The organism is Endozoicomonas sp. SCSIO W0465, assembly GCF_023716865.1.
Lineage (GTDB): Bacteria > Pseudomonadota > Gammaproteobacteria > Pseudomonadales > Endozoicomonadaceae > Endozoicomonas.
The window spans coordinates 2,980,843-3,096,185 of record NZ_CP092417.1 but is presented as its reverse complement, the minus strand read 5'-3'; the positions used below and the strand labels follow the sequence as shown (position 1 = coordinate 3,096,185).

The window sequence follows — 115,343 nt, the reverse complement described above, 5'->3', positions numbered from 1 at the left end:
TTTCTTAGGGCTTTTACCGTTGTCCGGGCAATAATCTGCCCACCGATGGCAGCCTGAATGGCAACATCAAACATCTGACGATGAATGATCTCTTTCATTTTTTCAGTCAGAACCCGTCCACGGGAAACGGCGTGATCCTTATGTACTATAACGGCCAGCGCATCCACTTTTTCACCATTGATCAGAATGTCCACCCGAACCATTTTGGCGGTTTCAAAACGATCAAAAGAGTAGTCCAGAGAGGCAAAGCCCCTGCTCACCGATTTCAGTCGATCGAAAAAGTCCAGAACCACCTCGTTCATCGGAATATCGTAGGTGAGCGAAACCTGACCACCGGTGAACTGCATATCTTTTTGGACACCACGCTTTTCAACACAGAGAGAAATCACATTGCCAAGGTATTCCTGGGGCACCAGAATATTTGCCCGGGAGATGGGTTCGCGAATTTCATCAATACCCGCAGGGTCTGGTAATCTGGAAGGATTATCAACTTCCACCACATTGCCATTCTTCATATGGCACTCATAGATTACTGTCGGTGCAGTGGTAATCAGGTCCAGATCATATTCCCGCTCAAGTCGCTCCTGGATAATCTCCATATGCAGCATGCCCAGGAAGCCACAACGGAAACCAAAGCCCAGCGCGTCACTGCTCTCCGGTTCATAAAACAGAGAAGCATCATTCAGGCTCAGTTTTTCCAGCGCATCACGAAAATCTTCAAAGTCATCTGCACTGACCGGGAACAATCCTGCATAGACCTGCGGCTTAACATGTTTAAAGCCTGGCAGTGCCTCGACGTCCTGAGTTTTCAGGTGAGTCAGAGTGTCACCTACGGGTGCACCATGGATATCCTTGATACCGGCAACCACATAACCAACCTCGCCGGCTTTAAGCACTCCGGTGGGCGTCCGCTTTGGCGTAAAAATACCCACATTATCCACCACATGTGACTGCCTGGTGGATTTAACGATAATCTTTTCCCCTTTGCGCAACGTACCATTTTTAACCCGCACAAGAGAGACTACACCCAGATAGTTATCAAACCAGGAATCGATAATCAGTGCTTGCAGTGGCCCATTGATATCTCCTTCAGGGGCCGGAATGGTTGATACAAGTCGCTCAAGGACATCTTCAATCCCCAGACCACTTTTAGCAGAGCAACGGACGGCATCTGTGGCGTCAATACCGATAATCTCTTCGATCTCCTGAGAGACCCGATCAGGCTCTGCCTGAGGGAGATCCATTTTATTAAGCACCGGCATAACTTCCAACCCTTGCTCTATGGCTGTATAGCAGTTAGCAACGGACTGTGCCTCTACGCCCTGAGCCGCATCAACCACCAGCAACGCACCTTCACAGGCAGCCAGAGAGCGCGAAACTTCATACGAAAAGTCCACATGTCCCGGTGTATCAATGAAATTCAGCTGATAGGTATTACCATTCTTTGCATGATAATCCAGCGTAACACTCTGCGCCTTGATCGTGATTCCACGCTCACGCTCAAGCTCCATGGAATCAAGCACCTGAGCCTGCATTTCACGATCACTGAGCCCGCCACAGGTTTGGATAAAACGGTCAGCCAGGGTTGATTTCCCATGGTCAATATGGGCAATGATGGAAAAATTCCTGATTAAGCTTAAGTCGCTCACGATAGCATCTACTGTAAAAACGTCACAAAAAACAGTCCCCGCCATCGCGGGGACTGTCTTGAACTGGAGAGTTGACCTGCAGACCGGGCCGCTGCTGCCGACTGTTGAACGGCAAGAATTACTTCTGTTCAGCCTATGGCTATAACTCCGGCAGCAATTAAAGCGCGACCGATCCGCATAAATAATTCCACACTATTCTATAACATGTCGGCAGAGTACTCCATGGTCATATACTGCGCTAACTACCATTTGATTACTCCTGTAACCGGAAGGTGATGTAGCCGGGGTTCCCACCTCGAATGACCCGCATTGAAATCGAGCGATTTCTGGGCAGTTTGGTGACCACTTTGTTAAATTCTGCCACCGTAGTCACACTTCGATTATTAAGGTCGGTGATAACATCGCCCTGTCGCAACCCGATAGAACGACCAGCCCCTCGGTTAACTCCAATCACAACCAAGCCCTGAACATCCTCGTCAAGACGCAGTTTACTGCGATAATTCTCATCGAGCTCAGCAACTTGAACACCTAAAGGATTTTTATCGGAAGCAATACTATCTCCCTTTCGTTCAGAACCGGCATTACTCTCATCCGGTAGTTGGCCTACCTCAACATCGACGACCTTGCGCTTACCATTACGGATATATTCGAGTTTTGCTTTTTCACCCGGCCTTATCACACCCACCGACATTGGCAACACGCCTGAACTACTGATAGCCCTTTCATTAAAGCTTACAATTATGTCCCCGGGATGCAGCCTTGCCTTATCAGCGGGCCCACCGGGAACCACCTGACTGATCAGGGCCCCCATTGGCTTTTCCAGACCAAATGACTCTGCAAGATCACGATCCACATCCTGGATGGCAACACCCAGCCACCCTCGGGTGACGTAGCCCTTATCTTTCAGTTGATCAACAGCCCACATGACATGATCAACAGGTATGGCAAATGAAAGCCCCATAAAGCCGCCAGAGCGGGTAAAAATCTGGGAATTAATGCCAATTACCTCGCCATTCATATTAAACAGCGGTCCACCCGAGTTACCCGGATTGATAGGCACATCGGTTTGAACAAATGGCACATATGAATCGCTGGGCAGGCTTCTGTTCAGAGCGCTGACAATGCCTTTGGTAATTGAATATTCAAAGTTAAAAGGCGACCCAATTGCCGCTACCCATTGACCAGGCTTAACACTCTCGGAATCACCGAGCCTCACTACCGGAAGAGTCCGGTCGCTTTTAATTTTTAACAGTGCCAGATCCGAACGTTTATCTGCACCTATTAATTCAGCAGAACGTTCACTCCTATCGCTGAGTCTGACAATGATCTGATCAGCGCCATCGATAACATGATTATTTGTCAGGATGTAACCATCTGATGAGATAATAAAACCAGAACCAAGAGACATTGTTTGGGAACGCCCGGAATGGTTTTCATCAGGCAGTGGTATACCAAAATAACGGCGGAAAATTTCAGGAATCTCCTCTCCTCCAGTCCCGTACATCGGCTGTCTCGCTTTTGGCGTGGCCAGAGTACTGATGTTAACTACCGCTGGAGACGCCTGTTCAAACAATGTCGCAAAATCTGGCAATCCGGAATCCCTGGCGGAAGCATTTGCCATTGTCAGATAAAACAAAAACAGGGAAAACCCAACGTTATAAAATGACTTTTTGAAGAGAAACAACACCCTACTCATAAATATGTTTTCTCCAGCATTTGACTTTTGAATATATACACCACAGTCATACAATCCTGTGGTACTGTTTATAATTACGCGATGAAGAGCCGATTCCGCTCCGGCAGCATCAGATTAACCATGCAAACTTGCTTACCATCAGAAATAAAGCGATAAAAAATCAGAAGGAAGAAAGCTTTTGTCTGAAGGACCTGCCTGATAAGTTCAATGTTTCAGATGGCAATACCCTTACCACATCAACCCGACACATATCTGCAGATCCATTGCAAAATAATCTTACTGCACCAAAGCCACAAACAAGGAGTAAACCAGCTGAGAGAAGCAGCAGCCAATCTGCAAATCCCATTACAGAAGACAACCAGATACCCGCCATCATAAGTAGCAGCGGGAAAAGATAAATCAGAAAAGAAGCCTTTAACAGTGAGCCTTCAGGTATACCAACCACGACCCTGTCACCCTCTTTCACAACCCAGGGACTGATTGCCTTGATATATGAAAAAGATGTGTCGGCCCGGTACTTTTCGGAGAGATGCTGCCCACAACCGTTTTGAGCACTGCAGCTTGAACAGCTGGATTGCCTGATTGTTTCAACCCAGACAAAGTCACTCTCAACAGCCACAACTCGTCCCTGCTCTTCTATCATATTCCTGCAAGCCTGATACAGATTTGTAACGAAATAATAAAAAAAAAACCAGCCTTCAAGTCCAGCAAACTTACTTGATCATTACATCATGGCTTACTTTTTACCGGACGAACAGATACAGCTACCCGCTCTGCCGCACCCAAAGGAATATCACCAACAACCGTGACATGGAAGTACTGACTACCCTCTCTGTAAATCTTTGAAACCGCCGAAAGCGCGCCGATTTTTTCAGATGCCTGACTGAGCACCCGAGTATCATCCTGCTCAACAAAAACAGAGAAAGTGGCAATTCCATCAGAAAAAATCAAAGCGTCAACATCATGTTGACTTACCGGAGAAGGACGGATACTGCTATTTTCCAACACAAAGCCATCTGGCAACCAGCCCGTCTCCCACCCTGCTGGCATACCGAGCTCCTTTGAATGCTCTTTAACCCGATTGCTTTTTATGTGGATAGTTTCATCGATCCTGGAGGGTTTATGGTCCAGAAGCGCCAAAACATCATCTGACAGCTGACCAACACTCAGAGAAGTGAACTGCAGTCGCTCAATAATTTTACCCTGATCATCGACCAGCACTGATTTAAGTAAAAGTGAAGTCTCTCGATCAAGCCATAACTGATACCCATACCGGAAACGATCTTTCGGCAACACAAGCAACAAGATGGCTTCTCGCCCGGCAACACGGTCAATACCAACAATTTTCAAGTCGTAGAAATTGTCAGATATACCTGACTGAAACTTGTTTATTACGGGCATTAATGAGCCATGCTGAAACTTCGTGACCCCTTCGTTGTAACTGGAAAAGAAGAGCTCTTGCCCAGACCGTATTACTTCACGGGGAGCACCATCAAGATACAGAATACGTTCCTTTTCCAATATTTTCTGACTTTCAGCTTGATGAATGATACTCAGTGTATGAAGCTGCGCTCCCTGCTGATAAACAAATTCTCCCTGAAAACTCAATTTTTTGGAGGAAGCTGCCATTCTTTCAAGAAGGTAACCAGCATCTGATGACGCCTCTGCATACAATAAGCCAGCATACAAAAAGCTACTGACAAAAAAACAATTAACCAGCAGCTTTCTGGGAATCCATTGCATCTGTTTCATAAATTTATTGGTTGTCAAAACTGGTCAATCTGGCAAATGACAAAATACTCTGGCCACTTCCCATTGCAGAAAGCTCTGCATGCTGAAGTGCATATGCATGAAAGCGCTCTCTGGTTGCCCTATCAGCAAGGTTCTGCGCATAGGCAAGTTGTTCAGGTGTAATACTGTCATGCTGCTTAGAGTGATACCCGGCACGAATACCCGATACACCATAATCGTTTTGACCTGATTGTGCCAACTGAACTGGCTGAGTCAGGGTAGCTGGTTCATTTTCAGCCAGAACCTGCAAATCAGGAGACTGGTTGCTGTTTCTGACCCCGATAACAACGGCAAAAGCCACAGATGCTGCCACAGCAACCTTACCCAAAGAAGCCCACACATCCGAAATAAAGTGACTCGTCCCGGGTCCATTCTCAGAAGAACCACCTGATCTGCGTACATTCTGCGAGCAGGCATTATCGACTTCCTCCTGTTCCAGGGCAGCCATAACCCCCTTGGAAATATCAACCTTGGCAAATTTACTGCTTTTTCCACGCAGTGTCTCGCCGATCAGCTGATAGCGACTCGCAAGTGTTCGCAGGTCATCGTCTCTGCCTATGCTGTCAATCACACGACGCAATTCGAGATCACTGGCCTGCCCATCCAGAGAAACTGATAAAGATTCTTTCAATTGTTCTCTGGCGCTGTGTTGAGAACCCTTTTCACCCATAGACAAACCTCTGATATTCATGCCGATCATCTTGCTGTCGAACATGAACTAAACCTTGTTTAACCACTTTGCCCTAATAACGGTCTGATTTCACGATCAATAGCTTCACGGGCCCTGAAAATTCTGGACCGTACAGTTCCAACCGGGCAGTCCATGACATCCGCGATTTCTTCATAACTGAGACCGTCAAACTCTCTCAACATAACCGCCGTTCTCAGCTCATCGGGTAAACGCTGAATTACATCATGAATGACCTGCTCAATTTCATTACAGTACAGGTTGCGTTCAGGGGTATCAACGACTCTCAACGTTGTCGCTGTTTCCAGAAAGTCAGCATCATGAACATCAATATCAGACTCTGGAAGCCTTCGCCCTTTTGATACCAGGTGATTTTTAGCCGTGTTTACAGCGATACGATACAGCCAGGTATAAAAAGAACTATCCCCACGAAACTTCTCCAGCGCACGATATGCTTTGATAAAAGCCTCTTGCGTAACATCCTGAACCTCTTGAAAGTCACTGACATAACCTCCAACCAGCCCAAGAATGCGGTGTTGGTATTTAATAACCAACACATCATAAGCTCTTTTGTCACCCTGCTTTACACGATCAACCAACTGCTGATCAGAGTCCGGACTATCAACCATTCAGGCATCTCCACCCATGCATGGCAGAAGTACCAAAAATGGTGCCATCGTGCAATATAGGGTTCAGCTCAACCGCAGTAATATAGACCATCAAAATGAAGAAAAGTTCCTGATATTTTCAATTTTTTACTATAAAGGGTATTTGTCCACCACAACCCAGTTTATCTGAGTTCTGTAATTATATTGGAAAACTGACATCTTATCTTTAGCACTTTAACGACACTACAGTAGCTACAACGCATTCAACGTAATACCCAGATATGTATAATCTAAAGTAGATAGTTGACTTGGCTCAGTAAAGTACAATTGTCAAACAAGCAAACTCAGGCCTCTTGGTTCAATTCAGATCAGCTGCAATCTTATCATCGACCCGAAGAATAGCCTCTTTAGCCCAATGCACTTGAGCTACAACTGTAATTAATCATATCCAAGCCAAGCCTTGTGATAACGTATTATGTCACTACCAGACAGTTACCGTTTCACAGGCTAGCACATTAAGCCACTCTGCATTAATTTTCCCATGGCTTATTGATGGATAGATTACGTCAGAAGAGTAACCAGATAACCGGGGAGCCTTATGCAACAGCCCTGCAATTATGATGTAATCATCATTGGTTCTGGCGCAGCCGGACTGACAACTGCACTGCAGTTGCCCGATCATGCCAAAATAGCCATTTTCAGCAAAGACTCATTGAGCGCCGGTTCAACTTATTGGGCTCAGGGTGGTGTGGCTGCGGTACTAGACCGAACAGGCGACAATATCGACCAGCATGTTAAAGATACTCTGACTGCCGGTGCTGGCCTATGTGACGAAGCAGCAGTTCGGCACATAGTTGAGAATGGCAGGGAGTGCATTGAATGGCTGATAGGCAAGGGCGTTCCATTCACCCCGGATCATAGTGTAAACCGGCCCTTCGACTACCACCTGACACGAGAAGGGGGACACAGCTCTCGCAGAATCATTCACTCCGCAGACGCCACTGGACGGGCTATTTCAGACACATTACTGGAACGGGCAAAGTTAAAGCCAAACATTGACCTTTTTGATCATCATCTGGCAATCGACCTGATTACCAACAGTAAACTGGAAAATTGCATAGACAACAACAAACATCGCTGCGTTGGTGTTTATGTGCTCGATCTGGTATCCGACCAGGTCCATGCATTCAAAGCTCGTTGTACCGTTCTTGCTTCCGGGGGAGCCAGCAAAACCTACCTTTACACCAGCAATACAGATGGCGCATCCGGCGACGGCATTGCCATGGCATGGCGGGTGGGCTGTCGGGTTGCCAATATGGAATTTAATCAATTTCACCCAACTTGCCTCTATCATCCAAATGCCAAGTCATTCCTTATTTCAGAAGCCGTTCGGGGTGAAGGAGGCCTTCTCAAGCGCCCCGATGGTAGCCGATTCATGCCAGACTACGATCACAGGGCAGAGCTGGCTCCCAGAGATATTGTTGCACGGGCCATTGATCATGAAATGAAGCGCCTTGGGTCAGACTGTATTTACCTGGATATCAGCCATAAGCCTACAGAGTTCATTCGCTCACATTTCCCAACTATTTATGAACGCTGCATAAGCTATGACATCGACATTACCAGAGACCCAATCCCTGTTGTTCCTGCGGCACATTATACCTGTGGTGGAATACTGGTTGATAAAAACGGTCAAACAGACACAAAAGGCCTTTTTGCTGTCGGCGAGTGCAGCTTTACCGGCCTGCATGGCGCTAACCGTCTGGCCAGCAATTCACTGCTTGAGTGCTTTGTAACAGCAAAAAGCTGTGCCCGGATAATAAGCGACACCATTCATCAATACCCGGAACCACCCTCGCTACCGAACTGGGATGAGAGCCAGGTAACAGACTCCGATGAAAATGTGGTTATCTCTCACAACTGGGATGAACTTCGCCGTTTTATGTGGGACTACGTTGGTATTGTCCGCACCACGAAACGGCTGCAGAGGGCTATGAATCGCGTCGAGTTACTTCAATCTGAAATTCATGAGTTCTACAGCAATTTCAAGGTCAGTAATGACTTGATAGAGCTTCGTAACCTTGCCCAGGTATCTGAACTGATCATTCAATGCGCCCTGGCCAGAAAAGAGTCTCGCGGCTTGCACTACACACTGGACTACCCTCACACGAACAATGTTCCCGAAGACACGATCCTGATTCCTGAGAACTTTAGAGCTTGAGAGCTTGTTGACGTTTCTAGGAGGCTGTCCGAGAACTAGCTATTGAAAAAACGAAAGCTTCAGCATTTTCTTGGCTGATCAAATATTGACCTAAATTTAGCCTGTTTTGGGGTAAAAATTGCGTTTTTTACCCTTTTGCTTGCCTTTATGCTGCCATTTTAAGCCTTTTTGCTTCTTCAAGACGGATTGATCCCGTTGAAACCGATTTGACAATTTTTTTGAAATTATAAGCACTGCAGACCAGTGAAAATTCTCCAGCCACTTTTTCCTTACCCCGGACACTGAACCCTCTGAATCCTGAGTTCTTGATTTGGCCAAAAGGCGGTTCCGCAATCACCTTGCGACGCTCATAAACCGCTTTGGCCTCTTTGGTTTCCATTTTGCGGTTCATCGCCTGGCGTATGGCTTCGTGGCGGTCTGTGCGAATCACTTTCCCCGGGTCTTTGTTGTCACCACTGCACCTTTTACGTAACGGGCAATCCCGGCAGATATCTTTACTGACGCGGTAGCTTTTGTGTTTTGCTTTGCTAGCCGTGTTATAAATCAGCTTCTCACCGGCAGGGCAGGTAAAGCTGTCGTCTGCTTCATGGTAAATAAAATCCGCTTTGACAAACTTTCTGTCAGAGTCTTCCAGTCCCTCTGTTGCAGGCTTCTCCTGTCGATCCGTAGCCATGTAAGCGTCAATGTTCGCATCATCAAACGCTTGCAGGTTGGGCCCTGAGTAATAGCCATTATCCTCACTCATTTTGCCAATGGACGCGTTATCTGTTGCTTCTGCAATGGCTTCAAGTGCAGGCTTTACTTCCTGCTTGTCATTGGCATGCTGGCTGATGTGCTGGCCAACAATGATACCATTATCGCTGTCGACGCTGATCTGGGCGTTATAACTGTACTGATAGCCACTGCCTTTTTTACCCATGATCCTGGCATCATGATCAGCAAAGCTGATTTGCTTTTTGTCGTCTATCGGCTTATCGGGATTCAGGGCCTGTTCCCGTTCTTCAAGCGCTTTTTTGGCCTCCTGGATTTTCTCTAACCGTTCCTGCTTGAATTGCAAGTCTTCAGGAATGCTGTAGCCAGTCTCCTGCTGATAAGCATCGTCCTCTTCACTGTCACTGGTTTCGGCTTTTTTAATCAGGGCCTCAACTTCAGCCATTAATTCAGCTTCTTTGGCCTTAAGTCGTGCGTAGCTCATGGCCTTATGCTTTGATGAGTCGGCTTTGAATTTGGAACCATCAAGAGCGATGTGGCCCAGCGAGGCCATCTGTAGTTCCCGGGCGAGCAGCACGCTCTGTTTGAAACTGCTTTTAAAAAAGGTGGCCTGGTTTTTACGAAAGTCACTGAGCACCCGGAAATTTGGGCAGTGCTGTTTGGCGATATACATGAAAGCCAAGTCCTGATTGCAGCGCCGTTCAATCTCCCTGGAGCTGAACACACCATGGCTATAGGCATAGATCAGGATCGATATAATCAGTCGTGGGTGGTAGGCATTCTGGCCAAGATGGTGATACTGCTTTTCCACTTCAGAGGTGTCGATATGCTTGAAGATATCTTCAAAAACGAAGCAATCATGATCTGGTGGCAGCAGGTCGAAGATGTTCGATGGGAACATCAGGTGCTGGTCAAAATCAGCAGGGTTATCTTTGAATTTGATTGATGACATCCGTTTCGGCAACAACAAAGTGGGCAGAAGATGCCTGATTATACTTAATCAGGCTATTCTCGGACAGCCTCCTAGCCCTTTCCATCAAAAGGAGAGTGAGGCTCAAGAATCAGTCTTAGCCTGAAACCATGCAACTCAACAGGATCAGCACTGTCTGGAAACAGAATCAGGTATGAAGGACGACGCTTACCCTCAACGCTCAGCTTAAAGCAGATCAACATTGAGGAGACAACAATCTCGCCCTCAGGCCAGGCTCGATACCAGACGCCTGCAAGATTTACTCGCCATTGATCTTCCAGCAAACGGATCGAGGAAATACTGGTCGGAAGCTTGCGAGCAATAAATTGAAGGTAGTATCGATATAGATGTAAAGCCAGAGCGGTCGACAGAACAAACCTGATAATGGGCCAGACTGAGCAAAGCCACAATGCGACAAAAGCGGCACCATGGCTTAGAAGCATTAAAACAAGGTGGTAACGGGACCTTCTTAAATTAACTTCACAAAGACTCGCCCTGGTAACGTCCACGTTCCAATACTCTGTCAACCATACGGCTTAGCGCTTGGTCTTCAGGCCTTGCGCCACTCATAAACCAATTAAAAAGGTCGGGATCTTCACACTCCAGAAGGCGAACATACGTTTGCTGATCAGCCTCGCTCAAATCGGATAGCGCCTCCCTGGTAAAAGGCTCCAGAAGCACATCCAGCTCTAGCATCCCACGACGACTTCGCCACTGCAGGCATTTCAATTCATTTTCATTCAGCATCTTAGAATAACTCCAATTATGGATTTTGCCGGTTATTATACCTTTAAATTTGAAGCAATATTCCTCTATTATGCCAACATTTATTGAGTGCATGGCTGGCAGACGCAATAACTGTACCGCTATCAATTATTTTGTAAGGTATCAGTGTTCTGTCCTATCACATCGCGACAACCAGATAACAAGGTAATCAGATGGCCAACGACTGGAAGACCTACTTAAGATCGCAGGGCGCTGTTTATGAACAAGAACAGTTAACGGGCTTTTCCAAAACACCACGAGCACTTGATGACAATTCTGTCTCAGTACTCTCTGGCCATAGCTTTATCAGAGTCGATGGCACCGATCGCCAGAAGTTTTTACAGGGACAAATTTCAACCCATATGCTTCAGCTTACTGGTCATCATTACAGCGCCGGGGTGGCCTGTTCCCCTAAAGGACGAATGTATACCAATTTCAAAATTATGGACAATGGTGAAGACTACCTGATGTCTATGAACTCAGGACTGGCTGAAACGACTGTAGAAACGCTGAAAAAGTACGCTGTTTTTTTTAAGGTTAACCTCACACATCAACCAGATTACATCGCTCTCGGTCTTTCTGGAGCAAATATCGACACAATACTGACCAATATTTTTCCGGACTCAACACTTCCAGAGCAAAATGAAATCATCAAAGTTTCCAGCCGTGGCTATCTCATAAAAGCCCCCGGCATCAGGACTCGCTATGAACTTTGGCTTCATCAGGATGACCTCCCTCTGTTATGGCCTGAACTGACCAAAGAACTTATACCGGCAACTGAAGATTTCTGGGGATTACTGAATATTGAGTCGGTAATTCCAGAGCTTTGTCAGGAAACTATTGATAAATATATCCCCCAGCATCTCAACCAACCCTCCCTTGGCGGGGTCAGCTTCAGAAAGGGGTGCTATACCGGTCAGGAAATTGTGACGCGAATGCAAAACCTTGGCCAACAAAAAAGCCGGTGTTACTGGTTAACTCTGGAAAGTACCAAAGAACCTGACATTAACGCCCGTCTTTATAACAGTAACAGCAAACCGGTTGGTGAAGTAATCCAGTGTGTCCGCAATATCGAAAACGGCAACACTGAGTTACTGGCCGTTATCCGGATTGAAGCAGCTGAAGCCAATGATGTATTTTTCGGCACAGAAAAAAGCCATCAACTGCAGGTTCATGAAATACCCTATGCAATAGACCCAAAGGCCGAACTGCAAAAATAGTGGCACCGGGTCAGTCTTGCCTAGCCAGAGCCACTCCCGACTCTGGCGCTTAGCTGATATTCTTTTTAATATCCCCCAATACCCCATAGGCTTCGTCAAAGTCGTAACTGATGACAGCATCCTGAAATAATTTAAGCGCTTTCTGGTCAATCTGATCTTTCAGCCCTTGAATAAGCTTTGGAAGGAGAGATACGACATCCACATCCCCTTCACTAAGCTTTTGCTCCATCTCTTCAAGTAATCCATTCAGCTCACCAACTTCAATAGATCCCTCCCCGGCTGGTTCTAACTCGTCTTTGACCGGAGGCAAATGTTCAAGGCCTTCCATCACCTGCTCAAAAGCCAACACGAACGAGTCCATTAAGCCACTGTCAGGCATTTCATACTGTTTTCGTAAACCATTCTCAAGTTGAGCAGCCTGATCATGCAATCTGTTTGCCCCTAAATTACCGGCAACACCTTTCAATGCATGTATTAATTGGCATGCCTCATGCCATTTTCCGGCTTCCAGAAATCCCTGCAATTGGATCAGATCTTTGCGCTGGCCATTGTAGAAATCCGTCAACAGCTTTTCATAAAGTGTCCGATTCCCCTGAAGCCTCTTCAGACCTTCATCTACATCTATTCCAGGCAGTTTCAAACAAGACAAACTCTCTGATGCCTGCTCTAAAGCAACAGGATGGAGTACATCAGTTTCTCCTACCTGCAACCAGTGCCGCACCATCTGCTTGAGGGCATCAGGACTTAATGGTTTGGAAATGTGATCATTCATTCCAGCTTGTATGCAACGCTCCCGATCACCGGTCATGGCATGAGCTGTCATGGCAATGATAACCAGCTTTTCTTTGCCAAGCTTTCGCCTGATCATCCGTGTAGCCTGATACCCATCCATTTCAGGCATCTGAATATCCATAAAGACCAGATCAAAATCTTCGTTCTTCACTCTCTCAACTGCTTCAACACCGTTGGTAACCATAACGACATCAAGCCCCATGCCCTGCAACAATTCACGGGCAACCTGACGGTTGATCTCATTATCCTCAGCCAGCAATATGCGCCCTTTAGGAATAATCTCGCAAAATCGGGTCTCTTCGATGACTTCAGTCTTCGGATTACTCTGGCACTTCAACAGGCGTCGAATGGTCTCTATCAAAACGGAGCGATTGACCGGTTTGATCAGAAAAGCATCGACTTCACCTGAGGCCCTTGCCATAACCTCCTCACGCCCATAGGCCGACACCATAATCAACCTGGGCTGAACAGCAAGATTGAGTTTATGAATACTTTTTGCCAGTTCAATACCGTCGATATCAGGCATTTTCCAATCAAGCAGCACCAGAGAAATGGCCCCATGAACATTGGCATTCTTCACTTTCAGTAACTCAAGCGCTTCGTCACCATGGCCACTCTCCCAGGTCTCACATCCAGATGTTGTCAAATGGCTGATCAGCAGCGCTCTTGCTTCAGGGTTATCATCCACTACAAGCAGACGAACCCCTGCAAGCGACTGTTCCAGTGCCTGAGTCTGATGGGCAACACCCAGCTCAGCGGTAAAGCGAAAAGTACTTCCCTTGCCGGGCTCAGAATCAATAGAGATATCTCCATTCATCATGTAAACCAGGTTTTTACAGATAGCCAACCCAAGCCCGGTACCGCCAAATTTACGGGTTGTTGAACCATCCACCTGAGAAAATGACTGAAACAACTTGCTCTGCTGCTGTTTGCTGATACCAATCCCCGTATCCATTACCGAAAACTGCAGTCTGACAACGTCCTGCCGACTGGAAATCAACTGAACGGATACATTCACTTCACCTTCACTGGTGAACTTGAGTGCGTTATGGGTCAGATTGACCAGTATCTGACCAAGCCGGAGTGGATCACCTCTCAGGTGCCTGGGAACATCAGACTGAATATCATAAGTCAGTGTGAGGCCTTTTTCCCTGGCCTTGATACTGCTGAGGTTATAGACGTTGTCAAAGACACCACCAAGATCAAACTCAATATTTTCCATATTAAGTTTGCCTGCCTCAATCCTTGAGAAATCAAGAATATCGTTAATGATTCCCAGAAGATCATGGGCGGATACCTGAATTTTATTGATGTAATCCCTCTGCTGATAAGAAAGCTTCGTTTCCTGAACCAGATGGCTCAAGCCAATAATCGCATTCATCGGCGTGCGGATCTCATGGCTCATATTGGCCAGAAAATTGCTTTTGGCCTGATTTGCCTGGTCAGCAACTTCTTTCGCCTTGTGCAATGCTTCTTCTGTCTGTTTTCGATCGGTAATATTTCGACCAGAAGCAAAAAGATAACCTTCTCCTTCATATTCCATATAATTCGCGGTCACTTCTACCGGAAAAATGCTGCCATCAGACGTTTTTCTCAGCGTTTCATAAGTCATACCTTTTCTGAGTACCAGTTGCTCCCAGAGTTTCTTCCAGGAACTCCGGGTAACCGCGGGGTTAATATCCATAATCGATAGTGTCATTAACTCTTCCTGAGTGAACCCCAGCGCTTTACAGGCAGACTCATTGACATATTTGTGATAACCGTCCCTGCGAAACCAGTGGATATGATCCCCCGCGTTATCCAGAGAGAAGCGTGCCATTGAAAGCTCTCGTTCTCTTTCAATCTGCTGGGTAATATCCACAATGATGCCAATCACACGCATCGGCTTACCCTGCTCATCCCTGAAAACCACCTTCCCTTTACTGCGAACCGTACAATAGCTGCCATCTTTTTTGCGGATACGGTAAACAAACTGGAACGAGTTATCAGACGTCTCCAGCTGGTGCTCAAAAAAATGAATCGTTGGAATTTTGTCCTCCGGATGAAGCAGCCGTCGCCAGACCCGGATATTTCCCAGCAGCTCTCCGGGCTGGTAACCAAGCATGGTTTGATATCGGGGGCTGAAATACAGATTATCCCTGATGACATCCAAGTCCCAAAGACCATCGGAAGCCGCATCCATTGCCAGCTGATAACGCTCCTCACTGACTCTTAAGGCATCTTCGGCATTTTGCCGGTCACGGGCGACCGCGACCAGCTCACCCATTCGATGCAGCAAATCCATTTCATTGATATAGACCTGATATTTTTCAGGAGTATTAATCAACCCAATGCCACCAACCACACGGCCAAAGAGCATCATAGGGGCATAAACCGCAATAGAAACCCCCAAACCATCAAGAATGGCAGTCCCTGCCAGATCACCCTTTTGCAATATTTCATCACGAACCAGTATATTGACCTGATCCTTTTTCACTGCTCCATATACATCAGTGAAGTCATGGTCAAACAATGGCTCAAAAGCCACCGGATCAGGGTCAGGACAGCATGTCCAATAATGTTCAATTCGAGCTTTAGGCGCCCAGGAGAAGATACAAACAGCTTCAGCATTGAGATAGTTCCCAAGTTGACTCAGAAAATAGTCGATGGCTTGATGAACCGGCTGATCCATGAAATGCCTGGAAATATCACTCAAAAGGCGATCAAGCTCTGAACGAACCCGAAGCCCTTCTTCTGCCTTTTCACGATCGGCAATCTCTATGGTCAAGCGACGATTCCAGTATACGATGAGAATCAATGTCACCAGAATCAATACCAGACCAATGAACAACTCTTTATTGGGCCGCCACATGCCTCCATGAATTGACAGCCAACTGCTTTCAACTAATTCCCGGTCTTCTGGTGTAATGGTATCAACCGCTTTTTCCAGAATAGAGGCCAGTTCAGGAGCGTTGTTTCTCGATGCCATTCTAAAGTCGTAGTTGAATCCAGCTTCAGCAACGACCTGCAAATTAGTTATTTTCATTCGCTCAATTTCATGGCTTGCAGAAGCCAGATTAACGACCATGGCATCAAGAACGCCACTGGCAACCTGATTCAAACCCGTGGCGATATCCGGAATATTGACAAAATTGACTCCCGGACATTTCTGCTGGAAGGTTTCATAAGTGACATAGCCTGGGGCGAAACCAACCCTTTTCCCATTTAAATGGGCTGGAGAGCGGATACTCTTGTCAGAGACACGGGCAAGGATGACTGCGGGTACACTTACCAATGGTTTGGTAAAATTCAGATACCGGCTACGCTCTACCGTTTTCTGTAACATCGCTACTGTATCGACATCGTGCCGATATGCCCGACTCAACGCCTTTGTCCATACGGGATCCTGATGAAGCTGAAAGGTTATACCCAGCCTATCCTCCAACAATTTAAGATAATCTATGGCTATCCCCTGCCATTGTCCTCTTCTGTCAATATAAGAAAATGGAGGTTTATTATTATCAACCAGCACACTGATTACCGGGTTTTCACCTAACCAGCGGCGCTCGGAATCATTCAATTCAACCATTGAACCACTGAGACGAAAATAGCGATCTTTATTACTGATAATCCATCGATTTTCAATGGTACGATACTCATCCGGAGTAATTGCCTGAAAGCCATTATTCAACTCAGGCAATAAGTTCGCAGACCTGTTCAGCAAAAGGCCAGCACCCACCACCTGATTCAGATCAAAGTACTCGCTGGTGCTCACCTCGCCAACCAGACCATGACGATTGAGTGCTGACTGAACAATCACAGGCGCGCCAAGAAATGCGTCTATCTCTCCCGAGAAAAGGCTCTCAATCATCTCAGACACACTGTCATGTCCAATTGGGTAGGCATCTGGTAACCAGCGGCGAACAAACTCCTCCTGACTTGAAGCGCTGATAACACCCAGTTTTTTACCATTCAGCTCAGCCAGGGAATCATCCAGTTTACTGGCGGAGCGAAAATAGATTCGAGTATTCAATCCATAATAGGGGTTTGACAGCGCCATCCACTGGCTTCGTTCGATCGTCGGAGAGACTGCGGCAATAACATCAACCTTACCCTCTTTCAACGCTTCGATACTTTCACCAATTGGGCCCACTCGGAACTTAACCGGCGTTCCTGTTTTTTCTGACCATAAGTTCCAGATATCAACAAAGAGGCCTGAGGGCTTACCCAGTGCATTAATAAAAGACAATGGGGCCAAGGCGGCATCAAGGGCAACCACCAGGCTTTCAGGGTTACACGGTGTAAACCTGAACCAGTCTTCAATCAGGCTGGCCTTATCCTGATCAGATACCTGAGTCATACCCTTTTCAACCATACGGACAAGATCAGGTCGATCAGGAGCGAGAGCTGCTCTGATCTCAACCGGTTGCAGAGGAGTCTGAACAATCTGATACTCATCGGCAGCGCCCAGTCTGGAGACAAAATAGTTCAGACTTGCACGACTACCCAATATTGCATCAACTTCACGGTTAGTTGCTGCATTGACCATCGATGAATAAGAATCGTATGGAACAACAATGGCATCAGCATTAAATTTTTTCAGATGTGGCTGGCAATTATACCCTGTGACATAGCCTATCCGAAGGTTTGCCAGTGCCTCCTTGAAGCTATCAACCTGATGACTTTTTCCCACAAAAAGTACAGGAACAAACTGATAAACCAGTGCACTCCCTACCCCCTTTTCACTCAGCTCATTTTGAATATTGGGAGGAACGTAAGCCAGGACATCCACTTCTGAACGTCTCAATTGAGCTTCAATTTGTCCCGGGGAAGATGCTATAAACTGTATATCAATATTGTTTTTTTCTGCCCATAGTTCCCATAGATCGTGAACCAGACCATCGGCCTGACCTTCGCTATCGGTAAACATCCAGGGAGGATCATCTGAGAAATAAGCGACGTTGACGGGTTGGTTCAAGCCTTCTGCATAAACACTGGCGCTGATAGATGGCATCAGAAAAAAGGGCAGGAGGAATATCAAAGTCCATAAAATCGTTCGAAAATAACGGCTCGGTGCTAAGTGCATAGTCATTCGGGATAAGTCAGGGAACCGGAAAGCCGACTTATCTTACCCTGAATCAGGGCAATCACCTATCAAAGAGAAGATAAATTCAGTTATTTGCTAAAATAACCTAGTGAATAACTATCAGGTAAACGATATGGAAGCCGAACAATTATCCAATAGACAGCTTAACGCCAGCAAAAAAGTCATTGCCCAAGCTAAATCATTGATGGACTCAATGAAAATGCTGAAGAAAAAATTACACCTCAATGATGGCTGCGGACAACGTTTCCTGCAAAAGACCAACCCTGACCTCGCGCTATTACAAAAAGCCGAACAGGAGATTAATAAAGCTTACAGCGGCAAATCCAGGAAAAGTCAGCAGTCCAACTCAAAAAATAAAACCGGGCTGTTAAACAATATTGCCCGTCGGGGTCAGGCCTGACATTCATCCAATTCAGTTGACAGCATGGTGGATAACGCCGACAGTAACCCTATCTATCGGATAATGACGTCGTTTCCCTGTGCTGACCATATACCATTCAAATCATCTGGATGTTCTCAAAGACCTTCTGGTCGAGCTTTTTTGCCAATCCCCTCCGGCACCCCCCCTGGAAGATGAACAAATTCTGGTGCAGAGCCCGGGCATGGCCCAATGGCTCAGGCTGGAACTGGCGAAAGGACTGGGTATAGCAGCGGGTATCAATTTTCCTTTGCCTGCCAGTTTCCTCTGGCAAATGTATACCCGTATCCTGCCAGACGTTCCCCGCCGATCTGCCTTTAATAAAGAGTCCATGACCTGGAAGCTGATGGATCTCCTCGACTCTCTGAAACACGACCCGGACTTCTTATCATTATCCCAATATCTTGCCAGCGATGACGACGACATTCGAAAATTTCAACTGTCAGGTAAAATAGCAGATATTTTTGACCAGTACCTTGTCTATCGCCCTGACTGGATTCTCGACTGGGAACAGGAGAATGACACCTCCTTAATTACCTCTGACCAACCCTGGCAGCCAAAATTGTGGCGAGCCCTGGTCACAAGAACCGCTGAACTGGGTCAATCTCCGTGGCATAGGGCCAATATGCACCATCGCTTCCTTCAGGCAATGGCCAATACGAACAGAAGTTCGCAGCTGCCGGAAAGATTGTTTGTTTTTGGTATTTCGGCTCTTCCACCACACTTTGTCGAATCCATTGAGGCCATGTCCAGCCAGTGCGATATCCACTTAATGGTCGCTAACCCCTGTCAGCACTATTGGGGAGATGAACGGGACCCAAAATATCTGCGCAAGCTGGCAGCCCGCAAACTGCTGGACCGAAAAAAACAGAGCAACAAGCACCAAAGAAGCGAGAAAAGCTGGTTCAGCAAGGACGGTCTATCCCTGGACAACCTGGACTCGATTGGCAATCCAATCCTGGGCTCAATGGGTAAACTTGGTCGTGACTACTTTCACCAACTGCATGGACTGAATGCTTTTGATATTGACGTATTTGTCAGTGACCACAAGGACACCCTGCTGGGAAATCTGCAAAAGGACATTTTTGAACTGCATGATCGAACAGCGCAGGAACAACAGACCCGGCGAAAAACCGATGACTCTTTGCAGTTTCATAGCTGCCATAGTCCACTCAGAGAGGTGGAAGTACTTTATGACCACCTTCTTGATCTGTTTGCAAGGAACCCGGAGCTGACGCCCAAAGATATTGTCATTATGCTGCCGGATATCGACAGCTATGCCCCCTGGATTCAAGCCGTATTTGGCGGCATCGATGATCACCGCCGTATTCCCTATGCTATTTCAGATGTCAGCGCAAAAAGTGAGCACCCTGTTCTTTCGGCATTCCTCAAACTTCTGGAGCTGGATAAAAGTCGCTGCTCTGCCCCGGAGCTTATGGAGCTGTTGGAAGTACCCGCCATCCAACAACGTTTCAATCTGGCCACAGGTGAGCTGGACATTCTGAGACAATGGACCCATGAGTCTGGTATACGCTGGGGTTTAACCCCGGCCCACCAAACCCGGTTTGACCTGCCGGAGTTGCAGGCCAACTCGTGGTTATTCGGGATCAAAAGGATGCTGCTGGGCTATGCCATGCCTGAAAATACAGGAGTCTATGGCGACATTTTGCCGTTGGATGCGGTTCAGGGAATGAATGCCATACTGGCGGGCTATCTGGCCAGGTTTATTGACAACGCTGAGCAATTGCTCAATGAATTGGACAACACGCGATCCATTGAGCAATGGATCCGGTTCACTCATCAACTGCTTGATCGCTTTTTCCTTACCCGGTCGGAAGATGACGAATCAGCACTCAGACTGGTCAATGAAACACTATCCCATCTTTATGAACAGCTGCAGGAAGCGGGGTATAACCAACCACTATCACGAAGTGTATTTATCAGTTATCTGACAGAGCGGCTGACTCAGGAGCGCAGCAGTCAGCGATTCCTGGCAGGCCAGGTTAATTTTTGCACATTGATGCCCATGCGCTCCATCCCCTTCAAAGTTGTCTGCCTGCTGGGTATGAATGACGGTGCTTATCCCCGCAGTATTGCCCCGGCCGGATTTGACCTGATCGCCCGGCATGGCAGGCGCGGTGACCGCTCCCGTCGGGTAGACGACCGTTATCTTTTCCTGGAAGCGCTGCTCTCTGCCCAGGATGCGCTGTACATCAGCTATGTGGGACGACGGATACAGGATAACAGTGAAAGAATACCATCCGTGCTGGTTACCGAGCTGCTCAACTACTGCGAGCAGGGTTTTGGCCTTAAATCAAACCAGTTGGTTATCGAACACCCTCTGCAGCCGTTCAGCCACAGAAATTTCCTGAATCAGCCTGAATCAGCCCGGGCAGGGGACAATTTTTACAGCTACATCCATGAGTGGTTACCTGCAGCCCGTCGCAACGAAGAAAGGCCGGCTCAATTTATTCAAGCTCGCTTGCCAAATGAAGAGGAAGTTAACTTCAGTGAAGTAGAGCTTGCCGAACTACTGAGATTTTACAACAACCCATGCCGCTATTTTTTTAACCGCCGCCTGAAAGTCTATTTCTCAGTTCAGGACCAGGCCCTGGAGGAGACTGAAACGTTCGCCATGGAGCCACTGAAGAACTACCAACTGAAAGTCGGAATACTTGACAGCCTGATTAACAAAGAAGCACCGGAACGCCTGATCAGGAGGCTTCAATCCACCGGTGATCTGCCGCACTCCGCTTTTGGGCAGATCCTGCTGGATGAGCAGATAAAAGACCTTACCCCAATGGCTGACAGATTAAGCGTTCAACTGGAGAGTATTGCGGAAGACCGGGAAGTCAACCTGCATATCACCTCCCCGGAATTTTGCCACAACCCGGTTCATCTGACCGGCTGGCTCAAAGGCTTTACGGCACCCGGCATGCTACGCTACCGCCCTGCCGGTTTTAAAGGCAAAGATCTGATCAGGAGCTGGATTGAGCACCTGTGTCAATGCATGACCGGTAATCCAACTGTGACCCGTATTCATGACCCGGAGCAAGAGCGCCTATTACCGGTCATCCCGAAACAGGAAGCAGAACAGCACCTGACCACACTGATTCATTACTTCCATATGGGTCAGAACCTGCCGCTTCCCTGGTTTCCGGAGACTGGCTACAGTTGGCTAAAAGCCGCTCCGGACGACAACCCGGACAAAGCAGAACAAGCCGCAAAAAAAGCCTTTGCCGGCGATGACTTCCATTTGCGGGGAGAGTGCAGTGATGACTATATACTGCGGGTCTACCCTGAGCTGGCATCCATATTCACTGAAATGACCGGCCTTACCAGAGCAATTCTGGCCCCTGCGTTTGACTGTTTGCAGGGGGTACAGCCATGAGCCGGACAATAGCCACTGACCAGACTGACCAGACGCGTCTGATTCCGGAAACCTTGGACCCACACGCCTTGCCCCTGCATGGCGTTCGCCTGATAGAGGCCAGTGCCGGCACAGGCAAAACCTATACCATCGCGAATCTCTATCTTCGAATACTGCTGGGGCATGGCAGCAATAAGACACAACATGAAACCCCGTTAACCGTTGACCAGATACTGGTCGTTACCTTTACCGAAGCAGCCACCGGCGAGTTAAGGGACCGTATCCGGGCCAGAATTCACCAGACCCGGGATGCCTTTATTGAAGGCCAATCCAGTGATCCATTTATTCAGCGACTGATTCGGGACATGAAACAGCCAGCACAGTGCCAGGCGCTACTGCTGGCCGCAGAGCAGCAGATGGATGAAGCGGCAATTTTCACCATCCACGGCTTCTGCCAGCGCATGCTGAAACAGCACGCTTTTGAAAGTGGCACTCTGTTCTCCAGTGAGCTGATTACGGATACAGAGCCCATGTTGCAGCTGAGTGCAGCGGACTACTGGCGCCGGAATTTCTATCCCCTGGAAAAACCACTGGTGAAGCTGCTGCGCAACCTCTGGAAAACGCCCAACGACCTTCTGGGTCATTTGCGCAGCTGGCTGCCTCTGTCAGACCTGAAACTGGCCGGAGACCAGGTTCCGGAATCCATGGATGACTTCAGAACGATCTATCTGGCCCCGGCCAGAGAATTAAAATTACTCTGGCAAAACGATCAGGACAGGATCACAGACCTGTTAAGGAGCTGTGGCCTGCGCAAAGACCGCAAACCTCTGAAGCGACTGGGCGATATGACCCGGTTTCTTGCCTCTGATGATCTGATTCCCAATCTGGATAAAGACAGCTGGGAGATCTACGGCACGGAAATATTGCAAAAAAGTCTGTTAAAGACCGGAAAATTACCGAAACACCCCATTTTCCGGAAAATTGATGAGTTCCTGAATTTACCGCTATCCCTGAAGGAGGCGCTTCAGGGCCTGATCACCCGGGATGCATTGCATCATATCAAATCCCAGCTGACACAATTGAAAACCAGCCGTTATCAGCTTTCCTTTGATGATCTGCTGACCAATCTGGCCAACGCCCTGTTTGCTGAAGATAATGCCGGTGAACTGCTGGCCCAGGCGATTCGCGGTCAGTATCGCATTGCGATGATTGATGAATTTCAGGATACCGACCCTCTGCAGTATCGCATTTTCAACAAGATCTACATGGAAGGCGGTGACCCCGGCGTTGGCCTGTTTATGATCGGCGATCCCAAGCAGGCCATCTACGCCTTCCGTGGCGCCGATATTTTCACCTATATGCAGGCCAGGCAACAGGTACACAGCCATTACACGCTGGATACCAACTGGCGCTCCAGCGATGCCATGGTGTCTGCGGTTAATACGGTATTCCAGCATTCGGCCACGCCCTTTATCTACAACGACAGCATACCTTTTGAGCCCGTTCATCCATCACCAGGTGCCTCACAGAAACGCCTTTATCATGAGGGAGCAGCCCTACCCGCAATGACCCTGTGGCTGCAGAAGCCAAATGATGGACCAACCATCAATGCCGAAAGTTATCTGGATACCATGAGCCAGGCAACTGCGACCGAGATCAATCGCCTGCTTTCAGCTGCCGACCGTGGGAACTGCCAAATTCACAATAAAGAACGGCAAACACCGTTACAACCCGGAGATATTGCCGTACTGGTCCGCAGTGGTCGACATGGTCAGAAGATTCGTAAAGCCCTGGCCGCACAGAATATCGCCAGTATTTACCTGAGCAACCAGGACTCGGTATTTACTTCACGGGAAGCGTCTGACCTGGAGAAAATACTTCAGGCATGCCTGCACCCCACCAGCGAGCGAGTATTGAAAGCGGCGCTGGCAACCTCGCTTTTCCATCTTGACGCTCTGGCTCTGGACGCACTGAATGTTGATGAGCAAGCCTGGGAAAGCGCAGTAGAAGAGTTCACGCACTATGGCGAACTCTGGCGGAGCAAAGGTATCCTGCCGATGTTGCGGCAACTGATCTTCCACCGGAAAATTGCCGAGCAACTGCTCTCATTCCAGGATGGCGAGCGCCGTCTGACCGACCTGCTGCACCTGGGCGAGCTACTGGCGGCTGCCAGCCTTGAACAGCAGGGAGCACCCGCCCTGACCCGCTGGTTTTCCGAGCAGATCATCAGACCGAATCACAACGCCAATGATCAGCAGTTGCATCTGGAGAGCGAGCGGAATCTGGTCAAGATCATCACCATCCATAAGTCCAAAGGCCTGGAATATAAAGTGGTCTTTATCCCTTTTCCATGCCACCTGCGTAAAGCGGATTCCCCCCTTTACCATGATCCGAAAACCAGTGAAACCTGGCTGGCATTAACACCCTCCGCAGAAGCTTCAGCCCTTTCCGAAAAGGAGCGACTTGCGGAAGACCTGCGCCTGCTCTACGTTGCCCTGACCCGCTCGGTCTACTGCTGCTACCTGGGCATGGCCCCCTACAAATCAGGAAGAGCCAGTAAAGAGGGTAAAACGGACCTGCATCAGACTGCGATTGGTTATTTGCTTAATCAAGGCTCGGACATTGTCAGTCAGGATCTCAGCGTTTTGCTGGAGCAAATGGCCGGGCGCTGTGATCATCAACAGATCGTGATTTCTGCACCACCAGCAGACACCTTGCCACCGTATATTCCAGTGGACTCACAAGAACCATCGTTAAGCGCCCGTAATTTCACAGGAAACATTGAGAGAAACTGGTGGACCACCAGCTACTCAGCGCTTTCACGGTTTTCATCACATCGTTCCGGATCATCGGCAGATGCCGGTAATGAAGCGCCAGGCTTTGATACGGATGCCATCAATGAACAACATAATGCCCGGGATAACCAGCAGGCTGAAGCAGACCCTTTAAGCCTGTTCAATTTTCCCAAAGGGGCTCAACCGGGAACGTTCATGCACAGCCTGTTTGAAGAACTGGATATGAACGCATTACGTTCTGCAGAAGGTGACGCCTATCTAAACAATTTTCTGGTTGATAGCCACGCCCGGGCCGGTTATGGCGAAGAGTGGCTGCCAGCCACCAAAGGTATGCTGCTAACTTGCCTCAATGCGCCACTGGATGGAGACAACCTTCGTCTTATCAATCTGCCAGATTCCGCTCGACGGGTTGAAATGGAATTTTACCTGCCTATCGAACAGCTTAACCCGCAGAGCCTTAATCAACTGATTGCTCAACACGACCCTCTCAGTGCCAGGGCCGGAGAACTGCAATTCCATCGAATGAAAGGCATGCTAAAAGGTTTTATTGACCTGACCTTTGAATATCAGGGGCGCTGGTATGTGCTCGATTACAAGTCAAACTGGCTGGGCAATAACATCATTGATTATTCCAGGGAGACCATGGAAAAAGTCATGATAGAGCATCGATACGACCTCCAATACCAGCTGTACTCTCTGGCGCTGCACCGTCTGCTCAGGCAACGTGTACCGGATTATGATTATGACCAGCACGTCGGTGGTGTCATTTACCTGTTTCTGCGTGGGGTACAGATGGATGATCCTGAGCAACACGGCGTATTTAGCCATAGGCCCTCTTTTGAACTCATCAATGGCCTGGATCAGCTATTCAGGGGTGAGGACGTTATTAGCGAAACAAAAAGTGGCAAAGATAATGAGATAGCTAATGAAAAAGAGGAGCTGATGAAATGCTAACTCAGCTGCAGTTACTGGAACAACAGGGCATTATTCGAGCCCTGGATTATCAATTCGCCAAACTGATTCACGCCATGAACCCCGATCCATTGCTGACTCTGGCTGCCGCTAATGTCAGCTTTGAATTGGGACAGGGCAATGTATGCATGACCCTGGCATCGGACTTCAGCATTTTTGGTCTGGATGAGACAGAAAGTGCTCAACTGATGGATACCATTGCCATTCCTAAAGAGCAGTGGATGACGAACCTGAAAAACACTCAGGTTGTGGGAGAAGGCAATGAGCCAACCCCCCTGGTGCTCGATAGTGAGTGCCTCTATCTCTATCGATACTGGGAATACGAATGCAATATTGCCCGATTTCTCAAGAGTAGAAGCACAGAAGCGCTGGATGCAGATGAAGCCCGCTCAATGTTGCAAAGACTTTTTAAGCGGGATTACCCCGACATAGCTCAACGGTGTAAAGGGAAGTCCGAAGCCGCTCAGAAAGCCGAACTCATTAAGTGGCTGGATATTGAGTCCATTGACGGGCTTGATTGGGACGCCATTCTGGATTCGGTTAACCAGGGAGCTGATCCAGATACTCTGAATTCACTCATTCCGGAGTCTGCGTGCCTGAACTGGCAAAAAATTGCCGCGGCATTGGCGGCCACCCGCTCATTTTCAGTTATCAGTGGCGGCCCGGGAACCGGAAAAACCACCACCGTTACCCGACTTCTGGCGCTTCTCACCGAGCTGGGCCTGAAGCGCCATTCACCTCCGGATATTAAGCTGGTTGCTCCCACCGGCAAGGCTGCAGCTCGCTTAACCGAGTCCATTGGTGGAGCACTGGCAAAGATAAACTGCAGTGAAACAGTAAGGGAGATGATCCCTACCCAGGCCGGAACACTGCACCGTTTACTGGGCGTAATCCCCGGAAAAACCGGCTTTATCCACAATAAAAACAATCGGTTACACCTTGATATTCTGGTTGTGGATGAAGCTTCCATGATCGACCTGCCACTGATGAGCCACTTACTGGAAGCACTGCCAGATCATGCCCGGTTAATTCTGTTAGGTGACCGTGATCAACTATCGTCAGTGGAAGCTGGCAGTGTCCTTGGTGATATCTGTGCAGCCGCCAGCTTTGGTTACTCAAATGAACAACGCAATCTGCTGGAAAGGTTAACCGGACATGATCTTGCTAAAAGGGAGCCGACACAGGCTAAAACAAACCACGCCGTTTCCGACAGCCTTTGCCTGTTGCGCAAAAGCTACCGCTTTGATGCTCATTCGGGTATAGGCAATCTGGCCAAAGCGGTAAACAACAATGATCATCACGCTTTGAAGTCAGTATTTACCTCAGGCTTTGATGATATAGCGCGCTTTTCCATCGCCACAAACCCTGATTATCAGCAATTGATACAACAATCTGTTGAGTCCTATCGTCACTACCTGGAACTCATTCAACAGAAAAGAGAACCTCAGCATATTCTCGATGCCTTTAGCCGTTTTCAGGTGTTATGTGCACTGCGGGAAGGTCCATATGGTCTTTCGGGTCTGAACGAAGCAATAGAGAACGCCCTGCAGCAAAAAGGCCTCATTGAAGTGTCTGGACAATGGTATGAAGGGCGGCCCGTCCTGATCACCCGCAATGATCACGGGCTTGGTCTTTACAATGGCGACATTGGAATTACCATCAGAGGATCTGATGGTCAACTCAGGATCGCTTTTCAGTTGCCCTATCAACAGGTCAGGCAGTTTCTGCCCAGCCGACTTCCTGAGCATGAAACCGTTTTTGCCATGACCATTCACAAAAGTCAGGGATCTGAGTTTGCCAATGTTGTCATGGTGTTACCGGATAAAGACAGTCCCATTATCACCCGTGAGCTTGTCTATACGGGCATTACCCGAGCCAAATCCAAACTTACGCTTTTCGCTGAAATGGACATTTTGATCAAAGCGGCAAAGTCACCAACCAAAAGACAATCAGGTCTTTATCAGCGGCTGGTTCAATAAAAAACCAGAGATAACCGCAGAGATCACAAAGTTCACCAGGAATGACACAATTTTTCTTTGCGGACTTTGTTATCTCTATGGCTACAGACCAGACAAGCCACTCAAACAAGCCACCCAGTCAAGCCACGCTACTTTCAGGTTCATGGTTATTATCCTCATTATTGTCGTCATCACCACCGTTAATGCCAAAGCACTGACATAGCCTTGAGAATAAAATTGCAAAAGCACCGTTACCGCTGACATTCATAGCGGTACCAAAGGGGTCAAAAATCATATAAACAGCAGTAATCAACCCCAACATCTCGTCGGAGAAACCCATCAGACTCTGCAATATAGGGCCCACCACAAGGATGACACCTCCCGGCACAGCCGCCACCGAAAACTTGGCCAGTGCATAGTAAAAGCCAAAAATGGCAAAGCTTTGCAGATCAGGCATCGGCAGATTGAAGGTATTCAGCGTTACCAATGCCAGGATAGTCAAACCAATCGCACTGCCAATGGTGTGAATATTGATTGTCGCAGGGACGATGGTTCTCGCCATGATGGGGTTACCAATATTTTTTTCGGTACTGTCGATTAAAACCGGCATGCTGGCAGCACTGGAAACGGTGCTCAAACCCGTTAACCATGCAGGAAACACGTTACCCACGTAGGTTAAAAAATCCCGTAATGAAAGTTTTGCCGCCACAAAAAAGTAGATAAAGAGATAAGCCAACTGCGAAACAATAACCAGCAACATAATCGGGCCAAAAGCAGAGATAGCCTGACGCAAAATACCATCAGCATGAAGTTTGAACGCAAATCCAAGAATAAAAAAAGGCAGTATGGGGATAAAAATATGTTTCAGGAACCACCCTGAAAAATCACTTGCCCTAAAGCAAAGCTCCCTTAGCGGTTGACTATCCAGCAGATTCACCAGCATTCCTGCAATAAACCCGACAATTAAGGCATTCATATTGGTGAGCAGAGGGGGGCGTTCAAACACCCACATGATTGCCAGACCACTGCCATCTAGTGCGTCAGGGATGACAGGCATCGATATGAGCGGCACCATGATACTGCCTATGGTATACCCGGTGAAAATGGCTGCAATGTTGGAGGCAAAAACCATCCCGATTAGCAGAAGAGTGAATAACAAAGCATTCTTCCCCATTCTGGCCAGGCAGGTAACCACGAAACTGAAAACAATAAACGGCAGGACAAAAACCAGCAGTGTCTTAATGGTGAGACTTAGGGAGAAGAAAAAAGACTTAACATCATAGCTCACCCAGGAGTCTGTAAGAACGGGGATAAACAGCACTATTAGCAGCATGGCCGGCAATTTAACTTTGACCAGATACTCAATAATATTCACGAATCTCCTCTTCCATCGTTATCAGATTAACTGTGGTGAAACATAGACTTTTTTTCTGTATCTTCCAAAAATGACAGCCCTCTTACCCTGAAACTTCACAATAGACTTGATCACAGTCCGTTATCCAATGACAATCGCCATTTACATCAGGAGACTGACTGCTTTTTGAAATAAAGAGCACTGGAAAGAGTCATGAGCAAGAAAATCTACGTTGCTTACACCGGTGGAACCATTGGCATGCGCCCTTCAGACTCCGGCTACGCGCCCGGTGATAACCTGATGGAGCTACTGGAAGAGAAGCTTTCTGCAGATGTCATGGCCTGCCTGCCAGAATTCGAACTCTATCAGTACCCTCAACTGATTGACTCCAGTAATATCCGTCCGGATAACTGGAAACAGATCGCTTCTGATATCGCCAGTCGATATGAGGAGTTTGACGGTTTCGTCGTCTTGCATGGTACCGACACGATGGCTTATTCATGCAGCATGATCTCATTTATGCTGCAAAACCTGCATAAGCCCGTGATCTTTACCGGCTCGCAAATTCCTCTCTGTGAAGCACGTACTGATGGTCTGGATAACCTGGTTGGCGCCCTTACCATGGCTGCTGATGACCGAATCAACGAGGTCTGCCTGTATTTCAATGGCCGTCTGTTGAGAGGCAATCGTTCCTGCAAGTTGAATGCCTACCTGCTTGATGCGTTTGACAGCCCCAACTATCCATGGCTTGGTCGGGCAGATATCCATGTAGAGCTCAATGAAACGCTCCTGTGGCAGCCAAACGGTTCAGAAAAGTTTCAGCTTGAGTGCAGCGCTGAAACTCATGTTGGCATTCTGCAGCTGTTTCCCGGTATTAATGCCCGGTGGATGGAGTCTGCACTGAATCAACCCATGGATGCCTTTATCCTGCGTACGTACGGTACAGGAAATGGTCCTGATGCTGATCATGCTCTGCTGGACACCTTGGCCAGAGCAACAACCTCAGGCAAATTGATTGTCAACCTGAGCCAATGCCACCGGGGTACGGTTCACCAGGGTAGCTATGCAGCAGGTACAGCACTTGCCAAAGCCGGAATAGTCGGTGGTCTGGACACCACTACGGAAGCCATGTTCTGCAAACTGCATCACCTTTACTCTCAGGGTTTCAGCACTGAAGAAGTCAAAGCCATGCTCAGTGTCAGCCTGGCCGGTGAAGTCTCTATCTGATAAAACATTCGCTACTGATGAGGATTGCCAAACAACCCTCATCCCCTCACTCCTTTTCCAATGGCTCCCTCTCCCCTCTATCGCATGAATACCCTGTTTAAGGCTATAATCCGTTCCCGACGGTCATGCCGGAAATGATGATAACAATGCATTGGGAAAAAATTACGGGGTAACAGATTGAAACCGGTCAAAATAGGTATCTGTGGACTTGGCACTGTGGGTGGCGGCACGGTCAATGTCCTTCAACGTAACGCCAGCAGCATTACTGCACGGGTAGGTCGTCCTGTGATTATTGAGCAGGTTGGCGCACGCCGGGATAACCCTGACTGCGACACTGGAAGCATCCGCGTTACCCGGGATATTTTTGCAGTCGCTCACAATCCTGACATTGATATTCTGGTAGAAACCATTGGTGGCTATGAGGTTGCCAAAGCGCTGATTCTGACGGCAATCGAACAGGGAAAACATGTAGTCACTGCTAACAAGGCTCTGATTGCCGAACATGGTAACGAAATCTTCGAGGCTGCCCGCGAGAAAAATGTTATTGTCGCTTATGAAGCGGCCGTTGCCGGCGGCATTCCCATCATCAAGTGCCTGAGAGAAGGCTTGTCAGCGAATAGCATCAGCTGGCTGGCGGGTATTATTAATGGCACCGGTAACTACATCCTGACCGAAATGGGCGACCATAATCGTCCTTTTGACGATGTTCTGAAAGAAGCACAGGCGCTGGGCTATGCTGAAGCAGATCCAACGTTTGATGTCGAAGGTATTGATGCCTGCCACAAACTGACCATCATGGCGTCAATCGCCTTTGGTATTCCCCTGCAGTTCAACAAAGCCTATACCGAAGGCATCAGCAAGATTACCCCAAGCGACATCCAGTATGCTGCTGCTCTTGGTTTTAGAATCAAACACCTGGGTGTTGCGCGCAAAGCAGCCAATGGCATTGAACTGCGGGTACACCCGACACTGATTCCTTCCGATCGCCCACTGGCGAACATCAATGGTGTGATGAACTCTGTTGTGGTTCAGGGTGACGCGGCAGGTCAGAGCATGTACAGCGGTCCCGGGGCTGGAGCTGAACCTACGGCATCGTCTGTCATTGCGGATATCATCGATATTGCCAGAACCATTGACACTCCGGAAACTGCCGTTAATGCACTGGGCTTCCCGGCGGACCGTCTGAGCGACACTCTTTCTGTACTGCCAATTACCGAGACCGTATGCAGTTTCTATCTCCGCATCCATGCTGATGATCACCCGGGAGTAATGAATGCCGTTACCCAGGTGCTGAGCAGCCATGGCATTAATATTGATGCCATTACCCAGAAAGTCACTCGCGAGGATGATGGCTGTGCGGATATTGTTATCCTTACCCAACGTATTCTTGAAGACACCATGGACAAGGCCATAGCTGAACTCGAAGCACTGGAGGATATCAAATCCCCCATCACCCGGATTCGGGTAGAAACGATGACCTGAAGCTACGACCTGAAACTAATTACCTGCCCGCTTACCCCGTTGCTGGTAAGTGGTGCAGTCAGGATTATCGGACACAGTAATAAACAGATATTCGGAATTCCCAGTGAAATACATCAGTACCCGAGGACAGGGACACAGCAAAGATTTTCAGGATGTCCTGCTGGCCGGACTGGCGGATGATGGCGGGCTTTACGTGCCAGAAACCCTGCCACAGTTCAGCGCTGAGAAAATACGCTCGCTGAAGGGACTCCCTTACCATCAGCTCGCCTTTGAAATCATTCAACCCTTTGTCGGCGGAACCATTGAAGACGACAAGCTCAGGCAGATGATTGATGACAGTTATGCCGGGTTCAGCCACCAGGCTATCGCACCACTTCACCAACTCAGTGCCTCCCAGTGGGTTATGGAGCTATTTCACGGCCCAACACTGGCCTTCAAGGACTTTGCACTGCAACTCCTTGGTCGACTGCTGGATCACTCGCTGACTGAGCGCAATGAAAAAGCGATCGTATTGGGTGCAACTTCTGGTGATACGGGTTCCGCTGCCATAGAAGGCTGCCGTCATAGCGATCGTCTGGACATATTTATTCTTCACCCTTATCAGCGAGTATCCGAAGTTCAGCGTCGCCAGATGACGACGGTTCTGGACAACAATGTTCACAACATCGCGATACAGGGCAACTTTGATGACTGTCAGGATATGGTGAAACGGTGTTTCGCCGATCAGTCGTTCCTGCCTGAAAACACCCGCCTAGTGGCCGTCAACTCCATCAACTGGGCCCGAATCATGGCTCAGATCGTCTATTATTTTCATGCAGCTCTGGCGCTCGGCGCCCCGGATCAGCCTGTCAGCTTTTCAGTGCCTACCGGTAACTTTGGCGATATCTTCGCAGGCTATATTGCCCGGGGAATGGGTCTGCCGATAGAGAAACTGATTGTTGCCACCAACAACAATGACATTCTCCACCGTTTCTTCCAGAACAATGACTACCGCAAGCAAGCGCTGCACCAGACACTGTCGCCCAGTATGGACATCATGGTTTCCAGTAACTTTGAACGCTTGCTGTTTGATATGCATAACCGCCGGGGCGACGCCATGGCGGATTTGATGTCTGGTTTCCAGAAAACAGGAAATATTCGCGTTGGTGATAGCCCGTGGCAGGCCATTAGAGAGGTGTTTGATAGCAGCCGTTCTGATGATCAGCAGGTCTGTGACACAATCCGTACTCTTTACAATAAAACCGGTTATCTTGCTGATCCCCACACAGCAACCGGCATCCGGGCAACTGAAGAAGTCCTGCTAGCAACACAGACTCCAGCCGTCACGCTGGCAACCGCCCACCCGGTGAAATTCCCTGACGCGATCGTCAAAGCCGGCCTGGATGCACCAGCACTGCCAGCTCATATAGTTGATTTGTTTGAACGGGAAGAGCGTTACGAAATTCTTGAAAACGACCTGCTCTCTGTTGTGGCCCACATTAAAAATACCAGCTTATCAAGCTAAGACAGAAAAGTATTACCACCCATTACGTGCTGCCTTTCAGGCAGCACGTAATATATCAGTCTTTACATGCCTGTTTCGCTTTTTCACGTATTTTCTCCAGAAAAGACCTGGCACTCTCCTTTGATGCCTGAGATCTCAGTAAAAAAGGCACACTGTCAACAACGGCTTCCAAGTGCTGATCGGTCAAATTTGCCAAGTTATGGTAAAACTTACTCACTCGACCGCTTTCCAAATCCTGTTTGACTGATGCGACCAGCAAATCTCTGAATTTTGCCAAGACTTCATCACTACCTATCAGAGGGTGGTGCGGATCAAAGCTATCCACCTGGGCATCCTCACTGAGCAGATTCGACAATCGGTCTTTGACCGGTTGATATTCCGCAAGACTTTCAACCATTTTGAGAGATGCTCCCTCGTCCCGGGAGAAGGTTGCCAGGCCCAGATTCCCTGCACCTTCAAAATCTACCGGATAACATGAACTCGACTTTAGAGTCTGTATAAAACGATAATTCGGTCAGCTTTTTATAGTGAAGCAAGCCGAAATCAGTGAACTGTTTTTCCAAGTTCGTTATTACTTCCGTTTTTTGCCTAAAAGCCTTTAGTTATGCTGCTTCTGAATTATCCGGTATTAACTGGTCGATCAGATCGCGAAAATTGAACTCATATTTTTGCTTATATCTGTTCCAGCCCTTGCGAATAGAGAACCTCGGAATAATTCCTGAAAGAGCAATTTTCATCATGCCTGCAGTGGTTGTATCCGGGCTTCTCCAGGGTATCCGAGAAATATTCAGACATGCCTGATTTTTACAAACGGTTAATAACTGCAATAATGCATAGCCTGCCATTTTCAAATGCATCCATCGAAGCAGTGTTCGCAATTTCTGCTGCCATAAATGGCAACAGCCAAAAGCATGTTTGAGTTGGTGAAACATTGGCTCTACCGGCCATCTCCGGGAATAGGCACGAAGCACCTCCAGTCCCTCAAGTTCCGGATTGGTCGAGATGAATATTCTGCTTTCGGTCAGACCTTTGTCATTTTCAAAGCGACTCCAGACGACGCGTACTTCACGACCTTTAAGGAATCTGGCGCGACAGATCAGGGTACGATAACGTATTTTGCGAAATTTGCCGTACATCCATACTGTTGCTTTTTCTTCCGGCAGTTTCTTAACCTGTTCTGTCGTCATCTTGATGCCGTACTTTTTTGGGCGCCCTCGCTTCTTTACGGTGGGTGCTGGCGGCAAAGCATAGAGGGCCCGATTTGAAGGTATCTGACCAACAACTTCTATGTTCATTTCCAGAGCTGGCTTTATCAGTGTCCAGTTCATATACCAGCAATCGGTTAGCAGGCGTAGCACTCGATCCTTCACTTCATTGCGTACCACCCTGAGCATGGCCACGGCAATTTTCAGTTTGCTGGTGTTACCTGAAGCTGGTGTCGGAAATGAGATCACCGGTATGGCGGTAAATACTTCATCTGCAGCCCGCTCAAATATGATGGCCAGGGAAACCCAACACTGCCCCCAGATGTACGTCGGCCGATTGCGTTTCTTGCTGTGTTGATGATGTGTACGACAAGCAGGGGCTTTGTCGGAAAACCGTTCGATTACCCAGTCATCAAGCCCCAGGACCACAGGTTGATTCTCAGGAGCTTTGGAGCAGACCAGACGGATCAAGTGGCGTGCCAAGTTCTTCCATTGCCACTTGCCCTGAGATAGCCAGTGGTGGTAGCTGCTCCACACACAATGAAAATCAATTGTTAACAACGCCTGTGTAACAAAGCCGTCGGCTGAAAGCATGCAACCGAACAGCAGTTCGCAGAACGTTGGTACTGCAGTTGATGATAGCGCTCCAGCAAGAAAGGTTGTATATGAAGCGAGCTCCCTGAGGATTACTTGATGATCTGAAGTGAGCATGGCAACCATCTCGAATTTCGTCATTGGGGATGGTTGCTTTTAGCAGATTATGCGCCGGAACTATTGTGCTCTTAAAACTCTAAAGTCGAGAACATGAACTTGAGTAAATAATATTTGCCAATTTAGCATCACTGTTACCAGTAATTGCATGCGCAGCAATTGCTACGCCCAGATTCTCACCGATTTTTTCAGGAACCATTGAATCACACATAATTTCCTCCAAGTTCGGCGCGATTACTTCATATTTGGCGTCTTTCACTGCAAAAGACTTCACTTCTGACAGTAGTTTAAACGTAGCCAATCCATCTTTCTGTATCGTCTGTACGACCAGGACCTCCGGAAACATCTCTGGACACGCAGTGTGAATCAAATTACCAGCCAGCATCTCATTGATTGCAGCATGCACGGAAAAGACACGCTTATCGTGGAATATTCTACTTCCATCGGTCAAATACCCACCTTGAGAGCGCCCCCCAGATTCACCGTTATACTTCTTTAGCATTCGGCTATCAATCATCCTTAACCTTTCACTGTACGGAAATTGACTCTGCCTCAAATCATCCTGGCAGTTTGATTGATACAGATGATAGAGATACAAACAGGCAGTCGTCACACCAGTAATTGTTTTAGGCTCTTTTCCAATTCCAGACTGCTATGTAACCAGCAAGTTGACTAAGGGCTGAAGAAGACTTTTGCCTCTTCGGCCAATATTATGCAAAAACTCAAAAAAGCCAAGGTAAAGGGGTAAAGCCTCTTGGGATATTCCCCTGTGAGGCCTTAGCCACGAGCGTAGAAGTGACCAAAACCCCTCCATAGTATTAACATGCACCTCGTAAATACCGTCTTTGTCATCATCACGAGCATACTCACCTTTGCCGTGACAGACCGTTTTATGTCTGAAGCCCCAGCTTTCAAGGTCATCATAGATGTTGTATTCATCGGTATAAATCTGGCTCTGTGGGGCTACGTGTTTCTTGATAAATGGTTCGATTGTCGCCTTCTTAACGTTCGACAGCATGTTGATAATGACCTGACCTCCCCTTTGAATCATTCCCAATACCGGCGGTTTGTCTTTTTCAAGAGTCCCACGGCCCGGAGCGCCTTTAAGCCTTCTTTTTCTCGGTGGACGATCCAGATTTTTTTAATGCTTCAGGGTGTCCCTTGTGACCAGCTACAATGTAGACCTCGTCGAATTCAACTTCGCCATCAAGAATCACTTCAGGCTTTCGGTCAACAACACCATTTCGTAAGACTGTGGTCATATGGTGTGCATCACTGACACACAGATCAAGTTCCTGAGCTATCTGGCTGTTGGAGACGTTCAGCCCCATTAAATAGAGACAGGCAATCCAGACTTTGAGTGGTCGGTGGTGTCCTGCGAAAACCGTATTTGTCAGGTCATCGAAGTAGCGCTTACAGGACTTACAGTAATAGTGCTGGCACTCTACCTGCACATTGTCGTGTCCATTCTTTTTGACATTCTCAGAATCACAGTGCGGACAGAGAACAGTGCCATCTGGCCAGCGGTTCTCACGGATCATCTCAAAGCAGGTGTCATTACTGATGAGATCTGAGATTCGGCCTATATTCATGGTCAATGCTGGCGATGGCTAATTATATCCACCAAGGATAGTTCAGCAGTTCGGAATTCGAAAAGAGCCTTGTTTTATAATCTAATCGCAGTCGCCATACGGGTGCTTCAACGGAGCTGCCTCCAATTGCTCCCTGAGAAAAAAATGTATCATGATGCCTGGATGAACTCTTTACATTCCGTTGCAAAAACCGACCAGATCGCCTTAATAGCTCTCCTCCAAAACGTTGGCAAGACTTTCCAGCACTGCAGCCAATAGCCAGCATAATATCCTCCTGGAATCTATCCTTCGTAACATAACTGCTAGCTATGATAAATAAGCTGGAAATGCTATCCACTGACAAAACAGTCAACTTTGCTGACTATTTCCACATTCATTTTTCTTAGCAAATGATTAGCTACTTAACGACTGACCAATATCCCGATTTGAGCAGGAAAGCAGTGAGAACAATGACATCACTAGCAACTGTGATAATCTTGGCAGGTTGTCACTCAATTAATTCCCGCTCATGCCAATAAATATCATTCGCCGTACATATGACCTTTCAAGCTGTTGCTTCACTCCAGAGATGGATCCCCTGCTGGCCAGAATTTACAGTGCCCGGGGCGTAAAAACTCAGGATGATCTTCCTCGCCAGCTTCAACAGTTAAGCGACTACCGGCAACTGAAGGATATCGATAAAGCCGCTGACATTCTGGCAGAGGCCATTATCAACCAGCGACGCCTATTAATCGTTGGAGACTTCGACTGTGATGGTGCCACCAGCAGTGCGCTCGGTGTTCTGGCCCTGAGAAGCATGGGGGGTCATGCTGAGTTTCTGGTACCCAATCGTTTTGAGTATGGCTATGGTTTGACCCCAGAAATTGTTGCAGCCGCTCTTCCCTTTCAACCCGATGTTTTAATCACCGTTGATAATGGTATCTCCAGCCTCGCCGGGGTACTGGCAGCAAAGAAAAGAGGCATGAAAGTTGTGGTTACCGATCATCACCTGGCGGGTCGCGAACTGCCTGAAGCCGATGCGATTGTTAACCCTAATCAACCAGACTGCCATTTTCCCGGCAAAAATACCGCCGGAGTTGGCGTTATTTTCTATCTGATGTGTGCCTTGAGAACCCTGTTGCGGTCGCGGGGTTATTTTCAAGAAAGAAAAGAGCCTAACCTGGCCGAACTTCTCGACCTTGTGGCGCTCGGCACTGTGGCTGATGTGGTCAAGCTGGACAGCAATAACCGCATACTGGTATCCCAGGGGCTTGCCCGCATCCGCTCCGGCCGTTGCCGACCGGGCATTACCGCACTGATCGATATTTCCGGCAGAAATGCTGGAAAACTGGTAGCGTCAGACCTCGGCTTTGCCCTGGGCCCGAGACTCAATGCGGCCGGACGCCTTGATGATATGTCTATCGGTATCGAACTACTCCTTTGCGAAGATATCCATCGCGCTCGCGAGCTGGCCTTTGAACTGGACGGGCTGAACCGCGACCGGAAAGCCATTGAGGGCAGTATGCAAAGTCAGGCGATGGCAGAGCTGGAGAAAATCCGGTTTGATCAGCAAACAGAGCTGCCATGGGGCGTCAGTCTATTTCAGGCAAGTTGGCACCAGGGCGTGGTTGGCATTCTGGCTTCACGGGTAAAAGAGAAGCTTAATCGTCCGGTTATCGCTTTTGCTGAAGCTGATAACCTTGGGGGAGAGCCTGAACTCAAAGGTTCTGCCAGGTCGATTCAGGGACTGCACATGCGTGATGCACTGGACAACATCGCCAGAGAGAACCCGGGGCTTATTATTAAATTTGGTGGACACGCCATGGCAGCGGGGTTATCCATACAAAAATCGAAATTCAGCGCATTTAAAGATGCTTTTGACCTTGAAGTCAGAAAAGTATTGACCGCTGATGACCTTCAGGCAGAAGTGCATACTGATGGTGAACTGATGCCTGGTCAGGTAACCATGGCAACTGCATATACCCTTCGTGAGGGAGGGCCATGGGGACAAAGTTTTCCTGAGCCCTGCTTTGATGGCCAATTCCAACTTTTACAGCAGAAGCTGGTGGGAGGGAAGCACCTCAAGATGGTACTCAGAATACCCGGCAGTGAGGTCTGGCTGGATGCTATTTCCTTTAATATTGATAACCGGGTGTGGCCTAATCCCAATATTCGTCAGATCAAGGCGGTCTATAAACTCGATATCAATGAATTTCGTGGTCAGAACAATCTGCAGCTAATGGTTGAACATTTTGAACCAGTTTAAGAAATCGTGTGCCACTTTTGACTGCTCCCGGAACTTTGTATTCAAAGTACATGTCCGAGTAAATGGCCCCCAACGATGGTATTGAGGCTAAAGGTGATCAGACAAACAATATTACTGCCATTAATGATGATTATCTCCCTTTTCCTGCTGATTTCGGGAGTGACGCAACCGATGATGACCATAAAGGCAAATCTTGATCGTCAGGCAATGCTTGATGAGGGAAAACATATCATTAAGCAGCAGAACCTTCATCCTGCCATGGCTAACCTGGCAGCCCAATTCCTGGATAGTCTGGAGGTTAAAGGTAAATCCACTGTTTATGAAAAGAAGCGTTCCATTCTTGGTACTGCTGAGGATCTATGGAAAAGTGACTATTACTTTGTGGCATTTCTGATTGTCACTTTCAGTCTGATTATACCTTTCACTAAGCTGGGGTGCTTGTTGCTGGCTAATTTTGTAAAGAGGAATCATAACCTGCTTAGACTGAACAGCATCTTAAGTAAATGGTCAATGGCTGATGTTTTTGCCATTGGTGTATTCATCGCCTTTCTGGCGGCAAATGCCACGACTACTGAAAATATCGACTCGTCACAAATTGTGCAATTTGATGCAACACTCCACTCTGGCTTCTATTGGTTCGTCGCTTATTGTCTGGTCAGTAACTTGATGGAAAAACTGGGAGTCAATCAACCGGAGGCTACACCAGCCCCATGATTTTCTTTTCAAAAAGCTCAAGCTGTTCAAGCGCTCTTTCTTCACGGAGATCCAGTAGCCTGACCCCTAAGCCGAGAAGCCTGACCGGACGTCTCCCCCGTTCCCAGGCTCTAACCAGCAGCTGAGTAAAATGTTCCTTAACATTTTCACCGGTTGTTGGCAGGCTTTCCTCAAGTGTGGTTTGGGTAAAATCCGCAAACTTCACCTTGACAAAATGCTTATGCACTTCGTATTCCTTTTCAATCCGTTGGTAACGATCCTGAAGCTCTGCCAGCAAAGGAATAATCTGTGCGGTAATATCTTCGAGCCCCACCAGATCTTGATCATAAGTACGTTCAACAGAAAGTGATTTCCTGCGTCGACTAGTTTGCACTTCACGATCATCCTGCCCTCGGGAAAGCTCCCACAATCGTTCACCAAAACTCCCAAACCAGCGACTTAACTCAAGAATGGAATACTGGCGTAACTGCCCACAGGTTTTGATGCCTTTTCTGTGCAGTTTCTCAGCGGTAACCCGACCTACCCCATGAATTTTTTTCACGGGCAGATCGAAAACAAAATCATCCACCTGTTCCGGAGTGATCACAAAAAGGCCATTGGGTTTATTCCAGTCACTGGCAATCTTGGCCAGAAACTTATTAGTAGCAACGCCGGCAGATACAGTGACATGCAATTGTTGAAAAATTTTCTGCCGGATTTCCTCAGCAATCAGGGTGGCACTGCCTCGACAAAGATCAGTCCCGGTAACGTCCAGATAAGCCTCATCCAGGGACAAAGGTTCAATTAAATCAGTATATTGCCGGAATATAGCATGAGCTTCAGAAGAAGCTTCACGATAAACGGAAAAACGCGGAGGTATGATTTTCAGTTCCGGACAGAGCCTCATCGCCTGCGCTGAGGACATGGCTGAGTGCACGCCAAACCGACGCGCTTCATAGCTGCAGGTAGCAATCACCCCTCTACGATCAGCAGCCCCCCCGACAGCAACAGGCCTTCCTGACAACTTCGGATTATCACGTATTTCAATACTGGCAAAGAAGGCGTCAAAATCAATATGTATGATTTTTCTCTGAATCACTTTTTGCTGAAGGCTGGCATTACTGTCCATCATGTTCCAAATAGCTCCGGGATAAAAACTGTATATACATACAGACCGATTTTGGCAAGTACTTCATTACCAGGTCTTTAGTGCCCAGAAAAATATCTTGTTGCAGCAGCCAAATTTTCTTTTAGATACTGCTGCCACTATTAACTATCTGTTTGAAGCTGTGCTCAAAGCGATCGCCACCATCTCGATAGCTTTCAACACCGTTTCCTGTAGCTCGGGAATAACTGGTTCATGCAAATCACAATTTTCAACACGCCTATTATCAGTCAGGCTTTTTCTCTGCTGGCAAAACTGTTTCTCAAGGTTATGGGCTGGAGGATTCAGGGTAGAGCCCCACGCTTGGCCAAGTATGTGCTTGTTGGTGCTCCCCATACCAGTAACTGGGACTTTGTCTATGGCATGGCGATTGGCCTTGCTACCGGTATACAGTGTTATTGGGTGGGCAAACACACCCTGTTTTGGGGGCCGTTCAACTGGGTTATGCGCTGGATGGGTGGGATTCCACTGGATCGGAATGACAGGTGCAGAAGAGAAAGTTTGGTGGAACAGGCGGTGTGCACCTTCAAGCAACACAAAAAAATGGGCCTGGTCATATGCCCTGAAGGTACTCGAGCACGTGGAAACCGGTGGCACACTGGCTTCTACCATATGGCAAAAAATGCTGGTATTCCTATTGTGCTTGCCTTTCTGGATTTCAGATGCAGAACGGGAGGATTTGGACCGGTTATCGAGCCCGGGGATAATATCGAAAAAGACCTTTCAGAAATACAAGCCTTTTACTCAGATATTTATGGCAAACATCCGGAATGTTTCAGCCCGGTATCACCCAGATGAATCTTTAACAGAAATGTTACTGCCGTGTACTTGAGCAGCAATTCGATCGTACAGGGTTACAGGAGGTCTTTTTATGCCCTCAGCCCAATCATCAAATGTTTGCCAAAAATAGTGCTGTGCACTTAGCTTGACTGAAAAGTTTGCCGGTCCATCTATAAAAAACTCAACATTTCTGGAGCTATTACATTTAAAATCATTATAAATAAATGGTGAAAGCAAAGTTCCTACAGCCAGTCCGCCCAAAATGACGTGAAAAGGTTCCACAACCGCAACCATGACCCCACAACCGACAACATATCGACACACAAGGTCTGTAACCCGGTTATAAATAAGATTACTCAGCTTGTTCGCTGGGGTAATAGTATATTCAAAAAATGACTTGGTATTTTCCCCTCCCGAAAGACAGTCAACTGCCTTCATGAAGGGCGCATAAATACAAAAGCCGAAAACACCACCCAACAGAGCAGATGGAAGCGCAAAAACAACATGGCCAAAGATGCTACCGATAAGTTGTCCGGTCTGAGCAACTGCAACAAGAGAATTGATAGCAACTGTCTTGAGCGTATTCCATCCCGGCCTCTTTTCCCGGTCTTCCCTTAATTCAGCCAGTTTAAGAGCCTTTGACTCTACATCATCAAGATACTCTCTAGTGTATTTACCTTGGTCAACCGCAACCGGAAGTGAAGAAAAATTGACTGCACCAGTCATTCAGAGCCCTTATTTCAATGGAAACTATTGTTTATGACTGCCCCACCAGAGAATAGTTCCATTATATAAAATTGATTTGCTTATACTTTCATAAACACCTGAAATAAACACGGGATCTCTGGCGAGCCACCGGGTTTATTTAATTGACCAATCAAACAGATAATGGCAAGCTCAGAAAATGGACTACACAATAATAATTGCTGACGACCACCCCTTATTCCGGACTGCACTCAAGTCCTCTGTTAGTCTCGCGCTTAACGATCCGATGATCTGCGAGGCTGGCTCAATTGCTGAACTGCAGACACTTCTGGAAAACAATTCCTCACCGGATCTGATCTTACTGGATCTGCATATGCCCGGTGCACATGGACTTTCCGGGTTGATATTTCTCAGAGGGCAGTATCCGGATGTACCTGTTGTCGTTGTTTCAGCATCTGATGACTTGCAGATCATACAGAAAACCAAAAAACATGGAGCCAATGGTTTTATTCCAAAGTCTACGTCACTGGATGACCTCAAAACAGCCATTATAAATGTTCTGAATGGAGAAAACTGGTGGCCGGAAAACTTCCAACCTGTCGAATCTCAGGAAAGCAGTGATATGGAAGCCAGACTGGCAACCCTGACACCTCAGCAATTCAGGGTTCTGGGAATGATCAGTGAAGGCATGCTGAATAAACAGATTGCTTACGACCTGAATGTATCTGAAGCCACGATCAAGGCGCATGTGACGGCCATTTTCAAAAAGCTGGGAGTCAGAAGCAGGACTCAGGCAGTAATCGCCATTAAAGCACTGGAAATTGAGATACCCGGCCAGAACACACAAGATCAGGAAAACCCGGACTAAACGGTCTCTGCCTTGTATTTTTCAACTTCATAACATGATCACTACCAGCTCCGTTCGGCTGGACGGTGCCAGTGGCCACTTTGCACCGCTGAATTATCCTGCCATTGCTGACTTCCAGTATACAAAAGCCCTGGTGGAAGCCGCAGAGCAAAGCGGCCTCACCTATCGGACTGGCATGACTGCCTCCAGCGACACCTTCTACCCCGGCCAAGAGGAACGCTATGACACGTTTATCCGGCGAGCAAGAAAAGAGCTACAGGGTTCTATGAAAGAGTGGCAATCCATGGGGGTACTGAACTATGAAATGGAGTCAGCAACGCTGCTGACACAGGGGTTATCGATTAAACAAAGCCAAATTAAAGGCATTTTTCTCACCCAGGTTAATACCAAAGTCTAATACCAGAAATCCCCATAAATCCTACACTGGGAACACTTCAATAAATATGTCCATCGTCGTTTTATCGAGTAATTACTCAACCTGAACAGTATAAAAAGAACCGCCCTGAGTCATTTTGAACTAAATAATAATAACAAAACCAAGGGAAGTGATATGTCTGACTCCTCCGTTTATCCAGTAAAGCCTGCTGTTCTTGAGAACACTCTGGTTAATAACGACCAGTATCTGGAAATGTACCAGCAATCGATCATAAACCCTGAGGGCTTCTGGCGCGAACACGGTCAACGAATCGACTGGTTCCAGCCTTTCTCCAAAGTGAGAAAAGTCTCTTTTGATGACCACTTCGTAAGTATCAACTGGTTTTATGATGGTACTACCAATGCTTCCCATAACTGCCTTGACCGGCACCTGAAAGAAAGAGGTGATCAGTTGGCCATTGTGTGGGAACCGGATGATGAAGGTGAAGCAAGAAAGGTGACCTATCGGGAACTGCATGATCTTGTGTGCCGCTTTGCCAACGCTTTGAAGAGTCAGGGGGTTCGCAAAGGTGATGTCGTAGCGATTTATATGCCCATGGTCATCGAAGCTACCGTTGCCATGCTGGCCTGTAGCCGTATAGGGGCAATTCACTCTGTGGTGTTTGGTGGATTCTCACCGGAAGCACTGGCAGGAAGAATCATTGACTCCAGAGCAAAGATTGTCGTTACTGCCGATGAAGGGGTTCGAGGCGGGCGAACAGTGCCTCTCAAAAACAATGTCGATGAAGCACTGACACACCCCGACACACATACCATTGAGAAAGTCATTGTACTCAAGCACACTGGGGCTGATATTGCCTGGCACCGTCACCGTGATGTCTGGTGGCAGGAGTTAACCGCACTCACTTCACCACACTGCGAAGCCAGGGAGATGAATGCCGAGGATCCACTTTTTATCCTCTATACATCAGGCTCCACCGGAAAACCAAAAGGCGTCATGCATACCACGGGCGGCTATTTGGTATACGCTTCCATGACCCATCAATATGTATTTGACTATAAACCCGGCGAAGTATTCTGGTGTAATGCAGACGTTGGCTGGATCACCGGGCACTCATACGTTACCTATGGCCCATTATTGAATGGTGCAACGATTGTGATGCATGAGGGCTTGCCTAACTATCCAGAAACCAATCGCATCAGCAAAATCATCGATAAACACGGCGTGAATATTCTTTACATTGCACCAACGGCTATTCGCGCTTTAATGGCAGAAGGCGATGCTGCAGTCAAAGATACTCATCGTAATTCATTGCGGCTATTGGGCTCTGTAGGTGAACCGATAAACCCTGAAGCCTGGAACTGGTACTACTCAACGATTGGAGATGAGCGCTGCCCTATAGTCGACACCTGGTGGCAGACCGAAACCGGTGCTGCAATGCTGACTCCACTTCCAGGAGCCACAGATCTTAAACCGGGTTCAGCAACGCGGCCTTTCTTTGGTATACAGCCTGCCCTGGTGGATAACATGGGGCGCCTTATCCATGGCTCTGGAGAAGGCAATCTTGTCATCCTGGATAGCTGGCCCGGACAAGCCAGAACCGTTTACGGGGATCATGAACGGTTTGTACAGACCTACTTCTCATCTTTTAAAGGCATGTATACAACAGGTGATGGTGCTCGAAGGGATGACGATGGCTATTACTGGATCACCGGTCGCGTGGATGATGTCATCAATGTTTCGGGCCATCGTATGGGCACCGCAGAAATAGAATCAGCAATGGTAGCCCATCAGCAGGTAGCAGAAGCCGCAGTTGTTGGTTTCCCGCACGATATGAAAGGCCAGGGAATCTATGTTTATGTCACACTTAACAGTGGAATAGAGACCAGTGAAGAGCTGAAAAAGAAGCTGAAGGATTGGGTGAGAAAAGAAATTGGGCCAATTGCTACCCCGGATATTATTCAGTGGGCTCCGGGGTTACCTAAAACCCGGTCAGGAAAAATCATGAGGCGAATTCTCCGTAAAATAGCCGCTGACGAGTACGAAAATCTTGGTGATACTTCGACACTGGCAGACCCTGAAGTGGTGAATCAGTTGATTGCCAATAAGGCGGTAGCCAGCTAAACCCCAATCATTTTGAAAACCGGAGCTTTATTCGAGCTTCGGTTGTTTTCTGACTCTTAAAATTTCTTCTTCATCAATAAGGGAATCTTTTACCCACAATCGGTCTGCAATGGTCATCGGGCACTGATTGATTCGAGCAGTAAATTCATTAATTGCATGCAAAAGGTCTTCTGCTGTCGCATAGCAGTGATGATAGGTTACGTCTTCACGCAACCAGCGCCAAAGAGCCTCTACCGGCATAAAGTCCGGGCTGTAGGAAGGCATTTGGATAATATTGATGTCCAGTCGTTTACCCGCTTCCTGTACTAATTTGGCTGTATGCCAGGAGGCACCATCCCAGATTAGATCAATCGCCCCCACCGGCTTTTCCTGACGAATACGCTCAAGCACATTCACAGCATGCTCTTTTCGGCCACTTGGGTAAGGCCAGATCCTGACCTGTCCATCATTAAAGTAGTAAACCCCATAAAAGCTGATCTTGGCAGACAGTCCTGGTGAGTCGGAACTTACCCAAAAGCGCTTACCCTTGCGTGACCAGCCATAGCTGACATCAGTATCCTGATGGATATGAGCTTCATCAATATACACCAGAAGACGTTCCTGCCGAGTTGCCTTCTCCAGCAGAGGCTTTAGCTGCTCAAGAAATGAGGCTCGTCGGGCCGAATCGGCCTTGTTCAGTAGTTTTTTGGCTTTTTTCCATGAGTAACCCTGATGCTTCAAGGCAAGTCGAAGAGTCTCACGACTGAAACGGGTAGCGAATGTTTTGTAACACCAGTCTGCGAGTGTTTTCAGGGTCCACCTGACAAAGTTGTGAGGGCGTTCCTGTGAAGCGGCCTGTTCAAGAGCCCGGTCTATAACCCCTGCAACTGCTCCGCTAATCACTCGACAAAAGGGGGGCGGCCACCTGTACGGCGATACACTATAGAGTCTGGACCATTGCGGTTGTATTTGTTAATCCATCCGGTCACCGTATCATGACGACGCCCCAATCCCCTGGCAACTGCCACGGGGGAGCAACCTGTGACCACCTGGTACAACGCAGCGAAACGTTCCCGGGTTCTGGTATGGGAAGCCTGAATAGATTGTGCCAGAAGGCATTCCGGAGTTTGGTTCCACTCCGCGTAGTGGACTTTCAGCAAAAAATGGTACCGATAAAAAATACGTCATTTTACCGATAGATTTTTATCTGTCAGTTAGGATATGTCGAACTGAAACCTGTGAGAACCGGAAAGATGCGGTTCTCTAACTGGTCGGGGTTTAGTAAATGTCAATTGTCGTGCAGTATTCCTTCCTTACCAATACTGCACGCGTTTTACCTTCCACCTGTTCACGAAGGTAATCCTTGACATTATAACCAGCGTCCCTATAATTCGCTTCTCTTTCGACGCGGGATGGAGCAGTCTGGTAGCTCGTCGGGCTCATAACCCGAAGGTCGTTGGTTCGAATCCAGCTCCCGCAACCAACTTTTAAGCAGTTGATGTTTCTTTACCTTGAAAGGATCAGCTGAACAGTTTTGTCGCGGGATGGAGCAGTCTGGTAGCTCGTCGGGCTCATAACCCGAAGGTCGTTGGTTCGAATCCGGCTCCCGCAACCACTTTTAAAGCAGTTGATTTTTTTTATCTCGAAAGGATCAGCTGAACAGTTTTGTCGCGGGATGGAGCAGTCTGGTAGCTCGTCGGGCTCATAACCCGAAGGTCGTTGGTTCGAATCCGGCTCCCGCAACCACTTTTAAAGCAGTTGATGTTTCTTTACCTCGAAATGATCAGCTGAACAGTTTTGTCGCGGGATGGAGCAGTCTGGTAGCTCGTCGGGCTCATAACCCGAAGGTCGTTGGTTCGAATCCGGCTCCCGCAACCACTTTATATCATTCTTACCAGCTTCATAAATTCCCGCCATGCAACCTGTCACACTTTCTACAACAATCAAAAGAGCGCTTGTTGTTGAAGGTAGTCGTATGCGTGGAATTTTCACTGCTGGCATTCTGGACGCTTTTCTTGATAATCTCCATTGAAACCACTGAATACCTCCAAAGGAACAAGACACAGAAATCATCTTGTTTCTGACTATCACAATGGCTATTCCATTGGCTGCTCGGTTGCTGAGCAACTCGCATAAGAATCCACTTTAACCCATTATCAAATTTCTCTCACCAACCTTAACTATCTGCTAGATTAAAGATCTATCGTTATAAGTGCCTGCTCAAACATCTTAATGCGAACTGAAAACGACGATAAATAATCCTGTTATTCACTTTTTCTCATTATGTAGTGTGACTTTACGCAGAAAGCCAATATGCAGAAGCTTTATCTCTCAGTTATAAATACCCGCCAAAGATCATTTATGACCTTTAGCTGCAGACACTTCACATTAACCTGATAATCCCACCTTCTAATGAGGGTCTACCATGCCAAGACAGGTTCTCATCCCAATTGCCGATGGCTCCGAAGACATTGAAGTTGTGACGATCATAGATACACTCAGAAGAGCAGGTGCACAAGTCACTATTGCCAGCTGTCACCCTGATGGAAAACAGACCATCACCGCCTCACAGAAAACACAGATCACTGCCGATGTGCACGTAGAAGCCTGCACAGGCAAACAGTTTCATCTGATCGCCCTTCCCGGCGGCATGCCCGGAGCCGACAGCCTTAAGAACAACAAAACGCTAACAACGCTATTGCATGATCAGCAAAAAGCGGGGAAATGGTATGCTGCCATTTGCGCCTCCCCTGCGGTAGTTCTTGCTCATCATGGTTTACTGGATAACGTCCACGCAACATGCCATCCCAGCTTTATGGATCAGATGGAGGGCGCTCTGGCACACCCGGAAAACACCACTGTAGTTGATGAAAAAAAAAGGGTTATAACAGCCCAGGGCCCGGGCAATGCCATGGGATTTTCATTTAAATTAGTTGATGCACTCTATGGAAAAGATGCTTTCCGGCCGATAGCCAAGCAGATGATTGCAGACTGGGCCTTGTAACCCTTTACAGTAAATACCCCAATCGCATCAGCGATGTTATTTGAACATAGTTGTACAAATGCGTATAAAATACATATAAGGGTTTTCCGAAGCTTCGAGAAAACCCGGTGCAATAACCCACGAGGTATGAAAAATGGAAAGCTTTATTCTAATTGTGGCCAGCATTTTTGCACTGTATTACCTGAGTCAAAAGCAGGACGTAATGGCAAACAAGATGTTTGGTTACGAATTCAATCGTTTTGAGCGGATTTACCACAACACCACCTACTCTTGCCAGGATTCCACCATCGTCAGAAAGCAACTAACCAGCGGAATGCCCCTGCCCTTCATTCCATCAACCAGCTACTCAGTAAGAGCGTTATGCCTTACTGAAGACAAGCATTGGTTCTGGTTTGATGCCTCCATAAGTCGCATGAAACTGGATCGAACCAGCATCACACCAACCGATGCCAAAGAAGCATTTAATGCTTTGAAGGACGATCCTGAAGTTCTTCATCGCTACTTCTCAAACCATGATCAGCAGTCAGCATAGCTGACTGCCAATCTGAACCTTCTTGAGCAATATTAAGCCAAAAGATTGATCCTGCTCAAAACAACCAGATTGATATTTCCCTCTCCTGGATGAATGCCGCCAAAACATCATTATTTACGTCTCAACCTCTGATTGCCGAAGGTCTTTACGCAAAATTTTGCCAACAGGCGTCATTGGCAATTCATTACGGAATTCACACACTTTTGGCACTTTATATGCTGTCAAATAATCACGACACCAGCTTAGTAACTCATCGGATGTAAGACTTTCATCTGACTTGATAACGAATAATTTAACTTTCTCCCCAGAACTCTCATCGGGAACACCGATGGCTGCGCAATTTGCAACCTTGGGATGACCGGAAACAACATCCTCAATTTCATTCGGATATACATTAAAACCGGAAACCAGAATCATGTCCTTGATTCGATCAACAATCCTGACGAATCCATCTTCCTGGATCACGGCGACATCACCGGTCTTTAGCCAACCATCCTTTCCAAGCACTTCGGCAGTAGCTTCAGCTCGCTGCCAGTATCCGGACATAACCTGCGGCCCCCTGACACAAAGCTCACCGGGCTCACCTAATGCGGTCTCGTTACCACCCTCGTCTATGGTTTTCAGCTCAGTAGAGGGTATTGGCAGGCCCGCAGTGCCAGGCTGTGACAAATCACCAGCTGGATTCATACAAACGGCAGGAGAACACTCCGTTAACCCATAAGCTTCAGAAATAATACAGCCGGTCTCTTTACGCCACTTTTGGGCTGTTGCTTCTTGCAGCGCAGTCCCACCGGATAACGTTAATTTTAAACCTGAAAGATCACACTCTTTAAATTTTGGATGGTTCAACAAACTGGCAAACAAGGTATTCAGACCAACAAAGCCCGTAAAACGCCATGGTTTAATGAACTTAATAAATGTACCTGTGTCTCTCGGGTTAGCTATCAGAATACTGTGATTCCCCATAAACGGCATACACATTAAATGTACTGTGAAAGCATATATATTAGGACTTACGCATTGACAACAGGCTCTAAAATTTGATAATGCCAAAAAACAGATGTCTTCAGGGATGAAAGTGAGAACTACCACTCGACCGACCACTGCACGATGCACTCTTGCAAAATACATTGGCTTTTTGATTAGTGAGCCAAAATCATCAACATGCACAAGACTGGCCGAGGTTACCGACTTTTCTCACGATAGCGCAAACCGCTTTCTTAAGCGTGAAAACTATCAGCCCAAAGATATGTACGATGAAGCAGTCAAAAGTTTAAACCCTATTGGCGGCACCCTGAGCGTTGATGACAGCGTGCTCGACAAACCTTATAGCTACTCCGTGGCACTGGTTGGCCACTTTTGGTCGGGTAAACATCACCGAGTGGTTAAGGGAGTTAACCTCATCACCCTTTATTACACCGACGTATCCGGGCGCCATATGCCGGTGAATTACAGGATATACGACAAATCGGAAGACAAGACAAAAAACGACTACTTCCGTGAAATGTTGATTGAAGTGCTGGTATGGGGGCTGAAGCCAGCGTTCGTTACCGGTGACTCCTGGTACAGCTGCACGACTAACCTGAAGACGATTAAAAACCATCAGACTGGGTTTATGTTTGCCGTTGAGAAAAACAGGACAGTATCACTGGAAAAAGGTAAATGGCAGCAGGTTCAACACCTCGACATCCCCGACAATGGTCTGGATGTATGGCTCAAAGACTTCGGTAAGATCCGGTTGTTCAGGACGATGCTAAAAGACCAGCGTCGCCACTACGTGGTTTACTTGCCAGAGGAAGTCCCTTTTGAACGCAATGACTTCAAGCAGATCCATGACCAGCACTGGCAGATCGAACAGTTTCACAGGGCGATCAAGCAGGTTTGCCATATTGAGCACTTTCAGGTTCGCAGCGAACGACCCGTCAGAAACCATATATTTGCTGCAATTTTAGCTTTTGTTTATCTCCAGAAAATGCAGATAGAGCAGGAGTTTACGAATATTTATCAGCACCAACGGGGGCTGTTTAAAGAGACAATAGGCGCTTTCATTGAGAGTTTTGCAAAGGGGAAGGATCACCTCCTACCAAAATTTATCGGTGTCATCAATGCGTAAGTCCTATATATGATAAAGAGGCAAAGGCGCTATAAGAATTTCCTGTCCCGTTTTCAGGATTTTCTGCCCCATCTCATTTACTTGAGATAGCATTTCTTTGGACTGAAGCATATTTGCTATCAAATTCCTGTTAGTCAAAATGGCTCCTTTGGCAACCCCGGTAGTACCGCCTGTATATTGAAGCACAACCGGATCAGAAAGCTTTCCCTCTGGAACTGGCTGATAATCAGAAGCTTTTGCAGTTCTGAAAGTGTCAAGCAGTGGAACCGCTCTGGGCAAGGAATACCGGGGCACCATCTTCTTGACATATTTGACCAGAAAATTAACAACCTGCCGTTTGGGGGCTGGAACCATATCAGCCAGCTGGGTCACAAAAAGGTGCTTTATATCTGTCTCGCCAACCACCTCTTCAACGAGATGACCAAAGTTTTCAAGAAACACTAACGCCTTTGCTCCTGAATCCTTAAACTGGTGCAACATTTCCCGGGCAGTATAAAGCGGGTTGGTATTCACAATAACTAACCCTGCCCTCAACGCTCCATAAACGACAATCGGGTACTGTAGAAGATTGGGCATCTGAATGGCAATTCGATCGCCCGGTTTCAAATCAGTATCTCTTTGGATATATGCTGCAAACTGCTGACTATAAAGATCTATGTCGGCATAGGTCAGTGTATGGCCGATGCCCGTAAACGCGGCGCATGAACTATTCTCATTTAAAAAAGCATTGATCACAGATAACGCACTGGAATACTCATCAGGGTTAACTGCATTAGCCACCCCTGCAGGCCTTTTTCCATTCCAGAATGGTGCATCCATAGCACTGAGCCTCTTAATTTATGGTTATTGTTGTAAGGTCTATTCAGCCTTTCAGACAATTTTACCCAACATTTTATCGACTGGCATCTAGTATGTGGCGAATTTGCCGAATATATATCATGTATCTCTGGCAATGACGTTTTTTTTACCTTAATCTATTTTTAGGACTCAATTTGCACAGGTAGTCAGAGCCCGTAAAGACACCAGTAATAACTACGGACAGAATCAACAGGATGTTGACCATAAAACCGTTAATGAACCCGGTCAGACCATTTTCTGCTGCAGCGTGGCAGGAGGTAGCTTATGACTGAATATTACCTGAAAATACTCTCCGGTAATCATATTGGTGCCGAGATCCCCATTGAGCCGGGCAGGTACACCTTAGGAAAAGATGATGGTTGTGACCTGATTTTAACAGACGACAACCTGAATGCTATCGAGTTCATTATTGAGATTTCTAATGATGGCCAGATCAGAATTCAGTCAGGCACAGCGGATATTCCATTATATCTGAATGGTGAGCCGATTGGGTCAAGTATTCAGTATCGCCACTTTGATGTTGTTACTTCAAACGGTCTTTTCATAGCTATTGGTCCTGCTGACGCAGAGTGGCCGTCTCTTGCACTGCCGAACGTAGCCAATACCCCAACACCACAGAATCTGCCTGTCAATGAGGAGCAGCACCTATCTCCTCAAGCAGATGAGCCTGATCTATCTGCATCTGACTTTGACCAGGATCTACCAGATAAAGAAGATGAGGATAAAGAAGACGATTTAGATGACACATCCTTTATAACAAGTATTGATAAGAAATGGCTTGCAGCTATTCCAGTCGTACTGGTGCTCTTGATAGTCAGCATCAGTCTTATTATTTCCAATACGGATAACAAAGAACAAGGAGTAACGCGCATCCCCGGAGCTCTCGAAGTCTCAACAAAAGCCAAAGAACAGCTTGGACTTAAAGAGGTTAAGTTCAAACTACTGCCCGACAAATCATTACTCGCTTCGGGTTATACACAAACGCTTCAAGATAAACTGGAACTTCAAAAATTTCTCAGAAAACAGGGCATCCCTTTTAATTCGCAAGTCATTGTTATGAATGAAATGCGTGATAATGCTGAAATGCTCTTAAGAACCCAAGGCTATGATAACCTCGAACTCGAGCTGGATAATACTCCCGGATCTCTGGTGTTAACCGGATATGTTTCAACTTCTGATGAACTTGATAGCATTATCAATATGCTCAAACAGGAGATTTATGGACTTATTTCGGTTGTGGATCAGGTTGAAAACCAGATTGATCGCGTCAACACCCTCAAATCCATGCTTCGGGAAAAAGGTCTGGTACCAAGAATTCACGTTGTCGTCCGGGATCAAACGGTGATTCTGAAAGGACATCTACTGGATGAAGGACAAGTTTATGACCTTCAAACGGTAGTATCAAAGTTTCAGAAAAAATACGGCAATAAACCATCCATTGAACTAGCCACCAAGTACGCAGGAGGTACGCTAACCGAAAGTCAATCATCTTTATCATTGAATATACGTGGTATCAGTATGGGCAAGGTGCCTTACGTGATACTGATAGATGGTTCCAAGTACCTGATAGGGGCAAAACTTTCTAACGGGTATATAATTGAAGATATCAATCTTGAGTATCTTTTACTAACTAACGGAACTGATAAAATCAAATACCGTCTTGGAGGGAACCGTGACGGACAAATCAAAAAATGAAGAAAATATTCTTCTATCAACCACTGAAGAACAGTTGATCCAAGATAAGGATGGCTCTTATCGCGATCAAATCCTTAATCACTTGCTATCTGAAGCCACTCGCCTGAAAGGATTAAAAGATAAAGGTGCAGCTCCGGAAGATTTTTCAAAAATCGACAGTCTGCTAACCGCTGTAGTTGCGGCTATGGAGGTCGTTGATAAGAGCTGGAAACAGCATCACGGTCAATCAAAAGCCTGAGAGGGAACTCAGCCATGGCATACCAGGATACCTACAACCCGAATTACAACCAGCCAGGAAGCTCAGGTTTCAGCTTTGACAAAGTATCTGAAACATTTGGAAGCCAGGCAGAAGCACTTGATGCAGCACTGAAAACCCGTGTCGCTAATATGGATCCTAATAGCACCAAGGACATGGTTGAGTTTCAGGTAGAGTTCAACAAATACATGATTGTTGAAGGTCTTCGTTCAAGTATCGTCAAATCAATCAAGGATACGATACAAAGTATTATTCAGAAGCTCTAAACCAATTCTATGAATGGAGATAGTCAGCAATGATTGATGACAAGCTTTTAAAAGCTCTGGCAGATATTGGCTTTATGGCCAGCGGAACAGGACTTCCAAAACATGCTTTTGGGATTTTTAATGGCATTGAAACTGCTAGACCAGATAGTCCACTCAGCACCATTGGCTTTGCCCTTGAGTTCATGAATCGAAAGCGTCACCAGGAAGCTATTGACCTGTTGCACAAGGAAGGTCTGGCAAAACACCCTGAAGACCCTACGATCAAGGCTTTTCTGGGATTAGCTTTAATGTTCGAAGGGCGTAATAAAGAAAGTGAAGACTATCTGAAACCTCTACTCTCTTCAACAGAAGCAGAGCCCGCTGAGATGGCCAGGGAACTTCTTTCCAACATCCACGGCCAATAGCTTATTCCGGAAGCTTATCTCTTAAAGCTTCCGGGAAGTTTTTCCCCGGCACAGCCCTTTCAATCAGCCATTGTTTTACTACCGCCGTAAGAAACGTTAAAAAACGCTCCATTTGCTGAGAGTTTTCAGCCATATTCTGCACCAGGCGAACAGACTTGCTTAACGTATCAACTGAAAAATAATTATCAGAAATAACTCTTCCAGTTCGACTGAGACAAGAACCACTCAATCCCCTCTTGTCTCCAACTTCGCGCCTGCACTCTGTAATTGAGCCAGATAGCAAATTTTTCACCAACTCGCCTGATAGCTCTGCCACAGGCTCAAACCATTCCGGCTCAACCCAACGTTGAATCTCTTCCCCCCCTTGACATATTCGAGTAATCACTCTGCCAAAATAGTCTTTGAGGCGGCTACCTGAGAATGACTGAAAGCCTTGAAATGTCCATAAGTTGACTTTCTGCTGCCAAAATAACTGCTGATCGACGCGCTGCAAGTGACAAACCGACATTCCTTTACAATCTTGCAAAAGCTTGCTCCACTCACCATGATGATTCACGACGACCCTGAACGTAGCATCAAGTCCTCTTTCAAAAGCGCTGGCATATTGACCACAAAGAGAGAGTTTGATGTTCGATAAAGAGTCATTGTCAGCGGTCCGAATCCAATTATTGATCACCAGATTTTCTTCTAACGACGGTATCTCGATCAACTCACCATTAACCAACTGGAATGAGCAATCTTTATAACGATTAAAATGAAACAGCTCAAAAATATCCGGAAGAGACGTTTGTATAAAACTGTTATCTGCGCCACAGAATGCGCTCTGTGGGTCATTAACTTCAGACTCAAACGCTTTTATGACACTTGGACAGAAAGCAGCTTTGACATCCACAATAAATGGTATGCCATTTCGGGTTATTACATTCCTGTTGTGAACATCCCCCAATCCCAACAGAATTGATACTCCAGCAATAACACCCAAGCGCTGGTAATAATTGTTAACTTGCTGTTCATCCAATATTGCATGGCAATCTTTATCGACAAACTCACAAAAGCCGTAGGAACCATCAAAAGATCCACAAAATATCCTGATAGTCGCCAACCCTGGCTGTTCACCAAGCCATTGGTTGAGCTTGCCAGCAATATTATTATTGTCTGCTGTATACCCAATAATCCGGTGCTCAATGGCTAAATCCCTGTTTTTGTAAACCAATCGCTCCCCATTATCAAAATTTAAAATTGCAATCATGCAAGAAGAGGTACTTAACGGATAATCAAGGTATGTAATTCTCTGTGCCGGCTGCTGCCAAATATCAGAAAACAATCGATTAATATCATTAATATCCCGGTAAAAACGAGCAATTAATTTTTTCAAATCTTTCAGTGCACGGATAACCCATAAGCGATTCAAGCGATACCACAAAGGGAATTCAGCACTTAGAAATAGTAGCCCGCCCTGTTCTGTTACAGAATCAAGCACATCGGTGTATTGCATGGAATCATTCATCTCACCGACCCAGGCAATCGCCTGCAATAGCTGCTCATCCAGCTTTGACGCAAATGGTTTTAGCAGACTCGCCCGATACTCCGGATTTTCTAGCTGATTATGGTGACCAACCAGCTGCAAATCCAGCCAGCAAAGCAAAGGCTCCAGAAGTCTGAAACGATGAGGTTCCGCACAATCAAGGTACTGCATCACCTCAGCTGGCAGTCTTTGCTCTTCAGGCCACCACCTTTTTTGATTGCTAGCCGACTTCAATGACGGTTCACCGGTATGGGTCAGCACTTGATATTTACACATCCACATAATATTCAATAGAAGTGCCGGTTCCTGAGGAAACCTCTCCTTCAGGTCCATCAAAAGGCAACCGGATAAACAAAGACGGGCTATCTGGTCAATCAAGTCAGTTTTTAAGAATAAATCCATTTCAGCATAGTGAACAAACTGCTCGGATCTCAGCAACAATCTTACCCCTCGATCCGTTGTCTGAAGAAGCTGGTCATCTTCTAACTGACTGGCAGGATAATGCTCAAAAATTCGATGATAAGGAAGTCCGACAGGTCTTCTTTTTAATCGGGAAATCTGATCAGCCTCTTTATTCAGACCGCTGACCAACTGATGATATTCATCTACAATGGCTTCCCATCGATAATGCTCAAATACTCTCTGCTTTCCCCGCTCTCCCATGCGCAACAGTAGCTCAGGTTCCTGAATCAGCTGATGAATTTTTTCTGAACATTGACTCAAATTAACCGCAGTCCCCTGCGCTTGCAGAAAATGGGCATGGTCTGTCAATAATGAACCAAGAGGCCGGACAAGATCATCCAAATCTGTCGATACCGTTTCAACCAAAAAGCCACTGACCCCATCCTCAACCAGCTCCGAATAACCATTCCAGTCTGATAAAACAACAGCCTTTCCATGAGCCATTGATTCGATTGGTACGATTCCAAAACTTTCCTGAATATTATCCGAAAGTGTCAGAACCATATCACAGGCGGACAACCATTGATGCTTAATGTCATCTTCAATTTCCAGCTCAAAGCGAATACAGCCTTCAAGGTTTAAATCATAGGCTTGCTTTAACAGAGACTGCACAGCCGGGCTACCCGCATCTCCTGCACCAGCGATGATCCACTTTATATTTCGGTGTCCATAGCCCTCCATCAGATCATTCATGACCAACAATACTGGATGGAGGTCCATTTTCTTTGCCGCAGAAATACGGCCAAGGGTTAAAATAACAAAAGATTCCTGATCAACACCCAATAAGCTCCTGGCTTCCTCCTTACTGACTGAATGGCATTCATCAGGTTCTATACCCAAAGGCAGCTTCAATACACTCCCTTTATAAGGTATAGCCACACCAATATGATCTGAAATACTTGAGCTTGCAGCAGACAACAGACGCATCATCACTTTTTTCTGCGCCTCACTGCTGCATAAGATTGCGTCACAACGTTTTAGCGGTGACAGCAAAAGATCTCGGGTATTTGACATATTTGAGTCTGTGCTCAATGTATGCGCCCGACCAGTGACAGGAAATGGTTCCAGGCAGTAAGCATCACGAAGCGCTGCAATACGGGCAACCCAAGGGTCTCCCTGATGAAAAACCTCATACCTGACCGTGGAGAAATACTGATTTAATTCATGAGCTGGTAAAAAATGGATGGCTTTATCGCTGCCGTAATACTTAAGAAAAGATTCCCAGCCTGATTTCAACTCCGGCAATAGCGACTGTGGGGAAAATATATGTATCTCTTTGAATCGGCTATAACGGATGATTGCTTTCAGAAATCCGTCATTCGCACGCCGGAGTCCGTTGAAATAGGCAGCTTCAGTACTGGCAACCAGGCAACCAAATACGGAAGAACGAGTGGCTTGTTGCTTTTTTGAAGGCATATCGAACAATTCTAATCATTGACATACCTTATGTATCGAACTGACAGCAGCTTCTATTAGGGCAGGAACATCATGGCAGAGCCGGGAGATGGAGCACTTTGACCAACCCATTTTACAAAAAGGGCATGATTATTGGCTAATGCAACAATGGCCTCTTCAATAACATCAACACTGAGACTCCGGATTGGAGCTGAGACGTATACAGCAAGTGCATTTTCATCAGGGTCGATACACAATGAAACACGTTCAGCGGCAACCAAAGCCAGATTTTTTTCCAAAAGCCCCATCAAAAGATCTTGACGCTTACCGTTATCCTCAGGCAGCTTGCTGATGATGCTATAAACATAAAAGCGACCATGGGCCTGGAAACAGGCCACCTCTAACCGATCATCAACCACCAGAGCATATCGATCATTTTCATACTCCAGTGCACCCATCTGTTGACGAGCGGCGTACGAATTCATTAATTTTTCAAAGCTCATAGCATCCATGCCCTTGATTAAAATGAGTGTAAAGAGGCTTCCCTGCCTCTCCTTAAGCCCTGTCACTACTTAAGCACTGTCACCACTTAAGCACTGTCACTACTTAAGAATAGTGCAGCTATATTACTTGGCCAGATGCCCGGAAGCTGGTGACAATGAGCGGGATTTTAAAGAGACCCGCCTGAACAGAATAATCAGGCCTGTAAACGCCACGAGTGATGCAACAAAACCCATTGAAATAGAGTGGCTGATTCCCATTACCAAATAACCGAACATGGCTATTGCCGCAATGCTGAGTGCATATGGAAGCTGCGTATTAACGTGATCCATATGGTGACAGGATGCCCCGGTAGACGAAAGGATCGTTGTATCAGAAATCGGTGAACAGTGATCTCCAAACACAGCACCAGCCAGAACGGAGGCCAACATAGGCAACATCATGGCAATATCTGCTGCAGCTGCCATATCGCCGGCAATCGGTAACATGATACCAAAAGTCCCCCAACTGGTTCCGGTAGCAAATGCCATCACACCAGAGACAATAAACAGAATCATGGGCAGGAAGCTGGGGGAAATGCTCCCACTTACCAGGCTGGCCAAGTACTTACCGGTCTCCAGCTGACCGATTATTCCCGTCAGAACCCAGGCAAATACAAGGATATAAATGGCTGGCAACATGGACTTACTGCCCTCAACCAGTGCCTTCCTCCAGGTTTTTCCAGAGATATTTCGACTCAGCAGACGGGCTATCGCAAACAGGAGTCCTATCAACCCACCACTGATCAACGATAAAGTAACATCCGTATTCTCAAAGGCGCCAAGGATAGAAAATGCCTGATTATTACCGGCAAGCGCGGTATACCCCGTCCAGATCATGGCAGCCAGCGTTGCCAGCACCAACACCAGAATCGGTGAAATCAGGTCAGCCACACGGCCATTTTTATCTTCTTCCAGCACTGGAGCCCCTGGCGGGTTACCCTTATTGGCATCAAAAAGACTACCTGAAAGCGCTGCATTCTCATGCTTTGCCATGGACCCCACATTGAGATCCATCGCCGCCGTAAAGAAGACGAGCGCCAGTGCAAAAATTGCGTACAGGTTCATAGGAACCATGCCCAGAAATGAAAAGACCGGGCTTTCACCACCAACGCCGTGGGTCGCCATAATAGTACCGACCAAGGCAATGATATAAGCACCCCAGCTTGAAATGGGTGTAATAACGCAGATCGGGGCAGCAGTAGAGTCAATTAAATAAGCCAGTTTGGCTCGTGAAACCCTGTGACGGTCAGTGAGAGGCTTGCTGATACTGCCCACCGCAAGACTATTAAAATAATCATCAATAAAAATAATAACGCCAAGAAAAACCGTCAACACCTGCGCCCCCTGGCGGGTCTTTACACGTTGACGCGCCCATTCACCAAAGGCCCTGGCTCCACCGGAAATACTAATCAGGCTGGTGATAACACCCAGAACCAGCAAAAACAAAAGAATATAGATATTGCTTAAATTGAGGCCTCCATCCCAAAATACACCAACAAGCCCATTAACAATGCGATGAATGGTTATAAGCGGGTTCAAGCCGGTAAGCAGCAAAGCACCGGTGATGATTCCGGCTCCCAGAGACCATAATACTTTCCGGGTTACCACCGCCAGAATGATCGCAACAGCCGGAGCCAATAAAGATAGCGACGAATCGCTGAAACTGGTTAATTCCATAAAACTGATCTCGTTTTTTGATCACACATGCCCGTAGTTTCATTGTTTATCAGGACGTGTAAACCATTTGTCATTGGATCAGGAGGCAGGCGTACATGGAGGAAGCACATATAAAGAATAAACCTCAGTGCTCTCTGGTACCCGTTAGCTCTCCACAGTAAAAACTGTGACAGTAGTACACCTCTTCGATGCACTACCAGTGAAGCTGGTTGACCACCAGCAACACTTCGGCACTATTTCCTTTCAATCGGACTGTGGACGTCACCCTATTCCGATTTACTGATAAACAGCGCGCCTCTAACTAGGGAAAGAGGATCACAGGCAGGGATGCAGCATGAATCAGCTCGCTACATCACCCCTGAATGGGTGCATTATGCACCATTGCTCCCGATATAAATACCCAAAGCAAATATAGGAAAAGGAATCAAGCATTACATTTAGTAATAACAGTATCACTCCCACTCAATCGTGGCCGGCGGTTTACTGGATACATCATAGGTCACCCTTGAAACATGCTCAATTTCATTGATGATCCGATTGGAGACTTTCTCCAGTAGTTCATAAGGCAAGTGAGCCCAGCGGGCGGTCATAAAGTCGACAGTTTCCACCACCCTCAGGGCAATAACATACTCATAGCGACGACCATCGCCCACCACTCCAACCGACTTCACCGGCAGGAATACAGCAAAAGCCTGACTGGTTTTTTGATACCAGTCTGCCTTGCGCAGTTCCTCGATAAAAATAGCATCGGCCTGGCGAAGAATATCCGCATATTCCTTCTTAACCTCACCCAGAATACGAACCCCAAGACCAGGCCCCGGGAATGGATGTCGGTAAACCATATCATATGGCAGCCCCAGCTCAAGACCGATGGTACGGACCTCATCCTTGAACAACTCACGAAGAGGCTCGACCAGCTCCATCTTCATGTCTTCCGGCAACCCACCGACATTATGGTGGGACTTGATGACATGCGCCTTACCCGTTGCTGAACCAGCAGACTCAATCACATCCGGATAGATGGTTCCCTGGGCAAGAAATGCAATGTTATCCAGAGCACTAGCGTGCTCATCAAACACCTCAATAAAGGTATTACCAATGATCTTGCGTTTGTCTTCAGGATCCTGAACACCTTTCAGACGGCTCAGAAACAGCTCTTCAGAATCCGCACGAATGACCCGAACCCCCATGTTTTGAGCAAACATGGCCATAACCTGATCGCCCTCATGCTGGCGAAGCAGACCATTGTCAACAAAAACACAGACCAGCTGATCACCAATGGCTTTGTGCAACAGAGCGGCCACTACACTGGAATCAACACCACCGGACAATCCCAGCAGCACCTTTTGATCACCCACCTGCTCACGGACACGGGCAATGGCATCATCAATGATTTTGCCCGGAGTCCACAGCTTCTGACACCCGGCAATGTCAACCACAAAACGCTCAAGAATTCGTAATCCCTGGGTGGTATGGGTCACTTCAGGATGAAACTGAACACCGTAATAACGCTTTTCTTCACAAGCCATGGCAGCAATCGGGCAGGAGCCGGTAGAAGCGGCAACCACAAAGCCATCAGGTATTGCCGTTACTTTATCACCATGGCTCATCCAGACATCCAGGGTAAGATGGCCACCTTCACAGACATGGTTTTCAATGCCATCAAAGAGGCGCACTTGTTCTTCCAGTTGGACCTGAGCATAACCAAACTCGCGCAAGTCAGAGGTGCTAACCTTACCACCCATCTGCTCGGCCATGGTTTGCATACCGTAACAGATACCCAACACAGGAACGCCAAGTTCAAAAACCACTTCGGCGGCCCTTGGGGAGTTATCACCAGTAACAGACTCAGGGCCACCAGACAAAATGATCGCTTTCGGGTTAAATTCCCGAATCATCGCCTCATCCATATCGTATGGATGAAGTTCACAATAAACGCCAATCTCACGAATTCGACGAGCGATAAGCTGAGTGTACTGGGAACCAAAATCAAGAATCAGAATTCGATCTGAATGGATATCCTGGGACATGATTAATCTCTAAGTCCGGTAATCAGCAAGGCAGGAAGACTTACCCTTACTGCAAGTAAGCAGCCGACCAGAAGGTATCTCACTTCCGCCCAGCAGCAAGTTTCAACATTAACAAGGGGATGAAGCCGTCTTAACCAACACGGTAGTTAGGTGCTTCTTTGGTGATCGTCACATCATGAACATGAGATTCGGCCATTCCGGCGTTGGTCACACGGACAAACTGTGGCCGGGTCCGCATGGTTTCCATATCAGGAGAGCCGGTATAACCCATCGCTGCACGTAAACCACCCACCATCTGATGGATAATGGCATGGAGAGGACCCTTGTAAGGCACACGACCTTCAATACCTTCTGGCACCAACTTTTCAGCACCCTCTTCCGCATTCTGGAAATAACGGTCACTGGAACCGGAAGCCTGAGACATGGCCCCCAGAGAGCCCATACCACGATAAGCTTTGTAGCTTCGCCCCTGGTAGAGTTCCACTTCTCCGGGAGCCTCTTCGGTGCCTGCCAACATACTACCCAGCATCACCGTACTCGCTCCGGCAACAATTGCTTTTGCCAAGTCACCTGAAAAACGAATACCGCCGTCAGCAATAACAGGAACTCCGGTATCTTTCAGCGCTTCAACCACATTGGCTACGGCACTGATCTGGGGCACACCAATACCGGTTACAATACGGGTAGTGCAGATAGAGCCCGGGCCAATTCCCACCTTAACACCATCAGCACCTGCTTCGACCAGAGCCTTGCCCGCCTCTGCTGTTGCAATATTGCCACCAATTACCTGAACCTGAGGGTAATTTTCCTTAACCCACTTCACGCGCTCAATAACGCCACGGGAATGACCATGAGCAGTGTCTACGATAATGACATCAACACCAGCAGCCACCAGAGCAGCAACACGATCCGGTGTTTCAGCGCCGGTACCAACTGCAGCGCCAACCCTTAACTGCCCCTGACTGTCTTTCGACGCATTGGGGTACTGCTGGGCCTTTTTGATGTCCTTTACCGTCATCATACCGGTAAGATTGAACTGATCATCAACCACCAGCACTTTTTCAATACGATGCTTGTGCAACAGTTTACGAACGGTTTCCGGATCGGTGCCTTCTTTAACCGTCACCAGACGATCTTTTTGGGTCATGATCTCAGAAACTGCTTTATCCAGATTGGAGACAAACCGGACATCACGACTGGTAACAATACCCACCAGATCGCTGCCTGAAAGCACGGGAACACCAGAAATGTTATGTCTGGAGGTCAACTCCAGCAGATCCCTGACGGTCGCACCGGCATCAATGGTAATGGGGTCTTTAACTACACCACTTTCGTGCTTCTTAACCTTGCGGACTTCAGCGGCCTGCTGTCCGGGCGTCATATTCTTGTGAATAATCCCGATTCCGCCTTCCTGCGCCATGGCAATAGCCAGCGAGGCTTCGGTAACGGTATCCATCGCTGCAGAAATCAGCGGAATACTCAGCTCGATCCCGCGGGTCAGCTTCGTTTTCAGGGAGACATCTTTGGGGAGGACTTCGGAGTAGCCGGGCAGGAGGAGGACATCATCGAAAGTGAGTGCATCTTGTGCAATTCTCAGCATTGCCTGTTACCAAGAGTTTATGGGTAAAAAATTCGAACAAGTATACCTTATATTTCAACTACAGCTGAACCACTTATTCAGGCAGAATATTAAAATACTGACAATCTTCTCCTGCCGGGCTTGATCCATGCACCATTTTACTGACAGCTTCACCGACAACCTCACCGACAACGCCACCAACACACCGGCTCACAACATTGAGGGACCCGCAAAAGCGCTTTCTGTTACGGAGTTAAATGGTAAAGCCAGGCGATTGCTGGAGATGAATTTCAATAATGTCCGTGTTGAGGGCGAACTGTCCGGACTGGCCCGCCCCAGCTCCGGGCACTGGTATTTCACCCTGAAGGACAAACAGTCACAGATCCGCTGCGCCATGTTCCGCAACCGTAACCAGTCGCTTAAGTTTGTCCCGACGGAAGGCATGCTGCTTATGGTCAGGGGACGGGTAAGCCTTTATGAAGGGCGAGGCGATTATCAACTGATTGTCGAACATATGGATAATGCCGGCACCGGCGACCTCCGGAAAGCCTTTGAAGTCCTCAAGACGAAACTGGCCGCTGAAGGCCTGTTCGACATCGCTCGCAAACAACCCCTACCGTCTCATCCGAAGCATATTGGCGTAATCACTTCACCCACGGGAGCAGCCATCCGGGACATTCTAACCGTAATGAAAAGACGCTTTCCCGCCATACCGGTCACGATCATTCCCAGCGCAGTTCAGGGAGAACAGGCAAAATACGAACTGGTCAGTGCAATAAAACTGGCAAAAAACGCCAACCGGTTTGATGTATTGATCGTTGGTCGCGGAGGTGGTTCACTGGAAGACTTGTGGCCATTTAATGAAGAGTTGGTCGCCAGGGCGATAGCAAACTGCCCTATTCCCATTGTCAGCGCCGTAGGTCATGAGATTGACTTCACCATTGCTGACTTTGTTGCAGACCACCGGGCGGCGACGCCATCCGCTGCCGCTGAAATCCTCAGCCCGGACCGTCAAGCCATGTTGAACCAGCTGCACCTGCTCAGCAGAAAGCTCACCACACTGACACGCCATAAGTTGCAGTTGTGCCAGAAAGAAACTGATAACCTGCAAAAACGGTTAAGACACCCGGGAGATCGTCTGAGAGACAACAGCCAGCGGCTGGATGACCTGGAAATCCGGTTAAGGCAGGCCATTACCCTGAAACTGGAACGCGCTCAATCGAGCCTGGGCCGGGTCAGAGATCGTACACATCAGCAAAACCCCCAGCGCAAATTGGAACTTCTGAAAAATCGTAATGAACACATGGGCCAAAAGCTGATTCAACTGGTATTAAACTGCCTGGAAAGACGGCAACTGAAACTGGAGAAAGTGTCTGGAGAATTGAGTGCCGTGAGTCCATTAGCAACACTTTCAAGAGGCTATACCCTGACGATGGTGGGAGAATCGATTATCAGGAGTAGCCGACAGCTCCGGGAAGGAGAACGGGTAACCACACGCTTCTCTGAAGGCAAGGCGGTCTGCAAGGTCGAAAAAATCACCTGTTAAAATGCACGGCTAACCAAAGGGTATCCACATCGGGCTCAGTCCAGGCCACCCGATGCACACACCCGGAAGGCAACAGAAGATAATCACCGGCACAGAGAGTGACAGGGGTTCTTTCCCCTGCAAACTCCAACACAGCAGAACCACTTAAAAGAACCACCCACTCATCCCAGGGCTGGTCATACCACTCCCCGTCTGGCGTCGCATGACCACGGGAGACAATCCGTTCTATCTTAACAGCACCTGATTCCTGCAGAGTCTCAAAAAATTCTTCAGCCAGTTCTGCAGGTATGTGTTCGAACAGATTGTTTTTCATCAATTACCTCTGAGCGCTATCTGAACAATCAGGAACGTTTTGTCTTACGCTTTTCCCTGGCAAATTGTGCAGATTTTTCAACTCTACGCTTGCGGTGAGCCTGCTTCTGATCAAGTTCCCTGGTTTCAGCATAAGGGTTATCACCCGAACGGAACTCAATTCGAATAGGCGTCCCCATAATCTTCAGCACTTTACGGAAGGTATTTTCAAGATAACGTCGATATGCCGCAGGCACCCGCTCAGTCTGGTTACCATGAATGATAATCGTTGGGGGATTCATGGCACCAGCATGGCAGTAACGCAGCTTGATACGACGATTGTTGACCATAGGTGGTTGATGCTCCTTAACCGCATCCTCCAGAATTCGCGTCAGACGATTGGTCGACAACTTACTGGTAGCAGCTTCATAAGCCTCTTCAATGGAGTCATAAAGATTACCAACACCGGTTCCGTGTTTTGCCGAAATCATATGAATCCGAGCATAGTTGATAAACCCGAGTCGACGCTTCAGCTCTTGCTTTACTTGCGTCTTATGCTCTTCTTGCATGCCATCCCACTTATTCAGTGCAATAACCACAGCACGGCCAGCATCAAGCACAAAGCCCAGCAGGTGCAAATCCTGCTCTACAATACCTTCACGAGCATCCAGAACCAGAACGACTACATTGGCATCTTCAATGGCCTGCAGCGTCTTGATTACCGAAAATTTTTCAATAGATTCAGATACCCTGCCACGCCTGCGAACACCGGCAGTATCAATCAATGTATACTCCTGACCAAAACGTTCATAAGGAATATAAACGCTGTCACGTGTCGTTCCCGCCTGATCGTATACAACCACACGTTCTTCACCCAACAGGCGATTAACCAGGGTAGATTTACCGACATTCGGACGACCCACAATGCCAATCTTGATACCTCTTGGCCTGGTTGACAGCTCGTCGGAGTCATCAGCCTCGCCGTCAGCACACTCCAGCAGCACATCATTGATCATGTTGCTGACGCCCCGCCCGTGCACGGCGGCAATATGATAGGCATCACCAATACCCAGGGAAGCAAAGTCCGTCTCCGCCTGCTCGGCATCAACCCTGTCCACTTTATTAAGTACCAGGTGATACTTTTTGCCCTGCTTGCGAAGGTGCAAAGCGATCATTTCATCAGCAGCGGTCAACCCAGCCCGGGCATCAACCAGAAACAGAACAACATCTGCCTCACTGATGGCCGCCAGCGACTGTTCTGCCATGGCAGAGTCAATCCCCGCTTCATCACCCGAGATACCGCCGGTATCGACGACAATATAAGGGTGCGAACCAATCTTGCCCTCACCGTATTTCCGGTCTCGGGTTAACCCGGCCACATTGGCTACCAAAGCATCCCGGGAACGGGTCAGACGGTTAAAAAGGGTAGACTTGCCAACATTTGGCCGCCCCACCAGGGCAATTACAGGAACCATAAGATTTACCAAAATCACAAAATACGCAGCGGGAAAATCATCCAGAACAGGACGTTCCCGGCGCATCGGTCGTGAGACCGAAATTAAAAACGGGCCGAACCCTTTCAAAGGTTCAGCCCGACAACATTCTTCAAGGTCAACAGCTTGTTTCTGCCTACTCGGAAGGTTTTTCCTTCAAAGCAACCAGCTCACCATCCGCCGACAACACCAGAATCAATTCACCATCCACCAGGGGCTGGGCTTTAATCGCCGAAGAGTCCGCCTTGAAGCGGCCAGCCTGGCTGCCATCTACCTGTGACAACAGGTGAACGTAACCTTCACCATCACCCACCACAACATAACTGCTGAATGCCGCTGGCGCTGACAGCTGACGGAACTCAAAATCTTCCTGTCGCCAGTTGGAGGCACCGGTTCTCTGGTCAATGGAACTGACATAACTCTCCTCGCTGGTCAGATAGATAGAACCAAAACCTTCCGTCATGGATTCATAACTGGATAGCTCTTTTGCCCAACGAACCCGACCACTGTAAAGATCCAGCCCGGCAACGTTACCCTGGAAACTGACAAAGAAAATCGTCTCGCCAACAATCAGCGGTGCACCCTTGATATCAACCATCCGTTCGAGTTCAGTACTGCCCTTCGGGGCAGCAACCCGGGAACTCCAGAGCGGCGCACCATTCTTCAGACGGAAAGCTTTTGCTTCACCACTGGCAAACCCGGCAAACACCGCTTCACTGAATATCAATGGCGAAGCAGAACCTCTTAACGTCAGCGCTGGCTGAAGCGCTTCCTGCCGCCAGAGATACTGCCCGGTCTCCGCATCAAGTACGGTCAGCCGGTCATCGATGCTCTGCACCGCGACATAGAAACCATCGGTTACCGGTGCACTGAGAATCTCGCTGCTTACCCGCTCTCTCCAGAGTTCATCACCATTCTCCTGGTTCAGGGCAATCACTTCACCATCCAGCGTTCCCAGCAGCACCATACCGGCAGCAGCACTGACACCACCACCCACATGGGTATTGAGTTTTTTCTTCCAGACTTCCTTTCCGGTATCACGTTCAAGGGCGAAAACAGTGCCTTCTGCACCGGAAACAAAGACCTTATCACCATCCATTGCCGGTTTCAGGCTTTCGAATCGCTTCCCAACGCCTTTGCCAACCCCCCTGGACCATACTTCAACCAGCTTGACCTTTTCTTCAGCAATCGTCTGGAGAGGTCTGGGAGTTCTTACTTCCTCTTCCTCCGATGAAAAAAGACTGCATGCAGAAAGCCCCAGCATCAGCAGAAGAATCCAAAAGCCCCTGAATAACCTCTCCATTGTGTTATCCCTCCTGAGATGCCATCTGAGGCGCCATTGCTGCAAGATCGTCCAACTTCAGTTGCAGCAACGGACGGTTCAGACCATTATTTTGTGCTGCATCAACGGCTTTCCGGTATGCAGTCTCTGCCAGCTTGCGATCGCCAAGAGCGAGGTAAGCATCACCTTTTGCGGACTCTACCGTTGCCTCATAAGACTTGCCAGCATTCAGTCTGGTCAGGATATCAAGAGCCTGTTGGCCATTCCCGGAAGACTCACTCAACAGCACCCTTGCCAGCCTGACACTGGCCATTGCTTGCACTTCTGGCGCTGGCTTCTGGGCAAGCACCCACTCAAGAGAAGCCCGGGCAGCACTCAGCTGGTTATCCTGCACCTGTTGCTGAGCCAGAAAGAGCGTTGCAAACGCTGCATACTGACTGCTGGTATGATCAGCTTGCAATGAAGAGACGACGTGGCTTATTGTCGCCTTCTGCTCTTCCGTCAGAGGCACTGTAAACTGTGCCTGTTGCTCCAGAGACGATCCATTCGAGATGGTATCCAGCAAATTCTGATAGAGCGTCGAAGCTGCAGCGATTTCCTGCTGCTGTGTCTTCTGCCAGTACTGGTAACCGGAAACAGCGGCCAGTGTTATGGCAACACCCAGCACAACAGGCTGGCCATAGTCTTTCCATAGATTTTTAAGCAGTTCAACCTGCTCTTCATCAGATTGGTAACTCACCCTTTACTCCTGACTTCTTTCCTGAAACCGCTAACAGCACGCTTGTCACAACAAGCAGCTGACTAAACAGCGGTATTCTGTAATACTTTTTGCAAATGTCCGGCTATATCAGCGATTGGCAACTGCTGCTGGGCCTCATCAGTCCTCAGGGACTTGACAGTAACCATTCCGGCACCCAGCTCGTCTTCACCCAAAATGAGAGCATAGGCAGCACCGCTGCGATCTGCACGCTTCATCTGTGCTTTAAAGCCACCACCGCCACAATTCATCAGCACCTTCAGCGCTGGTAACGCATCACGAATCCTTTCCACTACAGGAAGCACTCGGTGGCCAACACCCTCACCAACAGCCACTACCGCCACATCCATCCGATTAGAGACACTGTCCGGCAGCAACTGAAGGGTTTCCAGCATCAATACCAGGCGCTCAATACCCATGGCAAAGCCTACAGCGGGGGTAGCCTTGCCACCTAACATCTCAACCAGGGCATCATAACGGCCTCCGGCACACACGGTACCCTGGGCTCCCAGACTTTCTGTCACCCATTCAAAAACGGTTCTTCCATAATAATCAAGGCCACGCACCAATCTTGGATTAACGCGATAAGCAACACCCGCCTCATCAAGAATCTGCTTCAACCGGGTAAAGTGTACTCTTGACTCTTCATCCAGATAATCGAAGAGCTCTGGCGCACCGGCAACAATTTTCTGCGTATTACGATCCTTACTGTCCAGAATTCTCAGCGGATTGATGGACAGGCGACGACGACTGTCATCATCCAGCTCTGCCTCATAATCCTTGAGATAAGCCACCAGAGCGTCACGATAACGGATACGGGCCTCCAGAGTACCCAGTGTATTCAGCTCCAGCGTGACATGCTCTGACAAACCAAGCTTCTGCCAGAATCGTGCGGTCATCATGATCATTTCCGCGTCGATATCCGGCCCGCTCATGCCATAGGCTTCAACACTGATCTGATGAAATTGACGATAACGGCCTTTTTGAGGACGCTCATAACGAAACATTGGCCCACAGGTCCACAACCGTTGAATCTGATTGTAAAACAGGCCCTGCTGAATACCCGCGCGAACAACTCCTGCAGTAGCCTCAGGGCGGAGGGAAAGCCTGTCACCATTGCGATCTTCAAAGGTGTACATCTCTTTATCAACAATATCCGTACCAGAGCCAATACCCCGGCTGAACAGGGCAGAGCTTTCAACAATAGGAATCCGGACTTCCTGATAGCCATAAGCGCTCAGGACAGAGCGCACCTGTTGTTCAAGGTACTGCCAGACGGGGGTCTGTTCGGGAAGAATATCATTCATCCCGCGGATGGCTTGAAGCTGCTTGCCCAAGTTCAAATGTCCTCTACCTGGAAACACCACATAACATCACCCGACTCGTCAACAACAGGCGATTTGGCGGTTCGCAATCAAAAGTAGGCAACTATAACCGTTAACACCTTTGCGTGACAATCCCACAACCCTCTGATAAAAGAGCGCCCGTCACAGCAGGGTGCTTATTCACCAAACAGAGCGCGTTGACAAGGTGATTTATTTACCCCTGACTATTGCCTGTCAACAAAACGCTGGCGACCCGGGTACTTGATCTGGGTCTGTCTACAGGCTTGCCATCCAGCAGGATACTGTCCACACCGGGGGTATTACCGAACCGAAGATTCACTGGAGGGAAAACATCAACATTAATGGATGATCCTGCCTTTTGCACGGTTGAAATCAACACTTCACCGGTAGCATCCTTTATTTCAACCCAGCAATCTTTAGAGAAACCAATAACAAGAGACTGGGCAAGGTCAGCAACCGGTTTCTCCGGCTCATCCCCTGAAGTCACATCAACAACCTCTGAGCCATCCAGAGCAAGGGGAGGTAACTCTGCTTCACCCTCTTTCAGACCTGGCGGACCTTCATCCTGATTGAGTTCATCGTTGGCGATAGTGGCATCATGAGTTGAGATATCGCTCTCTTCCATCACCTCCATCGACTCAACAATATCTACAACAGGTGTTGTAGAAGTTACTCTCGCAGCATTAACCAGGGGCTCGGATATTTCTTCAGTCACGTCCTGGCTAATGGCCAACTCTGCCACCGGTTCAACATCCAGCCAGTTATCCCAGAGGTAATAACCACCTCCACCCAACGAAACAAGCAATAATAACGCAAGGGCATATACCGGAGAGGGTGCACTGTGAGCACGCAGCGGCTTCAATTTCTTTGAACCCTGCAAACGCGGAGACTCCAACCCATCCATACCAATAAAATGGTCAAAATCCTTTACCAGGTCTTCTCCATTCAGGCCCACCAGTTTCGCATAGTTACGGATATAGCCGCGAACAAATGCCGCCTGTGGCAGGTTATCAAACGTGCTCTCCTCAATGGCCCATACATAACTTTCCGTAATCTTCAGGCTTTCCGCCACTTCGGGGATGGAAAGCCCCTGACTGTTTCGAGCCTGAGCGAGCACAGCCCCGGGGGCAAACGTCTGAATGACTTCTTCCTGCTGAGTACCCTGATCACTCATGATCCAATCGACTCCGATATTGCTTCAGCTCCTCAGAGCCGGGATAAAGTCTTTCCAGCCTTAAGGCATAACTGGCCGCTTTACCTTGAGCCTGGTTTGCCGTTGCCAGCTCAATGCCCAGCAGTAAGCTGCGGGCACTTTGCTCAGTCGCCTCATCAAAGGCCTGGTAATGTTGCCAACCCTTGTAGAGATTGCCTTGATCTTTGTAGATAGCAGCAAGCTCAAGATTGGCTTTGGGTAAGTTACTGTTCAGGCGAAGAGCGCGCGTAAAGTTCTCAATTGCCAATGAAGAGCGCTCCATACGCAAAGCAACAACCCCCATGTTTTCAAAGGTTCGACTGCGCTGGGAATAAGCAACGTCTTTCGAAGCCAGTTCAAACTGGTGATAGGCGTCCTGAAACCGGTTTCTGGAGAGAAGGAAAGCACCAAAATTATTGCGTATATCGGAGGCACCAGGATCAATTACCAGCGCCCTGTCAAATGCTTTCTCTGCCAGTTGATCCTCTCCCTGCCGTTGATAAGCGATACCCAGCGTCCCATGGACATGGGCTGAGTCCGGTTCTATCTCCAACGCTCTCTCCAGCGGCTTTATTGCCCTTTCAGAATAGCCCCCCTTGAGATAGCCTATGGCAAGATTCATATAGTCCACCACTGCCCTGCTCTCATCAACTGGCCGTCCGTCAGTGGTGACACAGCCTGTCAGTGCCAGAGATACAGAAAACAGTAATGCAATGGGCCTCAACTTGACTCCCATGCTCATCCCCACATTTGCAATTTTTAAATATATCCTGAGAACCGTGTTCGAGAATAGCATCCTCAAGATTCCAGCCCGATAAAAGAACTGCCCTTGCTGGTTGACAGAATCCTCCCGGACAGCTTTTTATACCTGTCTGGCTGCTATGTAGCGTTCACTGCGCCGGGTTTTATCCATCACACTGCCCACTAACTGACCACAGGCTGCGTCTATATCGTCACCTCTGGTCTTTCTGACGGTGACGTTAAAACCAGCCAGCTGCAAACTTTCCTGAAAACGTCTCACTGCATTATTGCTGGGTCTTTCATATCCTGAATGAGGAAATGGATTGAAAGGAATAAGGTTTATCTTGCAGGGTACATCGTTCAGCAAAGCAATCAGTTGCTGCGCATGTTCAGGTTGATCATTAACACCAGCAAGCAATGTATATTCGATCGTAACGACCCGCTTGCTGTCCGTCAAACGGTTCATGTAATGATGTATGGCATCAAGCAACTGATCCAGCGGATACTTGCGGTTGATCGGAACCAACTGGTTTCTCAGCTCATTATTGGGTGCATGCAGTGATACTGCCAGCGAGACATTAGACACTTCACTTAACTTTCTCAACGCAGGAACGACACCGGATGTGCTCAACGTTACCCGCCGCTTTGAAAGCCCATAGCCAAGATCGTCCATCATCAGGTCCATGGCATCAACGACATTATCGAAGTTCATCAATGGCTCGCCCATACCCATCATAACCACATTGGTGATGGATCGGTCCATTTTTGCCGGTACATTGCCAAAATGACGCGCTGCAACCCACACCTGGCCGATGATTTCAGCCACCGTCAGGTCAGAGTTAAAGCCTTGCTTGCCGGTTGAACAGAAACTGCAATCCAGGGAGCAGCCTGCCTGGGAGGAGACACACAAGGTTCCCCGTCCATTATCCGGAATAAATACCGTTTCAACACAGCTACCGCTGGCAACCCGAACAACCCATTTACAGGTTCCATCCTCAGAAAAAAGACTACTGACCACTTCAGGGCCGAGAATTTCTGCTGTGGCTTTCAGCCGCTCCCGAAGCGACTTGCTGATGTTGGTCATATCATCAAAGTTATCAACCCGATGATGATGAATCCATTTCAACACCTGTTCCGCACGAAACTTTTTCTCACCAATAGTGAGAAAGAAGGCTTCCATTTTTTTTCGTGAAAGCCCCAGCAAATTGACTTTTGCTTCCTGACCGGAAAGCTCACCTGCCAGTTCTCTGGCCTGATCGATGGATGGCTCGATCAATTCTGACATCTTACTAATACCTCAAAGCCATCAGAGAGCCTCCCCCCTGATGGCTTATATTCTTACGCTCGCCCCGAACCCTGTCTGTCAGGCCACCGTAAACTAACCATTTTTCGGCAGCCTGATTCAGTTAACGTGTTCTGGGGCAAATCTCCGAATCCTCGAAGAAGTAGGCCACTTCACGCTCAGCAGATGCCGCCGAGTCAGATCCATGAACCGCATTTTCATCGATGGTTTCTGCAAAATCAGCCCGAATCGTACCGTCTTCAGCTTCTTTCGGGTTAGTAGCCCCCATCAACTCTCGATTCAGGGCTACTGCATTCTCACCTTCAAGGACTGATACGACGACAGGTCCTGACGTCATAAAGGCAACCAGATCCTTATAAAATGGACGATCTCTGTGTTCAGCATAGAAACCACCCGCCTGCTCATCAGACAGATGGATCATCCTGGTCGCTACAACATCTAACCCGGCCTGCTCAAAACGAACAAGAATTTTACCGATAACATTCTTGGCTACTGCATCAGGTTTAATAATGGATAAAGTGCGCTCTACCGCCATTTCGATCTCCAGATTGTCATTTTCGTGCCCTTGCGGGATTGTTATTAATTATTAGAAACGTACGACTCTCTCAGCTTTCCATGTCTTGACTCAGGCAATCCATAGCAGGAGTTCTGGCATCATTGTATACAATAGCGTCGATAGTGTCAGTCCTTTATGCCTTAAGGCAACAAGAACCAGCCCTGATTAAGTCAGACTATTAGCAAGACAACATCCTCCCATGGAGGGCACCATGCTCAGTCTTCAGACTCTTCTATCCATGCCATCTGAATGGCCTCAAGGACCTTCTCACCGCAGCGCTCAGGATCATCACCAAAACTGTCCAGCGCCAGAATCCAGCTTCTCAGATCAACAAAATTGACATACCTGGGATCCACATCCGGATGAGCCTCATAAAGCTCAATGGCGATATCATAAACATCTGCCCACTTCAAACTCATTTATCTACTCCATGATCATTAGCTGCCCTGTTCAGGACAAACCAGCAAATGCCCCAAACCGACCAGAAACAGAAATCAACGACGCTCAGAAACCTGGTTAATGGTGTATCTGGGAATCTCTACCACCAACTCCTCATCACCCACCACCGCCTGACAGCTCAGTCGGGATTCAGGCTCAAGCCCCCAGGCTTTGTCCAGCATATCTTCTTCGAGCTCATCCGGCTCCTCCATACTGTCAAAACCCTCCCGGACAATGACATGACAGGTGGTACAGGCACAGGATTTTTCACAGGCATGCTCAATTTCAATACCATTTTGCAACGCCGCATCACAGACCGTAACTCCGGGCTCTGCCTCAATAACGGCACCTTCCGGGCATAGCTCATCGTGGGGTAGAAAAACGATACGAGTCATTATCAGAACTCCTCCAAATCATCTAACTTTTGTCCGGAAAGAGCCTGACGAATTCCCTGGTTCATTCGACGGGCAGCAAATTCTTCACTGGACTGACCAATACGTTCAATTTCACTGGCAATAGACTTGGCATCACCGGTTTCACGGCACTGTTTCAGCGACTCAAGATCTGCCAGCAATAAACTATATTCATCTGTGCCAAGCAGTGTTTGACCATCCTTATCCAGGGCAATGACAAGCGCCTCAATAACACGATCAGCCTCAACCTGCTGTTCGAGCAACGCCCTTGCATCACGATCATCACCTGCATGGGCAAATGAATCTTGCAGCATTCGGGAGATATCAGAATCACTGAGGCCATAAGAAGGCTTTACCTGAATACTGCTCTTGACCCCGGTTGACAATTCTTCTGCAGCAACGCTGAGCAAGCCATCGGCATCCACCTGGAAGGTCACACGGATTTTCGCACCGCCTGCGGGCATGGCGGGAATCCCACGTAACTCAAACCGGGCAAGCGAGCGATTATCGCGAATCAGTTCACGCTCCCCCTGGAAAACATGAATAACCATGGCCGTCTGGCCATCCTTGTAAGTGGTAAACTCCTGAGCCCGGCTAACGGGAATAGTCGTATTGCGATGAATCACCTTTTCCATTAGCCCACCCATGGTTTCCAACCCCAGGGAGAGCGGAATCACATCCAGCAGAAGCATATCTTCTGCGGATTTATTGCCAGCCAGAACATTGGCCTGAAGGGCTGCACCAACGGCCACCACCTTATCAGGATCAATAGAGGTCAGTGGTCTCTTGCCAGAAAATTCTTCAACTCTCTGCCGAACTCTGGGTACGCGGGTAGAACCACCCACCATCACCACTTCATCAATCTCGTTCACCCGCAGGCCTGCATCCCTGAGCGTTCGTTTGAATGTACGGATAGTCTGATCAACAAGCGAGTCTACCAACTCATCAAACTGCACCCGGGACAGGTTGCCACACCATTCACCGAAACGGACATCAGCGTCATCACTTTCGGTCAGTGTTTCTTTAACACGACAGGCTTCGACCATGGCTTCACGCAACTGCAATGAATTGATCGCAGACTCATCAACCCCTGCCTCACGAAGTATCCAGCGAGCCACGATTCGATCAACATCATCCCCCCCCAGGGCGGTATCACCACCGGTGGCCATCACCTCAAAAACGCCTTTCTCCAGACGCAAAATCGAGATATCAAACGTACCGCCGCCAAGATCGTAAACTGCGATGATTCCTTCGCCACCCTGATCCAGGCCATAAGCTACAGCAGCAGCAGTGGGTTCATTCAGTAGACGATAAACTCGCAACTCTGCCAGCCTGGCAGCATCTTTTGTAGCCTGTCTCTGGGCATCATCAAAGTACGCTGGCACGGTAATCACAGCACCATCCAGGTCACCACCTAACGTCTCTTTTGCACGACCAACCAGTGAACGGAGAATCTCAGCAGACACTTCCACGGGGCTGACTTCACCGCGACGGGTTTTAATGAGGGGCATGCCTTCACTTTGTCCTGAATCACCGGTAACAAACTGGTAGGGCAATACCCCGCCAAGCGCATCGACATCCTCAAGCCCACGCCCCATCATTCGCTTGACCGATATAATGGTGTTTTCCGGGTCAACCAGAGCGCTGGCTTTTGCTGTGGCACCGACATCAATCCCCTGCACACCATAGTAAACAACAGAGGGCAAAGTATGGTTCCCATCGATATCAGGGAGGGTTTCGGCAACATCTGATCGAACCGAAGCAACCAGGGAATTAGTGGTGCCCAGGTCAATGCCCACAGCACGCTTGTATTGATGAGGTTCCGGAGCCTGTCCCGGCTCGGAAATCTGCAGTAACGCCATATCTGCCTCTTCTCTTCCTGATTAGTCGTCCAACAAACCGGATTCCAGCTGTTCCAGTTCAGCCGCCAGCTTTACCATGAACTGCATCTTTCTTACAAGCGCTTCTGCCTGATCAAGATCCTGCTCCGCTCCGGACTTCCAGAAACCCTCGAATTGCTGGAGATATCGATGAAGATCAGCATTGACCTGATCCGCCAGTCGTTCAACTTCCTGTTCAGGGCTTGAGCTTGAGCTGATCTCAGCAACGGCCTCACGCAATTCCATCTGCTGCAACAGGAAGCCAGAATCCATAATGGTGTTGCGCTCCATATCAACCTCGCGGCCAGCCAGCTTCAGCAAATAGATCGCCCTGCTCAACGGCTGTTTCAGCGTATTAAAGGCCTCATTAACATGGGAAGCGTACTGAATAGAGAGGCGCTGCTGACGATCATCACCACCAGCAAAGCGATCAGGGTGCACTGCCCTCTGCAAGGCGCGGTATTGACTGGACAGCCGCTGCTGATCGACCTGACAGGAAACAGGCAACGCAAAAAGCTCAAAATAGTTTTTGGTTAAATCAACCACAACGCAATCAAATCCCAAGTCAGAAATGACATTCATGGAGTATTCAGCAAAAAATAAATACCCCATAAACAAATGAAGCCCGACCAGTGTGAACCAGCCGGGCCGGAAGGCAAATCAAAAGTATCAGCCAGCCTCTTTAACAGTACTAACGAAGCCGGAAAGCCTCACAAACACTTTCAGCCAGCATCAACATTAAAGCTTTCACCGCAACCACATTCACTGGCAGCATTCGGATTATTAAACTGCAAGCCTTCATTGAGCCCTTCCTTTACAAAGTCCAGTTCTGTGCCATCCAGGTAAATCAGACTCTTTGGGTCAACAAACACTTTGATTTCATGATCTTCAAAAACCTGATCACTCTCATCAACCACATCCACAAACTCAAGGACATAGGCCATACCAGAACATCCCGAAGTACGTACCCCCAGCCTTATGCCGAGACCCTTACCTCTTCGGGTAAGCTGCCCCCTGATATGACGGGCAGCCGCTTCAGTTACGGTAATTGCCATTTAATACTCCATCCACTTCCGGGAAATCAACCGATTCCACCGGCTACATCCTGAACCACCTAATACCTGACTACAGAGCTTCAGTACATGATTACTGGCAACAGCGTCAGGCAGCTGGAGCCGCATCATTCGGTTTCTGCTTGGCTCGATAGTCGTCGATTGCCGCCTTAATAGCATCTTCGGCCAGCACCGAGCAATGAATTTTTACCGGTGGCAGCGCAAGCTCTTCCGCAATATCCGTGTTCTTGATGGTTGCCGCTTGATCCAGTGTCTTACCCTTCATCCACTCTGTTGCCAGGGAGCTGGAAGCAATCGCAGAACCACACCCATATGTTTTGAAGCGTGCATCTTCAATAACGCCTTCATCGTTCACCTGAATCTGAAGACGCATTACGTCGCCACATGCCGGGGCACCGACCATACCGGTACCTACGCTTTGAGAATCCTGGTCAAGCTTACCTACATTGCGCGGATTCTCGTAGTGATCGATAACCTTTTCGCTGTATGCCATTTTTCTCTCCTCTGAAATTGTGCCGTTGGCATAACTTCATAAAAAATCAGTGTGCAACCCATTCAACCTGACTGAGGTCAACGCCATCCTTGTACATATCCCATAGAGGAGACAACTCTCTAAGCTTCGCAACCGCTTCGCGTATCTCAGAAACAGCGTGATCCACTTCAGACTCTGTGGTAAATCGACCCAGACTGATTCTCAGGGAACTATGAGCCAGCTCATCACTTAAACCCAGCGCCCTCAGCACATAAGAGGGCTCAAGACTGGCAGATGTACATGCCGAACCAGACGAAATGGCAAGATCTTTCAGGGACATCATCAGGGACTCCCCTTCAACAAAAGCAAAGCTGATGTTCAGGATTCCCGGAACTCTCTGCTCAAGAGAACCGTTCACATGCACCTCTTCCAGGTCGGAAAGCTGAGAAAGCACTCTATCCTTCAACGCCGCAAGGCGTGCTCTTTCTGAATCCATTTCTGCAGCCGCAATGCGACAGGCTTCGCCCATTCCAACGATCTGATGAGTAGCCAGGGTACCAGATCGCATCCCTCGCTCGTGGCCACCGCCATGCATCTGTGCTTCCAGACGAATACGGGGTTTGCGGCGAACATAAAGGACACCAATCCCTTTCGGGCCGTAGAGTTTATGGGCAGAAATGGACAACAGATCGACCTTCATGGTGTCCATATTCAGTGGAATTTTTCCAGCACTCTGTGCTGCATCAACATGAAAGACAATCTTGCGTGAGCGAGTCAAATCACCAATTGCCTCAATATCGTTAATCACACCAATCTCATTATTGACGTGCATCAGGCTGACCAGAATAGTGTCATCACGCAGAGCTTTTTCAACCATTTCAGGCGTGATCAGACCCTCGCTGTCGGGATCCAGGTAAGTTACTTCAAACCCCTCCCGCTCCAACTGGCGACAAGTATCCAGCACAGCCTTATGCTCAATACGGGAGGTGATAATGTGCTTGCCCTTTTTGCTGTAAAAATGGGCTACGCCCTTGATGGCCAGGTTGTCAGATTCTGTCGCACCCGAAGTCCAGACAATTTCTCTTGGGTCGGCATGAATAAGGTCAGCAACCTGACGACGAGCGTCTTCAACAACTTCTTCAGCGCGCCAGCCAAAAACGTGGGAACGCGAAGCCGGATTACCAAAATTACCTTCCAGAGAGAGGCATTGAATCATTTTTTCAGCCACTCTCGGGTCAACCGGTGTTGTTGCAGAATAATCGAGATAAATAGGTAATTTCATCTGGTACATCTCCAGGCGGTCAGTACGCTCAAAACCCTTGATTCGCAAAGGGTTAAAATCATCATGCCACTACACATGCCTCTTTTTTAAAACACTTTAAAAAAGATTCCTCACAGGATGGAGTCAGCGGCAATTTTGTTGTCTTGCTGCTGATCCTGACGAATAGCAACATTTTGCACTTCCCTGCGCGCTACAAGATCAGCGAGGCTGATCCCTCCAAGAAACGAATGAATCTGCTCACTCAGATCCTGCCACAAGTGGTGAGTCAGGCAGGTTACCCCTTTTTGGCAACCTCCTGCCCCTTTGCACTTTGTTGCGTCTACGGACTCATTAACCGCATCGATCACCTGAGCAACATAAATAGCTTCAGTGCCACGACTGAGCAGATACCCCCCCCCGGGGCCCCGCACACTACAAACCAGGTCACCACGGCGGAGTTTGGAAAACAATTGTTCCAGGTAAGAGAGAGAGATCTCCTGACGATCCGAAATATCTGCGAGAGAAACTGGCCCCTGATCAGCATGTAGTGCCAGATCCAGCATGGCAGTTACCGCATAGCGTCCTTTGGTCGTCAATCTCATACCGCATCTCTCTTGCTATTCTGACAGAGTTATTACTCTTGTATCAGTTTCCACTCGCTTTAAGTCCATGACTCCTGACCGTGATGCTTCCACAGTCAAATCTTCACTGACTCAAGCTATCTGCACAAAATTATGAAATACCTTAGCAAAATAGTCAACTATTAGAGATGAAACAGGAATGAATTGTCAAATGAAGTGGATATATAAAAAGAATTCAAAAAGTAACTTCATATAATTTTTGGGCATTTTATAGAAACAGGGACTAACTTTCAAAAGCAGAAAATAGGCCACCGGATCGACAGGCAATCCATGATTATGATGAAAGCAAGGCCTTAACTGATAAATCGCTGGTTTTATACCGGATACAGTTTACCGTTCTCTTGTACTCACACCAGCCCCTCTGCTGAAATGAACAGACAACATACATCAAAGTCATGAAACGATGTGCCAGTTGCTGAGGAATTGTCCTGAAATAACTTCCCTGTTTTCAGTCCCTGCACTCTACTAAATACTGTCCTCTACTTTTACCCTGATATAAAGACACCTGTCCTCATGCAGCAGATCATGTACCTTTGACATCAGTAAAAATACTGGACAGCCAGCGGCTATATTCTCCTCGCTTTCGGGTTTTTGAAAGCTTTCACTGTCAGGATTCGTTATAAAAACATCTGAGCATCCTTCATAGGGTACAAAATCTCTGTCAAGTACTTCGAAGATTACTTTTTTCTGCATGGGCCAAGCCACATGGTCATCATCCTCACCCTTCATAACTTGAATAAACAGGCTAACGTGAGTGCCAAGTCCTATCCCATCACCGCATGGGTATAGTTTTGCGCGTAACTTATACCCATTTTTGGGTGCCGTGTGAAAAGAGTCGCTTAAGAGGAATCTGGGTTTACCTCCAGCAACAATCTCATTTACAGCATTGTCTAAACCTTCCAGCTTCCAGACAAAAGTGCCGTTGGCATTGAGTCTGAGCTGTTCCTCCAGAGCATTTATCTTAAGATTGGGTTGGCCAGATTTGATAGAAAGCTGTTTCACAGTATGTTCAAGTTCCTCTATGCGCCGCACATAGTCTGGCATCGCCCCAATCAGTTGATTTAAGCTGGATTGCACATTCGTTTGTTGATGCTTGTAAGCACTCATCTCAGCATCTTGTCTTTGGACAGATTCGCCAATCAGGGTCTTGAACGCCTCCATAGAAGATACCATTCCTTTAATTCCGTTTTTAATGGCTGTTACATCTGCAAACCGATCTTGCCCTCCCGGCCCAATGGCCGCTGCCCCTGTCTGTTCAGGGGCAACGGGCGCTGAAAACAGTGACCAAGCCTGACTGCGCTGGCCAACCATTGGGAGATCGTCAGCACGATAAGGCGCAGCTAATACGCCCGGGCGAAATATTCGAGTGTGGGCAGCCTGATAATGATCAGGCAATTCACTTAGCAAAACAACAGCACCGCACTCTGGACCTGAACCCACTGCATCTCCGTCACTTGCTGACTTTTTCGCACAATGAACACGCAAACCTTGTGCTAGCCTGGTCAACTCCAAATGTTCGATATAGCCGGAATAAAGATTACTGACCGGGACACAGGATTTACAAGATGCATCCTGAGCACCTCCGAGATCGTGCAGCAGGGACGGGTGGTTTTCCGCCTCAAGATTACAATAGAAAATTCCACGATTGGCTTCGAAAACACTGACCTTCTCCGGTCTGCCCTCCATGATACGTTTTTGGCCCGTACAATTCTTGCTGCAAAACAAGCGATTCACCTTATCGACATCGGCTATTGAACATCGAAAAGATTTGTAGCTGGTCGTCTCGTAAATTCCACTTAACTCATTAGTAGGCAGACCAGTGGGCAAACCAGTAGTCAAGCCAAGAGGAAAATGGGTCAGATTCCGAGGCGAATTGGTGTGCAACCCGGGAAATGATGAGTTCATCACTGATAGCTCCTGATAGCAGATGGTGTTTTTTTGAGGTAATTATTAAAAATGATGTATCTCAAATCTTCCGGTGCTTTAAGGCATAGCAGAAAACAGCGAAATTAATCAGATTCAACCGTTAAGTTCGACAGCAGATTAATTCGTTAGTTCAGTGAAACGAGAGTGAATGATTGACTGAAGGTAAATGTTATGGGGTTTGAAACTTTTTTTAGGTTGATTTGAGGAGAGTAATGATTTGATTCAACAGCAAAAGGCAGTAGAAAAGATTACCTGATTACCACTGTTCCTACGTCATGACATAGAGAAAGTTTATTTAAGAATATCTGCATAATCTTTCATTCTTTATGTCTATAACCCAGTAAAGAAATAATAGAACCTATCCAGCATTGCCGCTGGAGTGGGCATCATGAGTGCTCGTTCTCCAGATTATCAACTAAACTCGGCTTCTAACCACTCCGAACAGGCAAAGAGCTACATCATCATTCGAAATGATGAAGTTCACACTGCAACTGTCTTTCAGTTATCGTTTAATGGCTAGCCCGGTTGCCACTGGACGTCTGGTAGCTTGAGCAGTCGATCCGGCATCGGTGCTGTATTGACTTGCCCGCCCAAGCCTTGAGATCATTGAAGGCATATCAAAACGCCGGTTAAACCGATAATTGAACTCTGATAGATAACGACCAAGATGCTTGGGGTCGAGCTTATGATAAGTGCCGGTAATCGCTGTTTTCACGTTTCCCAGCATGGTATTTACCCAGGTAAACAACTCATTCTCCATGGAAGCATGGCCTCCACCGGTAATGATGGCTGTGTGCTGGCATCCGGCATCTTCGATGCCCCGGAAACAGGACAAACCATCGCTGACGGCCCGGACACCCTTTTTCAGGGCATGTTCTGCCCACTCCCGAATGGTTTTTCGCTGGAAGTTATCAACGGCATTGAACTTCATGTAGATAGGGTGGTTATCAGCATCTGTCTGAACTGCGGCAACAAAGGGAGCTTTGTTCTCTGAGCCTCTGCCCCGGCGGCCTCCATGGCGTTCACCGCCCCAATAGGCGTCATCGATCTGAACAAATCCACTCAACTGCCAGCTGTTATCTCTTTCCATCATGACCTGCATGAGTTTGTGCTTCATGCGCAATGCGGCATTGTAGGAAATGCCAAGTTGCCGATGAAGCGTCAGGGCAGAAATCCCCGCTTTATTCTGGGTGACGAGATAGATACCCAGAAACCAGGTAGCCAGAGGCAGCTTTGTTGAATCAAAGATGGTGTTGCTGGTAAGCGAGGTTTGGCAACGGCAGCAATTGCACTGGAATTCAGCCTTTCGGTGAAGCTTGCAGAAGCTGCGGGAGCCACACTTCGGGCATTCGAAGCCGTCTGGCCAGCGCCAGGAGAACAGCGCGCTATCACACTGATCTTCACTGCCGTAATTAGCCAGAAATTGCCTGATGCCAATGCCTTTTTGGAACTGAATGGTATTTTTACACATCAGTTTTACCTCCAAAAAACATGACTATCGACGTTTATTATAGCTGCTAACTCATGACGTACGATCAGTGGTAATCAGGAAAGATTATATTGCTGTTCAAAGAAGTCCGGGACATCCGTTTCTTTAGCCGGTTACCCACTGAAAATCCGGTAGACAGGCGTTCCCGCATCGAAGCAGTTTTGGCTACCAGGAGGCTGACCGAGAATAGACTACCCTACTGCGGTGTCAGCAAATTGGTCTAAAAAGTCGGAAATTTTTAGCAAATAGAACCACTATTCACTAAAAATTTCCGACTTTTTATCCTCAATTTTTTGCCGTCCTCGCAACGGGCGCTATTCTCGGTCAGCCTCCTAGTGCAGAAAAGCGCTAATACCCATACAGCCAGACCCCTCGTTCCCATGCTCTGCGTGGGAATGCATACCGGAGCCTGCCAGATGCAAAACAATCTATTTATGCCCGGAATCATGAGAGTTTAATGGAGACCCACATTTCCACAGAGGCCCGTTATGCATTCCCACGGGGGACCGTGGGAACGAGGTGCTTGCGTATGTATAACAACGCTAGACTGCACTACACACCCAAGCCTTGAGATCATTGATGCCAGTCGTGGCGATACGGTCCTGGCCATCAAATTAAACTCACGCAATCATAGCGATGGCGTCACCTCCTCTTTCACAGGCGCAAAGTCCTCCTTTTTTAACTCGGGCAAGGGCCGCACCTGACACTCGAGGCCATTGTCTTTTAACACCTGGCACAAGGTATCAAAGCGGGAATCCACTTCATGGAGATGATCCAGCATAGCCGAAATGGCATGGGCGGTCGGGTCAGGCATTTCAGAAGTGACGGCATAGGCATCAAAACCCATTTTTTCGGCCATCTTTTCGGCATTGGCATGAGGACGTTCTCCATTGCTATCAGCAACCTCTGGCTTTCTCACAACCCTGCCGGGAATACCAACAACGGTTGCTCCGGGGGGTACTTCACGCACAACCACCGCGTTTGACCCGATCCTGGCGCCTGCTCCGACAACAAATGGCCCAAGCACTTTTGCACCCGCACCGACCACAACGCCATTAGCCAACGTCGGGTGCCGCTTACCCTGGTTAGCTGGATGCTCCTTACCCTTATTGGGAGAAGTACCACCCAGAGTCACACCATGATAGAGCGTGACATCATCGTGTATTACCGCCGTTTCACCAATAACCACCCCCATACCATGATCGATAAAAAAGCGTCGCCCGATGGTAGCTCCCGGATGTATCTCAATACCGGTTAACCAGCGATTAAATGTTGACAACATGCGCCCCAACCAGAGAAACCCTGATTTCCAGAGCCTGTGCGACACCCTGTGCAGCAATAGCGCGTGCAGCCCGGGGTAATTAGTAACCACTTCAAACGTATTCCGTGCAGCCGGATCACGATCCATTACCGTTTTGATATCTTCTTTTATTCGCGCAAACATGGTCTGTGCCTGTCTGTTATTATCCCTGCCTGATTGCCGGAAGAGCAGCTCCTGCAACCTTAATAAAGCTTCTGACCAATACTATCCGGAAGCTTTCATCATTGTTCTTTTGCGGCAAGACATCGCTGAGTTTCTGACAGAACCCCCCGAAGTATACTCAGCTCAACACGATCCGGACGAACCCGCCCATAAAGTCGTCGCAATTTGGCCATAATCTTCTCGTGACTGCTGTGATCAAGAAAACCAATCGCCATCAACACCTGATACAGATGTTCATAGTAACGCTCCATATCCTCCATGCTTGCCAACTCGTGACTGCGTGGCTGCGGCATCTCAAGCGCATCAGCACTGATCAACTGCATCATCCGCAACTCGTAACACAGCACCTGTACTGCAGCCCCGAGGTTTAGGGAGCTGAATGCTTCGTTTGTCGGGATATGAACCTGCAGATGACAGCGTCGCAACTGTTCATTGGTGAGGCCTTTATCTTCCCGACCAAAAATCAGTGCCACTTTATGAGTCATTGCTTCGCCAATAATATTCCGGGCACATTCCCGAGGGTCTACCAGCGGGAGAGAAACACCTCTTACCCTGGCACTGGTACCAACCACAAACTGACAATCGGCCAGAGCCTCATCCAGCGTTGCACAAACCCTGGCATTTCTCAAAATATCATCAGCCCCTGAGGCCAGCGCCGTTGCGGTACCAGATGGAAAGTCATCAGGCGCCACCAGGCACAACTGGCTCAACCCCATGGTTTTCATGGCACGGGCGGCAGCCCCGATGTTACCGGGATGGGAAGGATTGACCAATACTATGGAAATGTTTTCAGAACAACGCTCGGATGAAAGATCAGGCACCGCAGGAATCTCTGGCTTTAGGTAGTTTCAGCCCGTCAGTGTACTCAAATTACGGCCAATGCCAAGCCTGCCGTAAAACTACTGACCGACGGAAGCATCTGCTCCATTGCAAGTTAAAGCACATCCTGTCAGAATCCGCCCCCACTTTTTCGTGAAAATGTTTTTATCAGTTCCTGAACTGCATTTTTACAAGCTGGATGATTGAAGCGTTTGTTGAACGACATCTCATACTCTTCAATACCAGGATACCAACGGATCATTGAATCCGGTATCATCTCATTCCTATACGATCTTTCACATTTCAGATGTAACTAAGCCTATGCAACCGATGGTGAATATGGCGCTGCGTGCAGCGCGCCAGGCTGGCGAAATCATAGCCCGCGCCTACAAAGATCTTGATCATGTTAATATCGAGTTCAAAAGCCGTAACGACTTTGTAACCGAGGTAGACAAGGCTGCCGAAAAGACCATTATCACCGCTCTGAGCAAAACCTACCCTGACCATGGATTTTACGGTGAAGAAAGCGGACACCGTGAAGGCAAGGGTGAAGGAAAAGATTACCTCTGGATCATTGACCCCCTGGACGGCACCACCAACTTTATCAATGGCATCCCGCATTTTGCGGTCTCCATTGCCGTGCAATATCGTGGACGCCTTGAGCACGCCGTTATTCTCGACCCGCTCAAAGAGGAAGAGTACTGCGCCAGCCGTGGCCACGGAGCCAGCCTGAACAGCAAGCGCATTCGCGTGGGCAATCGCAGAAACCTGGAAGGCGCCCTGATCGGCACCGGCATCCCATTCATGAACCCGGGCATCAACCATCTGGACAGCTACCTGAACATGATGAGAACCCTGCTGGGCGATACCGCAGGTATCCGCCGTGCCGGCTCTGCTGCGCTGGACCTGGCCTATGTTGCTGCTGGTCGCCTGGATGCGTTCTGGGAAATCGGCCTGCAGGATTATGATATGGCAGCCGGCGTTCTGATGATTCAGGAAGCAGGCGGACTGGTAGGCGACTTCAAAGGTGGCCACACCTACATGAAAAACAATCAGATCGTTGCCGGCAACAGCGGCTGCTTCAAAGAAGTGCTGAAGCGCATCAGACCCTTCGTTACCGATGGTATGTTCCGCTACTGATTCTGTGTAGGGTGAGGCTATTTCGCCTCACTTTTCTTTACGACTGATTTTCATAGCGAGCACACCAGAAGAAAAAAAGCTGCCTCCCCTGTCCCCATGCAACAAAATTATATTTTACATGCGCCCCCTACCCATCGTCTTGAACACTAAATTATCCGGAAACAGACGAGGGAGAAAATCAGCCCTTCCCTGTTCATGCTCAGTTGCTGTCACGATCGTGAGCAACTTTCCCTCTTCCTGCCCTTGCAAAGATTGCTTGGTATGAGCATCCAACACCGCCACCATCCCACGATCATAGGTAACATCATCGTAGTAGCGAATCATGGTATCAAAATCGTCAATAATCACGGCATGATTGGAGTCCGGACAGATCTGATGATTACGCTGCTCAGCAAATACATCATTCAACGTCTTGTTGCTATCCCTGGATTTGACCACATCTGAGGCTGACACATAGCTGCAAATAGAACCAAACTCATGGTTTGCCAGGGCAGCCAGTGTTGATTTACCACTGCCTTGAGGCCCTTTAATGAGAATGCGCAAGGAAGAGCGGGAATCATCCCGCTTAAAATCCGCCAGTGTCTTCCTGAGTTGGCTGACAACTTCTGGTGAATACCCGACATAGTCAAAGGTTTTACCCGCCAAAGACATGAAATTGCTTTTCCCGAACTGCGGCTTAATTCGGGTAAAAGCCCGGTTGAAATCAACCATGCTGACATCCAATGTCTCTAAGTGACTAAGCGCCTGTGGGGAAAAAAAAGTGTTCCCCTCTGCCAGCCCCTGCCCCCTGCGAAGAGCCGATAGCCTGGCCTTCTCCACCAGAGCACCCAGTTCCGCACCACTGAAGCCGGCGGTATTGCTCGCCAGCTCGTCAAGAGAGACATCAGCATTCAACATTCCGCTATCCGACAGGTCCCGGGTCTGAATCTTTAAAATCTGCAGTCGCTGGGTGATCTCTGGCAAATTAAATACCATTTGCATATCCATGCGGCCAGGACGCATCACTGCCGGGTCAACCAGGTCTGGCCGATTGGTTGTGCCAAAAACAATCAGGTTGTTTTTTTTATCAACACCATCCATACAGGTCAGAAACTGATTGACGACCTTATCCCCGATGCCATTATCGCCTACCCTACCCCTGGTCGGCAGCATCGAATCAATTTCATCAATCAAAACCAGACGAATAACCTGTTGATCTTCCGCGCCGGAATCCGAAAAAATCGCTCTGACACGTTGCTCAGACTCACCGACATATTTATTAAATACTTCCGGTCCTGAAATGATTTGGGTCGATACACTAAAGCCATTTTCCTTGAGCAAGGACTCAATAACACGGATAAACAGCGTCTTACCGGTACCCGGCGGACCCGAAAGAATACCGCCTCTGGAAAGATGACCCTTCATGGTATTTTGCAGTTTACCCGGCACTAACCGTGGACTAATAAATGCATCCACAAACTGTCGAATGGCCCCATTCGCGCCACCGATACCGTAGGCTTCTCCATTGAAATCAAACTTTTTGGCAAGCTTCTTCACATCGATGGCAGCCGGAGTACCCGTAATATTAAGCTTTTTCTTGACCCCAGCACTGACGGTAATTCTCGTAACCCGTGCATCCCCGGCCAGCAAGCCAACAGAGGACTCCGGAGCATCGCCAGTGGATGAAAGCTTTACACTGGCGACAAAACAATGGTCACCCGTATTGAATACATAGGACCGGAGATCCTCCAGTGGACAACCAGACTGGCGACACATTCGCAGAAATGCATCTGCTATAGCATGCCATGACTCGGTCAACACCTCCGGCTCGCAGGAAGCTTGGGAATCATTTTTTGCCGGCTGAAAACGCTGAATATGCAAAGCGACTGAATCCCAGCGCTCTGCTGCGACGATCCCCGGCGTTAAATGAATCGTCAACTCAGCGGAAGTGAGTTTGCAATTACGCCTCATTATCTGAGTTAAATAGGCGGTTTGAGATTCAACATCATCCCGTTTCAATACCTTTACTGTTTGGGTGAAACCTTCCTTGCCATGCAAACAAGCATATGGGCAATCAAATAAGGTTCCGGCTGCAACAACCACACTGTTAGGTTCTGACCCTGCCAGCCATTCATTCCTGTACTTTTCGATGGTAAATTGATTGCCATTAGTTTCTCTGGATGATGTCTCTGCCTCAATGCCACTATTCGGTTCAATCTTCAACTTATCCAATAGCCTGATACTGCCAGGATTCCAGAAATGGTCACCTCTCAGGCCAGGGCTATATTCAGATAAGTGTGACTGCGGTTTACCAAGTAGTGCTCCCCGATCTTGCATATATTGCCGGACAGAGTCAGATGGAGTCCGGACAGATCTACGCTCAAAAGAACTTCCCGCCATGTTCTGTGTACCCGAACCTGTTTTTACATTATCATGATCAATGGGTGCGCTGTAGCGAGATGAATTAGCATCATTCCCGGTTATCATAGTTACCTCTTTATTTTGTATTGAGCTCCGTGCTTTTAAAGATATTCACTATAGACCAAAAAAAACCGGCAAAAATTGCCGGTTTTTATCCCCTGAAACTCAACGCGTTATGGCATCTGTTCAAAGTCTTCATTGTCCTTCACTGGAACAATTAAATCTTCCCTGCTGATTCTCAGGTAGATCAGGATATTGGAAGCGATATAGATGGAGGAATAAGTACCCACCCCCACACCCACAATCAATGCCAGGGCAAAGTTGTGAATCATATCACCACCAAAGAGAAACAAGGCCAGCAACACCATCAAAGTGGTACCGGAAGTCGCCAATGTCCGGCCCAGGGTCTGAGTCAGTGAAACATTGATAATCTCTTCGGCATCCCCCTTTCTCAGCTTGCGGAAGTTCTCACGGATACGGTCGTAAACGATGATGGTATCGTTCAGCGAGTAACCGATCACCGCCAGCAAGGCCGCCATCACCGTCAGATCAAACTGAAGCCCCAGAAGCGCAAACAGCCCCAGAGTGAAAATCACATCATGGGCCAGCGACAAAATGGCACCTACCGAGAACTTGAACTGGAAGCGAAAAGCGATGTAGAGCGTGATCAGCAACATGGCGAACAGCATGCCAAGACCGCCCTGCTCCCTCAGCCTTTCACCCACCTGGGGCCCGACAAACTCGACGCGCACCGCTTCCACATTACCGTCATAGTTCTGCCCCAGAAGCGCGGCAACCGCCGCCCCCATTTTCGGGTCATCTCCGGGAATACGGACCAGGATATCCTCTGCCGAACCAAACTCCTGCACGACAACGTTGTCATAACCGGCAGTAGCCAGCTGATCACGGATGTCCGACGTTTTCACCGGCTGGTCATACACCAGCTCAATCAGCGTACCACCGGTAAAATCAAGTCCCCAGTTAATCCCCTTAACCGCAAGAGCCCCAACAGAACCCAGCATTAACAACAGCGACAGCACCGAAGCGAAGGAGCGCAGCCGCATGAAATTGATGACTTTTAAATCATTCATCACTGCCACCTCAAATATACAGTTTCTTCAGGTTACGACCGCCATGGGTCAGGTTAACCAAGGCACGTGTCAGAACAATGGCTGTGAACATGGACGTCAGAATACCGATGCACAGGGTGACCGCAAAACCTTTGATCGGCCCGGTTCCCACGGCAAACAGGATAATACCCACCAGCAAGGTGGTGATATTACCATCGAAGATGGACACAAACGCCCGGTCAAAACCCTCATGGATCGCCCGCTGAATTGACCGCCCACTGCGAACCTCCTCACGAATACGGGAGAAAATCAGCACGTTGGCATCCACCGCCATACCCAGCGTCAATACAATACCGGCGATACCCGGCATGGTCAGTGTGGCACTAAACAGACTCATCACCGCCATCAGCAGCACCAGGTTCATGGCCAGGGCGATATTAGCCAGCAAACCAAACACCCGGTAAACCACAACCATGAAGATCAGCAGCAGAATCAGACCGATCACCGTAGAATGAATACCCATCTGGATATTCTCGGCACCCAGGCTGGGACCCACCGTTCTCTCTTCAGCGAAATACATCGGGGCAGCCAGCGAACCCGCTCTCAACAGCAGCGCCAGTTCAGAAGCCTCTGCGGTTGAGTTCAAACCGGTGATACGGAACTGGTTACCCAACGCGCTCTGAATGGTTGCCAGGCTGATAACGCTCTCTTCCTGCTGGAAGCTCTGAATCGTTTCCTTCACCTGCTGACCATCTACGGTCCTGGTAACCACTTTGGTCACCGGCTTCTGCTCAATAAAGATAACCGCCATGGCCCGCCCTACATTGTTACGGGTAGCACGGTTCATTACGGTACCGCCATGGCTGTCCAGGTTGATATTCACCTGTGGCTGGCCGGTCTGGGTATCAAAGTTGGATTGAGCGCTGGACACCTGGTCACCGGTAATGATGATATCCCGTTCCAGATCCACGGGAGGACGACGGGAGTCCATGAAACTGAATGACTCAGTGCTGGCCCTGGACGCATTGGGCAGCGCTTCAAGGCGGAACTGCAGGTTGGCAGTTTTCCCCAGAATACGTTTGGCTTCCGCCGTATCCTGAACACCAGGCAACTCAACAACGATCCCGTTACGCCCCTGACGCTGAACCAGCGGTTCGGACACACCCAGCTCATTGACACGATTACGAACCGTTGTCAGGTTCTGTCGCACCGCATAATCTTCAATCTCTTTAATGGCCGTCTCAGAGTATCGATAAGACAGTACCGGGCGACCATTAACGTCAGCGTTCTCCACCGTCAAATCCGGAAAATCCTTGCTGATCAGGCGGGCAGCCTGGTCACGGGATGACGCATCATTAAATGCCATCTGTCGTGCACCATCGGCACGCTCTGGCATGGTGCGATAGCGGAGCTTTTCTTTACGGAGAGAAGTTCGAATTTCTGAGTTGGCAATATCCATTTTCAGCTGCAGGGCTTTAGCGGTATCCACCTCCAACAGAAAGTGCACACCACCGGAAAGATCAAGCCCGAGCTTCATTGGGAAGGCCCCAATGGAAGTCAGCCAGTCCGGCGTCGTCTGGGCCAGGTTAATGGCAACGATATAGTCATCCCCAAGCACCTCTTTGATCAGCGATTTCGACAGCTGCTGCTGATCAGCACGGTTAAGGCGAATCAGTAATGCCTTGTCGTCAAGCTCAACAGACTTAACATCAATATTGGCCGCTGCCAGGGCCTGTTCAGCACGCTGCTGAACTTGCTCATCCATCACTCTGGACGAACTGGTGCCAGTCACCTGTACTGCCGGGTCTGCGGGGTAAAGATTGGGAAGGGCATAAATAAACCCGAGACCTACGATGACCAGAATCAGCAGGTACTTCCACAATGGATAGCGATTGAGCATGGCTCACCGGTTCCTGAATTAATAGTGAAGCGCCATAGCGGCATTGTTATACGGCCTTTGCCGGGACAATCTTTGCGGGCTATGGGCCTATGGCACAGTCCATTGAGTAAAAAAGCAGCCTGAACAGGCTGCTTTTCTCAAAACTTACTTGATAGCCTTGATGGTACCTTTTGGCAGGGTAGCGGCCACAGAACCTTTCTGGAAATTCAGTTCCATATTGTCGGCAACCTGCAGGGTGACAAACTCATCCGTTACCGTACTGACTTTTCCAAGAATACCGCCAGTGGTGACCACCTCATCACCCTTGGCCAGACCAGCAATCAGGTTTTTGTGCTCTTTGGCACGCTTGCTCTGGGGACGCCAGATCAGCAGCCAGAAAATCAGCACAAAACCACCCAGCATCACCAGCTGACCAATCATACCCGGTCCAGCTGTCGCAGCAGCCGCACCACCTTCTGCAGCAGCCTGAGCCTGACTGATGAAAGGAATCATTCCAATACTCCTAATCGCATTATTACTGTTGACGCAGCAATTTACCTGAAAAATAACCAGTCCGGAACCCGTCTTTTCATCGAAAGCCATCGAAAGCCATCGAAAGTCACCGAACGCACTCAACGAAAGAGGTCAAAAGCCCCAATACCACAAGCATCAACTAGTACATAGTTTCAATGAGTTTGACGGGTTGACGTGCCTCCGCACTCCGTTCGTCCTGAGCCTGTCGAAGGGCGGAAACTCCGGACTCTGATAGATTGTGCCAAGCACCCTTCGACTCCGCTCAGGGTGAACGAAGATTGTACACGTCAAACTCATTGAAACCATGTACTAGTGCAGAAAAGCGCTAATACCCCACAGCAAGGCACCTCGTACCCATGCATTCCCAAGGGAGAGAAATTGTCGCAAAACCCTCCGGACACTCCGAACATCTCGTTCCCACGCTCCGCGTGGGAATGCATACCGATCCCGCCACAAATACCATACTCGCATGAAGCCCCCGAAAACCCTACCAGGCAGTGGCTCTTTCTCATGCTGCCAGATCCATATGCGTTCCCACGCGGAGCGTGGGAACGAGGGTTTTGCGACACCATCAGGACCGTGGGAACAAGGTACTTGTGTATGTATAACAACGCTTGGCTGCACTAGTGGAATCTGGCATTAAAAGGGCATACCCGGATTTACATAAACAGGGTGTTTATTGGGACTGTCCAGAAAATATCAACCCTGACCGGACAATCACCCGGCAACGCATTAAAAAGAGGCTCTTTTCGAATTCCGAACTGCTGAACTATCCTTGGTGGATATAATTAGCCATCGCCAGCATTGACCATGAATATAGGCCGAATCTCAGATCTCATCAGTAATGACACCTGCTTTGAGATGATCCGTGAGAACCGCTGGCCAGATGGCACTGTTCTCTGTCCGCACTGTGATTCTGAGAATGTCAAAAAGAATGGACACGACAATGTGCAGGTAGAGTGCCAGCACTATTACTGTAAGTCCTGTAAGCGCTACTTCGATGACCTGACAAATACGGTTTTCGCAGGACACCACCGACCACTCAAAGTCTGGATTGCCTGTCTCTATTTAATGGGGCTGAACGTCTCCAACAGCCAGATAGCTCAGGAACTTGATCTGTGTGTCAGTGATGCACACCATATGACCACAGTCTTACGAAATGGTGTTGTTGACCGAAAGCCTGAAGTGATTCTTGATGGCGAAGTTGAATTCGACGAGGTCTACATTGTAGCTGGTCACAAGGGACACCCTGAAGCATTAAAAAAATCTGGATCGTCCACCGAGAAAAAGAAGGCTTAAAGGCGCTCCGGGCCGTGGGACTCTTGAAAAAGACAAACCGCCGGTATTGGGAATGATTCAAAGGGGAGGTCAGGTCATTATCAACATGCTGTCGAACGTTAAGAAGGCGACAATCGAACCATTTATCAAGAAACACGTAGCCCCACAGAGCCAGATTTATACCGATGAATACAACATCTATGATGACCTTGAAAGCTGGGGCTTCAGACATAAAACGGTCTGTCACGGCAAAGGTGAGTATGCTCGTGATGATGACAAAGACGGTATTTACGAGGTGCATGTTAATACTATGGAGGGGTTTTGGTCACTTCTACGCTCGTGGCTAAGGCCTCACAGGGGAATATCCCAAGAGGCTTTACCCCTTTACCTTGGCTTTTTTGAGTTTTTGCATAATATTGGCCGAAGAGGCAAAAGTCTTCTTCAGCCCTTAGTCAACTTGCTGGTTACATAGCAGTCTGGAATTGGAAAAGAGCCTAAAAAGAATGTAACTATTCAGCACTGAGCAAAGGCATATTACAGTAATTCCGAACAGCTCTATGAAGTGATTGATATATGTCCATTCCCTGTTTTCTGGCAGACGACAAATAGCTGCGAATCCGTGCAAACATAGAACCACCGTCTGCACTCCTGAAGCAGCCTGAGATTTTCTGCTTTAACTTGGCCATTCGAACATCCCGCTCACTGCCATTGTTATCGAAGGGAATGGTAAAATCTGACATGAAGCGCAGTGTCTCAGCCTTGAACTCAGTGAGTCGTTTGAAGAGATTGTAAGCTTTAGTATTCTTGACTTTCTTGCGCTTAAGCTCCTCTCGTTGCTTCTCCATATAGACGACTTCTTTCATTAGAGCCCGCTGAAGCAACCGGTCATAAATCTTCTCGATTCGTTCACAGACAACACTTGGCATCTGTAGCATACCTATGGTCTTAAAGCCCTTGCAGTAATGCCAGGAAAGCCTCAGTAGCTTCATCAATCGCAACGCCAGTTGATTGCTGTCCCTATCAACAACACCCAAAAGCTCCCTCAGGTGATGGGCATTGCAAAGTACGTGAGTTGCCGCATATGCAAAATAGGATTTCCAATGATCATGAACCAGAACGCCTGCAAATGTTAGCAGTATGCCCATCGTGTCCATGGCCTCACGACCTCGCTTTTCAGACAAGTAGTAGAGCGTCCATTGTTCATCCCGCATAACGTGTAGCCAGTGCAAAGAGCCCTCGGCCCGCATACCCGTTTCATCGGCTCCGGCAACAGACGATTCCCGCAAGGCGTCACGAATAACCTCTTCAGTAGAAGCCAGATTTTCATAGGTTCTGGCCACAAAATTGGCGACAGTGCCTGCACTTACACTCATTTTATAGAGAGTATTAAAATACTCTGACACGCGCTTAAAAGGCAGGAAATGGTATTGGTTAAGATAGACGGCCATAGCCTGTGTGGCTGAGCCATATTGTGCGGCAGCGGTAACACCTTCCGGGAATTCAGCCTGATTCCGACAACCACAAGTGCAGATTTTTACTTCAGCTCTATGGGCCGTTACTTCAAATTCACCCGGTCTCCCTGGTTCAAACACCTGTCGTTCAATATATTTGACCGGCTCACTATCAAGAAGAGACGCCTGACATTTATTGCATTCTTTAACCGGAAGGTACTCAATATAGTCAGGGATATCGACCTGTTTAAGACAAGTGCCCTGATGCCCTTTCTTTCCACCGGCTTTATTACCAGAAGACTGTCTCAGACTTTTAGGATTGGGTTTTTCATCCGATGGATCGGTACCTTTATCTGCGGAAAGGTCGTCAGAATGATCTGGAGAATTACTGTTTTTACAAGGTTTTTGATAACCATCAGACGATGGCGGCTTGCTGCTGTTTTGACTGTTCTTGCCAACCTTTTCTTCCAATTCTCGACATCGCTCTTCCAGACAGGCAACTCTCATCCGCAGCTCTGCATTCTCTTTCAAGAGAATCTCAGCCGACATAGTTGCGGGTAGTTCTGGAATCATGCTGGCGAATATTGTGGAAAAATGGTGCTTAAGAGGATGGTATAAAAATCAGAAAATTCCAGATTTATGTGGGGGTGCTGAACAGTTACAAAATCAGAAAATTCCAGATTTATGTGGGGGTGCTGAACAGTTACAAAAGAATTAACCCCAGTCAGGCACTTCCTGTCCACGTTTACGATAAAACTCAACCACAAACGCTTCCAGTTCACCTTGTTCGATAGCACCTCTCAGGCCGGCCATTACCCGCTGGTAATAACGCAGGTTATGGATAGTGTTCAGCATGGAGCCCAGAATCTCACCACACTTATCCAGATGATGCAGATATGAACGACTGAAATTCTGGCAAGTATAGCAATCACAATGGGCTTCAAGCGGACGCTCATCCATCTTGTGAACGGAGTTACGGATCTTGATCACCCCCTCGTCCACAAACAGGTGGCCATTGCGGGCATTACGGGTTGGCATAACGCAGTCAAACATATCGACGCCACAACGAACCGCTTCTACGATATCCTCCGGCTTGCCAACCCCCATCAGGTAGCGCGGGTGAGTCTCTGGAATCTTATGGGTGATATGGGAGAGAATACGCATCATATCCTCTTTGCTCTCACCCACTGAAAGACCGCCAATGGCATAACCATCAAAGCCAATCTCCGTCAGACCGGCAAGCGACACATCACGCAGCGCTTCAAACATTCCCCCCTGGATAATGCCAAACAGGGCAGAAGGACTTTCACCGTGAGCGGCTTTGGAGCGAGCAGCCCAACGCAGAGACAGTTCCATGGAAGTATGCGCCTGCTCTTCATTAGCGTCACCCGGCGTGCACTCATCAAAGATCATCACGATGTCCGACCCCAGTTCACGCTGCACCTGCATGGAAATCTCAGGGTTCAGGAACACCCGAGAACCATCCACCGGCGATTGGAAAGAGACGCCCTCTTCCGTGATTTTGCGCAACTTGCCCAGGCTGAATACCTGAAAACCGCCGGAATCCGTCAGAATCGGACCGTGCCACTGGTTAAAGTCGTGCAGATCCCCGTGCTTCTGAATAATCTCCGTACCCGGGCGAAGCATCAAATGAAAGGTATTGCCCAGGATAATTTCCGCGCCAATCTCTTTGATATCCCGTGGCAACATGCCTTTGACCGTGCCATAGGTCCCTACCGGCATGAAACATGGCGTTTCAACGGTGCCACGGGGAAAGGTCAGCCGACCCCGACGGGCTTTGCCATCGGTAGCCAGCTGCTCAAACTGCATAAAACATTCTCTTGTCATGAATTGTGTATAGCTCTTTTAAAACACAAGCTGTGAACCACAAAGACACCAAGTCACAAGGAAAGTGCTTTCCTGTGTGCTGTGAACAAAAAAAACTTTGTGTCTTTGGGTTCCCTTCTTTTATATCTCTTGCCGCACCACTCTCAGTCAGCCTTGCGGGTCAGCAACATGGCATCGCCATAACTGAAGAAACGGTACTTTTGCTCAACGGCTTCTTTATACGCAGCCAGCACATGCTCTCGTCCGGCAAATGCACTGACCAACATTAATAAGGTGGATTGCGGCAGGTGAAAATTGGTCACCATCAAATCCACACTGCGAAACTCATAACCCGGATAAATAAAAATACTGGAATCCCCCCGGAACGGAGCAATCTCACCGGATGCCGAAGCCGACTCCAGGCTGCGCACCGACGTGGTACCCACCGCCACAACACGGTTACCCCTGGCACGGGTTTCCCGCAGCGCCTGACAGACGGCTTCAGAAACTTCGATATACTCCGCGTGCATCACATGATCTTCAATCTTTTCAACCCGAACCGGCTGATACGTTCCGGACCCCACATGAAGCGTCACAAATACTTTTTGAACGCCATTGGCTTCAAGACGCGCCAGCAACGCTTCATCAAAATGAAGCCCTGCGGTTGGTGCCGCCACCGCGCCATCCCTTGACGCAAACACCGTTTGATAGCGCAGACGGTCACTGTCGCCATCTTCACGATCAATATAAGGCGGCAGCGGCATATGACCGTGTTCAAGCAGCAACGGTAAAACCGATGTTTCAAAACGGAGAATAAACAGAAAATCCCGACGCCCTTCAACAACCACACGCACCGCACCATCGGCCAGCAGTAACACAGAACCCGGCTTTGGCGATTTACTGGCACGCACCTGGGCCAGCGCAAGGTTATCCTCCACCACCCGCTCGATCAGCACCTCAATTTTGCCACCGGTCTCTTTCTGCCCATAAATGCGGGCAGGAATCACCCGGGTATTGTTCAACACCAGCAGGTCGCCGGGCTGCAGAAGTTCTTCAATATCCGAAAACTGTTGATGCTGAATCCCACCGCTATTGCCATCAAGACACAGCAGGCGGCTCCCGGTACGATCTTCTGCAGGAAACCGGGCAATCTGCTCATCGGGCAGATCAAAATCAAAATCACTGACTTGCATGGACAATCCGGTGGTTACTGTCTTCATTTCCAGCAGTCCACGCTTCTCTCGGTTGAAGAGCGTAGAAAACCAGTCTTAATAAAAAGCATCGAAGGATACTGCAAAACAAGGAAAGTGTCAGGAGGGCGATTCCATGCAACGTTACGGACTTACCTTACTTTTTTGTTCTTACCATTCAATAACTGCTTGATCTCAATGATCTCTTTGATATACTTCGCTGCACTTGAGCAGCCGCACTTTCGATAGCAAAACTCAACGCTTTATTCGATGAGAAATGCTTTGAATTCAGCGAATCGATGACATAAGCTCAGGCTCTTCAAATGCCAGTGTGATGGAATTGGTAGACATGACGGATTCAAAATCCGTTGCCTTTGCGGGCGTGTCGGTTCGAGTCCGACCACTGGTACCAACGCTTACAGCCTTATTCCTTAATGTCCGTGATCAAGGATATTGTCCGTTTGGACAACTTCTTCGACAAATCCTTTTATCTGCACATACGCTTTCCAGAAAAGCGGACATTTTCTTGCTCAAATTCCCTCATAATACTTGGGAAAGCGGACACTTCCTCAGAAAAATTCCCGGACAAGTTTCGGCAAAATAAATTTCCCAATAACTGCCTGAAAAATACGAAAATTCTGTAAACTTACCAAACGACATAGCCCATGACCGCACAATATGTGCAAGCCATAGCCAGGCTAAGTTACCGTTAATGGTTGGAAGCACCAATGTTCAGTAATTCTGCTGATCAACCGGCCAACAGTTAATTTTTTTGCTGCCGTCAGTTCTCGCCTCCAGGCCAGATAATGGGGAAGGTAACGAGTTGCAACCCCTTGGAATACGCCGCCAATCCAGCGTTTTAAATGACTGTGATAAGAATTTACAGTCTGGATGTGGTAGATGCCTTCAACAACATGTTGACCTGCTGATGTCACCAGCTCCTTGAAGACAAATCCAAGCTTGTCAGCAAGTTTTTCGTGAGCGAGGTGTGCATCCGCACAGACCGTGGCCTGTATCGATATGCGGCCATTTAAATGCCTGCACAATTCATTAGCACTTTCGTTTTCTAATACACCGTCAACGGTATTTCGATTACGGTCCCGAGCCACCATTACCGGGACTTTTCGGGCTTTGTTGGGATCATTACCCCGCTTTCGGGTTGGCCGTGGAAGGCCTTCTCTTTGCCCTTTGAAGGATTCACGGAAAATGTTTCATCAAGCTCAGTAATGCCACAAAGCTCTTCTGCTTGATCATTATTAATCACTTCAAGAAAGCGGTGACGCCAGCGGAACGCAGTTTTCAAGTCAATGGCATTCTCAGCAGCAGCTGGTCGCAAGACCATAGAGTGAGTCATACCTGCGAGGTACTTGTTCCATTTTTCAGGGTGCCTGAGCCTTGCCAAAGGCGTTCCACTAAAGGCGTTAAACGTTGAGTCGCAAGTCTTGCAGTGGTAGCGCTGTCGGCCATTTCGTATGCCCCAGCGACCAACGCTATGGCTTTTGCATTTGGGGCACCTGGGGTTTTCGGCAAATTGGGCAAGTATGCTCTTTTCTACGTCAGGTGTTGCATTATCGTTATTGGGTATAGATTCACTGTAAACAGGTTCAGAGTCAGTGGTTTCTACTACCTCGGTAACCTCTATTTGAGTACTAAGGAGCGAGTTGTTAAGAATGTCTCGCTGTTCACTGGTTAATGTTGAAATGGAATCAATAAAATTCTGGAAGAGTTCAGATTGCATATCACTCCCCTACAACGTAGATTTTATGGGAGTTTAGCTGATTCAACCATTAACGGTAACTTAGCCCCATAGCCACGTTAATATCCAGGATTTTTCTTACAGAGAAACAGAAAGGAATTTCAGAAAGGAAATCTTTGAATTGATATTTTTACAGCTTTTCAGTTACCTCTCGCCATATTTCAGTAAACTCCCCAAAGCCAAAATTTTTCAACTCATTTTTCAAGGCTGCCCGCACATAATTATGGGAAGGAAAAACACCGCCATCTAATAAATGCTGACAGGCTTCCTCAACCAACGAAATTTTTCTTTTATTTCGAGCCTTCCGCTGCTTTGCCCGAAGCTCATTATTTTTCGCAACCAGTTCGGCAGTTTTTTCCGGAAAGTGATAACGCAGGTAACTCACCCCAACTTTGAGCTGTTCTGCCACCTGATTCACCGAAATAATCTCGCTGTGATCATTTACAATTTTCGTTAACTGACACTCAACCCAATCGAGCTTGTCAGCATTATCGTATGATTGTCGCCCATCAAGTTCTGCAATTTTCGCATCCGGGTCAATCCGCTTATGGTGAAACAGCAGGTCTGCCGGACTAACCTGCACAGCAACACAAAAATTCAGCAAGGTACTCAATGTCGGTCTGGTTCCACGCTTACCATCAGAAAACCACTGAGTGATTGTTGCTTTCGAAAAAGAAAGTAATTGCTCAAGCTTTTTTGTCGAAGTAACACCCAGCCTTGACATCACAACCCGAATCCCATCTCTCAATAACTGTTGAAGTGATACACCCTCTATTACCAGGTGTCGACTAGCCACCAAGTCCAAGAGATATAGCTCCTTTTGTGAAAGTGCCTGCCTGTCATCCTCACCACTCGGTTCACCCAGAAATGAACCGCACTCAGGACAATACCCCACGGGCAAAACGCGCTGAACCATATACTGTCTTGCACCGCAATCTAAACAGCTACTTTTCAGAGTACATTGATGAATGGGGCAAGCTTCCAGACTTTGCAAACTCCAGATTAACGGCTCATACAAAACCTCCCCCGCACTACGCCATTGATACAGACACTCCGGGCACCATTTTTTTGAAGAGTGAAAGAGCCCTTTGCCCATAGAATCCAGCAATGTTTTCCAGGGAGACATGGATAATAACTCTACGCCCCGCTGCCCGGTAAATACTGCCAAAGCACTCACATACACTTCTGCCTTAGGCCGATAGCCGTTCATTGCAGAAAAGCCATAACTTATAAACAGATCATTGGATACCTGCCCCTGCCCGAGAACAGGGTTCAGAAAATGTCTCAGAAAATGATGCGGTGCTTTTCGATGAGCATAGGCCAGCCGAACCAGATAACTCCCCACGGACTCAAACATGTATCCATCACCGGCATCAGCTGGCTCCAAACCAAACAGAACAGTGCGTGGTAATTGTTGAAAGGTTGCCATCATAGTTGCGGCCCCACTGGGTCATGACTGGGTTTGCGCTGCACACCCCTTGACCCCGATTTTTTATGAATTTGTGTTCCCCCACCCAACAGCATGTCTTCGACATCGAACATCGTAACCCTGGAAAAATAATCTTTACCCATCTTGATTTCTGCGGCAACCCGGTTCAATTCCCGGGGATCCATTCTATTATCCATCAGACTTTTAACGCTGACATAATCCCCACCAGATTCAAGCGTTCTGTACAATGTCTTGGTCAACCAGTCCTTCAGAATGCCGATACAGCCACAGCAGCCCAAATGAATTTCACTGACTTTGTCAAACAAAGCATCAGAAAAGCGTATGGGATAGCGCGCAAGCAATCCATCAAGGGCATAAGCAAAATGATCAAGGTCTTTCTGAGAGCCTCTATGATAAGGCCCCAACTCGATAATCTCCGACCGCCTTCCGAGCTGCGCACTGGTTTCACCAAAGCGCAACAGTCGGTAAGTTCCGACCAAGACAATAATACAGCCACTCAAACTTGCCAGGGACTTCAGCAGCTCCATACATTGAAGCGGCTAAGTTACCGTTAATGGTTGAATCAGCTAAACTCCCATAAAATCTACGTTGTAGGGGAGTGATATGCAATCTGAACTCTTCCAGAATTTTATTGATTCCATTTCAACATTAACCAGTGAACAGCGAGACATTCTTAACAACTCGCTCCTTAGTACTCAAATAGAGGTTACCGAGGTAGTAGAAACCACTGACTCTGAACCTGTTTACAGTGAATCTATACCCAATAACGATAATGCAACACCTGACGTAGAAAAGAGCATACTTGCCCAATTTGCCGAAAACCCCAGGTGCCCCAAATGCAAAAGCCATAGCGTTGGTCGCTGGGGCATACGAAATGGCCGACAGCGCTACCACTGCAAGACTTGCGACTCAACGTTTAACGCCTTTAGTGGAACGCCTTTGGCAAGGCTCAGGCACCCTGAAAAATGGAACAAGTACCTCGCAGGTATGACTCACTCTATGGTCTTGCGACCAGCTGCTGCTGAGAATGCCATTGACTTGAAAACTGCGTTCCGCTGGCGTCACCGCTTTCTTGAAGTGATTAATAATGATCAAGCAGAAGAGCTTTGTGGCATTACTGAGCTTGATGAAACATTTTTCCGTGAATCCTTCAAAGGGCAAAGAGAAGGCCTTCCACGGCCAACCCGAAAGCGGGGTAATGATCCCAACAAAGCCCGAAAAGTCCCGGTAATGGTGGCTCGGGACCGTAATCGAAATACCGTTGACGGTGTATTAGAAAACGAAAGTGCTAATGAATTGTGCAGGCATTTAAATGGCCGCATATCGATACAGGCCACGGTCTGTGCGGATGCACACCTCGCTCACGAAAAACTTGCTGACAAGCTTGGATTTGTCTTCAAGGAGCTGGTGACATCAGCAGGTCAACATGTTGTTGAAGGCATCTACCACATCCAGACTGTAAATTCTTATCACAGTCATTTAAAACGCTGGATTGGCGGCGTATTCCAAGGGGTTGCAACTCGTTACCTTCCCCATTATCTGGCCTGGAGGCGAGAACTGACGGCAGCAAAAAAATTAACTGTTGGCCGGTTGATCAGCAGAATTACTGAACATTGGTGCTTCCAACCATTAACGGTAACTTAGCCCATTGAAGCGCTTCCAAGGGTGTTCTGCAGGCATCAATAATATGCTGAGCTTCATCAATAATCAGGTACCTCACTTGCCGCTGAAATAGAAAGTTTTGGATGACTTCCACCAAGTCAGAGACCTTGTTATCTTTCAGCAACAACTTCGAAATTTCTTTCTGGCTGACTCCCTCCGAAAATTCCAGAGCGTAGCTCCCGCTATCAATCAAAGCATCACCACCAGTCCTTAAAATACTCTTTAACAACGGATCCCAGGCAAATTTACCGCCAATCGATGCAGGACATTGCACACTAATAACTGGCACCATACGAGGATCATTTTTCATAGACTCCTGGCTTTCTGCCAATTTATCCTCAACAAACTTTCTGGCAGCACAGCTTTTTCCAGCACCTGTTGGCCCAACCATCTCGATAAATTCAACGCCCCCTATTTTTTTAGCCTTCATCAGAAGCTCATCGTAGGCTTGACTCAAGATCTGATGTTTAATCTGCTTATCCGCAAAAAATTCAACCCTGTCTGGGATGGGTAATTGAAGAATGTCATCGCCGAATTTTCGGTTAGGGTGTAAAGTTTTTGCCATTTCAGACCTTCCTTAATCCTTGTAATTGTTAACTTGAAATAAGCGACTATTGTAATTTCTCAAAAAGTGCTGGAAGCAGGATAATTTCGGTCAGTCGTCTATCCTCTCACCATGGCTTTTCTGGGGCTTTTACAGGTTGGCTGATCATTTCAGAGCCTCCTGTCTAATTTTCAAATATAGGTAATCAAGGTCATTGTAACCGCATGCTTTATAGATGATCCGTTTGATAACCCCATTGAAGGCTTCGATTTTCGCGCTGGTTATACGATGCTGGCAGTATGACAGTAACCCTTCTCTAGCTCTGTCTAACCCCTTGGCGAACTTCTTTAACTCGGATATCCCTGTTTCTTTGGCAAGTGCTATCCAGTTGTCCAGGCACTTTCTGGCACAGGCTTTATATTTGTACGTCCATAGCTGTTTTAGCATATCTTTCAGGATATATGCCTGATTGAGATCCTCATTCATGGCTAACAACTCCTTCAGATTACTTTGCCCTTTTGGTGTTAAATTCTCAGGATTTCTGAACAGGTTAAAGCGTTGCCCTTTGATAAACGGCTTGTCCTCTTCTTCTGCCTGTCGCCACTCCCTGCGCCTGATTTGGTCAATCACATCGTTGTAATTGGCAATAATATGAAACTTGTCGTATACAATATCGGCGTTTGGCAGATGCTCTCTCACTGAAGCCTGATAGCTTCCACCACGGTCAATACCAACGCATTCAATGCTTGCTTTTTGTTCTTCTGTCAGACTGGAAAGGAACCGATCCAGAACTTCTTTCTTTTTTCCTTCACCAAGGAACAGCGTTTCACCGGTATCAGCATTCAGAGCAACGGTTAAAAAATGATGCCCCTTACCAATGGATTTTTCATCGATAAGAAGAGCGCGAATACCATCCCGCTTGGGTGCAGGCAGCATCTTCATGAGCATCTCTTTATCCCAGCGACGAGCGGTGCCGCCAGAGATAGCAATGAATTCAGGAACCTTGTCACATGGCATATAGCGGCATAGATGGCTGACATGCCTTTTAAGTCGCTCTGTTGCTTGAGCTTTAGGTGCAAGCCCCGGAGGCGTGACTGTTTCTATATTACCGCAACGAGAGCAACGCCCTTGAAATGCAGTGAAGAGAAGATTTACCTGAAGAGTCCCCAGTGGCAGATCCTGAACGCTTCGATCGTTTGTCTTCATCTGCCCCATAGGTGTTTCGCACTTACTACATCTGACGTGTTGTATACGGCCATCCCGACGGAGATGGACAAAGGCATGTTTGATATTCCAGTCAATATCAATTCGCTCGATTACCCAGCCAGGAAATGCGAACATAGGACGAAGTGATGGGGTTGCAGACATGTCTGATCCTTCAGAAGTTTTGATCCTTACAAATCAATCTTCCTCTGAAGGCTATTTCTGTTGCAACCCCTCACTTTTCATCCGCCAACCTGTAAAAGCCCCGCTTTTCTAGAACACCAGCAGTTACAACCTGAAGATCTACTGAGATTCATCACTCAGCAGCAAGAGCAGATCATTCAGCTCAAAGAGCAGATAGAATTGCTTGAAGCAGAGATTCGTCGTCTAAAAAAACTGCCCGCAAAGCCTGACATCAAACCAAACACCAAACCTCCCGATGATGACACCGGCAGCCCTGATGGAGATCCATCCGCTCCTGAGGGTAACGATGGAGCCAGCCCAGACACCTCGTCAAAGCAGAAGGTTAAGAAGCCCAACGAGAAAACCAGAAAGCAGCGTAAACAGCCCCGAAAGCCATCGGCGGAAAAATCCATACCCATTGCTGCCACTGATGTTCCGGAGGGATCAATCAGGAATGGAACCACCCCTTTTCATGTTCAGGAACTGACAATACAAACATCCAGTATTGAATATCTTTTAGAGCAATGGGTGACACCCGATGGACAAACCATTACGGCCAAACCGCCAGCCAGCCTTCATGGACATCATTACGGGCCAATGCTGCAGGCCTACGTTCTGCACCAGTATCATGGTTGCTCCGTTACCCAGCCAGAACTGCTGGACTGGCTATGGGACATTGGAATCTCTATTTCCAGCGGGGAACTCAGCCAGCTTCTGACGAAAGGACACGAGCAGTTCCATGCTGAGAAAGATGAGCTGTTGACTACAGGTATTCGCTGTTCAAGTTATATCCAGACAGACGACACGGGAACAAGGCATAAGGGGAAGAACGGTTACTGCACCATCATCAATAACGAGTCCTTTGCCTGGTTCGAGAGCACAGACAGCAAAAGCCGGGAAAATTTCGTAAGCCTACTGCACCGCCCATGGTCAACTTACACGTTCACCGACGATGCCTTGATCTATCTGGAAAAACTGGATTACCCCAAAAAGTGGCTACGCGTTCTTAATCCATACAGAGGCGTCACCTTCCTGAGCCATGAAGCCTGGGAAGAATGTATGAAAGACCTGAGACTAACTGGTAGACGGCGCCAGCAGGCCAGTGAAGCCATGATTTATGGCAGCCTGATACAGCATGGAGCAGGACATCTTACCACCTTCAGTGATGGGGCAAGGCAGTTCGACGTTTTCAAACACAGCCAGTGCTGGATACATGCAGAGCGAGGGCTGGCAAAAGTTCATCCGGTCAATGATCAGCAGGCCATGGCTCAGAAATGGCTTCGGACATGGTTCTGGGCCATTTACGATGACCTTAAAGACTTCAAGACAGAGCCAACTGAAAAAAAGGCAATAAAAGTACGACAGGGGTTCCAGGCGCTGATCCAAACCCAAACGTGCAGTGGGCTTCTTCAGGATGCTCTGTCAGGGTTGGCTGTAATCAAGGAAGAGCTATTACTGGTTCTGGATGACCCGAGCTTACCGCTGCACAACAACCTGAGCGAGAGTCAGATACGAGAATATGTTAAACGACGAAAGATCAGTAGTGGGACGCGAAGCGATTTGGGGCGGCAATGTCGCGACACCTTTGCCAGCCTGAAAAAAACGTGTCGCCTGTATGGTCTCTCTTTTTGGGATTATCTGAAAAGCCGACTAATGGGCGATGGGTTATTTCCGAGATTGAGTAACCTGATTGAGGAGGCTTCACGTCATCTTCCGTGTGGTGCTGCCAGCAGTTTTTGAGAAATTACCGACTATTTCAGGTGAAATAGTTTCTTGATAAAAACTGGATTGATCTTAGCTACTACCAAGCCCAACTCTGATAAAGCACACCTGCAAGGAACGGTAAAACCACTAAAAATCATCGATATCATTGACACCCGGCTCAATACGCAGCGAAGGAACCCTTTTGCCAGTTTTGGATTTTGATGGCTTTGCCATTTCATCTTCCTGCTGTTCTTTAAGCTCCCGTTCTTTGTCAGCAATTTTCCTGTTGATAGGTACAGCGCGTTCAGCCCTTGCCTTCTGTGAATGAAAAGACCGGGTGAAGCTGCTGGCTTCAGTAATTACTGATCGATCAATCCCCGGATAATAGCGATCCTCAACAGCCACTCGTTTACAACGCTTCCAGCCATTCAGGTTGCAATACACATAAGAATCATCTTCAGGATCGATACGTATCTCAACTTCACGCCCCAACCATTCAGGGCTACTGAATAAATCATGCCCATAGTACTTTCCTTTTCTTTCAACACCTTTTACCGGCTGAATAATACGGGTTCGTTTATGTTTATCGTATGGAAGCATCATGATTTGTAAATGCTCATCATTAATATCAATTTTCCGATTATCCCGATCACCGTGAAGAATCAAACTTTCTGCAAGGACATCATCCGGTATCGACATATGAGCAGGATGTTCTGTTTTGTTGTAATGCTCATAAAAATAATCCTCCAGTAACTGCTTCAAAGATTGAAAATCCCAAAGTGCATTTTGAAAAGGATTGACTTTTGACGTTAATTGTCGTGGATTTTTCATAAGCTTTGTATTTCCGGTCAAGCCGTGTATGACTGCTTCATTGAGCTGCTTGAATACACTCTCAACAGCTGAACCACCACGAGGATTACTTTTTCGGCTATGAATCGTCACTGAAAAAAAAGCACACAACTGCTCAAATACGACGCTTTCAAACTCTGCTCCACCATCAACACAAAAAGATTCTGGAAACCGACCATGCCGTTGGATTAATTCCCGAACAACCATCAGTACAGAATCAATTGACGGACTATTCATTGTGAGATAAACAGCGAGTACATCCCGGGAATAAGAATCTGAAGCAACCGTTCTTAGGGTAGACATTAAGCTCAAAAAAGGTTCGTTTCCGGCGGCAGAACCCACCTTGAACAGCCACAATAAAGCTTCGAAACCATTATCAATGGCTGAACAAGATGAGTACTGCAAATAGTAGATTAGTTGAAAAAAACTGTTGACCTGTTTCGACCGGTCAGAACTCCTAAGTATGGCGGAACAGCTTGGTTTTACTATACGACAGCGAGATATCCGTCCTTTGGATTGGGTGAAAGTCTCATATTGATCACACCCACAGGCCTTGAGCTACAGCAAACAGACGTAACACCAAATTTTTCAACCTGAATGGAGAGCAGCCAAACACAGCTATGATTCTAACAGCAAACAAAGAGTCAACTGTGAGAGGCCGCTCCGATGGAAGTATGTCAGCCACTAACCAAAGTCGCCAATGATTCCTGTCCTGCTATTGACCAACTGCAGCAAAAACTGACCCTCCTTCGTCAGTCCAATAATCCAATCCAGCATTTTGAGGATCATGAAAACGAGATTCACTCCCTCTTTATTCAGGCGGAGCGAGAAATACTGGCAGAAGAACTGCAAAAATTAGACATCAATAAAGCTTCTATCGAAGTGAATGGGGTCGTGTATCACCAGGCATTACGCAGCTATCAAACCTACCAGTCAGCAGCAGGACCTGTCCGGGTATTGCGCAGCCTCTACCGCAATGCCGGGGATAAGTGCATTGTCCCTTTAGAGCTCAAGCGGCTGGCGTTGTAGAAGGCTACTGGTTACCAAAGGCTGCGAAGCAAGCAGCATGGATGGTTGCCCAGTTGCCGCCCGCGGACGTAAAAGCTTACTCGATCTAATGGGGAATATGTCACCCTCAACCAGCTCTCTGGCACGTCTTCCCAAAAACTCAACGAACAATGGGAGCAGCACCTTGACCCTTTCGAGACCCTTCTCGCGGAGAATCTCACAGTACCGCCTGACGCGGTGACGGTAGCTGCTTCCCTTGACGGTGTGATGCCAATGAAAGACGGCAAGCGTCAGGAGAAACGTGAAAGAGTGTTGCTGATGGCAAACGTACCCGAGGGCCAGCAGGTTGTCAGGAGGCCAGTTGTGGAAACACTGTCGTTTTACGATGACCAGGGAGATCGCCTCTCTACGATCAGGATGGGACGAATGCCTGAAAGCAAGAAAGCGACATTGAAAAAATCCCTTTCAAACCTTCTGGATAAGGTGCTTCAGCAAAAGCCAAATCTGACTCTGGTCAAAGTGGCAGATGGAGCCCGGACAATTGGACATACTTCACCAAAGAGCTACCGGAGGGAGAAGAAATTGTTGATTATTACCATGCGGCAGAACACCTGAAGAAGGCATTTGACCTGGCTTACGGTGAAAATAGCGCGAAGTCCAAAGAGAAATTCAGCACCTACCGACATATCCTGAAGGAGGAGCCGGGTGGGGTTGAAAAAATAATCAAGGCACTGGCTTACCAGCATAGCAAGCATCCCCGCCGATCGAAATTAAAGACAGAGTTAAAGTACTTCAGAAAAAACCGGTTACGGATGAATTATGCAGAACACCTGTCGCGCAACCTGCCCATAGGCTCAGGGGTCATTGAGGCGTCCTGTAAAACGCTGGTTACACAGCGAATGAAGTGTTCGGGAATGCGTTGGCGGTGTCCCGGGGGGCAAGGCATTCTGACACTCAGGTCACTAATTCAAAGTGGTTGGTTCGACTGTGGCTGGATGCTGCTGTCGGTAACGTACCGGGCCAAGGTAAATATGGTCAGTGATAATGTGATTCCATTTTCATCAGGGAAGGGTAATATTGAACGTTAGTACTCATCAATATGAGACTTTCACCCTTTGGATTTTATCCTCTCACTGATCGATGCCCTCGCTGGTGATGGAAACTGCGATACCCAGGCGGATCTACACCGTAAATTTAACGAGTTGACGGGGCTGAATGTCTTTTATCGTTCTTGGGCAAATCAAGCTAAAAAGGACGCGCTGCCTACTCTTATCCTGTGGCTATGGGTGCAGTGTCTGGAAATATTTTCCCGCAAAGTCATGGCGTTTGATGAAGACAGTCCATTTTCAGAGTTTGAGCACATTCTGATTCAGGACGGTTCGTCACAAGCTGTCTATGATGCCCTGAAAGAAGCATTTCCCGGCAGGTTCTCAACGGTCAGTCCTGCTGCCGTCGAGCTTCATACGACAATGGATCTTCTCACCAACAACCTGGTGCGGGTGCAGCTGACTGAAGATACCCGTTCAGAAAGAGACTGTCTGCCACCACTGCCAACATCCATGGCCTATATCCTGATGCTAATGGATGCCGGTTATTTTGAGCGGAACTCTTTGCCGCTATTGATGACAGGGAGGGTTTTTATCTGCAAGGCACCTCAGAGTATCAACCCGACGATACTCAGCGCGGTACGGGAGGATGGCAAGAATCTCAATCGCTACAAGGAAAAAACTGAAGGATGTACTGTCTGGCTTCCCCAAAGACCAGTGCCTCGACCTGGATGTAGAATGGCCGGATTCAAAGCCTGGCCATTCCGCTTGGTTGTCCGCTGGATGACAAAAAAAAAGAAGTGGGTTTTCGTTGTGACCAACCTGAACCGGTGGAGTTCACCTTGAGTGATGTGCTCCAGGCCTATCGTCTACGGTGGCAGATAGAGCTGATTTTCAAAGAGATCAAATCCTATTCAGGGTGGCATCGTTTTAACACCAAATCAGCGACACTGGTGTTTAGCCTGATTCTGATGTCCTTTGTGGTTGTGACGTTGAAAAGGTACCTTGCCCATGCTGCACAGGCGAACCTCTGTGAAAGTGGGAGCATTGAGGAAATCTCGACGCACAAGGTGATGAAAAGTGGGACTCACCTGTTTGGTAATGTGATTTCATCGTTGATGAATGCAGGAAAGTCATTGGTCTCATGCATTAAAAAGCTACTGGACTTCTGGGGAAATAATGCGAAACGAGAACACCCTGCACGGGATGGTTGTTCAGGGCGTACAAGATTAGGCTTCTGTGCAGTGGGTGGAGCTTAATGTCTACCTTAAGTACAAGGCTTAGCAGAAGCCTGAAAAGCAAATGGCCATATATTTAGCAAATTATTAATCATTTTTGAATTAGTGGTTGGTAGCTCTTTCTTTTTGAAAGTAATTTATCCTTTAAACTATCGAACGGTAAATCAGCAATGATTGCTATAAAAATGCTTTTCACCAGGAGCGAGAAGATATTCTGGAAATGGGGATCGCCCACTCCAGCGCACTTCTTGTAGACGACACAGGTGCACGACACGATGGCAGTAATGGCTATTGTAAAGTGATCGGCAACGAGGCCTTTACCGTATTTACATCGACTTCGAGTAAAAGCCGTATCAATTTCCTGGAACTCTTGCAGGGTCAGCGCAGAAGCCATGTATTAAACCTGGAAGCCATCAAGTATATGGAACAGGTCGGAATGGCTGCCAAATGGATCAAAGCCCTGTCAGCCTATGGTGAAACCCATTTTCTGAATGAAGCCGCGTGGTCAGCCTTTCTGGATGACCACAAACTGTCTGCTAAACAGCAGCGCCGCTGGGCAACAGAAGCTGTTCTCAAGGCAGGGCTGCTGAGCAATGGTTTTCCAGAGAGCATGATCATCCATAGCGATGGAGCCCGTCAGTTCGACACGGTATTTGAACACTCTCTGTGCTGGTTCCATGCCAGTCGGCCTCTGGCAAAACTAATCCCTGCCAATAACAGGGAGCGAGCCGCCCGTGACTGGGTAGAAAAGCAATACTGGAATCTATACGACGATATAGAGGCTTATTGCGAGGCGCCAACGGAGGCTCGAAAACTCCAGCTTGAACAGGACTTTAACCACTGGGTGACGACGCACGTAGATTACCCGGAACTTCGTGCGGAACTGGGTAAAATTTATCGGGCCCGTGAGGAATTGCTACTGGTTCTGAAATATCCATGGTTACCACTGCATAACAACCTGAGTGAACGTCAGATCAGGGAGTATGTGAAACGACGAAAGATTAGTGGCGGTACTCGCAGTTTACTTGGCCAGCGCTATCGGGACACATTCGCGAGCCTAAAGAAAACGTGTCGGCTGCATGGCCTGTCATTCTCAAAGTAAGCGGTAATTTCCCCACACCTGTTCTTCAGACCAGTTTTTGATTCCAGGGAAATAGCTTTTCAATATCTTCGACTGACTGAGCTTGCGGAAGTAAGGTAAACACCGTTTTCTGTAGTGGTCAAGTAAAAATGGACACCTGATTAAGCCGCTTTCCTGAGTTCTTGTTGTTCAAAGTCCACAGGGCTCATGTAACCAAGATAAGAGTGAAGTCTGCGGTTGTTGTAGAACAAAATATAATCAACAACTGTCGCCTCAACATCTGCCCTTGTTTCGAAAATATAATGGTCAGTCCTTTCTCGTTTCATACTGCCAAAAAATCGCTCCGTTACCGCATTATCCCAGCAATTTCCCTTACGACTCATACTGCATATCATGCCGTATTCCCTGAGCTGAGCCTGATAGTCCAGCGAGGCGTACTGGCTTCCCTGATCTGAGTGGTGAAGCACTCCTGAACCAGGCTTACGACTCCACCACGCCATTCTCAAGGCTTCCAGCGGCAGCTCTGTGGTCATGCGCTTGTCCATTGACCAGCCTACTATCTTCCGGGAATAGAGATCCATAACCACTGCCAGATACAGCCAGCCTTCGCGAGTCCATAGATAAGTGATATCAGTCGTATAGACCCTGTTTGCCTCTGTGACAGCAAACTCCCTGTTCAGAAGATTTTCTGCTACCGGAAGCTTATGCTTGCTATTCGTCGTCACCTTGAATTTTTTTGCATACTTCACAACCAGTCCCAAGCGCTTCATCAGTGTTGCTGCTTGATAGCGGCCAATATTGTAACCCTTGCCTTGCAGGGCTTTTGCCATTCTCCGGCTGCCATATGAGCGATCGGAGTCGATAAAAATTTGTTGTGCATCAGACTCCAGGCGGAACTGCTTGGCCAGAGAGTCCTTCTGATGTTCCTGTTGATTCTGCCAGCGATAAAAGCCACTGCGCCCAACCTGCATTACTTTACAGAGCACCTGCACCGGATAGGCCTCCTTCTTCTGTTGTATAAATGCAAATCTTACAACAGGTCTTTCGCGAAGAAGGCCGTCGCCTTTTTTAATATTTCCTGTTCCATTTTCAACTGGCGGTTTTCAGCTTCCAGCTCTTTTATTCGCTGCTGATCAGGCGTCAAAGCTTGCTGCCCTTTGCCTGGAAAAGACATTTCCTTTTTTTCATCCTGTTCCCGTATCCAGCGTCTCAGGTTGCCATCATTGATACCAAGACTTCTGGCAACCTCTGTTACAGCCTGCTTCTGCTCCACTACCATGGCAATGTGCAGGTAGAGTGCCAGCACTATTACTGTAAGTCCTGTAAGCGCTACTTCGATGACCTGACAAATACGGTTTTCGCAGGACACCACCGACCACTCAAAGTCTGGATTGCCTGTCTCTATTTAATGGGGCTGAACGTCTCCAACAGCCAGATAGCTCAGGAACTTGATCTGTGTGTCAGTGATGCACACCATATGACCACAGTCTTACGAAATGGTGTTGTTGACCGAAAGCCTGAAGTGATTCTTGATGGCGAAGTTGAATTCGACGAGGTCTACATTGTAGCTGGTCACAAGGGACACCCTGAAGCATTAAAAAAATCTGGATCATCCACCGAGAAAAAGAAGGCTTAAAGGCGCTCCGGGCCGTGGGACTCTTGAAAAAGACAAACCGCCGGTATTGGGAATGATTCAAAGGGGAGGTCAGGTCATTATCAACATGCTGTCGAACGTTAAGAAGGCGACAATCGAACCATTTATCAAGAAACACGTAGCCCCACAGAGCCAGATTTATACCGATGAATACAACATCTATGATGACCTTGAAAGCTGGGGCTTCAGACATAAAACGGTCTGTCACGGCAAAGGTGAGTATGCTCGTGATGATGACAAAGACGGTATTTACGAGGTGCATGTTAATACTATGGAGGGGTTTTGGTCACTTCTACGCTCGTGGCTAAGGCCTCACAGGGGAATATCCCAAGAGGCTTTACCCCTTTACCTTGGCTTTTTTGAGTTTTTGCATAATATTGGCCGAAGAGGCAAAAGTCTTCTTCAGCCCTTAGTCAACTTGCTGGTTACACAGCAGTCTGGAATTGGAAAAGAGCCATAATAGATTAAGGATCTCTTTCTTTGTCTGTCTGATAGTACGATCAAAATATCCATAAGCAAACTTTTAACTACTTATGCTTCCTCCGTTGTGCCTCGCATAGTACCAGCCCAAGTAGCCAGAAATATTCGACTCCATATGGCCAGCTACTTAGCAATTGTCTTTTAATAAGTTCCTGATTTCCGTTCACCCTGAGCTTGTCGAAGGGTCGTGCCACCGAACTTCGACAAGCTCAGTCCGAACGGAGTCAGGCAATGAAAACAGGGAAGTTATTTCCAG

At 47.9% G+C, this 115,343-nt stretch carries 98 protein-coding genes, 5 tRNA genes, 2 pseudogenes and 1 riboswitch (1 of these 106 running past the window's edge); of the genes and pseudogenes, 43 read left to right on the top strand and 62 right to left on the bottom strand.

Features of this window, described 5'->3' with window-relative positions:
* From lepA to rpoE, 6 genes are all read right to left on the bottom strand, one after another.
* A protein-coding gene (gene lepA, locus MJO57_RS13510) for a translation elongation factor 4 (RefSeq protein WP_305881916.1) crosses the window boundary here: on the bottom strand, window positions 1-1,649 show its 5' portion. Its footprint begins 151 nt before the window's first position; the window shows 1,649 of its 1,800 coding nt (coding positions 1-1,649); it begins with the start codon at window positions 1,647-1,649; its stop codon lies off the left edge, out of view.
* 253 nt (window positions 1,650-1,902) lie between these two features.
* On the bottom strand, window positions 1,903-3,270 hold the full coding sequence (locus tag MJO57_RS13505) for a DegQ family serine endoprotease (protein ID WP_252025999.1): 1,368 nt from the start codon (window positions 3,268-3,270) through the stop codon (window positions 1,903-1,905).
* A 235-nt stretch (window positions 3,271-3,505) separates the two neighbouring features.
* A complete protein-coding gene (locus MJO57_RS13500; protein WP_252025997.1) occupies window positions 3,506-3,988 on the bottom strand; it encodes a SoxR reducing system RseC family protein in 483 nt (160 codons plus the stop codon).
* 86 nt (window positions 3,989-4,074) lie between these two features.
* Window positions 4,075-5,115: a MucB/RseB C-terminal domain-containing protein gene (locus MJO57_RS13495; RefSeq protein ID WP_252025995.1), complete on the bottom strand. Its 1,041-nt coding sequence runs from the start codon at window positions 5,113-5,115 to the stop codon at window positions 4,075-4,077.
* Window positions 5,102-5,827 (bottom strand): sigma-E factor negative regulatory protein, encoded by a 726-nt coding sequence (locus tag MJO57_RS13490; protein ID WP_252025993.1) that lies wholly within the window; start codon window positions 5,825-5,827, stop codon window positions 5,102-5,104. The genes MJO57_RS13495 and MJO57_RS13490 overlap by 14 nt, the downstream gene beginning before the upstream one ends.
* A gap of 38 nt (window positions 5,828-5,865) precedes the next feature.
* A complete protein-coding gene (gene rpoE, locus MJO57_RS13485; RefSeq protein ID WP_252025991.1) occupies window positions 5,866-6,453 on the bottom strand; it encodes an RNA polymerase sigma factor RpoE in 588 nt (195 codons plus the stop codon).
* A gap of 577 nt (window positions 6,454-7,030) precedes the next feature.
* Between rpoE and nadB the strand changes: the two genes are divergently transcribed.
* Window positions 7,031-8,653 carry an L-aspartate oxidase gene (gene nadB, locus MJO57_RS13480; protein WP_252025989.1) on the top strand — a complete coding sequence of 541 codons (1,623 nt, stop codon included), beginning with the start codon at window positions 7,031-7,033 and terminating at the stop codon, window positions 8,651-8,653.
* Between the two features lie 145 nt (window positions 8,654-8,798).
* Here the strand turns inward: nadB and MJO57_RS13475 are convergent, their stop codons facing one another.
* The 3 genes from MJO57_RS13475 to MJO57_RS13465 all read right to left on the bottom strand — a co-directional run bounded on the left by MJO57_RS13475 (window position 8,799) and on the right by MJO57_RS13465 (window position 11,081).
* On the bottom strand, window positions 8,799-10,316 hold the full coding sequence (locus MJO57_RS13475) for an IS1182 family transposase (RefSeq protein ID WP_252017502.1): 1,518 nt from the start codon (window positions 10,314-10,316) through the stop codon (window positions 8,799-8,801).
* Window positions 10,317-10,387: 71 nt separating this feature from the next.
* Window positions 10,388-10,777, bottom strand: a complete 390-nt coding sequence (locus MJO57_RS13470) for a hypothetical protein (protein ID WP_252025987.1) — start codon at window positions 10,775-10,777, stop codon at window positions 10,388-10,390.
* A 37-nt stretch (window positions 10,778-10,814) separates the two neighbouring features.
* Complete coding sequence (locus tag MJO57_RS13465) at window positions 10,815-11,081, bottom strand: succinate dehydrogenase assembly factor 2 (RefSeq protein ID WP_252025985.1); 267 nt, start codon at window positions 11,079-11,081, stop codon at window positions 10,815-10,817.
* A 380-nt stretch (window positions 11,082-11,461) separates the two neighbouring features.
* Between MJO57_RS13465 and MJO57_RS13460 the strand changes: the two genes are divergently transcribed.
* Complete coding sequence (locus MJO57_RS13460; protein WP_252025983.1) at window positions 11,462-12,319, top strand: folate-binding protein YgfZ; 858 nt, start codon at window positions 11,462-11,464, stop codon at window positions 12,317-12,319.
* Between the two features lie 49 nt (window positions 12,320-12,368).
* Here the strand turns inward: MJO57_RS13460 and MJO57_RS13455 are convergent, their stop codons facing one another.
* Window positions 12,369-18,104, bottom strand: coding sequence for a transporter substrate-binding domain-containing protein (locus tag MJO57_RS13455; RefSeq protein ID WP_252025981.1), 5,736 nt, complete (start codon window positions 18,102-18,104; stop codon window positions 12,369-12,371).
* A gap of 205 nt (window positions 18,105-18,309) precedes the next feature.
* Between MJO57_RS13455 and MJO57_RS13450 the strand changes: the two genes are divergently transcribed.
* The 4 genes from MJO57_RS13450 (at window position 18,310) to recD (ending at window position 27,731) form a co-directional block, all read left to right on the top strand.
* Entirely contained in the window at window positions 18,310-18,597 is a 288-nt protein-coding gene (locus tag MJO57_RS13450) for a hypothetical protein (RefSeq protein ID WP_252025979.1), read from the top strand.
* Window positions 18,598-18,676: 79 nt separating this feature from the next.
* The gene (gene recC / locus MJO57_RS13445; RefSeq protein WP_252025977.1) at window positions 18,677-22,006 is read left to right on the top strand and encodes an exodeoxyribonuclease V subunit gamma; all 3,330 of its coding nucleotides are present in this window, start codon (window positions 18,677-18,679) and stop codon (window positions 22,004-22,006) included.
* A complete protein-coding gene (gene recB, locus MJO57_RS13440) occupies window positions 22,003-25,734 on the top strand; it encodes an exodeoxyribonuclease V subunit beta (protein WP_252025975.1) in 3,732 nt (1,243 codons plus the stop codon). The genes recC and recB overlap by 4 nt, the downstream gene beginning before the upstream one ends.
* The gene (gene recD, locus MJO57_RS13435) at window positions 25,728-27,731 is read left to right on the top strand and encodes an exodeoxyribonuclease V subunit alpha (protein WP_252025973.1); all 2,004 of its coding nucleotides are present in this window, start codon (window positions 25,728-25,730) and stop codon (window positions 27,729-27,731) included. Before recB ends, recD begins: the two co-directional genes overlap by 7 nt.
* Window positions 27,732-27,849: 118 nt before the next feature.
* Here the strand turns inward: recD and MJO57_RS13430 are convergent, their stop codons facing one another.
* Window positions 27,850-29,085, bottom strand: a complete 1,236-nt coding sequence (locus MJO57_RS13430; protein WP_252025971.1) for a cation:dicarboxylate symporter family transporter — start codon at window positions 29,083-29,085, stop codon at window positions 27,850-27,852.
* A gap of 192 nt (window positions 29,086-29,277) precedes the next feature.
* Between MJO57_RS13430 and ansA the strand changes: the two genes are divergently transcribed.
* From ansA to thrC, 3 genes are all read left to right on the top strand, one after another.
* Window positions 29,278-30,291 (top strand): asparaginase, encoded by a 1,014-nt coding sequence (gene ansA / locus MJO57_RS13425; protein ID WP_252025969.1) that lies wholly within the window; start codon window positions 29,278-29,280, stop codon window positions 30,289-30,291.
* Between the two features lie 177 nt (window positions 30,292-30,468).
* Complete coding sequence (locus MJO57_RS13420) at window positions 30,469-31,773, top strand: homoserine dehydrogenase (protein ID WP_252025967.1); 1,305 nt, start codon at window positions 30,469-30,471, stop codon at window positions 31,771-31,773.
* A gap of 103 nt (window positions 31,774-31,876) precedes the next feature.
* A complete protein-coding gene (gene thrC, locus MJO57_RS13415) occupies window positions 31,877-33,277 on the top strand; it encodes a threonine synthase (RefSeq protein WP_252025965.1) in 1,401 nt (466 codons plus the stop codon).
* 55 nt (window positions 33,278-33,332) lie between these two features.
* Here thrC and MJO57_RS13410 read toward each other — a convergent pair whose 3' ends face one another.
* The 5 genes from MJO57_RS13410 to MJO57_RS13390 all read right to left on the bottom strand — a co-directional run bounded on the left by MJO57_RS13410 (window position 33,333) and on the right by MJO57_RS13390 (window position 36,785).
* The gene (locus tag MJO57_RS13410) at window positions 33,333-33,602 is read right to left on the bottom strand and encodes a hypothetical protein (RefSeq protein WP_252025963.1); all 270 of its coding nucleotides are present in this window, start codon (window positions 33,600-33,602) and stop codon (window positions 33,333-33,335) included.
* A 277-nt stretch (window positions 33,603-33,879) separates the two neighbouring features.
* Window positions 33,880-35,217, bottom strand: coding sequence for a transposase (locus MJO57_RS13405; protein ID WP_252017304.1), 1,338 nt, complete (start codon window positions 35,215-35,217; stop codon window positions 33,880-33,882).
* Between the two features lie 55 nt (window positions 35,218-35,272).
* The gene (locus tag MJO57_RS13400) at window positions 35,273-35,710 is read right to left on the bottom strand and encodes a hypothetical protein (RefSeq protein WP_252025961.1); all 438 of its coding nucleotides are present in this window, start codon (window positions 35,708-35,710) and stop codon (window positions 35,273-35,275) included.
* Window positions 35,711-35,845: 135 nt separating this feature from the next.
* On the bottom strand, window positions 35,846-36,328 hold the full coding sequence (locus MJO57_RS13395; RefSeq protein WP_252026893.1) for an IS1595 family transposase: 483 nt from the start codon (window positions 36,326-36,328) through the stop codon (window positions 35,846-35,848).
* Entirely contained in the window at window positions 36,297-36,785 is a 489-nt protein-coding gene (locus MJO57_RS13390) for a transposase (protein WP_252018121.1), read from the bottom strand. Before MJO57_RS13390 ends, MJO57_RS13395 begins: the two co-directional genes overlap by 32 nt.
* A 568-nt stretch (window positions 36,786-37,353) precedes the next feature.
* Here MJO57_RS13390 and recJ point away from each other — a divergent pair.
* Together recJ and MJO57_RS13380 are read left to right on the top strand one after the other, a co-directional pair.
* Window positions 37,354-39,030 (top strand): single-stranded-DNA-specific exonuclease RecJ, encoded by a 1,677-nt coding sequence (recJ, locus tag MJO57_RS13385; protein WP_252025959.1) that lies wholly within the window; start codon window positions 37,354-37,356, stop codon window positions 39,028-39,030.
* Between the two features lie 93 nt (window positions 39,031-39,123).
* Window positions 39,124-39,744, top strand: a complete 621-nt coding sequence (locus MJO57_RS13380) for a paraquat-inducible protein A (protein ID WP_252025957.1) — start codon at window positions 39,124-39,126, stop codon at window positions 39,742-39,744.
* Here the strand turns inward: MJO57_RS13380 and dinB are convergent.
* Window positions 39,728-40,855: a DNA polymerase IV gene (dinB, locus tag MJO57_RS13375; RefSeq protein ID WP_252025955.1), complete on the bottom strand. Its 1,128-nt coding sequence runs from the start codon at window positions 40,853-40,855 to the stop codon at window positions 39,728-39,730. The two genes, MJO57_RS13380 and dinB, sit on opposite strands and share 17 nt — an antisense overlap.
* Window positions 40,856-41,083: 228 nt before the next feature.
* On the opposite strand from dinB, the gene MJO57_RS13370 reads away from it, so the two are divergent.
* Window positions 41,084-41,686 carry a lysophospholipid acyltransferase family protein gene (locus tag MJO57_RS13370; protein ID WP_252025945.1) on the top strand — a complete coding sequence of 201 codons (603 nt, stop codon included), beginning with the start codon at window positions 41,084-41,086 and terminating at the stop codon, window positions 41,684-41,686.
* Here the strand turns inward: MJO57_RS13370 and MJO57_RS13365 are convergent.
* On the bottom strand, window positions 41,675-42,394 hold the full coding sequence (locus MJO57_RS13365) for a hypothetical protein (protein ID WP_252025943.1): 720 nt from the start codon (window positions 42,392-42,394) through the stop codon (window positions 41,675-41,677). The two genes, MJO57_RS13370 and MJO57_RS13365, sit on opposite strands and share 12 nt — an antisense overlap.
* Window positions 42,395-42,572: 178 nt before the next feature.
* On the opposite strand from MJO57_RS13365, the gene MJO57_RS13360 reads away from it, so the two are divergent.
* The 3 genes from MJO57_RS13360 to acs all read left to right on the top strand — a co-directional run bounded on the left by MJO57_RS13360 (window position 42,573) and on the right by acs (window position 45,741).
* Window positions 42,573-43,241 carry a response regulator transcription factor gene (locus tag MJO57_RS13360; RefSeq protein ID WP_252025941.1) on the top strand — a complete coding sequence of 223 codons (669 nt, stop codon included), beginning with the start codon at window positions 42,573-42,575 and terminating at the stop codon, window positions 43,239-43,241.
* A 34-nt stretch (window positions 43,242-43,275) separates the two neighbouring features.
* Complete coding sequence (locus MJO57_RS13355) at window positions 43,276-43,638, top strand: hypothetical protein (RefSeq protein WP_371924836.1); 363 nt, start codon at window positions 43,276-43,278, stop codon at window positions 43,636-43,638.
* 153 nt (window positions 43,639-43,791) lie between these two features.
* Complete coding sequence (gene acs / locus MJO57_RS13350; RefSeq protein WP_252025939.1) at window positions 43,792-45,741, top strand: acetate--CoA ligase; 1,950 nt, start codon at window positions 43,792-43,794, stop codon at window positions 45,739-45,741.
* A 27-nt stretch (window positions 45,742-45,768) separates the two neighbouring features.
* On the opposite strand, the gene MJO57_RS13345 is transcribed toward acs, so the two are convergent.
* On the bottom strand, window positions 45,769-46,623 hold the full coding sequence (locus tag MJO57_RS13345) for an IS630 family transposase (protein WP_252025937.1): 855 nt from the start codon (window positions 46,621-46,623) through the stop codon (window positions 45,769-45,771).
* Between the two features lie 503 nt (window positions 46,624-47,126).
* On the opposite strand from MJO57_RS13345, the gene MJO57_RS13340 reads away from it, so the two are divergent.
* From MJO57_RS13340 to MJO57_RS13315, 6 genes are all read left to right on the top strand, one after another.
* Window positions 47,127-47,203 (top strand) — tRNA-Met (locus MJO57_RS13340).
* A 55-nt stretch (window positions 47,204-47,258) separates the two neighbouring features.
* Window positions 47,259-47,335: transfer RNA gene (locus MJO57_RS13335), tRNA-Met, on the top strand.
* 54 nt (window positions 47,336-47,389) lie between these two features.
* A tRNA-Met gene (locus MJO57_RS13330) sits at window positions 47,390-47,466 on the top strand.
* A 55-nt stretch (window positions 47,467-47,521) separates the two neighbouring features.
* Window positions 47,522-47,598, top strand: a tRNA-Met gene (locus tag MJO57_RS13325).
* Window positions 47,599-48,145: 547 nt separating this feature from the next.
* Window positions 48,146-48,724 (top strand): DJ-1 family glyoxalase III, encoded by a 579-nt coding sequence (locus MJO57_RS13320; RefSeq protein WP_252025935.1) that lies wholly within the window; start codon window positions 48,146-48,148, stop codon window positions 48,722-48,724.
* Between the two features lie 133 nt (window positions 48,725-48,857).
* Window positions 48,858-49,256, top strand: a complete 399-nt coding sequence (locus MJO57_RS13315; RefSeq protein WP_252025933.1) for a hypothetical protein — start codon at window positions 48,858-48,860, stop codon at window positions 49,254-49,256.
* Between the two features lie 114 nt (window positions 49,257-49,370).
* On the opposite strand, the gene MJO57_RS13310 is transcribed toward MJO57_RS13315, so the two are convergent.
* On the bottom strand, window positions 49,371-50,387 hold the full coding sequence (locus MJO57_RS13310; protein ID WP_305881915.1) for an AMP-binding protein: 1,017 nt from the start codon (window positions 50,385-50,387) through the stop codon (window positions 49,371-49,373).
* Between MJO57_RS13310 and MJO57_RS13305 the strand changes: the two genes are divergently transcribed.
* Complete coding sequence (locus MJO57_RS13305; RefSeq protein WP_252026884.1) at window positions 50,335-51,369, top strand: transposase; 1,035 nt, start codon at window positions 50,335-50,337, stop codon at window positions 51,367-51,369. The genes MJO57_RS13310 and MJO57_RS13305 overlap by 53 nt on opposite strands.
* Window positions 51,370-51,372: 3 nt before the next feature.
* On the opposite strand, the gene MJO57_RS13300 is transcribed toward MJO57_RS13305, so the two are convergent.
* A complete protein-coding gene (locus MJO57_RS13300) occupies window positions 51,373-52,188 on the bottom strand; it encodes an AMP-binding protein (protein WP_252025931.1) in 816 nt (271 codons plus the stop codon).
* Window positions 52,189-52,491: 303 nt separating this feature from the next.
* On the opposite strand from MJO57_RS13300, the gene sctD reads away from it, so the two are divergent.
* The 4 genes from sctD to MJO57_RS13280 are packed head-to-tail and all read left to right on the top strand — an operon-like array spanning window position 52,492 to window position 54,848.
* Entirely contained in the window at window positions 52,492-53,922 is a 1,431-nt protein-coding gene (gene sctD / locus MJO57_RS13295) for a type III secretion system inner membrane ring subunit SctD (protein ID WP_252025929.1), read from the top strand.
* Window positions 53,900-54,160: a hypothetical protein gene (locus tag MJO57_RS13290; RefSeq protein ID WP_252025927.1), complete on the top strand. Its 261-nt coding sequence runs from the start codon at window positions 53,900-53,902 to the stop codon at window positions 54,158-54,160. Before sctD ends, MJO57_RS13290 begins: the two co-directional genes overlap by 23 nt.
* A gap of 14 nt (window positions 54,161-54,174) precedes the next feature.
* Window positions 54,175-54,444 (top strand): EscF/YscF/HrpA family type III secretion system needle major subunit, encoded by a 270-nt coding sequence (locus tag MJO57_RS13285; protein WP_252025925.1) that lies wholly within the window; start codon window positions 54,175-54,177, stop codon window positions 54,442-54,444.
* A gap of 29 nt (window positions 54,445-54,473) precedes the next feature.
* Entirely contained in the window at window positions 54,474-54,848 is a 375-nt protein-coding gene (locus tag MJO57_RS13280) for a M48 family metallopeptidase (protein ID WP_252025924.1), read from the top strand.
* Window position 54,849: 1 nt separating this feature from the next.
* Here the strand turns inward: MJO57_RS13280 and MJO57_RS13275 are convergent, their stop codons facing one another.
* From MJO57_RS13275 to guaB, 5 genes are all read right to left on the bottom strand, one after another.
* Window positions 54,850-58,251, bottom strand: a complete 3,402-nt coding sequence (locus MJO57_RS13275) for a DUF4135 domain-containing protein (protein WP_252025922.1) — start codon at window positions 58,249-58,251, stop codon at window positions 54,850-54,852.
* A 56-nt stretch (window positions 58,252-58,307) separates the two neighbouring features.
* Window positions 58,308-58,733, bottom strand: coding sequence for a CesT family type III secretion system chaperone (locus MJO57_RS13270; RefSeq protein ID WP_252025920.1), 426 nt, complete (start codon window positions 58,731-58,733; stop codon window positions 58,308-58,310).
* Window positions 58,734-58,856: 123 nt separating this feature from the next.
* Window positions 58,857-60,449, bottom strand: coding sequence for a Na+/H+ antiporter NhaC family protein (locus tag MJO57_RS13265; protein ID WP_252025918.1), 1,593 nt, complete (start codon window positions 60,447-60,449; stop codon window positions 58,857-58,859).
* Window positions 60,450-60,586: 137 nt separating this feature from the next.
* Window positions 60,587-60,757, bottom strand: a riboswitch (Lysine riboswitch).
* Between the two features lie 144 nt (window positions 60,758-60,901).
* Window positions 60,902-62,479 carry a glutamine-hydrolyzing GMP synthase gene (gene guaA, locus MJO57_RS13260; protein ID WP_252025916.1) on the bottom strand — a complete coding sequence of 526 codons (1,578 nt, stop codon included), beginning with the start codon at window positions 62,477-62,479 and terminating at the stop codon, window positions 60,902-60,904.
* A gap of 130 nt (window positions 62,480-62,609) precedes the next feature.
* Complete coding sequence (gene guaB, locus MJO57_RS13255; protein ID WP_252025914.1) at window positions 62,610-64,079, bottom strand: IMP dehydrogenase; 1,470 nt, start codon at window positions 64,077-64,079, stop codon at window positions 62,610-62,612.
* 127 nt (window positions 64,080-64,206) lie between these two features.
* Between guaB and xseA the strand changes: the two genes are divergently transcribed.
* Complete coding sequence (xseA, locus tag MJO57_RS13250) at window positions 64,207-65,604, top strand: exodeoxyribonuclease VII large subunit (protein WP_252025912.1); 1,398 nt, start codon at window positions 64,207-64,209, stop codon at window positions 65,602-65,604.
* On the opposite strand, the gene MJO57_RS13245 is transcribed toward xseA, so the two are convergent.
* The 18 genes from MJO57_RS13245 to MJO57_RS13160 form a co-directional block, all read right to left on the bottom strand.
* Window positions 65,594-65,917: a cupin domain-containing protein gene (locus tag MJO57_RS13245; RefSeq protein ID WP_252025910.1), complete on the bottom strand. Its 324-nt coding sequence runs from the start codon at window positions 65,915-65,917 to the stop codon at window positions 65,594-65,596. The two genes, xseA and MJO57_RS13245, sit on opposite strands and share 11 nt — an antisense overlap.
* Before the next feature lie 28 nt (window positions 65,918-65,945).
* Window positions 65,946-67,370, bottom strand: a complete 1,425-nt coding sequence (der, locus tag MJO57_RS13240) for a ribosome biogenesis GTPase Der (protein WP_252027026.1) — start codon at window positions 67,368-67,370, stop codon at window positions 65,946-65,948.
* Window positions 67,371-67,524: 154 nt separating this feature from the next.
* Complete coding sequence (gene bamB, locus MJO57_RS13235) at window positions 67,525-68,691, bottom strand: outer membrane protein assembly factor BamB (RefSeq protein ID WP_256493292.1); 1,167 nt, start codon at window positions 68,689-68,691, stop codon at window positions 67,525-67,527.
* Between the two features lie 4 nt (window positions 68,692-68,695).
* A complete protein-coding gene (locus MJO57_RS13230) occupies window positions 68,696-69,409 on the bottom strand; it encodes a tetratricopeptide repeat protein (RefSeq protein WP_252025906.1) in 714 nt (237 codons plus the stop codon).
* Window positions 69,410-69,471: 62 nt separating this feature from the next.
* The gene (gene hisS, locus MJO57_RS13225) at window positions 69,472-70,734 is read right to left on the bottom strand and encodes a histidine--tRNA ligase (RefSeq protein ID WP_252025904.1); all 1,263 of its coding nucleotides are present in this window, start codon (window positions 70,732-70,734) and stop codon (window positions 69,472-69,474) included.
* Between the two features lie 232 nt (window positions 70,735-70,966).
* The gene (locus MJO57_RS13220) at window positions 70,967-71,947 is read right to left on the bottom strand and encodes a RodZ domain-containing protein (protein WP_252025902.1); all 981 of its coding nucleotides are present in this window, start codon (window positions 71,945-71,947) and stop codon (window positions 70,967-70,969) included.
* A complete protein-coding gene (gene pilW / locus MJO57_RS13215; protein ID WP_252025900.1) occupies window positions 71,940-72,701 on the bottom strand; it encodes a type IV pilus biogenesis/stability protein PilW in 762 nt (253 codons plus the stop codon). The genes MJO57_RS13220 and pilW overlap by 8 nt, the downstream gene beginning before the upstream one ends.
* 126 nt (window positions 72,702-72,827) lie before the next feature.
* A complete protein-coding gene (gene rlmN / locus MJO57_RS13210) occupies window positions 72,828-73,991 on the bottom strand; it encodes a 23S rRNA (adenine(2503)-C(2))-methyltransferase RlmN (protein ID WP_252025898.1) in 1,164 nt (387 codons plus the stop codon).
* A 121-nt stretch (window positions 73,992-74,112) separates the two neighbouring features.
* Window positions 74,113-74,544, bottom strand: coding sequence for a nucleoside-diphosphate kinase (ndk, locus tag MJO57_RS13205; protein ID WP_252025896.1), 432 nt, complete (start codon window positions 74,542-74,544; stop codon window positions 74,113-74,115).
* Between the two features lie 236 nt (window positions 74,545-74,780).
* The gene (iscX, locus tag MJO57_RS13200) at window positions 74,781-74,984 is read right to left on the bottom strand and encodes a Fe-S cluster assembly protein IscX (RefSeq protein ID WP_252025894.1); all 204 of its coding nucleotides are present in this window, start codon (window positions 74,982-74,984) and stop codon (window positions 74,781-74,783) included.
* Between the two features lie 75 nt (window positions 74,985-75,059).
* Entirely contained in the window at window positions 75,060-75,398 is a 339-nt protein-coding gene (fdx, locus tag MJO57_RS13195; RefSeq protein ID WP_252025892.1) for an ISC system 2Fe-2S type ferredoxin, read from the bottom strand.
* Window positions 75,399-75,400: 2 nt separating this feature from the next.
* Entirely contained in the window at window positions 75,401-77,278 is a 1,878-nt protein-coding gene (hscA, locus tag MJO57_RS13190) for a Fe-S protein assembly chaperone HscA (protein WP_252025890.1), read from the bottom strand.
* 21 nt (window positions 77,279-77,299) lie between these two features.
* Window positions 77,300-77,878, bottom strand: a complete 579-nt coding sequence (hscB, locus tag MJO57_RS13185) for a Fe-S protein assembly co-chaperone HscB (protein ID WP_252025888.1) — start codon at window positions 77,876-77,878, stop codon at window positions 77,300-77,302.
* A gap of 140 nt (window positions 77,879-78,018) precedes the next feature.
* Complete coding sequence (gene iscA / locus MJO57_RS13180; RefSeq protein WP_252025886.1) at window positions 78,019-78,351, bottom strand: iron-sulfur cluster assembly protein IscA; 333 nt, start codon at window positions 78,349-78,351, stop codon at window positions 78,019-78,021.
* Between the two features lie 106 nt (window positions 78,352-78,457).
* The gene (iscU, locus tag MJO57_RS13175; protein ID WP_252025884.1) at window positions 78,458-78,862 is read right to left on the bottom strand and encodes a Fe-S cluster assembly scaffold IscU; all 405 of its coding nucleotides are present in this window, start codon (window positions 78,860-78,862) and stop codon (window positions 78,458-78,460) included.
* 46 nt (window positions 78,863-78,908) lie between these two features.
* Entirely contained in the window at window positions 78,909-80,123 is a 1,215-nt protein-coding gene (locus tag MJO57_RS13170; RefSeq protein WP_252027025.1) for an IscS subfamily cysteine desulfurase, read from the bottom strand.
* Window positions 80,124-80,233: 110 nt separating this feature from the next.
* Window positions 80,234-80,704: a Fe-S cluster assembly transcriptional regulator IscR gene (gene iscR / locus MJO57_RS13165; RefSeq protein WP_252025882.1), complete on the bottom strand. Its 471-nt coding sequence runs from the start codon at window positions 80,702-80,704 to the stop codon at window positions 80,234-80,236.
* Between the two features lie 504 nt (window positions 80,705-81,208).
* Entirely contained in the window at window positions 81,209-82,648 is a 1,440-nt protein-coding gene (locus MJO57_RS13160; protein ID WP_371924877.1) for a hypothetical protein, read from the bottom strand.
* Window positions 82,649-83,057: 409 nt separating this feature from the next.
* Here MJO57_RS13160 and MJO57_RS32760 point away from each other — a divergent pair, with 409 nt between their 5' ends.
* A complete protein-coding gene (locus MJO57_RS32760; RefSeq protein WP_256493290.1) occupies window positions 83,058-83,189 on the top strand; it encodes a hypothetical protein in 132 nt (43 codons plus the stop codon).
* On the opposite strand, the pseudogene MJO57_RS13155 reads toward MJO57_RS32760, so the two are convergent.
* From MJO57_RS13155 to MJO57_RS13145, 3 genes and pseudogenes are all read right to left on the bottom strand, one after another.
* Window positions 83,186-84,140: pseudogene (locus MJO57_RS13155) on the bottom strand (IS1595 family transposase). The gene MJO57_RS32760 and the pseudogene MJO57_RS13155 overlap by 4 nt on opposite strands.
* Window positions 84,141-84,786: 646 nt before the next feature.
* Window positions 84,787-85,650 (bottom strand): serine O-acetyltransferase, encoded by an 864-nt coding sequence (cysE, locus tag MJO57_RS13150; RefSeq protein ID WP_256493343.1) that lies wholly within the window; start codon window positions 85,648-85,650, stop codon window positions 84,787-84,789.
* 50 nt (window positions 85,651-85,700) lie between these two features.
* Window positions 85,701-86,462 carry an RNA methyltransferase gene (locus MJO57_RS13145; RefSeq protein ID WP_252025876.1) on the bottom strand — a complete coding sequence of 254 codons (762 nt, stop codon included), beginning with the start codon at window positions 86,460-86,462 and terminating at the stop codon, window positions 85,701-85,703.
* A gap of 319 nt (window positions 86,463-86,781) precedes the next feature.
* Here MJO57_RS13145 and MJO57_RS13140 point away from each other — a divergent pair, with 319 nt between their 5' ends.
* On the top strand, window positions 86,782-87,600 hold the full coding sequence (locus tag MJO57_RS13140) for an inositol monophosphatase family protein (RefSeq protein WP_252027024.1): 819 nt from the start codon (window positions 86,782-86,784) through the stop codon (window positions 87,598-87,600).
* 114 nt (window positions 87,601-87,714) lie between these two features.
* On the opposite strand, the gene MJO57_RS13135 is transcribed toward MJO57_RS13140, so the two are convergent.
* The 4 genes from MJO57_RS13135 to yajC form a co-directional block, all read right to left on the bottom strand.
* Window positions 87,715-90,066 carry an ATP-binding protein gene (locus tag MJO57_RS13135; RefSeq protein ID WP_252025874.1) on the bottom strand — a complete coding sequence of 784 codons (2,352 nt, stop codon included), beginning with the start codon at window positions 90,064-90,066 and terminating at the stop codon, window positions 87,715-87,717.
* A 107-nt stretch (window positions 90,067-90,173) separates the two neighbouring features.
* Complete coding sequence (secF, locus tag MJO57_RS13130; RefSeq protein WP_252025872.1) at window positions 90,174-91,091, bottom strand: protein translocase subunit SecF; 918 nt, start codon at window positions 91,089-91,091, stop codon at window positions 90,174-90,176.
* Between the two features lie 10 nt (window positions 91,092-91,101).
* Window positions 91,102-92,970, bottom strand: a complete 1,869-nt coding sequence (gene secD, locus MJO57_RS13125) for a protein translocase subunit SecD (protein WP_252025870.1) — start codon at window positions 92,968-92,970, stop codon at window positions 91,102-91,104.
* 144 nt (window positions 92,971-93,114) lie between these two features.
* Window positions 93,115-93,462, bottom strand: a complete 348-nt coding sequence (yajC, locus tag MJO57_RS13120) for a preprotein translocase subunit YajC (protein ID WP_252025868.1) — start codon at window positions 93,460-93,462, stop codon at window positions 93,115-93,117.
* Window positions 93,463-94,293: 831 nt separating this feature from the next.
* Between yajC and MJO57_RS13115 the strand changes: the two genes are divergently transcribed.
* Together MJO57_RS13115 and MJO57_RS13110 are read left to right on the top strand one after the other, a co-directional pair.
* Complete coding sequence (locus tag MJO57_RS13115) at window positions 94,294-94,782, top strand: transposase (RefSeq protein ID WP_252018121.1); 489 nt, start codon at window positions 94,294-94,296, stop codon at window positions 94,780-94,782.
* On the top strand, window positions 94,751-95,233 hold the full coding sequence (locus tag MJO57_RS13110; protein WP_252026893.1) for an IS1595 family transposase: 483 nt from the start codon (window positions 94,751-94,753) through the stop codon (window positions 95,231-95,233). The genes MJO57_RS13115 and MJO57_RS13110 overlap by 32 nt, the downstream gene beginning before the upstream one ends.
* A 37-nt stretch (window positions 95,234-95,270) precedes the next feature.
* Here the strand turns inward: MJO57_RS13110 and MJO57_RS13105 are convergent, their stop codons facing one another.
* Window positions 95,271-96,785 (bottom strand): IS66 family transposase, encoded by a 1,515-nt coding sequence (locus tag MJO57_RS13105; RefSeq protein WP_252017330.1) that lies wholly within the window; start codon window positions 96,783-96,785, stop codon window positions 95,271-95,273.
* On the opposite strand from MJO57_RS13105, the gene MJO57_RS13100 reads away from it, so the two are divergent.
* Entirely contained in the window at window positions 96,784-96,930 is a 147-nt protein-coding gene (locus MJO57_RS13100) for a hypothetical protein (protein ID WP_252025866.1), read from the top strand. The genes MJO57_RS13105 and MJO57_RS13100 overlap by 2 nt on opposite strands.
* On the opposite strand, the gene tgt is transcribed toward MJO57_RS13100, so the two are convergent.
* The gene (gene tgt / locus MJO57_RS13095) at window positions 96,927-98,060 is read right to left on the bottom strand and encodes a tRNA guanosine(34) transglycosylase Tgt (RefSeq protein WP_252025864.1); all 1,134 of its coding nucleotides are present in this window, start codon (window positions 98,058-98,060) and stop codon (window positions 96,927-96,929) included. The two genes, MJO57_RS13100 and tgt, sit on opposite strands and share 4 nt — an antisense overlap.
* Window positions 98,061-98,203: 143 nt before the next feature.
* Window positions 98,204-99,232 (bottom strand): tRNA preQ1(34) S-adenosylmethionine ribosyltransferase-isomerase QueA, encoded by a 1,029-nt coding sequence (gene queA, locus MJO57_RS13090; RefSeq protein WP_252025862.1) that lies wholly within the window; start codon window positions 99,230-99,232, stop codon window positions 98,204-98,206.
* A 322-nt stretch (window positions 99,233-99,554) separates the two neighbouring features.
* Here queA and MJO57_RS13085 point away from each other — a divergent pair.
* Window positions 99,555-99,641: transfer RNA gene (locus MJO57_RS13085), tRNA-Leu, on the top strand.
* Window positions 99,642-99,927: 286 nt separating this feature from the next.
* Here the strand turns inward: MJO57_RS13085 and MJO57_RS13080 are convergent.
* The 3 genes and pseudogenes from MJO57_RS13080 to MJO57_RS13070 form a co-directional block, all read right to left on the bottom strand.
* Window positions 99,928-100,967 (bottom strand): annotated as a pseudogene (locus MJO57_RS13080) (IS1595 family transposase).
* A 148-nt stretch (window positions 100,968-101,115) separates the two neighbouring features.
* Window positions 101,116-102,417, bottom strand: coding sequence for a TniQ family protein (locus MJO57_RS13075; protein WP_252025860.1), 1,302 nt, complete (start codon window positions 102,415-102,417; stop codon window positions 101,116-101,118).
* Window positions 102,414-102,962 carry a hypothetical protein gene (locus MJO57_RS13070; protein WP_252025858.1) on the bottom strand — a complete coding sequence of 183 codons (549 nt, stop codon included), beginning with the start codon at window positions 102,960-102,962 and terminating at the stop codon, window positions 102,414-102,416. Before MJO57_RS13070 ends, MJO57_RS13075 begins: the two co-directional genes overlap by 4 nt.
* A 76-nt stretch (window positions 102,963-103,038) precedes the next feature.
* Here MJO57_RS13070 and MJO57_RS13065 point away from each other — a divergent pair, with 76 nt between their 5' ends.
* Entirely contained in the window at window positions 103,039-104,079 is a 1,041-nt protein-coding gene (locus tag MJO57_RS13065; protein ID WP_252017335.1) for an IS1595 family transposase, read from the top strand.
* Here the strand turns inward: MJO57_RS13065 and MJO57_RS13060 are convergent.
* Together MJO57_RS13060 and MJO57_RS13055 are read right to left on the bottom strand one after the other, a co-directional pair.
* On the bottom strand, window positions 104,039-104,662 hold the full coding sequence (locus MJO57_RS13060; protein ID WP_252025856.1) for a TniB family NTP-binding protein: 624 nt from the start codon (window positions 104,660-104,662) through the stop codon (window positions 104,039-104,041). The two genes, MJO57_RS13065 and MJO57_RS13060, sit on opposite strands and share 41 nt — an antisense overlap.
* 144 nt (window positions 104,663-104,806) lie before the next feature.
* On the bottom strand, window positions 104,807-106,009 hold the full coding sequence (locus MJO57_RS13055) for an ISL3 family transposase (protein ID WP_252017687.1): 1,203 nt from the start codon (window positions 106,007-106,009) through the stop codon (window positions 104,807-104,809).
* Between the two features lie 60 nt (window positions 106,010-106,069).
* On the opposite strand from MJO57_RS13055, the gene MJO57_RS13050 reads away from it, so the two are divergent.
* Window positions 106,070-107,767 carry a transposase gene (locus MJO57_RS13050; RefSeq protein ID WP_252025854.1) on the top strand — a complete coding sequence of 566 codons (1,698 nt, stop codon included), beginning with the start codon at window positions 106,070-106,072 and terminating at the stop codon, window positions 107,765-107,767.
* Window positions 107,768-107,878: 111 nt separating this feature from the next.
* Here MJO57_RS13050 and MJO57_RS13045 read toward each other — a convergent pair whose 3' ends face one another.
* Window positions 107,879-108,985, bottom strand: a complete 1,107-nt coding sequence (locus MJO57_RS13045) for a transposase family protein (RefSeq protein ID WP_252025852.1) — start codon at window positions 108,983-108,985, stop codon at window positions 107,879-107,881.
* 261 nt (window positions 108,986-109,246) lie between these two features.
* Between MJO57_RS13045 and MJO57_RS13040 the strand changes: the two genes are divergently transcribed.
* The 5 genes from MJO57_RS13040 to MJO57_RS13020 all read left to right on the top strand — a co-directional run bounded on the left by MJO57_RS13040 (window position 109,247) and on the right by MJO57_RS13020 (window position 111,893).
* A complete protein-coding gene (locus tag MJO57_RS13040) occupies window positions 109,247-109,609 on the top strand; it encodes a hypothetical protein (RefSeq protein WP_252025850.1) in 363 nt (120 codons plus the stop codon).
* A gap of 216 nt (window positions 109,610-109,825) precedes the next feature.
* Window positions 109,826-110,203 carry a hypothetical protein gene (locus tag MJO57_RS13035; protein WP_252025848.1) on the top strand — a complete coding sequence of 126 codons (378 nt, stop codon included), beginning with the start codon at window positions 109,826-109,828 and terminating at the stop codon, window positions 110,201-110,203.
* 197 nt (window positions 110,204-110,400) lie between these two features.
* Window positions 110,401-110,676 (top strand): hypothetical protein, encoded by a 276-nt coding sequence (locus MJO57_RS13030; protein ID WP_252025846.1) that lies wholly within the window; start codon window positions 110,401-110,403, stop codon window positions 110,674-110,676.
* Between the two features lie 27 nt (window positions 110,677-110,703).
* Entirely contained in the window at window positions 110,704-111,480 is a 777-nt protein-coding gene (locus tag MJO57_RS13025) for a hypothetical protein (RefSeq protein ID WP_252025844.1), read from the top strand.
* 5 nt (window positions 111,481-111,485) lie between these two features.
* Window positions 111,486-111,893 carry a transposase gene (locus MJO57_RS13020; RefSeq protein ID WP_252027023.1) on the top strand — a complete coding sequence of 136 codons (408 nt, stop codon included), beginning with the start codon at window positions 111,486-111,488 and terminating at the stop codon, window positions 111,891-111,893.
* A 70-nt stretch (window positions 111,894-111,963) separates the two neighbouring features.
* Here MJO57_RS13020 and MJO57_RS13015 read toward each other — a convergent pair whose 3' ends face one another.
* Window positions 111,964-112,266 carry a hypothetical protein gene (locus MJO57_RS13015; protein ID WP_252025842.1) on the bottom strand — a complete coding sequence of 101 codons (303 nt, stop codon included), beginning with the start codon at window positions 112,264-112,266 and terminating at the stop codon, window positions 111,964-111,966.
* 27 nt (window positions 112,267-112,293) lie between these two features.
* Between MJO57_RS13015 and MJO57_RS13010 the strand changes: the two genes are divergently transcribed.
* Complete coding sequence (locus MJO57_RS13010; RefSeq protein WP_252025840.1) at window positions 112,294-112,974, top strand: transposase; 681 nt, start codon at window positions 112,294-112,296, stop codon at window positions 112,972-112,974.
* A gap of 140 nt (window positions 112,975-113,114) precedes the next feature.
* Here the strand turns inward: MJO57_RS13010 and MJO57_RS13005 are convergent.
* Window positions 113,115-114,232, bottom strand: a protein-coding gene (locus MJO57_RS13005) for an IS3 family transposase (protein WP_252027022.1) whose coding sequence is annotated in 2 segments (ribosomal slippage) — window positions 113,115-114,001 and window positions 114,001-114,232 — 1,119 coding nt in all. Because the reading frame shifts where the segments join, the coding sequence is not laid out codon by codon here.
* Window positions 114,233-114,238: 6 nt separating this feature from the next.
* Between MJO57_RS13005 and MJO57_RS13000 the strand changes: the two genes are divergently transcribed.
* Window positions 114,239-114,589 (top strand): hypothetical protein, encoded by a 351-nt coding sequence (locus tag MJO57_RS13000; protein WP_252025838.1) that lies wholly within the window; start codon window positions 114,239-114,241, stop codon window positions 114,587-114,589.
* Complete coding sequence (locus MJO57_RS12995; RefSeq protein ID WP_252027021.1) at window positions 114,558-115,067, top strand: IS1595 family transposase; 510 nt, start codon at window positions 114,558-114,560, stop codon at window positions 115,065-115,067. The genes MJO57_RS13000 and MJO57_RS12995 overlap by 32 nt, the downstream gene beginning before the upstream one ends.
* Window positions 115,068-115,343: the final 276 nt, after the last annotated feature.

Excerpts from the sequence above, each read along its gene's own strand:
- MJO57_RS13505 (WP_252025999.1), bottom strand. The coding sequence starts at position 3,270 with ATGGCAAATGCTTCCGCCAGGGATTCCGGATTGCCAGATTTTGCGACA.
- MJO57_RS13500 (WP_252025997.1), bottom strand. The coding sequence starts at position 3,988 with ATGATAGAAGAGCAGGGACGAGTTGTGGCTGTTGAGAGTGACTTTGTC.
- MJO57_RS13490 (WP_252025993.1), bottom strand. The coding sequence starts at position 5,827 with ATGAATATCAGAGGTTTGTCTATGGGTGAAAAGGGTTCTCAACACAGC.
- rpoE (WP_252025991.1), bottom strand. The coding sequence starts at position 6,453 with ATGGTTGATAGTCCGGACTCTGATCAGCAGTTGGTTGATCGTGTAAAG.
- nadB (WP_252025989.1), top strand. The coding sequence starts at position 7,031 with ATGCAACAGCCCTGCAATTATGATGTAATCATCATTGGTTCTGGCGCA.
- MJO57_RS13475 (WP_252017502.1), bottom strand. The coding sequence starts at position 10,316 with ATGTCATCAATCAAATTCAAAGATAACCCTGCTGATTTTGACCAGCAC.
- MJO57_RS13470 (WP_252025987.1), bottom strand. The coding sequence starts at position 10,777 with ATGCTTCTAAGCCATGGTGCCGCTTTTGTCGCATTGTGGCTTTGCTCA.
- MJO57_RS13465 (WP_252025985.1), bottom strand. The coding sequence starts at position 11,081 with ATGCTGAATGAAAATGAATTGAAATGCCTGCAGTGGCGAAGTCGTCGT.
- MJO57_RS13460 (WP_252025983.1), top strand. The coding sequence starts at position 11,462 with ATGCTTCAGCTTACTGGTCATCATTACAGCGCCGGGGTGGCCTGTTCC.
- MJO57_RS13455 (WP_252025981.1), bottom strand. The coding sequence starts at position 18,104 with ATGCCATCTATCAGCGCCAGTGTTTATGCAGAAGGCTTGAACCAACCC.
- MJO57_RS13450 (WP_252025979.1), top strand. The coding sequence starts at position 18,310 with ATGGAAGCCGAACAATTATCCAATAGACAGCTTAACGCCAGCAAAAAA.
- recB (WP_252025975.1), top strand. The coding sequence starts at position 22,003 with ATGAGCCGGACAATAGCCACTGACCAGACTGACCAGACGCGTCTGATT.
- recD (WP_252025973.1), top strand. The coding sequence starts at position 25,728 with ATGCTAACTCAGCTGCAGTTACTGGAACAACAGGGCATTATTCGAGCC.
- ansA (WP_252025969.1), top strand. The coding sequence starts at position 29,278 with ATGAGCAAGAAAATCTACGTTGCTTACACCGGTGGAACCATTGGCATG.
- MJO57_RS13405 (WP_252017304.1), bottom strand. The coding sequence starts at position 35,217 with ATGACGAAATTCGAGATGGTTGCCATGCTCACTTCAGATCATCAAGTA.
- MJO57_RS13400 (WP_252025961.1), bottom strand. The coding sequence starts at position 35,710 with ATGATTGATAGCCGAATGCTAAAGAAGTATAACGGTGAATCTGGGGGG.
- MJO57_RS13390 (WP_252018121.1), bottom strand. The coding sequence starts at position 36,785 with ATGAATATAGGCCGAATCTCAGATCTCATCAGTAATGACACCTGCTTT.
- recJ (WP_252025959.1), top strand. The coding sequence starts at position 37,354 with ATGGATCCCCTGCTGGCCAGAATTTACAGTGCCCGGGGCGTAAAAACT.
- dinB (WP_252025955.1), bottom strand. The coding sequence starts at position 40,855 with ATGATGGACAGTAATGCCAGCCTTCAGCAAAAAGTGATTCAGAGAAAA.
- MJO57_RS13370 (WP_252025945.1), top strand. The coding sequence starts at position 41,084 with ATGCAAATCACAATTTTCAACACGCCTATTATCAGTCAGGCTTTTTCT.
- MJO57_RS13365 (WP_252025943.1), bottom strand. The coding sequence starts at position 42,394 with ATGACTGGTGCAGTCAATTTTTCTTCACTTCCGGTTGCGGTTGACCAA.
- MJO57_RS13360 (WP_252025941.1), top strand. The coding sequence starts at position 42,573 with ATGGACTACACAATAATAATTGCTGACGACCACCCCTTATTCCGGACT.
- MJO57_RS13355 (WP_371924836.1), top strand. The coding sequence starts at position 43,276 with ATGATCACTACCAGCTCCGTTCGGCTGGACGGTGCCAGTGGCCACTTT.
- acs (WP_252025939.1), top strand. The coding sequence starts at position 43,792 with ATGTCTGACTCCTCCGTTTATCCAGTAAAGCCTGCTGTTCTTGAGAAC.
- MJO57_RS13320 (WP_252025935.1), top strand. The coding sequence starts at position 48,146 with ATGCCAAGACAGGTTCTCATCCCAATTGCCGATGGCTCCGAAGACATT.
- MJO57_RS13315 (WP_252025933.1), top strand. The coding sequence starts at position 48,858 with ATGGAAAGCTTTATTCTAATTGTGGCCAGCATTTTTGCACTGTATTAC.
- MJO57_RS13310 (WP_305881915.1), bottom strand. The coding sequence starts at position 50,387 with ATGTATTTTGCAAGAGTGCATCGTGCAGTGGTCGGTCGAGTGGTAGTT.
- MJO57_RS13300 (WP_252025931.1), bottom strand. The coding sequence starts at position 52,188 with ATGGATGCACCATTCTGGAATGGAAAAAGGCCTGCAGGGGTGGCTAAT.
- sctD (WP_252025929.1), top strand. The coding sequence starts at position 52,492 with ATGACTGAATATTACCTGAAAATACTCTCCGGTAATCATATTGGTGCC.
- MJO57_RS13285 (WP_252025925.1), top strand. The coding sequence starts at position 54,175 with ATGGCATACCAGGATACCTACAACCCGAATTACAACCAGCCAGGAAGC.
- MJO57_RS13280 (WP_252025924.1), top strand. The coding sequence starts at position 54,474 with ATGATTGATGACAAGCTTTTAAAAGCTCTGGCAGATATTGGCTTTATG.
- MJO57_RS13275 (WP_252025922.1), bottom strand. The coding sequence starts at position 58,251 with ATGCCTTCAAAAAAGCAACAAGCCACTCGTTCTTCCGTATTTGGTTGC.
- MJO57_RS13270 (WP_252025920.1), bottom strand. The coding sequence starts at position 58,733 with ATGAGCTTTGAAAAATTAATGAATTCGTACGCCGCTCGTCAACAGATG.
- MJO57_RS13265 (WP_252025918.1), bottom strand. The coding sequence starts at position 60,449 with ATGGAATTAACCAGTTTCAGCGATTCGTCGCTATCTTTATTGGCTCCG.
- guaA (WP_252025916.1), bottom strand. The coding sequence starts at position 62,479 with ATGTCCCAGGATATCCATTCAGATCGAATTCTGATTCTTGATTTTGGT.
- guaB (WP_252025914.1), bottom strand. The coding sequence starts at position 64,079 with ATGCTGAGAATTGCACAAGATGCACTCACTTTCGATGATGTCCTCCTC.
- xseA (WP_252025912.1), top strand. The coding sequence starts at position 64,207 with ATGCACCATTTTACTGACAGCTTCACCGACAACCTCACCGACAACGCC.
- MJO57_RS13245 (WP_252025910.1), bottom strand. The coding sequence starts at position 65,917 with ATGAAAAACAATCTGTTCGAACACATACCTGCAGAACTGGCTGAAGAA.
- der (WP_252027026.1), bottom strand. The coding sequence starts at position 67,370 with ATGGTTCCTGTAATTGCCCTGGTGGGGCGGCCAAATGTTGGCAAGTCT.
- bamB (WP_256493292.1), bottom strand. The coding sequence starts at position 68,691 with ATGGAGAGGTTATTCAGGGGCTTTTGGATTCTTCTGCTGATGCTGGGG.
- hisS (WP_252025904.1), bottom strand. The coding sequence starts at position 70,734 with ATGAATGATATTCTTCCCGAACAGACCCCCGTCTGGCAGTACCTTGAA.
- MJO57_RS13220 (WP_252025902.1), bottom strand. The coding sequence starts at position 71,947 with ATGAGTGATCAGGGTACTCAGCAGGAAGAAGTCATTCAGACGTTTGCC.
- pilW (WP_252025900.1), bottom strand. The coding sequence starts at position 72,701 with ATGGGAGTCAAGTTGAGGCCCATTGCATTACTGTTTTCTGTATCTCTG.
- rlmN (WP_252025898.1), bottom strand. The coding sequence starts at position 73,991 with ATGTCAGAATTGATCGAGCCATCCATCGATCAGGCCAGAGAACTGGCA.
- ndk (WP_252025896.1), bottom strand. The coding sequence starts at position 74,544 with ATGGCGGTAGAGCGCACTTTATCCATTATTAAACCTGATGCAGTAGCC.
- iscX (WP_252025894.1), bottom strand. The coding sequence starts at position 74,984 with ATGAGTTTGAAGTGGGCAGATGTTTATGATATCGCCATTGAGCTTTAT.
- fdx (WP_252025892.1), bottom strand. The coding sequence starts at position 75,398 with ATGACTCGTATCGTTTTTCTACCCCACGATGAGCTATGCCCGGAAGGT.
- hscA (WP_252025890.1), bottom strand. The coding sequence starts at position 77,278 with ATGGCGTTACTGCAGATTTCCGAGCCGGGACAGGCTCCGGAACCTCAT.
- hscB (WP_252025888.1), bottom strand. The coding sequence starts at position 77,878 with ATGAATGTCATTTCTGACTTGGGATTTGATTGCGTTGTGGTTGATTTA.
- iscA (WP_252025886.1), bottom strand. The coding sequence starts at position 78,351 with ATGGCAATTACCGTAACTGAAGCGGCTGCCCGTCATATCAGGGGGCAG.
- iscU (WP_252025884.1), bottom strand. The coding sequence starts at position 78,862 with ATGGCATACAGCGAAAAGGTTATCGATCACTACGAGAATCCGCGCAAT.
- MJO57_RS13170 (WP_252027025.1), bottom strand. The coding sequence starts at position 80,123 with ATGAAATTACCTATTTATCTCGATTATTCTGCAACAACACCGGTTGAC.
- iscR (WP_252025882.1), bottom strand. The coding sequence starts at position 80,704 with ATGAGATTGACGACCAAAGGACGCTATGCGGTAACTGCCATGCTGGAT.
- MJO57_RS13160 (WP_371924877.1), bottom strand. The coding sequence starts at position 82,648 with ATGAACTCATCATTTCCCGGGTTGCACACCAATTCGCCTCGGAATCTG.
- MJO57_RS32760 (WP_256493290.1), top strand. The coding sequence starts at position 83,058 with ATGAGTGCTCGTTCTCCAGATTATCAACTAAACTCGGCTTCTAACCAC.
- MJO57_RS13140 (WP_252027024.1), top strand. The coding sequence starts at position 86,782 with ATGCAACCGATGGTGAATATGGCGCTGCGTGCAGCGCGCCAGGCTGGC.
- MJO57_RS13135 (WP_252025874.1), bottom strand. The coding sequence starts at position 90,066 with ATGATAACCGGGAATGATGCTAATTCATCTCGCTACAGCGCACCCATT.
- secF (WP_252025872.1), bottom strand. The coding sequence starts at position 91,091 with ATGAATGATTTAAAAGTCATCAATTTCATGCGGCTGCGCTCCTTCGCT.
- secD (WP_252025870.1), bottom strand. The coding sequence starts at position 92,970 with ATGCTCAATCGCTATCCATTGTGGAAGTACCTGCTGATTCTGGTCATC.
- yajC (WP_252025868.1), bottom strand. The coding sequence starts at position 93,462 with ATGATTCCTTTCATCAGTCAGGCTCAGGCTGCTGCAGAAGGTGGTGCG.
- MJO57_RS13115 (WP_252018121.1), top strand. The coding sequence starts at position 94,294 with ATGAATATAGGCCGAATCTCAGATCTCATCAGTAATGACACCTGCTTT.
- MJO57_RS13100 (WP_252025866.1), top strand. The coding sequence starts at position 96,784 with ATGCTGGCGAATATTGTGGAAAAATGGTGCTTAAGAGGATGGTATAAA.
- MJO57_RS13105 (WP_252017330.1), bottom strand. The coding sequence starts at position 96,785 with ATGATTCCAGAACTACCCGCAACTATGTCGGCTGAGATTCTCTTGAAA.
- tgt (WP_252025864.1), bottom strand. The coding sequence starts at position 98,060 with ATGACAAGAGAATGTTTTATGCAGTTTGAGCAGCTGGCTACCGATGGC.
- queA (WP_252025862.1), bottom strand. The coding sequence starts at position 99,232 with ATGCAAGTCAGTGATTTTGATTTTGATCTGCCCGATGAGCAGATTGCC.
- MJO57_RS13075 (WP_252025860.1), bottom strand. The coding sequence starts at position 102,417 with ATGATGGCAACCTTTCAACAATTACCACGCACTGTTCTGTTTGGTTTG.
- MJO57_RS13070 (WP_252025858.1), bottom strand. The coding sequence starts at position 102,962 with ATGGAGCTGCTGAAGTCCCTGGCAAGTTTGAGTGGCTGTATTATTGTC.
- MJO57_RS13065 (WP_252017335.1), top strand. The coding sequence starts at position 103,039 with ATGCAATCTGAACTCTTCCAGAATTTTATTGATTCCATTTCAACATTA.
- MJO57_RS13060 (WP_252025856.1), bottom strand. The coding sequence starts at position 104,662 with ATGGCAAAAACTTTACACCCTAACCGAAAATTCGGCGATGACATTCTT.
- MJO57_RS13055 (WP_252017687.1), bottom strand. The coding sequence starts at position 106,009 with ATGTCTGCAACCCCATCACTTCGTCCTATGTTCGCATTTCCTGGCTGG.
- MJO57_RS13040 (WP_252025850.1), top strand. The coding sequence starts at position 109,247 with ATGGAAGTATGTCAGCCACTAACCAAAGTCGCCAATGATTCCTGTCCT.
- MJO57_RS13030 (WP_252025846.1), top strand. The coding sequence starts at position 110,401 with ATGAATTATGCAGAACACCTGTCGCGCAACCTGCCCATAGGCTCAGGG.
- MJO57_RS13015 (WP_252025842.1), bottom strand. The coding sequence starts at position 112,266 with ATGGCTTCTGCGCTGACCCTGCAAGAGTTCCAGGAAATTGATACGGCT.
- MJO57_RS13010 (WP_252025840.1), top strand. The coding sequence starts at position 112,294 with ATGGAACAGGTCGGAATGGCTGCCAAATGGATCAAAGCCCTGTCAGCC.